This window comes from Paenibacillus sp. FSL F4-0243, from assembly GCF_037963295.1.
Classification (GTDB): domain Bacteria; phylum Bacillota; class Bacilli; order Paenibacillales; family Paenibacillaceae; genus Paenibacillus_AQ.
Genome location: NZ_CP150151.1, coordinates 5,186,300 through 5,301,642, shown reverse-complemented (window position 1 = coordinate 5,301,642; position 115,343 = coordinate 5,186,300). Strand labels below are relative to the sequence as shown.

92 protein-coding genes, 3 tRNA genes, 1 pseudogene and 1 other annotated feature (2 of these 97 running past the window's edge) are annotated in these 115,343 nt (G+C 43.5%); of the genes and pseudogenes, 76 read left to right on the top strand and 20 right to left on the bottom strand.

The features are described from left to right. The 21 genes from murF to NSS87_RS23550 form a co-directional block, all read left to right on the top strand. A protein-coding gene (gene murF / locus NSS87_RS23650; protein WP_339248651.1) for a UDP-N-acetylmuramoyl-tripeptide--D-alanyl-D-alanine ligase crosses the window boundary here: on the top strand, positions 1-1,036 show its 3' portion. The gene continues 368 nt to the left of window position 1, outside the view; 1,036 of the gene's 1,404 nt are visible here — the last part of the coding sequence; its start codon lies off the left edge, out of view; it ends in the stop codon at positions 1,034-1,036. 21 nt (positions 1,037-1,057) lie between these two features. Then, complete coding sequence (gene mraY / locus NSS87_RS23645; protein ID WP_042190854.1) at positions 1,058-2,023, top strand: phospho-N-acetylmuramoyl-pentapeptide-transferase; 966 nt, start codon at positions 1,058-1,060, stop codon at positions 2,021-2,023. A 3-nt stretch (positions 2,024-2,026) separates the two neighbouring features. After that, entirely contained in the window at positions 2,027-3,448 is a 1,422-nt protein-coding gene (murD, locus tag NSS87_RS23640) for a UDP-N-acetylmuramoyl-L-alanine--D-glutamate ligase (protein WP_339243126.1), read from the top strand. Between the two features lie 54 nt (positions 3,449-3,502). After that, positions 3,503-4,600 carry a stage V sporulation protein E gene (gene spoVE, locus NSS87_RS23635; RefSeq protein WP_042130238.1) on the top strand — a complete coding sequence of 366 codons (1,098 nt, stop codon included), beginning with the start codon at positions 3,503-3,505 and terminating at the stop codon, positions 4,598-4,600. 5 nt (positions 4,601-4,605) lie between these two features. Continuing rightward, complete coding sequence (murG, locus tag NSS87_RS23630) at positions 4,606-5,718, top strand: undecaprenyldiphospho-muramoylpentapeptide beta-N-acetylglucosaminyltransferase (RefSeq protein WP_042190850.1); 1,113 nt, start codon at positions 4,606-4,608, stop codon at positions 5,716-5,718. Between the two features lie 308 nt (positions 5,719-6,026). Then, the gene (gene murA, locus NSS87_RS23625) at positions 6,027-7,310 is read left to right on the top strand and encodes a UDP-N-acetylglucosamine 1-carboxyvinyltransferase (protein WP_042190848.1); all 1,284 of its coding nucleotides are present in this window, start codon (positions 6,027-6,029) and stop codon (positions 7,308-7,310) included. A 63-nt stretch (positions 7,311-7,373) separates the two neighbouring features. Next, positions 7,374-8,144, top strand: a complete 771-nt coding sequence (locus NSS87_RS23620) for an FtsQ-type POTRA domain-containing protein (protein WP_339243122.1) — start codon at positions 7,374-7,376, stop codon at positions 8,142-8,144. 344 nt (positions 8,145-8,488) lie between these two features. Continuing rightward, a complete protein-coding gene (gene ftsA / locus NSS87_RS23615) occupies positions 8,489-9,751 on the top strand; it encodes a cell division protein FtsA (RefSeq protein ID WP_042190844.1) in 1,263 nt (420 codons plus the stop codon). A gap of 61 nt (positions 9,752-9,812) precedes the next feature. Further along, positions 9,813-10,934, top strand: coding sequence for a cell division protein FtsZ (ftsZ, locus tag NSS87_RS23610; RefSeq protein ID WP_042130228.1), 1,122 nt, complete (start codon positions 9,813-9,815; stop codon positions 10,932-10,934). A gap of 642 nt (positions 10,935-11,576) precedes the next feature. Continuing rightward, positions 11,577-12,524: a sigma-E processing peptidase SpoIIGA gene (gene spoIIGA / locus NSS87_RS23605; protein ID WP_042194361.1), complete on the top strand. Its 948-nt coding sequence runs from the start codon at positions 11,577-11,579 to the stop codon at positions 12,522-12,524. 91 nt (positions 12,525-12,615) lie between these two features. After that, positions 12,616-13,338 (top strand): RNA polymerase sporulation sigma factor SigE, encoded by a 723-nt coding sequence (gene sigE, locus NSS87_RS23600; protein WP_028530613.1) that lies wholly within the window; start codon positions 12,616-12,618, stop codon positions 13,336-13,338. A gap of 78 nt (positions 13,339-13,416) precedes the next feature. Continuing rightward, positions 13,417-14,199: an RNA polymerase sporulation sigma factor SigG gene (gene sigG / locus NSS87_RS23595; protein ID WP_036683631.1), complete on the top strand. Its 783-nt coding sequence runs from the start codon at positions 13,417-13,419 to the stop codon at positions 14,197-14,199. A gap of 211 nt (positions 14,200-14,410) precedes the next feature. Then, a complete protein-coding gene (locus NSS87_RS23590) occupies positions 14,411-14,755 on the top strand; it encodes a YlmC/YmxH family sporulation protein (RefSeq protein WP_339243119.1) in 345 nt (114 codons plus the stop codon). Positions 14,756-14,888: 133 nt separating this feature from the next. Beyond that, positions 14,889-15,746: a peptidoglycan editing factor PgeF gene (gene pgeF / locus NSS87_RS23585; protein ID WP_339243116.1), complete on the top strand. Its 858-nt coding sequence runs from the start codon at positions 14,889-14,891 to the stop codon at positions 15,744-15,746. A 3-nt stretch (positions 15,747-15,749) separates the two neighbouring features. Further along, positions 15,750-16,436 carry a YggS family pyridoxal phosphate-dependent enzyme gene (locus NSS87_RS23580; protein WP_339243114.1) on the top strand — a complete coding sequence of 229 codons (687 nt, stop codon included), beginning with the start codon at positions 15,750-15,752 and terminating at the stop codon, positions 16,434-16,436. Between the two features lie 11 nt (positions 16,437-16,447). Beyond that, on the top strand, positions 16,448-16,888 hold the full coding sequence (sepF, locus tag NSS87_RS23575) for a cell division protein SepF (protein ID WP_042190833.1): 441 nt from the start codon (positions 16,448-16,450) through the stop codon (positions 16,886-16,888). Between the two features lie 34 nt (positions 16,889-16,922). Further along, positions 16,923-17,162, top strand: a complete 240-nt coding sequence (locus tag NSS87_RS23570; protein ID WP_042194359.1) for a YggT family protein — start codon at positions 16,923-16,925, stop codon at positions 17,160-17,162. 9 nt (positions 17,163-17,171) lie between these two features. Continuing rightward, positions 17,172-17,954, top strand: coding sequence for a YlmH/Sll1252 family protein (locus NSS87_RS23565; protein WP_042190831.1), 783 nt, complete (start codon positions 17,172-17,174; stop codon positions 17,952-17,954). Positions 17,955-18,181: 227 nt separating this feature from the next. Next, positions 18,182-18,694 carry a DivIVA domain-containing protein gene (locus NSS87_RS23560; RefSeq protein WP_076299650.1) on the top strand — a complete coding sequence of 171 codons (513 nt, stop codon included), beginning with the start codon at positions 18,182-18,184 and terminating at the stop codon, positions 18,692-18,694. 240 nt (positions 18,695-18,934) lie between these two features. Next, positions 18,935-19,209: a binding site (T-box leader), on the top strand. A 371-nt stretch (positions 19,210-19,580) separates the two neighbouring features. Further along, entirely contained in the window at positions 19,581-22,673 is a 3,093-nt protein-coding gene (gene ileS, locus NSS87_RS23555) for an isoleucine--tRNA ligase (protein WP_339243110.1), read from the top strand. 329 nt (positions 22,674-23,002) lie between these two features. After that, positions 23,003-23,299 (top strand): DUF5665 domain-containing protein, encoded by a 297-nt coding sequence (locus NSS87_RS23550; RefSeq protein WP_042194357.1) that lies wholly within the window; start codon positions 23,003-23,005, stop codon positions 23,297-23,299. Positions 23,300-23,729: 430 nt separating this feature from the next. On the opposite strand, the gene NSS87_RS23545 is transcribed toward NSS87_RS23550, so the two are convergent. After that, positions 23,730-24,455, bottom strand: coding sequence for a TraR/DksA C4-type zinc finger protein (locus NSS87_RS23545; RefSeq protein ID WP_042190825.1), 726 nt, complete (start codon positions 24,453-24,455; stop codon positions 23,730-23,732). Positions 24,456-24,701: 246 nt separating this feature from the next. Here NSS87_RS23545 and lspA point away from each other — a divergent pair, with 246 nt between their 5' ends. The 14 genes from lspA to NSS87_RS23475 all read left to right on the top strand — a co-directional run bounded on the left by lspA (position 24,702) and on the right by NSS87_RS23475 (position 39,758). Further along, positions 24,702-25,214 (top strand): signal peptidase II, encoded by a 513-nt coding sequence (gene lspA / locus NSS87_RS23540; protein ID WP_042190823.1) that lies wholly within the window; start codon positions 24,702-24,704, stop codon positions 25,212-25,214. Next, the gene (locus NSS87_RS23535) at positions 25,207-26,178 is read left to right on the top strand and encodes an RluA family pseudouridine synthase (protein WP_042190820.1); all 972 of its coding nucleotides are present in this window, start codon (positions 25,207-25,209) and stop codon (positions 26,176-26,178) included. The genes lspA and NSS87_RS23535 overlap by 8 nt, the downstream gene beginning before the upstream one ends. A gap of 207 nt (positions 26,179-26,385) precedes the next feature. Next, on the top strand, positions 26,386-27,639 hold the full coding sequence (locus NSS87_RS23530) for an LL-diaminopimelate aminotransferase (RefSeq protein WP_339243106.1): 1,254 nt from the start codon (positions 26,386-26,388) through the stop codon (positions 27,637-27,639). Positions 27,640-28,266: 627 nt separating this feature from the next. Further along, a complete protein-coding gene (gene pyrR, locus NSS87_RS23525; RefSeq protein WP_042190814.1) occupies positions 28,267-28,830 on the top strand; it encodes a bifunctional pyr operon transcriptional regulator/uracil phosphoribosyltransferase PyrR in 564 nt (187 codons plus the stop codon). Positions 28,831-28,834: 4 nt separating this feature from the next. Next, positions 28,835-29,740 (top strand): aspartate carbamoyltransferase catalytic subunit, encoded by a 906-nt coding sequence (locus NSS87_RS23520; protein WP_042190812.1) that lies wholly within the window; start codon positions 28,835-28,837, stop codon positions 29,738-29,740. A 110-nt stretch (positions 29,741-29,850) separates the two neighbouring features. Then, entirely contained in the window at positions 29,851-31,134 is a 1,284-nt protein-coding gene (locus tag NSS87_RS23515; protein ID WP_042190810.1) for a dihydroorotase, read from the top strand. Between the two features lie 118 nt (positions 31,135-31,252). Continuing rightward, a complete protein-coding gene (carA, locus tag NSS87_RS23510; RefSeq protein WP_042190808.1) occupies positions 31,253-32,431 on the top strand; it encodes a glutamine-hydrolyzing carbamoyl-phosphate synthase small subunit in 1,179 nt (392 codons plus the stop codon). A 1-nt stretch (position 32,432) separates the two neighbouring features. Further along, positions 32,433-35,660: a carbamoyl-phosphate synthase large subunit gene (gene carB, locus NSS87_RS23505; protein ID WP_339243103.1), complete on the top strand. Its 3,228-nt coding sequence runs from the start codon at positions 32,433-32,435 to the stop codon at positions 35,658-35,660. Positions 35,661-35,770: 110 nt separating this feature from the next. Further along, positions 35,771-36,517: an orotidine-5'-phosphate decarboxylase gene (gene pyrF / locus NSS87_RS23500; protein ID WP_042190804.1), complete on the top strand. Its 747-nt coding sequence runs from the start codon at positions 35,771-35,773 to the stop codon at positions 36,515-36,517. Then, positions 36,514-37,152 (top strand): orotate phosphoribosyltransferase, encoded by a 639-nt coding sequence (pyrE, locus tag NSS87_RS23495; protein WP_042190802.1) that lies wholly within the window; start codon positions 36,514-36,516, stop codon positions 37,150-37,152. Before pyrF ends, pyrE begins: the two co-directional genes overlap by 4 nt. Before the next feature lie 564 nt (positions 37,153-37,716). Beyond that, the gene (locus NSS87_RS23490) at positions 37,717-39,204 is read left to right on the top strand and encodes an extracellular solute-binding protein (RefSeq protein ID WP_339243102.1); all 1,488 of its coding nucleotides are present in this window, start codon (positions 37,717-37,719) and stop codon (positions 39,202-39,204) included. Positions 39,205-39,316: 112 nt separating this feature from the next. Beyond that, complete coding sequence (locus tag NSS87_RS23485; protein WP_019909365.1) at positions 39,317-39,481, top strand: hypothetical protein; 165 nt, start codon at positions 39,317-39,319, stop codon at positions 39,479-39,481. Between the two features lie 82 nt (positions 39,482-39,563). Next, positions 39,564-39,640: transfer RNA gene (locus NSS87_RS23480), tRNA-Met, on the top strand. A 44-nt stretch (positions 39,641-39,684) separates the two neighbouring features. After that, positions 39,685-39,758, top strand: a tRNA-Ile gene (locus NSS87_RS23475). 119 nt (positions 39,759-39,877) lie between these two features. Here NSS87_RS23475 and NSS87_RS23470 read toward each other — a convergent pair. Next, complete coding sequence (locus NSS87_RS23470) at positions 39,878-40,339, bottom strand: site-specific integrase (protein WP_339248649.1); 462 nt, start codon at positions 40,337-40,339, stop codon at positions 39,878-39,880. Between the two features lie 153 nt (positions 40,340-40,492). Here NSS87_RS23470 and NSS87_RS23465 point away from each other — a divergent pair, with 153 nt between their 5' ends. The 7 genes and pseudogenes from NSS87_RS23465 to NSS87_RS23435 all read left to right on the top strand — a co-directional run bounded on the left by NSS87_RS23465 (position 40,493) and on the right by NSS87_RS23435 (position 44,318). Beyond that, complete coding sequence (locus NSS87_RS23465; RefSeq protein WP_042190795.1) at positions 40,493-40,948, top strand: GNAT family N-acetyltransferase; 456 nt, start codon at positions 40,493-40,495, stop codon at positions 40,946-40,948. Between the two features lie 76 nt (positions 40,949-41,024). Next, positions 41,025-41,501, top strand: a complete 477-nt coding sequence (locus NSS87_RS23460) for a GNAT family N-acetyltransferase (RefSeq protein WP_339243100.1) — start codon at positions 41,025-41,027, stop codon at positions 41,499-41,501. Between the two features lie 41 nt (positions 41,502-41,542). Beyond that, the gene (locus NSS87_RS23455) at positions 41,543-42,145 is read left to right on the top strand and encodes a restriction endonuclease (protein ID WP_042194355.1); all 603 of its coding nucleotides are present in this window, start codon (positions 41,543-41,545) and stop codon (positions 42,143-42,145) included. Positions 42,146-42,691: 546 nt separating this feature from the next. Beyond that, positions 42,692-42,841, top strand: coding sequence for a dihydroorotate dehydrogenase (locus NSS87_RS23450; RefSeq protein WP_197071333.1), 150 nt, complete (start codon positions 42,692-42,694; stop codon positions 42,839-42,841). A gap of 30 nt (positions 42,842-42,871) precedes the next feature. After that, complete coding sequence (locus tag NSS87_RS23445; protein WP_231573505.1) at positions 42,872-42,976, top strand: YjcZ family sporulation protein; 105 nt, start codon at positions 42,872-42,874, stop codon at positions 42,974-42,976. 226 nt (positions 42,977-43,202) lie between these two features. Beyond that, positions 43,203-43,265 (top strand): annotated as a pseudogene (locus tag NSS87_RS23440) (YjcZ family sporulation protein); the annotation flags it as partial. Positions 43,266-43,814: 549 nt separating this feature from the next. Next, positions 43,815-44,318 (top strand): hypothetical protein, encoded by a 504-nt coding sequence (locus tag NSS87_RS23435; protein ID WP_339243098.1) that lies wholly within the window; start codon positions 43,815-43,817, stop codon positions 44,316-44,318. A gap of 336 nt (positions 44,319-44,654) precedes the next feature. Here NSS87_RS23435 and NSS87_RS23430 read toward each other — a convergent pair whose 3' ends face one another. From NSS87_RS23430 to NSS87_RS23420, 3 genes are all read right to left on the bottom strand, one after another. After that, positions 44,655-45,644 carry a hypothetical protein gene (locus tag NSS87_RS23430; RefSeq protein WP_339243097.1) on the bottom strand — a complete coding sequence of 330 codons (990 nt, stop codon included), beginning with the start codon at positions 45,642-45,644 and terminating at the stop codon, positions 44,655-44,657. Further along, positions 45,641-46,135, bottom strand: coding sequence for a sigma-70 family RNA polymerase sigma factor (locus tag NSS87_RS23425; protein WP_339243095.1), 495 nt, complete (start codon positions 46,133-46,135; stop codon positions 45,641-45,643). The genes NSS87_RS23430 and NSS87_RS23425 overlap by 4 nt, the downstream gene beginning before the upstream one ends. A gap of 176 nt (positions 46,136-46,311) precedes the next feature. Further along, positions 46,312-46,644, bottom strand: coding sequence for a DUF3139 domain-containing protein (locus NSS87_RS23420; RefSeq protein ID WP_076299638.1), 333 nt, complete (start codon positions 46,642-46,644; stop codon positions 46,312-46,314). A 110-nt stretch (positions 46,645-46,754) separates the two neighbouring features. On the opposite strand from NSS87_RS23420, the gene NSS87_RS23415 reads away from it, so the two are divergent. After that, complete coding sequence (locus NSS87_RS23415) at positions 46,755-46,925, top strand: hypothetical protein (RefSeq protein WP_179086700.1); 171 nt, start codon at positions 46,755-46,757, stop codon at positions 46,923-46,925. 123 nt (positions 46,926-47,048) lie between these two features. On the opposite strand, the gene NSS87_RS23410 is transcribed toward NSS87_RS23415, so the two are convergent. The 3 genes from NSS87_RS23410 to NSS87_RS23400 all read right to left on the bottom strand — a co-directional run bounded on the left by NSS87_RS23410 (position 47,049) and on the right by NSS87_RS23400 (position 48,146). Beyond that, positions 47,049-47,210: a hypothetical protein gene (locus tag NSS87_RS23410; protein ID WP_179085777.1), complete on the bottom strand. Its 162-nt coding sequence runs from the start codon at positions 47,208-47,210 to the stop codon at positions 47,049-47,051. Between the two features lie 76 nt (positions 47,211-47,286). Beyond that, positions 47,287-47,829 carry an ImmA/IrrE family metallo-endopeptidase gene (locus NSS87_RS23405; RefSeq protein WP_231573332.1) on the bottom strand — a complete coding sequence of 181 codons (543 nt, stop codon included), beginning with the start codon at positions 47,827-47,829 and terminating at the stop codon, positions 47,287-47,289. A 140-nt stretch (positions 47,830-47,969) separates the two neighbouring features. Further along, a complete protein-coding gene (locus tag NSS87_RS23400; protein ID WP_076098563.1) occupies positions 47,970-48,146 on the bottom strand; it encodes a YjfB family protein in 177 nt (58 codons plus the stop codon). A 149-nt stretch (positions 48,147-48,295) separates the two neighbouring features. Here NSS87_RS23400 and NSS87_RS23395 point away from each other — a divergent pair, with 149 nt between their 5' ends. Next, a complete protein-coding gene (locus tag NSS87_RS23395) occupies positions 48,296-48,442 on the top strand; it encodes a hypothetical protein (protein ID WP_156113170.1) in 147 nt (48 codons plus the stop codon). A gap of 78 nt (positions 48,443-48,520) precedes the next feature. Here NSS87_RS23395 and NSS87_RS23390 read toward each other — a convergent pair whose 3' ends face one another. After that, on the bottom strand, positions 48,521-48,952 hold the full coding sequence (locus tag NSS87_RS23390; RefSeq protein WP_339248645.1) for a NucA/NucB deoxyribonuclease domain-containing protein: 432 nt from the start codon (positions 48,950-48,952) through the stop codon (positions 48,521-48,523). Positions 48,953-49,059: 107 nt separating this feature from the next. Here NSS87_RS23390 and NSS87_RS23385 point away from each other — a divergent pair, with 107 nt between their 5' ends. Both NSS87_RS23385 and NSS87_RS23380 read left to right on the top strand, forming a co-directional pair. Further along, entirely contained in the window at positions 49,060-49,476 is a 417-nt protein-coding gene (locus NSS87_RS23385; RefSeq protein WP_339248644.1) for a cytidine deaminase, read from the top strand. A gap of 173 nt (positions 49,477-49,649) precedes the next feature. Further along, positions 49,650-51,125: a glycosyl hydrolase gene (locus NSS87_RS23380; RefSeq protein ID WP_339243092.1), complete on the top strand. Its 1,476-nt coding sequence runs from the start codon at positions 49,650-49,652 to the stop codon at positions 51,123-51,125. Between the two features lie 82 nt (positions 51,126-51,207). Here NSS87_RS23380 and NSS87_RS23375 read toward each other — a convergent pair whose 3' ends face one another. Next, entirely contained in the window at positions 51,208-51,696 is a 489-nt protein-coding gene (locus NSS87_RS23375; RefSeq protein WP_339243090.1) for a PH domain-containing protein, read from the bottom strand. A 117-nt stretch (positions 51,697-51,813) separates the two neighbouring features. On the opposite strand from NSS87_RS23375, the gene NSS87_RS23370 reads away from it, so the two are divergent. Both NSS87_RS23370 and NSS87_RS23365 read left to right on the top strand, forming a co-directional pair. Beyond that, positions 51,814-52,374 (top strand): hypothetical protein, encoded by a 561-nt coding sequence (locus NSS87_RS23370; protein ID WP_339243088.1) that lies wholly within the window; start codon positions 51,814-51,816, stop codon positions 52,372-52,374. 382 nt (positions 52,375-52,756) lie between these two features. Next, the gene (locus tag NSS87_RS23365; protein ID WP_042130171.1) at positions 52,757-53,092 is read left to right on the top strand and encodes a YolD-like family protein; all 336 of its coding nucleotides are present in this window, start codon (positions 52,757-52,759) and stop codon (positions 53,090-53,092) included. Here the strand turns inward: NSS87_RS23365 and NSS87_RS23360 are convergent. Continuing rightward, positions 53,089-53,253, bottom strand: coding sequence for a hypothetical protein (locus tag NSS87_RS23360; protein ID WP_179085776.1), 165 nt, complete (start codon positions 53,251-53,253; stop codon positions 53,089-53,091). The two genes, NSS87_RS23365 and NSS87_RS23360, sit on opposite strands and share 4 nt — an antisense overlap. A gap of 298 nt (positions 53,254-53,551) precedes the next feature. On the opposite strand from NSS87_RS23360, the gene NSS87_RS23355 reads away from it, so the two are divergent. From NSS87_RS23355 to NSS87_RS23345, 3 genes are all read left to right on the top strand, one after another. Next, positions 53,552-54,238 (top strand): M15 family metallopeptidase, encoded by a 687-nt coding sequence (locus NSS87_RS23355; RefSeq protein WP_042190775.1) that lies wholly within the window; start codon positions 53,552-53,554, stop codon positions 54,236-54,238. Between the two features lie 76 nt (positions 54,239-54,314). Then, on the top strand, positions 54,315-54,785 hold the full coding sequence (locus NSS87_RS23350) for a WGxxGxxG-CTERM domain-containing protein (RefSeq protein ID WP_339243084.1): 471 nt from the start codon (positions 54,315-54,317) through the stop codon (positions 54,783-54,785). Between the two features lie 161 nt (positions 54,786-54,946). Continuing rightward, positions 54,947-55,032, top strand: a tRNA-Leu gene (locus tag NSS87_RS23345). 108 nt (positions 55,033-55,140) lie between these two features. On the opposite strand, the gene NSS87_RS23340 is transcribed toward NSS87_RS23345, so the two are convergent. Continuing rightward, a complete protein-coding gene (locus tag NSS87_RS23340) occupies positions 55,141-55,455 on the bottom strand; it encodes a DUF6809 family protein (RefSeq protein WP_339243083.1) in 315 nt (104 codons plus the stop codon). A gap of 91 nt (positions 55,456-55,546) precedes the next feature. On the opposite strand from NSS87_RS23340, the gene NSS87_RS23335 reads away from it, so the two are divergent. After that, positions 55,547-55,876, top strand: a complete 330-nt coding sequence (locus NSS87_RS23335) for a helix-turn-helix transcriptional regulator (protein WP_339243082.1) — start codon at positions 55,547-55,549, stop codon at positions 55,874-55,876. Between the two features lie 179 nt (positions 55,877-56,055). After that, the gene (locus tag NSS87_RS23330; RefSeq protein WP_339243080.1) at positions 56,056-56,730 is read left to right on the top strand and encodes a GIY-YIG nuclease family protein; all 675 of its coding nucleotides are present in this window, start codon (positions 56,056-56,058) and stop codon (positions 56,728-56,730) included. A 1,338-nt stretch (positions 56,731-58,068) separates the two neighbouring features. Here NSS87_RS23330 and NSS87_RS23325 read toward each other — a convergent pair. Both NSS87_RS23325 and radC read right to left on the bottom strand, forming a co-directional pair. Continuing rightward, positions 58,069-58,278, bottom strand: coding sequence for a helix-turn-helix transcriptional regulator (locus NSS87_RS23325; RefSeq protein WP_339243078.1), 210 nt, complete (start codon positions 58,276-58,278; stop codon positions 58,069-58,071). Between the two features lie 181 nt (positions 58,279-58,459). Further along, positions 58,460-59,068, bottom strand: a complete 609-nt coding sequence (gene radC, locus NSS87_RS23320; protein ID WP_339243076.1) for a DNA repair protein RadC — start codon at positions 59,066-59,068, stop codon at positions 58,460-58,462. 298 nt (positions 59,069-59,366) lie between these two features. Here radC and NSS87_RS23315 point away from each other — a divergent pair, with 298 nt between their 5' ends. From NSS87_RS23315 to NSS87_RS23290, 6 genes are all read left to right on the top strand, one after another. Continuing rightward, entirely contained in the window at positions 59,367-59,840 is a 474-nt protein-coding gene (locus tag NSS87_RS23315) for a GNAT family N-acetyltransferase (protein ID WP_339243074.1), read from the top strand. A 456-nt stretch (positions 59,841-60,296) separates the two neighbouring features. Next, positions 60,297-62,165, top strand: a complete 1,869-nt coding sequence (locus NSS87_RS23310; RefSeq protein WP_339243072.1) for an AIPR family protein — start codon at positions 60,297-60,299, stop codon at positions 62,163-62,165. Between the two features lie 1,013 nt (positions 62,166-63,178). Beyond that, entirely contained in the window at positions 63,179-65,518 is a 2,340-nt protein-coding gene (locus NSS87_RS23305) for a hypothetical protein (RefSeq protein WP_339243070.1), read from the top strand. Between the two features lie 55 nt (positions 65,519-65,573). After that, positions 65,574-67,394: a DUF4209 domain-containing protein gene (locus tag NSS87_RS23300; RefSeq protein ID WP_339243068.1), complete on the top strand. Its 1,821-nt coding sequence runs from the start codon at positions 65,574-65,576 to the stop codon at positions 67,392-67,394. Between the two features lie 252 nt (positions 67,395-67,646). Next, positions 67,647-70,187, top strand: coding sequence for an ATP-binding protein (locus NSS87_RS23295; RefSeq protein WP_339243066.1), 2,541 nt, complete (start codon positions 67,647-67,649; stop codon positions 70,185-70,187). Between the two features lie 730 nt (positions 70,188-70,917). Continuing rightward, on the top strand, positions 70,918-72,510 hold the full coding sequence (locus tag NSS87_RS23290) for a sensor domain-containing diguanylate cyclase (RefSeq protein WP_339243064.1): 1,593 nt from the start codon (positions 70,918-70,920) through the stop codon (positions 72,508-72,510). A 1,345-nt stretch (positions 72,511-73,855) separates the two neighbouring features. Here the strand turns inward: NSS87_RS23290 and NSS87_RS23285 are convergent. Continuing rightward, positions 73,856-74,929 carry a Gfo/Idh/MocA family oxidoreductase gene (locus NSS87_RS23285; RefSeq protein ID WP_339243062.1) on the bottom strand — a complete coding sequence of 358 codons (1,074 nt, stop codon included), beginning with the start codon at positions 74,927-74,929 and terminating at the stop codon, positions 73,856-73,858. A gap of 324 nt (positions 74,930-75,253) precedes the next feature. After that, the gene (locus NSS87_RS23280) at positions 75,254-76,096 is read right to left on the bottom strand and encodes a DNA-binding protein (protein ID WP_339243060.1); all 843 of its coding nucleotides are present in this window, start codon (positions 76,094-76,096) and stop codon (positions 75,254-75,256) included. Between the two features lie 363 nt (positions 76,097-76,459). Between NSS87_RS23280 and NSS87_RS23275 the strand changes: the two genes are divergently transcribed. The 3 genes from NSS87_RS23275 (at position 76,460) to NSS87_RS23265 (ending at position 83,781) form a co-directional block, all read left to right on the top strand. Beyond that, positions 76,460-80,359, top strand: coding sequence for a X2-like carbohydrate binding domain-containing protein (locus tag NSS87_RS23275; RefSeq protein ID WP_339248643.1), 3,900 nt, complete (start codon positions 76,460-76,462; stop codon positions 80,357-80,359). Positions 80,360-80,443: 84 nt separating this feature from the next. Beyond that, positions 80,444-81,289 (top strand): NAD(P)-dependent oxidoreductase, encoded by an 846-nt coding sequence (locus NSS87_RS23270; protein WP_339243058.1) that lies wholly within the window; start codon positions 80,444-80,446, stop codon positions 81,287-81,289. A 281-nt stretch (positions 81,290-81,570) separates the two neighbouring features. Continuing rightward, on the top strand, positions 81,571-83,781 hold the full coding sequence (locus NSS87_RS23265) for a helix-turn-helix domain-containing protein (RefSeq protein ID WP_339243056.1): 2,211 nt from the start codon (positions 81,571-81,573) through the stop codon (positions 83,779-83,781). Positions 83,782-83,960: 179 nt separating this feature from the next. Here the strand turns inward: NSS87_RS23265 and NSS87_RS23260 are convergent, their stop codons facing one another. Beyond that, on the bottom strand, positions 83,961-84,884 hold the full coding sequence (locus NSS87_RS23260) for a helix-turn-helix transcriptional regulator (RefSeq protein ID WP_339243054.1): 924 nt from the start codon (positions 84,882-84,884) through the stop codon (positions 83,961-83,963). 408 nt (positions 84,885-85,292) lie between these two features. Between NSS87_RS23260 and NSS87_RS23255 the strand changes: the two genes are divergently transcribed. The 7 genes from NSS87_RS23255 (at position 85,293) to NSS87_RS23225 (ending at position 96,999) form a co-directional block, all read left to right on the top strand. After that, positions 85,293-86,177, top strand: a complete 885-nt coding sequence (locus NSS87_RS23255; protein ID WP_143759569.1) for an ABC transporter permease subunit — start codon at positions 85,293-85,295, stop codon at positions 86,175-86,177. Between the two features lie 15 nt (positions 86,178-86,192). After that, positions 86,193-87,089 carry a carbohydrate ABC transporter permease gene (locus NSS87_RS23250; protein WP_042190759.1) on the top strand — a complete coding sequence of 299 codons (897 nt, stop codon included), beginning with the start codon at positions 86,193-86,195 and terminating at the stop codon, positions 87,087-87,089. Between the two features lie 96 nt (positions 87,090-87,185). After that, on the top strand, positions 87,186-88,853 hold the full coding sequence (locus NSS87_RS23245) for an extracellular solute-binding protein (RefSeq protein ID WP_188114646.1): 1,668 nt from the start codon (positions 87,186-87,188) through the stop codon (positions 88,851-88,853). A gap of 98 nt (positions 88,854-88,951) precedes the next feature. Next, positions 88,952-90,085, top strand: a complete 1,134-nt coding sequence (locus NSS87_RS23240; protein ID WP_339243049.1) for an SGNH/GDSL hydrolase family protein — start codon at positions 88,952-88,954, stop codon at positions 90,083-90,085. A gap of 64 nt (positions 90,086-90,149) precedes the next feature. Continuing rightward, complete coding sequence (locus tag NSS87_RS23235; RefSeq protein WP_339243047.1) at positions 90,150-91,853, top strand: right-handed parallel beta-helix repeat-containing protein; 1,704 nt, start codon at positions 90,150-90,152, stop codon at positions 91,851-91,853. Positions 91,854-91,999: 146 nt separating this feature from the next. After that, positions 92,000-94,381 (top strand): glycoside hydrolase family 95 protein, encoded by a 2,382-nt coding sequence (locus NSS87_RS23230; protein WP_339243046.1) that lies wholly within the window; start codon positions 92,000-92,002, stop codon positions 94,379-94,381. Between the two features lie 551 nt (positions 94,382-94,932). Then, positions 94,933-96,999 (top strand): alpha-galactosidase, encoded by a 2,067-nt coding sequence (locus tag NSS87_RS23225; RefSeq protein ID WP_339243044.1) that lies wholly within the window; start codon positions 94,933-94,935, stop codon positions 96,997-96,999. Positions 97,000-97,070: 71 nt separating this feature from the next. On the opposite strand, the gene NSS87_RS23220 is transcribed toward NSS87_RS23225, so the two are convergent. Beyond that, positions 97,071-97,940, bottom strand: a complete 870-nt coding sequence (locus NSS87_RS23220; protein ID WP_042190749.1) for an AraC family transcriptional regulator — start codon at positions 97,938-97,940, stop codon at positions 97,071-97,073. 253 nt (positions 97,941-98,193) lie between these two features. On the opposite strand from NSS87_RS23220, the gene NSS87_RS23215 reads away from it, so the two are divergent. The 3 genes from NSS87_RS23215 (at position 98,194) to NSS87_RS23205 (ending at position 107,382) form a co-directional block, all read left to right on the top strand. Continuing rightward, positions 98,194-100,518: a glycoside hydrolase family 95 protein gene (locus NSS87_RS23215; RefSeq protein WP_339243041.1), complete on the top strand. Its 2,325-nt coding sequence runs from the start codon at positions 98,194-98,196 to the stop codon at positions 100,516-100,518. A gap of 227 nt (positions 100,519-100,745) precedes the next feature. Then, positions 100,746-102,287, top strand: coding sequence for a response regulator (locus tag NSS87_RS23210; RefSeq protein ID WP_076300757.1), 1,542 nt, complete (start codon positions 100,746-100,748; stop codon positions 102,285-102,287). Positions 102,288-102,573: 286 nt separating this feature from the next. Then, the gene (locus NSS87_RS23205) at positions 102,574-107,382 is read left to right on the top strand and encodes an S-layer homology domain-containing protein (protein WP_339243039.1); all 4,809 of its coding nucleotides are present in this window, start codon (positions 102,574-102,576) and stop codon (positions 107,380-107,382) included. A gap of 396 nt (positions 107,383-107,778) precedes the next feature. On the opposite strand, the gene NSS87_RS23200 is transcribed toward NSS87_RS23205, so the two are convergent. Continuing rightward, entirely contained in the window at positions 107,779-109,533 is a 1,755-nt protein-coding gene (locus tag NSS87_RS23200; protein WP_076300759.1) for a sensor histidine kinase, read from the bottom strand. 227 nt (positions 109,534-109,760) lie between these two features. Between NSS87_RS23200 and NSS87_RS23195 the strand changes: the two genes are divergently transcribed. The 3 genes from NSS87_RS23195 (at position 109,761) to NSS87_RS23185 (ending at position 113,386) form a co-directional block, all read left to right on the top strand. Further along, positions 109,761-110,717 (top strand): ABC transporter permease subunit, encoded by a 957-nt coding sequence (locus NSS87_RS23195; protein ID WP_042190740.1) that lies wholly within the window; start codon positions 109,761-109,763, stop codon positions 110,715-110,717. Between the two features lie 27 nt (positions 110,718-110,744). Beyond that, the gene (locus NSS87_RS23190) at positions 110,745-111,635 is read left to right on the top strand and encodes a carbohydrate ABC transporter permease (RefSeq protein WP_042190738.1); all 891 of its coding nucleotides are present in this window, start codon (positions 110,745-110,747) and stop codon (positions 111,633-111,635) included. Between the two features lie 137 nt (positions 111,636-111,772). Then, positions 111,773-113,386 (top strand): extracellular solute-binding protein, encoded by a 1,614-nt coding sequence (locus tag NSS87_RS23185; RefSeq protein WP_188114672.1) that lies wholly within the window; start codon positions 111,773-111,775, stop codon positions 113,384-113,386. Between the two features lie 68 nt (positions 113,387-113,454). Here NSS87_RS23185 and NSS87_RS23180 read toward each other — a convergent pair whose 3' ends face one another. Then, complete coding sequence (locus NSS87_RS23180) at positions 113,455-114,306, bottom strand: helix-turn-helix domain-containing protein (protein WP_339243035.1); 852 nt, start codon at positions 114,304-114,306, stop codon at positions 113,455-113,457. Positions 114,307-114,437: 131 nt separating this feature from the next. Here NSS87_RS23180 and NSS87_RS23175 point away from each other — a divergent pair, with 131 nt between their 5' ends. Beyond that, positions 114,438-115,343, top strand: the 5' end (the start) of a protein-coding gene (locus NSS87_RS23175) for a glycoside hydrolase family 2 protein (RefSeq protein WP_339243033.1). It continues 1,560 nt past the right edge of the window; the window shows 906 of its 2,466 coding nt (coding positions 1-906); it begins with the start codon at positions 114,438-114,440; its stop codon lies off the right edge, out of view.

The following is a 115,343-nucleotide window of genomic DNA, read 5'->3' as shown; positions in this document are numbered from 1 at the left end:
TATGGCCTTGCTCGAAACGCAGTACAAGGTGCACAAGACAGAAGGAAACTTCAATAATCATATTGGTCTTCCGCTCACGATTCTATCCATGGCTGAGGATACAGAGATTGCAGTGCTTGAAATGGGTATGAGCTCGCGGGGAGAAATTGCTCTGCTGGCTTCTTTGGCTGCACCAGATGTTGCAGTCATTACTAATGTAGGTGAGTCACATCTGCTGCAACTGGGATCCCGCAAAGAAATCGCCCGTGCCAAGCTGGAAATAGTCGAAGGGCTAAAGCCAGGTGGACTGCTAATTTATAACGGTGATGAACCGCTGCTGACTGAGGTAATGCAAGAGTCCACTTTTGAGGCTCCGGAGGAGATGGTGTCCTTCCGTTTCGGCCTGAACGGAGATAATGATGATTATCCGACTGGGATGATGTCCCATAGTGGTGGTATGACGTTTACGTCAAGCCTTCATAAGGAACATGCTTTTACATTACCGCTGCCAGGCCAGCATAACGTTGTTAACGCGTTGGCTGCACTAGCGGTTGCTCGCCATTTTGGAATTACAGAACAAAATGTAGAGAATGGGTTAAGTAATCTTAAGTTGACGGGCATGCGGATTGAAGTGATTCGGACTTCTTCCGGGCTTACACTTTTGAATGATGCTTATAATGCCAGTCCGACTTCTATGAAGGCGGCCATTGATGTGCTTCAAACTATGAAATGCAGTGGCAAAAAAATCGCAGTACTGGGGGACATGCTGGAACTTGGGCCGGATGAAATACAGTTTCATAAAGAAATTGGCTACTACCTAGATCCCGCAGTGACTGATTTTGTATATACCTATGGTCCATTGTCAGTCCATATTGCAGAAGCTGCAAAGGAAAGATTCGGAAACGAGCGTGTGCTGGCTTTTACGGATAAGTCAGAATTAACAGCCGTCCTTATCGAGAAAAGCAGCTCCAAGGATATTGTACTATTCAAAGGATCTAGAGGGATGAGGCTTGAGGAAGTGCTTCAGAGCCTTAATAAAGAGATTAAAGAGACCTAAAAAAATGGAGGGGGTGCACCCATGGATTATCAACTATTGTTATTGACTATTGCTGTTTCCTTTATCCTTGCGGTCATTGCCGCTCCGCTCTTCATTCCGCTACTGCGCAGGATGAAATTCGGACAGCAGGTGCGAGATGACGGACCGCAATCCCATTTAAAGAAAGCGGGAACGCCGACGATGGGCGGTATCGTAATCATCGTGGCTTTTACATTGGCTTATCTGAAATTTTCCGTGGTGAATAACGATTTCTACGTACTACTAGTGGCTACGCTTGGTTTTGGACTGATCGGATTTTTGGATGATTATATCAAAATCGTATTCAAGCGTTCTTTGGGCCTTACGGCGCGTCAAAAATTGTTCGGGCAGCTGTTGGTAGGTGCTGTGATGTGCGGTCTGCTGATTTCTGCAGGACATAGCACAAGTATCAGCGTTCCGGGTACTGATTTCAGCTTTGACTGGGGCGGCTTTTTCTACTATCCATTCATTATTATTATGATGATGGCAGTAACGAATGCTGTTAACTTTACCGATGGAGTAGATGGTTTGCTGTCTGGTGTAAGTGCTATTGCTTTGGCAGCTTATGCTGTTGTAGCGATGCAGGCTACGTCAATTGCAGCTGGCGTGTGTGCAGCGGCAATGATCGGGGCCGTTCTTGGATTTCTGGTCTTTAATGCCCATCCAGCTAAGGTGTTCATGGGAGATACCGGTTCATTTGGTATTGGCGGCGCGATAGGTGCGATTGCGATTGTCACAAAGAGCGAACTGCTGTTTTTAATTATTGGCGGTGTGTTTGTGGTGGAAATGTTATCTGTCGTGATACAGGTGGTTTCTTTCAAAACCCGTGGCAAGCGTGTATTCAGAATGAGCCCGATTCACCATCATTTTGAACTTGGTGGCTGGTCGGAATGGCGTGTGGTAATTTCGTTCTGGGCGGTAAGCTTGATATTAGCCGCTGTTGGACTATTTATTAGCAAGGGGTTGTAGCGAATGAAACATCCAGATATGTATCGTGGTGAAGAAGTTGTGGTTCTTGGGCTCGCAAAAAGCGGTGTCCAGGTTGCTAAAGTGCTGCATGATCGAGGCGCTGTAGTTACGGTGAACGATAAAAAGGAAAGAGATCAAAGTCCCGAAGCTTCCGAATTGGAATCTTTGGGAATTTGTGTTATAAGCGGTGGGCATCCGGATGGACTGATTCATGAAGGTGTAAGTCTGGTCATTAAGAATCCAGGCATTCCTTATTCTGCGCCTCCTGTGCAAAAGGCTCTTGAGCTTGGCATTGAAGTAGTTACAGAGGTGGAGGTTGCTTACCGTCTTTGTGCAGCGCCGATGATTGGCATCACGGGATCCAATGGCAAGACGACAACGACGACCTGGGTAGGTCAAATGCTGGAAGCTGCAGGTATGAATCCGATTGTTGCAGGTAACATTGGCACGCCTCTCTGTGAGGCTGCGCAAGAAGCTACAGAGGATAACTGGATGGTGGTCGAACTCAGCAGCTTCCAGCTCAAAGGTACGGAGACTTTCCGCCCCAAAATAGGTTGTTTGTTGAATATTGCGGAGACCCACCTGGATTATCATGGGAGCATGAAGGATTATGTCGATTCCAAAGCAAAGCTGTTCGCCAATCAAGTAGATACGGATACGGCTGTGCTGAACTGGGACGATCCTTTTTGCCGGGAACTTGTGCCGTATATGAAAGCTACTATTCTTCCGTTCTCTATGTCCGAGGAGCTCACTCATGGTGTGTTTGTTAGCCCATCCTATATTACGGGTCAAGATGACGATCTGAAGCGCCGTATCATCTATCGCGAATCTGCAGACCAAGAAACAATCATTGCTGATGTAGATTCCATTAGTATTCCGGGACGTTTCAACGTGGGAAATGCACTGGCTGCATGTGGAATTGCCATTGCTGCTGGAGCTGACCCCTCTTTATTGGGTGAAGTGCTTGCTTCGTTTCGCGGTGTGGAGCACCGGCTGGAGTATGTGGCTGATAAGGCTGGAGCCACTTATTATAATAACTCCAAAGCAACAAACTCCAAAGCGACGATTATGGCATTAACGTCCTTTGAGCGCCCTGTAGTGCTGATCGCTGGTGGATTAGACCGTGGTTCCGATTATTTGGAGCTGCTGCCTGTCCTGAGCGGTCGTGTTAAAGCGCTAGTGGCGTTAGGAGAAACTAAGGACAAGCTAACGAATGTAGCGCAGCTGGCAGGATTAAAGCAGATTATCTCCGTCGATAATGGGGAGAGTGCCGCTGCCGTGCTTGAGCAAGCTGTACAGGAAGCCTCCGCTCTGGCGGAAGAAGGAGATATCGTTCTTTTATCTCCTGCCTGTGCAAGTTGGGATATGTTTACATCCTATGAAGAGCGCGGGCGTATTTTTAAAGAGGCGGTGCATAACCTTTAAGTAGGGGGGTGGATAAGCCCCATCCCTACTACGGATGCAAGAGGTGTGCTCCTGATGAACAAAACTCGTCATGCTCCCGATATTTGGTTGCTGATTCCTATTCTATCTTTGCTGGTGATCGGCATGGTGATGGTATACAGCGCCGGGTCCGTTCTGGGCTTCCGCAATTATGGAGATTCGTTTTACTTTGTAAAAAGACAGCTTTTGTTTGCAGGACTAGGACTAGTCGCAATGTTCGTTACGGCGAATACCGATTACAGGGTGCTGAAAAAGCTGGCTAAGCCGGCACTTCTGATCTGCTTTTTCTTACTTGTTATTGTGCTTATCCCTGGTATTGGTGTAGTACGCGGGGGAGCGCGCAGCTGGCTAGGAATTAGCTCCTTCGGGATCCAGCCTTCCGAATTCATGAAGATGGGGATGATTCTATTCTTAGCCAATTGGCTAGGAAAAGAGGAATACGACATCACTTCCTTCACACGCGGCTTGCTCCCACCACTTGCGCTCATTGGGTCAGCCTTCGCGCTGATCATGCTCCAGCCGGATTTGGGTACAGGTACCGTCATGTTTGGTGCAGCCTTGATGATGGTCTTCACAGCAGGGGCTAGAATGAAGCATTTACTTTCACTTGGAGTAGCTGGTGCGGCAGGGTTTGTTGCTTTGATTGCAGCAGCGCCTTACCGGTTGCAGCGGATTACCGCTTTTCTTGATCCTTGGTCCGACCCCCTTGGTGCAGGCTACCAGATCATTCAGTCGTTATATGCGATTGGTCCTGGTGGGCTCGGTGGCCTTGGATTAGGAATGAGTCGGCAGAAGTACAGTTATGTACCTGAGCCACAAACAGATTTTATTTTTTCTATATTGGCCGAGGAGCTGGGTTTTATCGGTGGTTTGGCTGTGTTGATCCTATTTCTTATTCTAATCTGGCGCGGTATGAAGGTGGCGATGAGTCTACCTGACCGTTTTGGAAGCTATCTGGCCGTTGGCATCGTCTGTATGGTGGCTGTGCAAGTCATTATTAATATTGGTGTTGTTATTGGTCTAATGCCTGTAACGGGCATCACGCTTCCTCTGATTAGCTATGGCGGATCTTCACTTACACTGATGCTAACATCCCTTGGCATTCTATTGAACTTATCCCGTTTTGCGAGGTGAAAGAGATGCGTATCGTATTAAGCGGCGGAGGCACGGGTGGACATATCTACCCTGCGGTCGCTGTTGCTAGGCAAATGGAGTTGGAAGATAGCAAATCTACCTTCCTGTATATTGGTGGAACGCGTGGCTTAGAGAGCAAGCTTGTCCCTCAAGAGAATATCCCTTTCAAATCTATTGACATCACTGGTTTTCGGCGCAAGCTATCCATAGACAATGTCAAGACCGTGATGCGTTTCTTGAAGGGTGTCAAGGCTTCCAAAGAGATGTTAAGAGAATTTAAACCAGATGTTGTGATTGGAACAGGCGGTTATGTGTGTGGTCCAGTCGTTTATGCTGCATCCCGGTTGGGCATCCCTACATTGATCCATGAACAAAATGCCATACCAGGCCTAACCAATCGCTTTCTGAGTCGGTATGCGAGTACAGTTGCCGTAAGCTTTGAAGGAACAGAGTCCTCTTTTCCGGGCAGCAAAAATGTGATCTATACTGGCAATCCACGTGCCACAACAGTTACTACAGCAAGTCCGCAACGAGGATTCGCATCGCTGGGGATTTCGGATGGCAGTACTGTTGTTTTGGTGGTTGGTGGCAGTCAGGGAGCTAAGGCTATTAATAGAGCCATGATTGAAATGGCCCCAAAAGTGGGTAAGGGTAATGGTGTTCATTATGTGTATGTTACAGGTGAACCTTATTTCGAAGAGACTCGGGCGGAATTGCGTCAAAAGCTGGGTAGCATACCAAACTGGTTGCATGTCCTTCCTTACGTTCATAATATGCCAGAGGTGTTGGCTTGTACCTCCTTGATCGTTAATCGGGCGGGAGCCTCTTTTCTCGCTGAGATCACAGCGCTGGGTATTCCCTCTGTACTCATTCCATCTCCTAATGTGACGAATAACCATCAGGAGGCGAATGCAAGACAGTTGGAACGTGAAGGTGCTGCTGTGGTGCTGCTTGAGAAAGATTTAAACGGCACGGCACTATATGAGGCGGTTCAAAAAATCATCGGAACTGAAGCCGTGCGTGAGCAGATGTCCGTGGCCTCCAAACGACTCGGCAAAAGAGATTCTGCGGCAGTAATCACAAGCGAGCTCCGAAGACTTGCGGGTAAGAAGTCTTAAGATATCATCGTTTTCCATACGGGTTTTCCTTATTGGCAGCTCTCTGTCACACACTTGGAGGAACGAACATAGGATAATCCTATAATCGTGACAATCACCCAGGACACTTCCAAACCTGAGATGTAGTGCAGGATATTCTTGAAATATAAGAAAGTATAAGTTTCACGTTATACATTATCCTTATATTTCTCGCTTAAACGCCTACCGTCCTTATAAAGGACGCCGAAGACGTTTATACTTGTACATTTCATATGAGCTTGTAACGGAAGTGTTTGTGGTGGGTGAGCGGTAATCTCGGAGGTGATACATTGGACAAATTGGTGATTGAGGGTGGAAGTCCCCTGTCAGGCACCATTCGTATCCATGGAGCAAAAAATGCGGCGCTGCCGATTCTAGCGGCAAGCCTGCTGGCCGAAGGAGTTCACTCACTGCATAATGTGCCGAAGCTGCTGGACATCGAGACTATGCTAGACATCCTAGATCGGCTGGGCTGCAGGTGCGTGCATCAAGAGGATACGGTGACGATAGATACGTCTGCCGTCGGGACATCTCATATCCCTGAGGATTTAATGCGGCAGATGAGATCTTCCATTTTTCTAATGGGACCGCTGTTATCCAGATTTGGAGAGGTAACGATCTATCAGCCTGGGGGCTGTGCGATCGGAGAGCGTAAAATCGATCTTCATCTACAGGGACTTAAGGCGTTAGGGGCGGAGATCGAGGAGAGCAACGGAAGAATATTCTGTCGGGGCTCTAAGCTTATAGGGAGTGATATTCATCTCGACTATCCAAGTGTAGGAGCAACGGAGAATATTATGATGGCTGCGGCAAAGGCAGAGGGAACAACAACAATATCGGGGGCAGCGAGAGAGCCGGAGATACAGGACCTACAGCAATTTTTAAATAGCATGGGTGCTCAGATTATCGGTGCAGGTACGGACACCATCACAATTCAAGGGGTGAAAAACCTATATCCCTGTACGTACGAGGTGATACCTGATCGGATTGTGGCTGGAACCGTAATGATTGCTGCGGCAGCTACACGAGGAAATGTGACTTTGACACATGCCAATGCGGGGCATCTGACTTCACTTATTCATGTGCTCAAGCGGGCTGGTGTTCAAATCACAGTGTGCAATGATATAATTAATATCAGTTGTATGGGGCGCCCACGTGCTGTTGAGAGAATTGTGACTTCTCCTTATCCTTCTTTCCCAACCGATCTGCAATCTCAGGTCATGGTGCTGTTGTCTCTCGCTGATGGCTTCAGTGTAATCAAGGAGACGGTGTTTGAGGGACGATTCAAGCATGTTGAAGAAATGGCGCGGATGGGCGCTGATATTTCTATTGATTTGAATCGTGCGTTTATTCGCGGCGTTCAGAGATTGTATGGTGCTACTGTGGAAGCTACTGACTTGCGTGCAGGTGCGGCTCTGGTCATTGCTGGGCTTGCTGCACAAGGGACTACAGTCGTTGAGCAAGCACACCATATTGACCGCGGGTATGATGGAATAGAGAAGCTGTTTCAGAAGCTTGGCGCGCGTATAAGCCGCAAGGTACCCGTACCGGATCCACTTGATTTGGCCAATTAAAGCTCCCTGTCTCCTTCAGTTCTACCAAGGAAGGAGACAGGGCCTTATTACGGAGATATGAGAATGACAACAACCCGATTACCTCTTCTTAAAGAGGACAAGCCTAAGAAAAAAATGAGCCGTAAGATTACGGCGATCCTGCTGCTACTGTTCACTGCGCTTCTTGCTGTGATTTTTTTCAGATCGTCTATTAGTCACATTACAGTGATAGATTTTCAGGGAAGCAAGTATTCTACTAGTGAGGAATTACTCTCGCAAAGTGGAATTCATATAGGTGGACAATTCTTTGCCGTTTCTACGAAGTCTGTGGAACAATCTCTGCTGGAGCTTAAGACGGTTAAGGCTGTGGCCGTAAAGAAGGATTTCCCCGGGGTAATCACAGTGAAGATTGAAGAGTTCCCTGCGGTGGCCTATGAACTGGAACAGGGCGGCATCTTGAAGGCGATTCTGTCGAGTGGAGCAGCGGTGACTGTTAATGAGACTGGTATTGCTGTAGAGAAACCTATATTAACCAACTGGGATCCAGCTGATCCTAATAAGGCTATCCTATGTCAAACGCTTGGAAGCATTTCTAATGAATTGACAAGTGATATCTCTGAGATTGTTCCCTCGCCAACCTTGTCATTTCCGGATCGTATCAAGCTCTATACTAGATCCCGTTTCGAGGTGATCACTTCCATCTCTTTATTGAAGAGCAAAGTGTCATACCTGAATCAGGTAATAGAGACAAAGGAGCCTGGACTTATCACGATGCTTGAAGCCGACTCGTATGTTCCTTTTCAGGTCGAAAGTGAGGAGCAAAAGGGCGATGATCAAAAAGATGTGCAAGAGTAGAGTAGAGGTAAATAGTCCCTACTAATAGAGTTCAAAAAATGCTACAATCGGAGTTACGGGCAAGAAGCTATATCCCTCTTTTTTCTTCGATTTTTTTGAAATATAATCTTTTATATGGTTAGTAATAACCAAATAGGTATATATTTCTTGTGATAATTATCATTCTTATAAAAAATTATGAGTAACTAATCACATTTAGGGATGTTGGAATATTATTCCGTTCAAAAAATTTGTAGAAAAAAGAGGGAAAGGGTTAGGTATGTTGAATATGTACAGAGAAGTTTCCCGGGACCGGGATAAGATTATGCAAATTATTTCGATTATAACAGGAGGTGCCATAGGACTTGAGCAACAATGACATCATTGTTAGTTTGGACATCGGTACATCCAAAGTTCGGGCAATAATTGGGGAAGTTACCAATGGAACCTTTAATATTATTGGCGTTGGATCTGCTGATTCGGAAGGAATACGTAAAGGCGCGATTGTAGATATCGACCAAACTGTGCAATCGATCAAAAGTGCTATAGATCATGCAGAGCAAATGGTGGGTATTCAAATATCAGAAGTTTATGTAGGCATTTCCGGTAATCATATTGGCCTGCAATCCAGCCACGGTGTCGTGGCCGTTCAGAATGAGGATCGTGAAATCGGTGAGGATGATATCGATCGCGTTATTAAAGCTGCGGAAGTCATCGCTATGCCTCCGGAGCGAGAAGTGATTGATGTTGTTCCTAAACAATTTATCGTCGATGGTCTCGAAGGTATTCAGGACCCGCGCGGGATGATTGGTGTTCGTCTAGAAGTGGACGCAACCATCATTACGGGTGCTAAGACGCCAATACATAATCTACTACGATGTGTTGAGAAATCAGGGCTGAAAGTGAAGGATCTTGTGCTGATGTCTCTTGGTGCTGGTGGATTGGCGCTGTCCAAAGACGAGAAATCGATGGGATCTGTTCTGGTTGATATCGGGGCCGGGTCGACAACGATAGCCATATACGAAGAAAGTTCCCTTTGTGCAACCTCTACGATTCCGATCGGCGGAGAATTTGTAACTAATGACATTGCATACGGATTACGTACACTTACTGATCAAGCGGAGAAAGTAAAGCTAAAGTATGGTTGCGCATGGATTGACGATGCAGCCTCTGACGTTGTCTTCAAGGTGCTGCGCATTGGCAGTAATGTAGAGAAGGAATTTAACCAAGAGGATTTAGCGGCAATTATCGAACCACGGGTGCAAGAAATCTTCCATCTGATTAAACAGGAAGTGAAACGGCTTGGTTACAGTGAACTACCTGGAGGTTATATATTAACGGGTGGAACTGTTTCGATGCCTGGCGTATTAAAGGCGGCTCAGACTGAACTGGCTGCATCTGTACGCATCGCTGTACCGGATTATATCGGTGTACGGGACCCTGGGTTTACCGGAGGTGTTGGTATCCTGCATAATGTTGTCCGTAGCTTCCGTGGAAGAAGCAGTGGTGGAAGCAGCAACAAAAAGACGGTCAACCGGAGTAAGCAGAACGCCACTCCAAATCAGGAAACGGTTCAGAAGACCGGGTTTGTCGAGCGTCTAAAGAACATGTTCAGCGAGTTTATATAAGTGTAAGTCCAGATATACTTGGACCGGCCATCCAAGCACATTGAGGGGGAGATGGAACAATATGTTAGAATTTGATTTTGAAATGGAGAGCTTGGCGCAAATAAAAGTCATCGGCGTGGGCGGCGGAGGTAGTAATGCTGTCAACCGGATGATTGAAAATGGCGTTCAGGGTGTAGAATTTATTACGGTTAATACAGACGCCCAAGCGTTGCATATGGCCAAATCGGAGCACAAGCTGCAAATCGGGGACAAGCTGACCCGCGGGTTGGGTGCAGGAGCTAATCCTGAAGTCGGTAAGAAAGCAGCGGAAGAATCCCGTGACTTGATCTCTAATACCCTTAAGGGCGCAGATATGGTGTTTGTTACTGCAGGGATGGGTGGCGGTACAGGAACAGGTGCAGCACCAGTTATAGCTGAGATTGCTAGAGAGTGTGGAGCCTTGACTGTGGGGGTAGTTACTCGCCCGTTCACTTTTGAAGGAAGAAAACGTTATAACCAGGCAATGCTTGGAATCGAAGCTTTGAAAGAAAAAGTCGACACGCTAATCGTCATTCCAAATGACCGTTTGCTTGAGATCGTTGATAAGAAAACACCGATGTTGGAAGCTTTCCGTGAAGCAGATAATGTTCTCCGGCAGGCTGTTCAAGGTATCTCTGACCTAATTAAGGTTCCTGGTCTGATTAACCTTGACTTTGCGGATGTAAAGACGATCATGACAGAGCGCGGTTCAGCGCTTATGGGTATTGGTATTGCAAATGGTGAGAACCGTGCGTCTGAAGCAGCACGTAAAGCCATCATGAGCCCACTCTTGGAAACGTCTATTGAAGGCGCCCGCGGCGTAATCATGAACATTACGGGAGGATCCAACCTCTCTCTATATGAAGTTAATGAAGCGGCTGAGATCGTTACATCCGCCTCTGATCCTGAAGTGAATATGATCTTTGGTGCGATTATTGATGAAGGCCTGAAGGATGATATCAAAGTAACAGTAATTGCTACTGGCTTTGAACATAAACCATCGCCTGAAACTCCAGGACGTCGTCCGGTCTCGACGAATAACGAGCCTGCGGCAGCACCGGATAAGAGTTCAGCTAATTTACGTCCTTTCGGCAATCAGAGTTCTTCTGACCAGCTCGATATTCCGACGTTCCTGCGTAATCGTACTCGGGGCAACAATGACTAATTAAATAGAATCAAGATTATACGAGAACACCGTATCGCTTAGCTGATTAGCTATAGCGGTACGGTGTTTTTTTTGCGTAAATGTAATAAGGATCAAGCAAGACTATGAACGGCACTGTGTAGCTCCAAGGGGGTGATGGTTGACTAAGTAGTTACAGTAGGTGGTAACTGGTAGTCGGAGAGCGGAAAGCGGCAACCATTAACTATCGGATAATCCTGCAAAAATACAGTGTTTATTAATAAGCAGATGGTTAAAGCGTTGATTCCTGCGAATCTGCAGTAATTCCTGCGCCAAATAAAGATTTCTAGCCAAAAGTGAGGATATCCTGTATATTTGCAGTTTTTGGACTTCATGAAGCGGAGTTTTGCACAAAAAGTTGTATATTTGCAGGATTCCTCTATTCCATTGAATGATCCAGCGAATGATGGAGCGAATGACGCAGTGAATAAAAGATATAAGAAATTCCATAAAGAAGGAATAAATCCTCACGCGCTATAACTCGACAAAAAAACCGCAAGAATGCCCCCCAAGTTTAGACAGACTTTGAATGCGAGACTTTCTATACTAATCATATCGTCCAAAAAACAGAGCCTGATCCAATTTGGCTAGAGGATAGATTCCGCCATTAAGCAGGTGAATGCACTGGTTGTTTATATTGACTTGATATTCGCCGCCAATCTAGTGATCGACGGAATTCTTTTGTGGCTGACAGGCTGGATGGTTAAGCTGAGAATCTCATGGTGGCGTTTAATCCTCTCAGCTCTCGTTGGCGCACTGTATGTAGTGATGATGTTTGTACCGGAGCTGTCTTTCATGTATACCTTCCTTATCAAGTTTGGATTGTCGGTGGTTATGTTATGGATTGCCTTTGGTTTTGGGAGTCTGCAAAGCTACCTTCGCACTATGGGAGCTTTCTATATTATCAATTTTGCAGCCGCAGGTGGAATTGTTGGTATTCACTATTTGCTGCAGAGCTCCAGCGACATTTGGAATGGTATTATGTTCACTGCTTCAGGAGGGCATGCCTACGGCTTAAAGATCGGCTTTTGGTTTGTCATTGCAGTATTCCCCCTGGTGTTAATCTGCTTCAAGGCAGTGCATTCTTCACGAATCAGAAGGGAGCAGCTTGAAACCTATATCGGTGAGGTGGTTGTTGAAATTGATGGTGTAAGTGTTTCCTGTCCTGGCCTGTTAGACACAGGTAATCGTCTCTGTGATCCTTTGACCCGCATACCGGTGATGGTGATGGAATCGACGCTCTGGGAGGGGCATCTGCCTGCTGCATGGAAAGGGAGACTCACTCAGGATGGTGCGGACAGACTTTTGCTAGAAACGGACGGGCAGTCGTTTGCTTGGCAGGATAGGATGCGACTAGTACCTTACAGGGGGATTAACCGAGGGGCATCATTTATGCTCGCACTGAAGCCAGACCTTGTGACGATAAAGCTCGGTGAAGATATCTTTTATAGTAAAAGAGTCTTAATTGGGCTGGATGGCGGGACGCTCTCAGGAGATGGAGCCTATCGGGCGGTCATACATCCGGATTTAACTCAAAAAGAGAGCGCCACTGATGCAGCACTACCTTCCTAATCTTTAAAGCTAGCTGAACCAAACTTCTGATGGCTGAAAGCGGGAATTAAAAGCTTCATACGCTAACCGTGTACTTCTTGGAGGAGGAACAATAATGGTCAAATGGAAAATTGCTCTGCAGCTGCAATATTACCGCATGCTGTTTCTACTGGGGCTGAAGAGTCAGGAAATCTATTATATCGGCGGGAGCGAGGCTCTACCTCCACCGCTGACACGGGAAGAAGAAGAGTATCTGCTTCAGCGGCTATCTAGCGGCGATGCTGCTGTTCGTGCGATGCTGATTGAGCGTAACCTGCGCCTCGTAGTGTATATCGCTCGTAAATTTGAGAATACCGGAATCAATATTGAAGACCTGGTTTCGATAGGGGCTATCGGATTAATTAAGGCGGTTAACACTTTTGATCCCGAGAAAAAAATAAAACTAGCAACATATGCATCACGTTGCATAGAGAATGAAATTTTGATGTATCTGCGGCGTAATAGCAAGACACGGAGTGAGGTTTCTTTTGATGAGCCTCTTAATATCGATTGGGATGGTAATGAGTTGCTGCTCTCAGATGTTTTAGGGACGGAAAATGATACCATCTATCGGAACATTGAAGAACAGGTCGACCGCAAGCTGCTGCAAAAGGCGCTGGAAAAGCTGAGCGAACGGGAAAGACTCATTATGGAGCTGCGTTTCGGACTACGTGGGGGCGAAGAAAAGACGCAAAAAGATGTGGCGGATCTGCTCGGCATTTCCCAATCTTACATCTCTCGTCTGGAGAAACGAATTATTAAGCGGCTGCGTAAGGAGTTTAACAAGATGGTGTAAGGTGAAATTAGCAAGGAATAAAATGGCCAACCCGGGAGATAATGTACAGTAATGTTTCTCCTTGGGAGGTAAATCATCATGACCCGAAATAAAGTCGAGATTTGCGGTGTGGATACTGCTAAGCTGCCTGTTCTAACGAATGTGGAAATGCGGCAACTGTTCACTTCGCTGCAGCAGCAGGGCGAGCGATCCGCCAGAGAGAAATTGGTAAATGGTAATCTTAGGCTCGTTCTAAGTGTTATCCAGAGGTTCAATAATAGGGGAGAATTTGTTGACGATTTGTTCCAGGTGGGCTGCATCGGTCTGATGAAAGCCATCGATAATTTCGATTTATCACAAAACGTTAAGTTCTCCACATATGCGGTTCCGATGATTATTGGTGAGATCCGTCGTTACTTGCGTGATAACAATCCGATTCGAGTATCGCGTTCACTCAGAGACATTGCTTATAAGGCGCTGCAGGTACGCGATAGTCTGACCAATCAGAATTCGCGGGAACCGACGATATTCGAAATCTCTGAAGCACTTGGCGTACCGAAGGAAGATGTAGTCTTTGCCCTTGATGCTATTCAGGATCCAGTGTCCTTATTCGAACCGATCTATCATGACGGTGGCGATCCTATTTATGTAATGGACCAGATTAGCGATGATAAGAATAAGGATGTGTCGTGGATCGAAGAAATCGCCTTACGTGAAGCGATGCGTAAGTTAGGTCAAAGGGAGAAACGAATTTTATCCATGCGGTTTTTCGAAGGGAAAACACAGATGGAGGTCGCAGATGAGATTGGTATCTCACAGGCACAGGTCTCACGTCTAGAGAAATCTGCGATTCAGCAAATGCAAAAGCATGTGAAGTCTTAAATCGTCTGAAATGAGGAGATATCCAGAATCCGTGATAAGGATTTTGGGTGATCTCCTCTTTTTACTGTTTCAGGAAGTATATATTGAGCCCCCGCAAAGTACCTTGGTAAGCATCTAAGCATAGCCTCACTTTGTGGGGATATTTCATGCATGTGGCCAAGCTTTCATAACATATATTGGACTATAGGTCTGATTGTACAGGGGTGGTGAGATGAACGAGGATTATTTAGGATCAGCCAAAAAAATGAAAATCTCTGATTTTCAGACTAAGGACGTTATTAACATTGTGGACGGCAAGCGGCTGGGCCAAATCAGTGACTTAGAGCTTGATTTACGCCGAGGTGTCATTGATGCAATCGTAATTCCCGGATACACTCGGTTTATGGGATTGTTCGGAGGCGGAACCGATCTGATTATTCCATGGCGAAATATTGTCAAAATCGGGTCTGATGTAGTGCTTGTGAAGATTGAAGAATCAAGAATACCTCAAGGGCAGGACGAGCGGGAAACGATGTATTTGGAACGAGGGGACCGAGGCGAACGGCGCACTTATTAATTAGGTGCGTTTTTTGTTTTTTATAAAATGATTCGAAATGGCATGACTTAAAAGTTAGTAAATTTGATGTTCTAGCTTAAGCGGCATTTTGTAGGGGTATTTACATGTGGTACACTAAGGCGGAGGTGAGGATATGGAACCGTTTGTGCAGGGGAAGGAAACACTTATGCTGCTCCATCTGGAGCCTTGGCGTGTGAAGCATAAAGAAATTACAGCAGGTTTTACGGGTAGACAGGGAGGGGCTAGCAAAAAGCCTTATGACAGCCTGAATTGTGCATTTCATGTTGGGGATGCTCCGGAAGATGTCTTAACGAATCGTAGGGCGCTTGCGGAAGCTCTTGATTTCAAGCCGGAAGCTTGGACTTGTGGAGAACAAACCCATGGAGCAGAAATAGCAGTGGTAAGGGAAGCCGATCGTGGGCGGGGTCAAAAGGATAGAACCTCGGCATTTCAGGCAACTGATGGTTTGCTTACAGATGTACCGGGAGTTTTTCTGACTTCTTTTTATGCGGATTGTGTACCCCTTTATTTTTATGATCCTGTGCACCAAGTCGTCGGTCTTGCCCATGCTGGCTGGAAGGGAACTGTGGCCCAGATTGCAGCCGCTATGGTGAGTAAAATGGAGACCATTTACGGAAGCCATGCGCAGGACATTATTGCAGCGATCGGACCATCCATTGGTGACTGCTGTTATGAGGTGGACGATTATGTGATGGAGCATGTTCATCGACTGGAAGGTGATCTGAGTAAACCAACAGAAACAGCCAGTACTGTGGAGCTGTACAGAACATCTGACACAGATGAGAACAAATACATGCTAAACTTGAAAGAAATGAATCGACGCATTATGATTAAAGCAGGAATATTGCCGACTCATATCGAATGTACATCTTGGTGTACAAGCTGTAATCAAGATTTGTTCTTTTCTTATCGTAAAGAAGATGGGGTTACAGGCAGGATGACGAGCTGGATCGGAATAAAGGAGAGTTGAAAGTTGGCTTTAACACTGCAGGAGAGAATTGCTGAGGTAGAGGGACGTGTAGCACGTGCCTGCGCGGCAAGCGGCCGGGATCGAAATGACGTCAAGGTAATTGCAGTGACGAAATATGTTTCTCTGGAAATGGTGTCCTCCGTATTGGAGGCAGGCCTGGAGCATATTGCCGAGAGTCGCTGGCAGGATGCTGAGCACAAATGGAAGGTTTTAGGGGACCAAGGGACATGGCATTTTATCGGGCATTTGCAGACCAATAAGGTTAAAGACGTTATTGGCAAGTTTCAATATATACACTCTTTGGACCGGATATCTTTGGCGCAAGAATTACACAAAAAGGCGATTGCCGCAGATCAAGAAGTGAATGTCTTTCTTCAAGTAAACATCTCTGGAGAAGATACGAAATTTGGTCTGTCGCCTGAGGCGGTACCTGGATTTTTGCGTGAAATTGCTAGTCTAGACCGTGTAAAAGTAATTGGACTAATGACGATGGCACCTTTAGAAGGTGATCCGGAGCTTACCCGCCCTGTATTTCGCGGACTTCGTGAGCTGCGCGATGAGCTCAATCAACTTGCTTTGACACCTGAACCGATTACGGAGCTATCAATGGGAATGTCGAATGATTTTGAAGTGGCGATACAGGAAGGAGCCACCTGGGTACGCCTAGGTACGGTGTTAGTAGGCCATTAGGAGGGATCGTGATGAGCGTTATGAACCGATTTATGAGTTTTTTGGGCTTGCAGGAGGAAGAAGAAGTTGTGGAGCGGGAGCAAATCCACGAAGAGGATGAGTATGAGCCAGCCCCTGTCGAAACCCGCAAAAATCAAAGGGGCAACGTTGTCAGTATCCATTCGCAGAAGAATGTAAAAGTTGTACTTTATGAGCCACGTTCGTACGATGAGGCTCAGGAAATTGCGGACCATCTCCGTTCTCACCGGACGGTAGTGATCAATCTTCAGCGTGTCCGTAATGATCAGGCAATGAGAATTATTGATTTTTTAAGTGGAACTGTTTATGCCCTTGGGGGAGGAATCTCTAAAATTGGGGGCAATATATTTATGTGCACGCCAGATACCGTTGAAATTCAAGGTGCCATTACGGAAATCCTAGGTGACGATCCAGACTATAACAGAATGAGGTGAATGAGCTTTGCCCCAAATTGATTACATTATTGATATGCTGTTTAATATTTATTTTTACATGATTATTTTCTACGTACTGATGTCTTGGTTACCAAACGTTCGTGAGAACTTTATCGGAGAACTGCTGAGCAAGCTTGTTGAGCCGTATTTGACACCATTTCGTCGGTTTATTCCGCCACTCTTTGGTACGCTTGATATTTCCCCGATCATTGCACTATTCGTCTTGGAATTTGCGGCAGGTGGACTCAAATCCATTTTGCACTTAATTTTTTAGGCAGAAGTGATGAAGACAGAAGTTTACGGGCATTTTCATCCCGATGAAAGACAATTTGTGGACAAGGCTTGGGAGTGGGTTACCCATGCGGGAGAATATCATGAGACGAAACTGACCGAATTTCTAGATCCGCGCCAAGGATTTATTCTGCAAAGTCTCGTCAATCGACATCCAGATGTTATCGTTAGATGGGAAGGCGGCCACCCTGAGGCAGAGCGGAAGCGAGCACTCATTGCACCTGATTATCGTGATCTGGATCATGAGGACATGGAGCTGAGCGTTCTTGCGATAACCTCTGGTGAGCAAAAGTTTTTGGCGCTAGAACATGGGGACTACATGGGCTCTATTCTGGGTCTTGGAGTAAAACGTGGAAAAATCGGTGATATTCATGTTCTGGACGATGGTTGTCATGTGGTAGTAGCTGCAGATATTGCAGATTATTTAGACATGAATTTAACTGGAGTACACCGAATACAGGTGAGCACGGAGGTATTGCCACTTTCTGCCTTGCGTAATAGTGAGGTGAAGCTGGAAATGATGGATTTGACTGTAGCGTCCCTACGATTGGATGGCATAGCCGCAGATGTAACACGGCTTAGCCGAAGCAAAATTCTTGCTCCCATCAAGGCTGGGCGCGTTCGGGTAAATTGGAAAGTGGAAGAAGACCCTTCCTGCGGACTTAAAGATGGTGACATGGTATCTATTCAAGGATTTGGTCGATTCAAGGTTCTAGAGGTTGGTAGTTTGACGAAAAAGGGCCGATACCGTGTTCAGGTTGGTAAATTTGTGTGAATCCCTTGCAGGAATCCGGCTTTACTTGTCGAAATTGATTATTTCGAGGGAATCAAACATTTTTAAAGCAGGACGCCGATATTTTATAAAAGAGGCGAACCATGAATGGCAGTTGGAACGTCGATACATCCTCTGCCTTTACTTGAAGTACAGTCTTTCTTCTTTGTCTGCTGCGCAGGTATGGTTCAGAGACTTAGAAGGTCCGAAATTTCTAGGAGGTGCACAGCATGCCATTAACACCGCTCGATATACATAACAAGGAGTTCTCTCGGAGACTTCGCGGTTATGATGAGGACGAGGTCAACGAATTTCTGGATCAAGTAATTAAGGATTACGAAAGTGTCATCCGTGAGAACAAAGAGCTGCAGAATCAGCTTTTGTCCATTCAAGAGCGTTTAGATCATTTTGTGAATATTGAAGAGAGTTTATCGAAAACGATCTTAGTCGCTCAGGAAGCGGCCGATGATGTGAAGAACAACTCCAAGAAGGAATCGCAGCTCATTATCAAGGAAGCGGAAAAGAACGCGGATCGGATTATTAACGAAGCGTTATCCAAATCCCGTAAGGTTGCTATTGAGACTGAAGAATTGCGTAAGCAAGCTTCGATCTATCGCACTCGTTTCCGCACATTGGTGGAAGCACAGCTCGAGCTGTTGTCACAGGATGACTGGAATGCCTTGGAGAGTCGTGAGGCAAGCGAGAGCGTAACTTTTAAGGATGATGTTCTACATCGTATCTAATGCATTATGATGAATGAATGCTGCTTGAATTTATAGGGGGGAATTCCCTCTAATTTATAATTTCACGCTATAATCGGCTAAATAGAGGGAGTTATTCCCTCTATTTTTATTTTCCGCTAAAATCGATCATAATAAAGTATTCCGCCTGCACAGGTATACTCCTAATGTGGATTTCGCTAGCGGTTGTTGACATTTAGACTTAAAAAGTCTATAAATAGAACATATCTGTATAATGTTTATATGTATTCGATGACGGGACAAGTACGACAAGGTAACGTTCTCCAGAGAGTCGGCGATTGCTGAGAGCCGATTGTTCGAACCCTGCCGGAAGATCTTCCCCTAGAAGTTAAGCTGAAGCGTTGATCGTGCGTAAGCTTAGCCGTCCGCCGGACGTTACACCGGACCTGTGCATGAGATTTACGCGCAGGACTGAGATTGTGCTGAATACACTCCCCTTAAGGATGTGCTCATGCGCAGAATTAGGGTGGTATCGCGAGCGTCGTCTCGCCCCTTTGGGGGTGGGATGACGCTTATTTTGTTGTTCCGGGGAGGCCATCCCCTAAATCCCCCTTTCTAAGGGGGACCCCAAGGGCTGCCGCCCTCTGGACACCCGCAATGTAAAGCCTCGTGCAAACGGGTACGGTGGTGGAAGCGAACAGACTCATGTGGCTGAAGGAGCGGCCCTTCTTAGGCTCCCCTGGCGGGTTCGCCTGCGGGGCCTCACTGCTAGCGCAGACCGGCGTTTCACTCGCCGCTCCATGTGGCACCCAGAGCCAGTGCTGCCCTACGGGATCGCGGCTCGGGTACCGAAGGCAAGAGCTGAACCAGACTGCCCAAGGATCGAAAAGAGCTTTACAGACTAAACCATGAAAGGATTGACCATCACATGCAAAAAGTAGATGTCAAAGAAAAAGCGCGGGCAAGAGATGTCCGCATACTGAAGAAATGGAGCGACGAAAATACGTTCCGTAAATCCATGGAGAATCGTGAAGGACGTCCGAACTATGTATTTTACGAAGGTCCTCCAACAGCGAACGGTGCACCGCATATCGGGCACGTGCTGGGCCGTGTAATCAAGGATTTCATCGGTCGTTACCAAACGATGAAAGGTTACCGCGTGGTACGTAAAGCGGGCTGGGATACACACGGTTTGCCAGTAGAACTAGGCGTACAAAAGAAGCTTGGCATCTCCGGCAAACAAGAGATCGAGGAATATGGCGTAGAAAAATTCATTCAGGAATGTAAAGACAGCGTCTTCGGTTATGAGAAGCAATGGCGCGAGTTTACAGAGGGTATCGGATACTGGACGGATCTAGATAATCCTTACGTAACTTTGAATAACACATACATCGAGAGCGTGTGGAACATCTTGGCTACTGTGCATGACAAAGGGTTGCTCTACCGCGGACACCGCGTTAGTCCTTACTGCCCAAGCTGTCAGACTACCCTAAGCTCCCATGAAGTAGCCCAAGGCTACAAGACTGTCAAGGATCTCAGTGCGACTGCAAAGTTCAAACTGGATGACAGTGGAGACTACGTACTAGCTTGGACGACTACACCTTGGACGCTGCCAGCACATATGGCGTTAGCCATGAACCCTGACATGGATTATGTACGTGTACAACAAGAAGACGGTATCTACATTGTGGCCAAAAATTTGGTAGAGGAAGTAATGAAAGGCGAGCACACAGTCCTTTCTACACATAAAGGTTCCGAGTTTATCGGCAAAACCTACGCTCCTCCATTCGGATACATCAAGGCAGAGAAAAGCAATGTCATCGTTGGTGCTTCCTTCGTTACAGATTCCAGTGGTACAGGGATCGTACACATGGCACCAGCGCATGGTGAAGATGACTATAAGACTTGCCGCGAGAACGGCATCAGCTTCGTGAACGTGGTTGATAATTCCGGTAAGTATACGGATGTAGTATCTGATTTTGCTGGACGCTTCGTGAAAGATTGCGATTTGGATATCGTTAAAGCTTTGTCTGAAAAAGGACTGCTTTACGGTAAAGAAAAATACGAGCACAGCTATCCATTCTGCTGGCGTTGTGATACACCACTCTTGTACTACGCAACAGACAGCTGGTTCATCAACACTACAGCGATCAAAGATCAGCTGATTGCTAACAACAACAGTGTAGATTGGTATCCTGATCATGTACGTGAAGGCCGTTTCGGGAAGTTCCTGGATGAACTGGTGGACTGGAATATCAGCCGTAATCGTTACTGGGGCACACCGCTTAATGTTTGGGTATGTCAAGAAACGGGCAAAGAGTTCGCTCCACACAGCATTGAAGAACTGAGAGCGATGGCGATTGGCGATGTACCTGAGGATATCGAGCTGCATAAGCCTTTTGTAGATAAGATCAAGCTACGCAGCCCTTTCAGCGAAGGCGCAGAGATGGTTCGCACACCAGAAGTTATCGATGTTTGGTTCGATAGTGGTTCGATGCCATTTGCGCAAAGTCATTATCCATTTGAGAACGAGGATAAGCTGAATGATCAATATCCAGCGGATATGATCTGTGAAGGGATCGACCAGACACGTGGATGGTTCTACAGCTTACTAGCTGTATCTACCTTGTTTAAAGGTAAAGCTCCATATAAAGCTGTTATTGCTCACGGCCATATCCTTGATGAGAATGGTCAGAAAATGTCCAAATCAAAAGGCAATGTTATTGATCCTTGGGATATCATGAACGATTACGGCACGGATGCTTTCCGTTGGGCGATTCTATCCGATAGTGCACCGTGGAATAACAAACGTTTCTCTCGTGGTCTTGTAGGGGAAACCAAATCGAAAGTTGTAGATACACTGGTGAATACGCATGCGTTCTTGACTCTTTATGCTGGCATCGATGGTTATGATCCTGCTGATCATCCTTTTAAAGTATCGGAACATAAGCTGGACCGCTGGATTTTGTCCCGTCTGAACAGCTTGATTCTTTTGGTAGACAAAGGACTTGCAGTAAATGACTTCGTGAATACATCCAAAGGCATTGAGAACTTTATAGATGAGCTGAGCAACTGGTATATCCGTCGTTCCCGTGACCGTTTCTGGGGTAGTGGTCTAGGTGAAGATAAGCTGGATGCTTACCGTACACTGACCCATGTGCTTTTGAAGACAGCGTCTTTGATGGCTCCATTTACACCGATGTTGTCTGAAGATATCTTCACGAACCTTGGCGGCGGAGAGAGTGTGCATTTAGCAGATTATCCGGTTGCTGATGAGAGCTTGATCGATAAAGAGCTGGAAGAGGATATGGAAAGTGCGAGACAAATCGTTGAGCTGGCGCGTAACGTGCGTAACGAAACAGGCATTAAGAATCGTCAACCGCTGTCTGAGCTGATCGTTTCGATGAACCGTGACTTCCATTTGGCTGAGTATGAAGAGATCATCAAAGACGAGATCAACATCAAGAATATCGTGCTAGAGACTAGCGATAGTGGATTTGTTGACTTCACACTCAAGCTGAATCTTAAAGTTGCCGGTAAAAAATACGGTAAAAACGTCGGCTTCCTGCAAGGCTTTTTGAAAGCTCTGGACAGTGACTCTACCCGCAAAGCGGTGCAAGATGGCTCAATCGCGATTGCGACGCCAGAGGGAGAAGAACTGGTGATCACTTCTGAAGAGCTACTCGTTGAAAAAGAAGCTAAAGCAGGTTTCGCCGCAGCTTCCGGATATGGAATTACGGTTGCGCTCAATACCGAAATCACACCTGAGCTTGAACAAGAAGGCTGGGTTCGTGAGATCATTCGTGCGGTTCAAGATTACCGTAAACGTTTGGATCTGCCGATCGAGAAACGGATCGCACTCACGCTGAGTGTAGACGATGAGCTTAAAGCAGCAGTTACAGCCTTTGAGAATGTATTGCGAGACAATGTACTTGTGACTACGGTTGATTTTGGCGGAGAACATGCTTTTGAAACGGTAGATGTCGGTGGTAAATCCATCGGTATCCATATTGAAGTGTAAATCTGCATTACCTGTCCCAAAACAGCATATACTAGCGGCACAAGTGTAAACAGAGAACTTCTGTTTATGCGGGAAATATAGTCTTTATATTTCGCCCGCGAAAATAACGAGCCTCGTGCTCAAGGAGATGTATTCTCTTTGACCGGGCTCGTTTACTTTGTGGCGAATATAGACGTATGAGAGGAGCTGTGGCTGTGGAGGATCAGAAGAACAGAATCTCCGTCAAGACATCCGGCAACAAGAACAGCCCAGATAAGGGAGCGGAGAAAAAGGTTATTCCTGAGGAAAACCCTGAGCGTTTAACAGCAGATCATCGCAATCCAGAAGACATTCCACTGGAAGAAAAAATGAATACAATGTATCGATTAACCTTTGAATGGGCCCATATCTTAGAGAAATCACGAATTTATCAGTATACGGAGCTGTTATATTCACCTTGGACTCTAATTTGGAAAAATATTTTATATGGAGCGGCTCGTGGAGTAGGGATTGCGCTAGGCTTTACTTTTTTTGCGGCAACGATCATCTATGTTCTTCAGGTACTTGGAGCATTGAATCTACCGATCATCGGAGATTATATTGCGGATATTGTACGAATTGTTCAACGTCAGCTGGAATTCAAATAGCTTGTTAAGGCGAAGCCGTCTTTATTTGGTTTGTTGAAGGGATTAGGGTTCGGTCAATCTTCTTTGGTGGATTTATCCAGCCTTGGGCTTCTATGTTTCTCCCCAGTCCGTACCTTTCCTTTTTTAATCTTTGGAGAGGGCTGCGCTGCTTTTTTTCCTCGTGTATGATGCGTAAGCCTCTCATTAATAATAAATATCGTCGGTCATCTTCATGACTGAGTTGCTGCACATTTTTAAGATAGTCGTGATTCACTAACGTTACACTCCTTGTATGTCGATTTCAGAATCCGTTAGATCAGTTTACCAGCTGAATCTGAACATTTTCTTAACAAAATGACATAGCGCAGAAAATATAAAAAAAACAGCGGGCCATTCCACAATGAAACTGGAACCGCACGCTGTTCATTTTTTCTTGTGGGGGACAATGCTTTTATTCCTCGCCTTCGAGTGGATCAAGCATGTAACTTCCCTCGCCACTATCCTTATAACGCTCGTAGCTACGTCCCGGTACTACAACTACATTGTTGCCTGTAATATCGGTGGCGATAAAGTTCTCCCAAGGCTCTACGCAGCCTTCAAGCTCATCGGCTTCAATCTCCATATCATTATAGGAGTCAATGTTGCTGCCCTCCGCCATGGCGGGGGAATCGGAGTTTCCATAGCTTTCTACAATCTGCCAGGCATCCTCACCGTCAAAGCCGTTTTGATCCTCTCGTTCATCGAGACTCGTACGCCCAAATGGAGGAGACAAAAATTCTTCTTCAATGGGCCGAGTAAAAGGTGCATTTTGACGTGGGGCGTGCTCTTTACAATAAAGCGTGGAGGGAATAGCGGATAGACGCTCAAAAGGGATCGGTTTACCGCTAGCCTTACATATCCCATAGGTCCCTTCATCCATAGCGTTGAGAGCAGCTTCAATATCATCCAGCTCATGCTCGTCCCGCTCTAGCAGTGAAATATCCATGGAGCGATTATACAAATCGGTGGCTGCATCGCCTGGATGGTTGTCATTCTCGGAAAGTTCTCCGGTGCCATCCCGCATGGATTCCTGTAAGCCGTAATTTTCATTATTCTGAAGCCTGTGCTGAATAGTATCACGGTCTTTTTCTAATCGGGCGCGTAGCTCTGAGAGCTGCTGTACTGTCAGGTGCGTCATGATGAGTAAGCTCCTTTCTGTACTTTTTTAAGAATCCTTCCGACAAACCGATTTTCACCGGATGGTTCTTTGTTAGGTTGACCTGAGAGGCGTTATTTTAGCGATGGAAAATAGTCCCCAAGATTAAGCGCCCGAGAGGTGTCACGCAATAGACGATCTTCTAAGGGCTGTGCTACAATATACAAGTCTTATAACAGTATTCGTACCGCATTTGGCGGGAAAAATAAGAACGGAGTGACAACTTCTGTGGTGTACTATTTGATTGCTCTTATTGTATTTTTGGTGGATCAGGGAACGAAGTATCTCATTGCCACACGTTTGGAGCTTGGGGAACAGATTCCGGTGATCGGGAATTTCTTCCTAATTACCTCACATCGTAATCGCGGGGCTGCTTTTGGGATTCTACAAGGTCAGCAATGGTTCTTCTTTTTAGTTACGGTTGTAGTGGTTGCAGGTATCGTTTGGTACTTGAACAAAACTAGACATTCGCGGAAGATGCTATCGGTTGCCCTTGGACTTGTTCTGGGTGGAGCGATAGGTAACTTCCTAGACCGGATGATCAGTGGTGAGGTTGTCGATTTCCTTCTGTTTAATTTTGGAAGCTATAGCTTCCCGATTTTTAACGTTGCGGATTCATGTATTGTCATTGGGGTTGGGTTGATTCTTTTGGACTCCTTCCGCGATCTTAAGAATGGTGAAGAAATCACGGAAATCAAAGAAGTAAAAGAAGCAAAGGAAGTAAAAGAAGGGAATGAATGATTTGAGTAAAGACGTCAATCACCAAGCGGCATCTACGAGCGAAGAAGAGAGGGACGTCACGGAGTGGACCGTTTCAGCAGAGAACGCGCGGGAGCGAATCGATAAATATATAACGGAATCTTGGGAAGAGGATATTTCTCGTTCTCAGGTGCAGCTGTGGATCAGTGGTGGCCATGTTACGGTTAATGGGGCACCGGTTAAAGCTAACTATAAGCTCTCAGAAGGCGATAAAGTTTCCATTGTCGTACCAGAAGCGGAAGTTACAGACTTGATCCCGGAGAATATTCCACTTGAAGTTGTATACGAAGACAGCGATGTCATTGTTATAAATAAGCCGCGTGGTATGGTTGTACATCCGGCTGCCGGGCACCCGTCAGGCACCTTGGTAAATGCACTGATGTATCACTGCAAGGATCTGTCCGGTATTAATGGTGAGATTCGTCCAGGTATTGTACATCGTATTGATAAGGATACCTCTGGTCTTATTATGGTGGCTAAAAATGATGCCAGTCACGCGTCGCTCGCAGCACAGCTTAAAGAGCACAGTGTAACACGCCGCTATATAGCAGTTGTACACGGCAATTTGTCGCATGACAAAGGAACGGTTGACGCTCCGATCGGTAGAGATCCACATGATCGCAAGCTATACACTGTGACGGAAAAGAACAGCAAGAAATCTGTGACCCATTTTACAGTGATGGAACGTTTCGGTGACTGTACACTACTGGAGCTGCAGCTGGAGACTGGCCGCACGCATCAGATCAGAGTGCATATGAAATTCATTGGTCATCCGCTTGTGGGGGATCCGATTTATGGACGCAGTAAAGGAACAGCTATGAATGGACAGGCGTTACATGCGGCGGTGCTTGGATTTATTCATCCTACGACAGGTGAATATAAAGAATTCAGCAGACCTATTCCGGAAGACATGGAAGATGTTCTGTTCACATTGCGCAGCAGATAAGTACAAATGAAGTGATAATTAGTCTATGGTATTGAACTCTGCTTTCCATCATATTTAATAACATAAGGATAAAGAGAAGGTTATGCCTTATTCTTTATCCTTATTTTTTATCACAGAAACGGATCTCTAGAAACATAAGCCATCCAAGGGACGGCGAAGCCGTTTCTTCTAAAATTAGAATAGATAGCCAGGAGATGAGTTGAAAGTATGAGTATTGAACAATACCAAGACAGCTTCATTCAGACTAATTTTGCAGACCGTATCGGTGGTGCGAACTACGGCAAGGACACTTCGATTTATAAATTCGAGAAAATCAAACGTGCTAAAGCATCCGCAAAACAGGATTTTCCTGATATTGAATTGATCGATATGGGTGTAGGCGAGCCAGATGAGATGGCTGATGCAGGTATCGTGGCTAAGCTTGCTGAAGAAGCAGCTAAGGAAGAGAACCGTGGTTATGCGGACAATGGAATTGCTGAGTTTAAGACAGCTGCTGCTGATTATTTGCGGGAAGTATTCCGTGTTGAAGGCATTGATCCCGTTACGGAGGTAGTTCACTCGATCGGTTCTAAGCCTGCACTGGCGATGTTGCCTTCTTGCTTCATTAACCCAGGAGATATTACGATCATGACGGTGCCGGGTTATCCAGTGTTGGGTACACACACTAAATACTTGGGTGGACAAGTGTTTACAGTAGAGCTGAAGAAGGAGAATAACTTTCTTCCAGATCTGAACGAAATTCCAGAAGAAGTTGCTCATAAAGCTAAGCTTCTTTACTTGAACTATCCAAACAATCCGACGGGCGCTAGTGCGACTCCTGAGTTTTTTGCTGAGGTAGTTGCATGGGCTAAAAAATATGATGTAGTCGTTATCCACGATGCACCATATGCTGCCTTGACCTATGACGGTTTGAAGCCGCTTAGCTTCTTGTCAGTTCCGGGTGCGAAGGATGTTGGCGTGGAACTACATTCCCTGTCCAAGTCCTACAATATGACAGGCTGGAGAATCGGTTTTGTGGCCGGTAATCCGCTAGTAGTTAAAGCCTTCAGTGATGTGAAGGATAATAATGATTCCGGTCAATTTATCGCGATTCAAAAAGCTGCGGCTTACGGTCTTGCTCATCCAGAGATTACTGAAGCGATTGCTGCCAAGTATTCTCGTCGTCACAACCTGTTGGTAGATGCACTGAACAGCCTGGGCTTCCATGCTGAGAAACCAAAGGGCTCCTTCTTCCTTTATGTTGCAGCACCTAAGGGTGTCAAAGGTGGTCGCCGTTTCGAATCCGGTGAGGATTTCTCGCAATTCCTGATCCGTGAGAAGCTAATCTCCACCGTGCCTTGGGATGATGCAGGTCCGTTTGTACGTTTCTCTGTTACCTTTATTGCTAAAGGGGAAGAGGAAGAAAGACGTGTCATCTCTGAAATCCAAAGACGCTTAAGCGATGTGGAGTTTGAATTTTAAACATTAGTTAGACATTGAAGCCGCCTAAGGGAAACCTTGGGTGGCTTTTCTTTATGTAGTGGCAAGTCTACTGTGGATTAGACTACTGTAGAATAGAGCTACTGTAAGATAGGGAATTCTTCCCTCTAATTTTGTGTTTTAGCTTCAATCCGCTAGAATATAGGGAATTTCTCCCTCTATTTCAGCATATTTGGTTGTATTCAAGGAAATCCTTTAATTTATAGGGAGGAATTCCGAATAACCTGATCATAATGATTATTGTGGCCTAATTATAGGGAGGTTTTCCGGTTTTTCCTATAATACCGCCTTCCTTTTGTTGTTAATAGAAGCAGGCTTGGAAAGTGTTGTAGTTTAGGCAGATAATGTTGACATGCAGGGTTTGTTCTGTCATAATTCTCATTAAATGAATAGCGCCTTTAATTCAGTCCTGTGAGGCTGGCAAGGTAACGTGAATCGAGGTTCGCGACTCTTAGAAAGGTATCCGTGTGTATACACCGGACTGTCTTTTTATGCGCGCGGCCATCATCTTCTTCATCTGCGGATTTCACTCCTTGCCTGTTAATAGGCAAGGAGTTTTTTGATTTCCAGGAACTTGAACAGGCGAAACAAGTGGAGGGTGACAAGATTATGGTTACTGAGAAAAATGTAATTATGGACGAAACGGCGATCCGCCGGGCATTATCGCGTATTGCTCATGAGATTTTGGAGAAGAACAAAGGGATTGAAAATTGTCTGCTGGTCGGTATCCGAACACGAGGCGTGTACCTAGCACAGCGCATCGCTGAGCGGATCAAGGAAATTGAAGGCGTCGAGATTCCTTACGGCGAACTCGACATCACGCATTATCGGGATGACCGTGAAGTAGGAGGCAGTGAAGCAGTAGTGAAGAGTGACGTCATTATTACTTCCGGCAATGATGGCATCCATGATAAGAAGGTCATTTTGTTCGACGATGTGCTTTACACCGGACGCACCATCCGCGCGGCGATGGACGCTTTGATGGATTGCGGACGCCCACGAATGATTCAACTGGCAGTACTGGCTGACCGTGGACACCGCGAGCTGCCGATCCGACCAGACTACATCGGTAAGAATGTACCTACCTCAAAGCATGAGCAGATTGAAGTGGCGCTGAAGGAATACGACGGCAAAGACGAGGTCTACATTATTTCAAACCGGGAGGAACGATAACATCATGACACTTACTAAGGTAAAGGAACGTAGTCTGCTGGGAATAAAAGAGCTTGACCGGTCGGAAATCACTGGGCTGCTGGACAGAACAGCATACTGGGACAATCAGAGCGAGAAGTTAACTCCCATTTTGAACTCGCATTTTATTTCTAACATGTTCTTTGAGAACAGCACACGCACACGCTTCTCCTTTGAAATGGCAGAGAAACGACTGGGTGCACAAGTACTGAATTTTACGGCTGCAGCTTCTAGTGTAGAAAAAGGGGAGTCGATCTACGATACAGTACGCACACTGGAATCGATGGGGATCGATGCCGGAGTTGTGCGTTTGAAGCCTGCAGGTGTGCTGCAGCAGTTAGCTGAGAAGGTGTCCATACCGCTTATTAATGCGGGTGACGGCAACAATGAACATCCAACACAAGCGCTGCTTGATCTTTACACCATGACCAAAACGTTTGGAGATTTAAAGGGTCTCACGGTTTCTATTATCGGGGACATCATGCATAGCCGGGTAGCACGCTCCAATCTCTGGGGACTTACAAAGCTAGGGGCTAAAGTGCAATTCTGTGCACCGGAGAATATGAAGGCTCCTGAGCTTATGGAATACGCACCTTATGTAACCATAGAGGAAGCTCTTAAAGCAGATGTTGTAATGATGCTTCGTGTACAGCTGGAACGTCATTCTTCTGGCATCGTACTTTCCGCGGAAGATTACCGCAGACATTATGGTTTAACGGAAGAACGCGCAGCTAAGCTCGCAAAAGATACAATCATTATGCACCCAGCTCCGGTTAACCGGAATGTCGAGATTGATGATGCAGTTGTAGAGAGCAGTCAATCAAGGATTTTCCCGCAAATGTCTAATGGGGTTCCGGTTCGGATGGCAGTTCTCGAAAGAGCTTTATTATAAAGTTTAAAGAATGATGATGAATAAGGACTAATAAATATACACAAACATGAATTTTTATTATATAATAACGAGAGGGCCCGCAGTCGGGATCTGTGGGTAAAGGTAGAATCATGACAGTGATTATTAGAAACGCCAGCGTATTGACTAAGGAAGGCTTGTTAGAGCGGAAACATATTGTACTTGAAGAAGGTGTTATCTCGGCCTTAATCGATGGAAATGAAGCTGCTCCAGAAGCTGGAGAGATCATTGATGCTGAAGGTAAGCTGCTCATTCCAGGACTCATTGATATGCATGTGCACTTACGCGAACCGGGATTTGAACACAAGGAAACAGTGGAAACCGGAAGTCGTTCGGCTGCCAAAGGCGGATTTACAACCATCGCTTGTATGCCTAATACCCGTCCAGTAACAGATACCCCGGAAATCGTACAATTTGTCAAAGACAAAGCGCGTGAAGCAGGACTCGTTAAAGTCCTTCCTTATGCAGCCATTACGAAAAATGAGCTCGGACGTGAGCTGACTGATTTTGCAGCGCTTAAAGAAGCTGGAGCTATTGGTTATACCGATGACGGCGTGGGCGTGCAAAGTGCTCAAATGATGAAAGATGCTATGAACATCGCCGCAGCACTGGATATGCCAGTCATTGCTCACTGCGAGGATAATTCACTGGTTGAAGGCTGCTGTGTAGCCGAAGGTGAGTTCGCAAGAAAGCATGGCCTGAAAGGAATTCCAAATGAGTCAGAAGCCATCCATGTTGGACGCGATATTTTGCTGGCTGAAGCGACAGGCGTTCATTACCATGTGTGCCATGTAAGTACTGAACAATCGGTGCGACTGATTCGCCAAGCGAAAGAAATCGGCATTAAAGTAACTGCTGAAGTGTGTCCGCATCACTTGCTGCTCTCTGAAGAAGATATTCCAGGCCTTGATGCCAATTGGAAAATGAACCCGCCGCTTCGCTCCCGCCGCGATGTTGAAGCATGTATCGAAGGTTTGCTTGACGGCACACTAGATATGATTGTTACGGATCATGCGCCGCATAGTGAGGAAGAGAAGGCTAAAGGCATGCAACTTGCACCTTTTGGTATCGTTGGATTCGAAACAGCTTTCCCACTACTATACACAGCGTTTGTAGCAACAGGGAAATGGGATTTATCCTTACTAGTACAAAGAATGACTGCTGATCCTGCACGGGTATTCAGACTGAACACCGGTGTGATGGATATCGGAGCTCCTGCAGATTTGACACTGATTGATTTGGAGCAGGAGAAAGAAGTAGACCCAGGATCTTTCGCAAGTAAAGGACGGAATACTCCTTTCGGTGGCTGGAAGCTTAAGGGCTGGCCAGTAATGACATGGGTAGACGGCAAAGCCGTATGGACTGAGAAAAACTAGCGGACTGGTGGGGCGGAGTTGCTGATCTTTACGGATGCAGCGATTGTGTACACGTTCACTCCGGAAGGCTTGTAAGGCATAAGCATTAGACTACAGAAACAAGAAGGAGTGGAATGGAATGCAGGCGAGATTGCTGCTGCAAGACGGAACTTTATTTACAGGTACCGCATTTGGCGCTGAGGGCGAGAAGACAGGCGAGGTTGTTTTTAATACAGGAATTACAGGATATCAAGAGGTGCTGTCTGACCCGTCATATTGCGGACAAATCGTGACAATGACTTACCCATTGATCGGGAACTACGGGATTACTCGGGATGACTTTGAATCTGTTCGACCTTTTGTACACGGCTTTGTAGTGCGCCGTCATGAAGAGGTACCTAGTAACTGGCGTGCTGAATATAGTGTGGACGACTTGTTGAAAGAATACGATATTCCAGGGATCAGCGAGATTGATACTCGGATGTTGACTCGGATTATTCGCCACTACGGAACAATGAAAGCGATCTTGACCACCTCTAACAAACGTGTAGAGGAACTGATGGAAATGATGGGAAATACTACGATTGAGGAATTGCGCAATCAGGTAGCTCGTACATCAACTGCAAGTTCGTACAGCAGCCCAGGCAACAAAGAAAGAATTGTGCTTGTGGATTACGGTGCGAAGGCTGGTATCCTACGTGAGCTTAACGAACGTGGTTGTGATGTTGTTGTAGTGCCACATGATGTAAAAGCGGAAGAAGTTCGCCGTCTGAACCCAGATGGTATCCTACTGTCCAACGGCCCTGGGGACCCTAAAGATGTGCCTCACGCTGTCAAGACGATTTCCGAATTGCTTGGTGAATATCCGATCTTCGGCATCTGCCTTGGTCATCAGTTGTTTGCACTTGCTTGTGGAGCGGATACAGAGAAGCTGAAATTCGGTCACCGCGGTGGGAATCACCCTGTGAAGGAACTGGAAAGCGGACGCTGCTTCATCACTTCCCAGAACCATGGTTATACCGTGAATGAGGAATCTGTGAAGAACACTGAACTAGAAGTTACTCATATTAATAATAATGATAAGACTGTTGAAGGTATTAAACATACTCGTTACCCAGCATTTTCGGTGCAATATCATCCAGAAGCGGCGCCAGGACCACATGACAGCAGCTACTTGTTCGATCGCTTCCTTCAATTGATTGCCGATCATAAAGCAAAGACACCTGTTGTTTCACGTCAGGCACAACTTGCGGCAAACGCCAGAATCACGGCGCCAAAAACTAACTTACAGCTTGAAGCCGTGAAAGGAGCTCTATAACATGCCAAAGAACGATAAACTTAAAAAAATACTAGTGATCGGTTCCGGACCGATCGTCATCGGCCAAGCAGCGGAGTTTGACTACGCAGGAACTCAGGCTTGCCAAGCTCTTAAAGAAGAAGGCGTGGAAGTCGTACTGATTAACAGCAATCCAGCAACGATTATGACAGATACAAATATTGCAGATAAAGTATACATCGAGCCTATTACGCTTGAATTCGTAACTGCAATTATTCGCCAAGAGCGTCCAGATGGATTGCTTCCAACGCTGGGCGGTCAAACTGGCCTAAATATGGCTGTAGAATTGGCTCGTGCAGGTGTGCTTGAGCAAGAGAATGTTAAGCTTCTCGGTACACAGCTTGATTCCATTGAGAAAGCAGAAGATCGCGATTTGTTCCGTGATCTAATGCGTGAATTGGATCAACCTGTACCGGACAGCACCATTATCACTACTGTAGATGAAGCAATGAAATTCGCTGAGGAAATTGGATTCCCTCTGATTGTACGTCCAGCTTATACGCTTGGCGGCACAGGCGGCGGGATCTGCGATAACGAAGAAGAGCTGCGTGAAACTGTCAAAGCAGGAATTCGTTACAGCCCGATCGGACAATGTCTGGTTGAGAAGAGTATTGCCGGCATGAAGGAAGTTGAATACGAGGTTATGCGTGATGCTAATGACAACTGTATCGTTGTCTGCAACATGGAGAACTTTGATCCTGTAGGTGTACATACAGGTGACAGTATCGTTGTGGCACCTAGCCAGACGTTATCGGATCGCGAATACCAAATGCTGCGCACAGCTTCGCTCAAAATCATCCGCGCCCTGAATATTGAGGGTGGATGTAACGTACAATTCGCACTTGATCCACAAAGTTATCAATATTATGTAATCGAAGTAAACCCGCGTGTCAGCCGTTCCTCGGCTTTGGCGTCCAAAGCAACAGGATATCCAATTGCCAAAATGGCTGCCAAAATCGCGATGGGTTACACGTTGGATGAAATCGTCAATCCGGTAACCGGACAGACTTATGCATGCTTCGAGCCAACACTTGACTATATTGTAAGTAAAATTCCACGCTGGCCGTTCGACAAGTTCATTCATGCGAACCGTAAGCTGGGTACGCAAATGAAAGCGACAGGCGAAGTAATGGCGATCGGCCGTACTTTTGAAGAGTCGATTCATAAAGCGATCCGTTCCTTGGAAATTGGTGTTCACCGGTTCCGTCTGCCAGGTGCAGAGACACTGGAAGAGAGCGTGCTGCGTGAACGTCTTGCGAAGCCTGACGATGAGCGTCTGTTCCTGATTGCTGAAGCTTTCCGCCGTGGTTACGGTTTGCAAGAAATCCAGGATATTACGAACGTGGACTGGTGGTTCCTCTCCAAAATTGAAGGTTTGATTAACTTTGAAGAGGTTATTCGCGGCGAAGAAACTTTGTCTGCGGAAACTCTATACCAAGCGAAACGTAAAGGCTTTACAGACCGTGCGATTGCTGAGATTCGTGCAGAAGGACAGGCGAACGGGAAATTCACCAAAGAAGCTGATGTGCGCGCGCTACGTTTGGAGCAAGGTTTAACACCTGTGTTCAAAATGGTAGATACTTGTGCGGCTGAGTTCGAAGCTTCTACACCTTATTACTACTCGACTTATGAGACTGAGAACGAGGTCATTCATTCTGATAAGCAAAAGGTTATCGTGCTGGGATCTGGTCCAATCCGGATCGGTCAAGGGATTGAGTTCGATTACTCCACAGTTCATGCGGTATGGGCCATTCAAAAGGCTGGATATGAAGCGGTTATCATCAATAATAACCCTGAGACTGTATCTACAGACTTTAATACTTCGGACCGGTTGTACTTTGAACCATTATTCTTCGAAGATGTCATGAACGTAATTGCGCAAGAGAATCCGATTGGAGTTATTGTTCAATTCGGAGGTCAAACAGCGATTAACCTTGCGGCACCTCTAAGTGCTGCTGGTGTGAAGATTCTTGGAACTAGCCTTGATAGCATTGATGAAGCTGAGAACCGTAAGAAATTCGAAGCTTTGCTGGCACGCCTTGATATCGCTCAACCGAAAGGTAAGACGGTTACCGACGTGGATCAAGCTGTAGAAACTGCACAATCCCTTGGGTATCCGGTGCTGGTACGTCCTTCCTACGTACTAGGCGGACGTGCAATGGAAATCGTATATAACGATACTGAACTGCTTAGCTACATGGTAGAAGCGGTGAAAGTGAATCCGGAGCATCCGGTATTGATTGACCGTTACATGCTAGGTAAAGAGGTTGAGGTAGACGCGATTTGTGATGGTGAGACAGTAGTAATTCCGGGCATCATGGAACATGTCGAACGCGCAGGGGTTCACTCCGGTGACTCTATCGCCGTATATCCTCCGCAATATCTGGATGAAGGTCTAAAAGAGAAAATCGCTGAGATCACAATTAAAATCGCTAAGGAACTGAAGACGATTGGACTGGTCAACATCCAGTTTGTTATCTATCAGAACGAAGTATACGTAATCGAAGTAAATCCACGCTCCTCGCGTACGGTTCCTTTCCTGAGTAAGGTGACAGGAATTCCAATGGCGCATTTGGCAACCAAAATCATTCTCGGCAGCAAGCTGAAGGATGACGGTTATACAGAAGGTTTGTGGCCGGAAAGCGATTATGTATCGGTTAAAGTGCCAGTGTTCTCTTTTGCCAAACTACGCAGAGTAGAACCTACACTCGGACCTGAAATGAAATCAACCGGTGAGGTTATGGGCCGTGATAAATTGTACGCAAAAGCTTTATACAAAGGTCTGATCGGAGCAGGGATGAAAATTCCAGCGACAGGCGCTATCATCGTTACGGTGGCAGATAAAGATAAAGCAGAAGCTGTAGAACTTATGAAAGGCTTCCACTCCATGGGTTACAAAATCATTGCTACTGGAGGCACGGCACAAGCGCTTGAAGAAGCAGGCCTCAACGTAATGAATGTAAATAAGCTGGATGAAGGTGCGCCAAACATTCTCGACTTGATTCGTGGTGGGCAAGCTAACTTCGTCTTTAATACACTGACTAAAGGTAAAACGCCAGAACGTGACGGATTCCGAATCCGCCGTGAAGCGGTTGAGAATGGCGTCGTATGTATGACTTCACTGGATACAGTGACGGCACTTCTCAGAATGCTGCAGACGATTAACTTCTCGTCACAGTCCATGCCTGCTTTTGTCGGACAATTGAACTAATCTCATAAAGATGCATAGGGCGGTTTGCGTTTACGCAGACCGTTCCGCTATGCCTAGGGTCTAATAAATAAAGGGTGTGGATGTAGTCTGCACTGGATAGGAGCATGGTTATGGGAGTAGGAGAAGTAGAGTGGAAAGCAATGGCGAATCGTCTGATGATCGCTTTGGATTATCCTGATGTGACTGGAGCAAGAGCCTTGATCGATAAGCTGGAAGGAATTCCTTGCTATATGAAGGTAGGCATGCAGCTGTTCTATGCGGCAGGACCAGAATTTATTCAAGAGCTGAAATCTCGTGGCTATTCTGTGTTCGTTGACGTGAAAATGCATGATATCCCTAACACGGTAAAAGGTGGCGCTCAAAGTCTTACGAATCTTGGCGCTGATATGTTTAACGTACACGCGGCAGGAGGCTCAGCCATGATGGCTGCAGCACGCGAAGGAGCGGCTTCAGCAGTTAGTGCTAATGCTGCCCTTAAGATGCCTTTGATTATTGCAGTTACCCAGTTAACCAGTACGAGTCAAGAAGTGATGAATAACGAAATTGGGATCGCTGGTGAGGTAGCGGATACTGTAGTAAGATACGCCAAGCTGGCAGCCGATGCGGGTCTAGATGGTGTAGTAGCATCGCCACAAGAGTCCGCAGCTATCGCAGAAGCTTGCGGCCCAGCATTTTGCACGGTTACACCAGGTATCCGGCCAGCAGGTGCTTCCTTGGACGATCAGTCCCGGGTTATGACGCCTGGAAAAGCCATTCGTCAGGGTAGTCACTACCTTGTTGTAGGACGGCCGATTACAGCTTCACCAGATCCACGTCACGCAGCACTAAACATTATTGAGGAGATGACCCTAGCATGAGCTCATTAAATAGAAGTGAACAAGTAGCAAGTTATTTGCTGGAGATTGGAGCAGTAGCGCTGCGTCCACAGGAGCCTTTTACATGGACCTCTGGTATCAAATCGCCGATCTATTGCGACAATCGTCTGACTATGGCTTACCCAGAAGTTCGTAACTATATTGCAGATGCCTTCGCTCAGCTTATTAAGAGCGAGTATCCGGACGCTGAAGTGATCGCAGGTACAGCAACCGCGGGTATTCCACACGCAGCTTGGGTAGCAGATAAGCTCAATCTGCCTATGGCTTATATCCGTGATAAAGCTAAAGGCCACGGCAAGCAGAATCAGATTGAAGGTCTGATTAAGCCGGGACAAAAGGTTGTTGTTATTGAAGATCTGATCTCCACAGGTGGAAGCTCCATCAAAGCTGCTCAGGCCGTGCAAGAAGCTGGTGCAGAAGTGCTGGCTGTACTCGCAATCTTCAGCTATGAGCTGGACCGTGCAGTGGATGCTTTTGCTGCAGCTGAAATGCCATTACAAAGCTTGTCCAACTACAGCACATTGATTGATGTGGCTCTTGCACAAGGTAAAATTGAATCGACGGACGTAGAAGTACTGAAGTCTTGGAGAAAAGATCCTTCATCATTTGGTGTTTAAGCTTAAATAAATGAGTATAGTTTAGGCGAGCCTCTCACTTTTCAGTGAGGGGCTTTTATTATTGTGAGGAGTGCGAATAAAAAGAGGGACACAACATTCTCAACTGTCATCCAAGACACGAATAGTTGTATTTTGTACACTTAAACTAACTCTCCTTAGTGGAATTGGCACTATAGTTGCACTTTGCGCAATTATTATCAGCCTAGTATCTGTCGAAACCTTCTAGTAACGGTTTTTAATTGTACAGAGTGCAATTAAAAGGAGAACCAAAATAAACTCGGCTCTAATAGTTGCAGAAAGTGCAATTATCCAGTCGTAGAGGGTAGGATTGTGTCGGTCAGCGGGAATGTAGCAAGTGAGCAAGTGTGAGTGGGAAAGTGGAGATCGTGTATCTGCAAAAGCTCCTAGTAAGATTTTTATGAGAATAATATGAAGAAATCGTAGTATAACTTTAAACGTCCTGTAACTTCCCTTCTTGATTAAAGCTTTATACTGTTACTAGGATTATGGATTATTTATCCATAAGATGTAGAAGAATCAAGTATTTTATGGGAGGATATAATAATGAATCATATAAACAACAATAAACGGCTCTGGCGCCGCTGGTTAAGCTTTGGGGTATGCGCTGCGCTGATACTACCACTAATCTCTGATGGGTGGAATACGGCTTGGGCTGAGCCTTCTAAGGCTTCAGTGGAGCAACGTGTATTGCGTATTGGGAGTCTATGGTCTGGGGAGGACGATTCGTTTTTTCGTCAGCAGTTTACAGATATGTATGAATTGCAGCATCCAGAAATCAAATTGGAGATTATTCCGGCTATAGATACGAATGACCTTCGGTACAATAACACCTCCTCAGACGCAAGCTCTGACAATTTGGAAAATATCCGAGCGATTATGGGCGGGGATAAGCCTGTTGATGTGATCGTCGGTGATAGCGCATTAGTGAAGAGTTTGGTGGATCATAATCTTGTCCAATCGCTGGAGCCGCTTATAGCGCGTGATCAGTATGATTTAAGCAATATGGCGCCTACAATGCTGAATGGAGTTCGTGAGCTGGGTAGAGGAAGTCTTTTTGCGTTGGCGCCGATCTTCTCGTCTAGTGCGCTTTTTTATAACAAGGGAATCTTTGATGCTGCTGGTGTGAGCTATCCAACGGACAAGATGACTTGGAATGAACTGTTTACACTGGCAGATAAGGTGACGAAGAAGTCATCTAATAAAGAAACTCGGATATACGGGTTCTCGATGAACCGTTACTTAAGTGATCCATTCTGGGATATGCAGAGCTATGTCGCACCGCTAGAACTTACGATGTACGATAATAAGGGTCAGCACATGACTGTAAATACCACACAGTGGAATCAGGCTTGGACTACTTACAGCCAGTTGGTTAAGAAACAAATTGTACCTGAGCTAAATGGGTTGGATTTTGCAGGAACAGAAGGGAATGCCTACAGTCCAATCCAAGGCGATCTGTTCCTCACAGGAAAAGCAGCAATGGTCGTTGGAGAATATGGTTATCTCAATGAACTGGCGGGAGTGGCCCGTAATGCTGCTAAGATCAAAAATTACAGTCCCATCAAATGGGGTGTGGTTACTGTACCTACCTTTCAGGAAAAACCGGATGTTGCCATTGGAACATGGCTTGGTAATATGATGGCTATTAGTTCTACGGCTACTAATAAGGAAGATGCCTGGGATTTGATTAAGTTCGTCAACAGTAATGAGGTTGCGAAAATCAAAGCCCATAACAAGAGTGAACTGACTTCCCGTAAGGATTATATTACCGCTCAGACCCCTTCTGTAAATTTGGAAGCTTTTTATACGCTTAAGCCTTTACCTGCAACGGATCCTTTATTGATCAGTTTACAGATGCAGAAGCCTGGGATTAGCCGGATTAGTGATGTTGGACGTCAATTATTCATTGATGTTTATCAGGGGAAGAAAACCGTCGAGAATGCACTCAAAGCTTGGGAGAAGCAAGGGAATACCATGCTGGATACACTTAAAAAAGATCCCACGGTCTATTTTGACTCGATCGGTGAATGACTCTGGAATATGCCCTAAGCCACCAGTTTTCTGGTGGCTTATTTTGTGGAACTTGGGCATGATAAGTTCAGAGCGGTGTATCATAAATTTGCGAAAAGGAGAAGAGGGCATCATGAATTGGATATACTTCGCGAAACTGTTCAGGACCAGATTTCAAGCAGGTTGTTTGGCTAAAAGATTGGAGCAAGATGGCTGGATTTACGGTTATCATGACCCGCGTTTTGTAGAAATTTATCGATCCCGTAAGGGAAGGTACGGGGTTAGATTTCTGCCTTGAGAACTTTTATAAATTCTTCCTTGACGTAGACCCGATTTGTACTGTATATTATTTATTGTCGCTGTTTGAATATTTTTTCTGACGCGGGGTGGAGCAGCCCGGTAGCTCGTCGGGCTCATAACCCGAAGGCCGCAGGTTCAAATCCTGCCCCCGCAACCAATTTATTTACAACAGCAATTCTACATTCGGATATTTTTAGATCCGGGCCCTTAGCTCAGTTGGTTAGAGCGGTCGGCTCATAACCGATTGGTCGGGGGTTCGAGTCCCTCAGGGCCCACTTATCAAAAACCCTTACTTTGTAAGGTTTTTTTGCTGTCTATAGGCTTTGTAATATTAAGAAAATAGAATGGATAAAGACCAGAATTTTGAGCTTGCTAACGGATTTGCTAACGGGAATTATTTTTCTGCAGTTTCGAGCTGTTTTTCAGCGTATTTATTCAGTTCTGCTTCAATTTTGTCAACGACCTCTTCCTGCATGATTGGGAGTAGGTGTGAGTATCGTTCGTTGAACATCGCTGGAGTCATACCCAGTGGTTCAGCAGCTACCTTTGGATTTATATAACACCCGCCAGGGTAGCAACATACTAAGTCATTATCCTCATATGAGTCTCCATATTCTTTTTTATAATCCTCGATTTGCTTGTAGCGTTCCTTAAGGTCATCAATAATATTCTGAAAAAGTTTTACCCGTCGTATGGAATCATTCGTCTTCGGGCGTTGAATGACTAAACCATCACGTGTCCAGTTGGCCGTCTGAATCACCTTGAGTTCTTTCTTTTCGAAGTCGATATCACCCCAGCGAAGTCCAAGGATCTCACCACGTCTCATTCCAGTATAAATTGCCAATGAAAACACAATAGACTGGCGGGCGCCTCATCAAGCTAACAGGCAGTAAAGTTTAACTTAAAGTAAACTTTCCGTTTCCCGCAGTTAACTTAAGGTGTAATCTGAAAGCACCTTTTTTTTGAAGGTGATACTCATCAAGAACCGTATTTATGAAGGAGTGACTTAATGCAAGCTATTAAATCTATAATAGAGTGTCCAGAGCGTCATATAGAGTTTGCTGAATATGTTAAAGAAAAATGGCCAAACGTTCAGAAGGTGGTACTCCCTAAAATTGACGAAAGTTTATCGGCTGAAGATGGTTTGCCATTAACATTTCTGCTATTAAAAAACGACAAAATAATTGGATTTTATCAATTGATTGAGCAGGAATATATAATTCGAAAAGATTTATCGCCATGGATTGCTCCTTTGTTCATTGACGAGAATGAGCGAGGGCAAGGTTTAGGTTCAGTATTGTTGGAGCATGCCAGAAAAATGGTGGGGCAATTGGGATATACGAAGGTTTATATAACGACTGATCATATTCGTTACTATGAGAAATATGGATTCAGAGAAATCGGTTTGGATAATTTTGAATGGGGACGACCCACCAAAATCTATGAACACGACACTATAAAGTAAATTATCGCAACATGGTTTGTTTGGGACTTAACTAACGGGAAACGATAGTTGAATCTACAGAGGGATGGTATCAAACATGGACTATGAAATCAAAATAGCAACCTTGGAACATAAAGAAATACTCAGCAACCTGTTACAATTCTATATTTATGATTTCTCAGAATTTATGGAGTTGCAGTTTGAGGAAAACGGAAAATATGGTAATTATCCAATTGATGAATATTGGTCTAAAGACCCCAATTATCCATATTTAATCAGTCTCAATGGGAAAATTGTTGGATTTGTCTTAGTCCAATTAAAAAATCGGGAAGAAGATGACGCATATTTTTCTATTGCTGAATTTTTTATTGCGAAGAAGTATCGTAGGCTGGGATTAGGGAGATTGGTTGCTAAAGATATATTTGATTTGCACCAGGGAAAATGGGAAGTTTACCAAATAGATAACAACAAGCCCGCTCAACTCTTTTGGAGAAAGGCAATAGAAGAATATACAGGAGGAAAATTTACTGAACGAATTGAAGTAGGAAGAAGAACACAAGTATTCATTAGTTAATGCGAGGTTCTTATATTAATGGGGGTTGCTGGTTGACAAAAATGATAATTTTGTTGGTTATTCTTGCTATTATTACTGCTATTTTTGTATTCAAAGTTTTATCTAGAAAGAAGAGTTACCCTCCCCAAAGTATAGTAATTGATCCACTTAAGATTACGATCCAGGACATAGACCGAATGGAAGACGGAACTGGCTTTGTAGAATATCTGTATCGTTTATTTTTGGCCATGGGTTATAGTGATGCATATAAAACGAGAGGAGGCAGAGATTTTGGATCTGACTTAGTGTTTACAGACGGGGAGGGGGTTCGAAATGTCGTTCAGGCAAAGCGTTATTCTTATCCAGTAGGGTTAGGAGCTGTTCAAGAGATCTATAGTTCCATGAGATATTACAGGGCAAAAAAGTCCATGGTAATATCCTCAAACCAATATACCTCAGCGTGTGAAGAACTTGCTAGTTATAACGCCGTAAGATTACATAGTAGAAGTGACCTTATAGAAATTATAAACTTTTTCAAGTCAGGGCAGATTGATAAAGCAAAGGATATCCTTGAGTCAGAGCCCAGGATTATACTGGATTCATGGGATAATAAAGTAATTAAGAAGGGCTTCAAAGTTGAAAAACGATGGGCTGCGAAGAAATAGATAGTTCGTAGAACAAGGAGCTTTTATACAGATGAACAATGAAGATTTTCAATACAGAAATACATACTTTTTCGTAGGGAATCCAACGATTCTATGGATCACCATACTTGGCTTGGTGTTGTTAGGATTTGTATTGTTTTATTTGATTAAGAAATACATAAAGCAGAGAAAATGAAACCAGGTTTTTCATTATTGTTTATGATGTTGCGAATGAGGAACGACCATCTTTGATGGTTGTAATGTTGTGTGGAGCCCTCATATCTATTGGCGGATATAACTATTTGAAAAACAGAAAAGGTGTTTCTGGCCAACTGCGTAATTAATTGTGAGGGTCCAGTCCAGAAATGGGAGGTTAAGGTTGCTGATGTTTATTACATCAGAAATGAATTTGAATTTAGGATGGTTTTAGCATAAATGTGTATATATCAAATACCCCGTCTACCTTAATTGGTTAGCGGGGTTAATTTCATCTCTCATATACCCAAGCATGATCAGAAAACTGGCATATCCTACATTTGTATTCAATTACAAAGGAGGAATTCACGAATGGGCGAATTTGTTGGTGGATGCGGTATTGGAGAACGTGAACGTGAACGTGAACCTGAACGTTTTGTTGGTGGAGCTTTTACATCCACAGGTGCAATCTTGGTGCTCTTTATCCTGCTGGTCATCATTACAAAAGCCTGTATATTTTAAGTAGCATTAATTTACAAAGGAGGAATTATGATGGGTGAATTTGCTGGAGGGTTTGGCGGAGGTTTTACTTCTACGACTGCAATTCTGGTTCTGTTTATATTGTTGGTAATCATATCTAAAACTTTCTTGATTTAAGTTTCAAACCTCCCACTATGACCAGCACCTATAGTGGATATCTGCCAGTAGATACTTGCGGATTTGTAATGAAGATAATGAAAGTTGCCCCCATCAACATTAAGTCGTTGGGGGTAGTTTATGTTTATACGATAAACTCTGTAAATACTGGACTACGTAGCATGACTGATTTGGTCCAGATCCTCATTCTAACCTTTGCCCACAGTAGGGGCTTTAAATGGATAGAACAGGTGCAATCTTGGTACTGTTTATCCTCCTTGTAATTATTTCTAAGACTATCTTGTTATAAAATGTTAGCTGAACTCTCAATCGTTTAATCCGTCAGCACAACTGACGGATTTTTTACATATGGGAATGAGTATCGCCCAAATAATTGAAATGATATATCTCGATAAAATAGGTGAAATTACTCAGCGGAAGATTGAAGTGGATATGCCACTGAAACGGCTATCATATGCTCATAACCGATTGGTCGGGGGTTCGAGTCCCTCAGGGCCCACTTATCAAAAACCCGTACTTTGTAAGGTTTTTTTGCTGTCTATAGGCACATAGATTCAAAGGGAAGAGAATTAGGAAGGCCCGAATTTCGAGTTTGCTAACGGATTTACTGATGCAAGATTTATCGCCATGCGCTTACCGCAGGGATAGTTTAAATCTTTTGAATGCACTAAAGAGCAGAGGAATTTAATAAATTTTAAATAGAGGTCTGACATTCATTTGAAAAAAGTAATATAATTATTAAATCAGTGTGTAGAGATATTGGTCTTTTAAGTGGGCCAAAAATATATGTCTCATGATACGTCTGCCATCTGAAATATGATTCACGGAGATGACAAACATGCATGGAGACACAAGACTGCCCAGAAACGGAAAAGAAGGTATATTATTTTTACTCATTATTTCAATCATTTCAGTAAACACTATTGCCCCTATTATTGTGGGGTTGGAACGTGGCTTCAGTAAGGAAGTGTATATAGATACACTAAAGGTTATTCCGTTTATGTGGATGATCGTAGTTTTATCCGTAAGATTAGTTGCAGGGCCGATTGTTGGAAAAGTGATGCCAAAATTCATGGGACAAACCGATGGATTTAATGCTAGGGTGCTGTTGAATACTTTATTGAATGTTACAGTGTTATCTATTTTACTATCGATTATCGGCACATGGGTTGGGACGAAACAAATAAGTCTAGAGCCACTTAAAAACTTCCTTCATATCTGGCCAAGAAACTTTGGTATAGCATTTTGGATTGAACTGTTGGTTGCTCAGCCGATAGCAAGATTTGCGATGAAAACATTACACACAAGACAGGATCGTAAAACAGAAAGTGTAAATGCGTAACTAGCTGGAACGTTGTATACGAATAAGAATCTCAGGGACGTCCATGGTGGGCGTTCTTTTTTTGAGTCCCGTTATCATAGCAGTATTGAACATGTAAAAGAGCCATCATAGGATTAACCTACAACGGCTCTTTTATACTTAGAATCTGATATTCTGACATGACGCAATGCAAACCATGCAGTCAACACAAAAAGGGCGCTGTCGCAAAGCCATGAAATGGTTTTGCAGCAACGCCTTTTTTTGTATCCAGCTAGACTTTTCTAATGGGTATGGTGCCCGAAAAGTTGTCCCAATCGTTGTTCCTATCGCTATACTCTCGGTTTCCGACCATCATTCTTATGGTTTCATACTATCCCATAGCTGCTGGAATGCCCCGGACTCGACCTCGAAGAATACAGGTGCCTGACCGTAACGTACTAGCCCTTGACCAAACAGCGTCAGCTCTACCCGGGCGTTGTCTTCCAGCTGGAGATAGAGAACCTTGCGGTCTTCGCTGTCGTAGATGCCTTGCGCGATAAGTGGCTCTGCTGCCAGCGGTTTGGCTGCTTGGAGTGCCTTCAAGAAGCCATTAAGCGCCTCGTCGTCAGCGAGCGGTGTGTACTGCTGCTGTCCGTTGTTCCAACTGTCGAAGTTTTCCCACTGTGCGGAAGTAATTCGACCTTCCAGATTTAGCTTGCCAAATAGGTCTGCGCCACTGTTTACGGTGATCCCGTTTGTATGCTCATACAGTTCGGCGAATACTTCGCCGTTGATTTCCGAATAGGACATAATCAGGAAATCGGAATCATATCCCTTCACGGAATAGATATCCGTTTCGCCGATGTTAGAAGCTAACTCAATATATTTGTCTTTACCGCTCCATTCATCGATACCACCTGTAGTACGTCCCAACTTGTCACCGCGCAGAGCGGCAGCATCGGCTGCGTTGATTCGAGTCGCAGACTGTGTATAAATGTTATCTTTATATACGACTAGAGCGATCATATCTGCCATAACGCCAGATTTGGTATCTGGCAGTTCCAACTTGGGGATAACAATGCTTCCGGACGAATTTATGCCAGAATTGTCTGGTTGGTTTGGACCTGGAGTTACCTGAGCGATTTGCCCTTGAGTACTCTGGTCATTTAACTGCTGCCATATATTAGGTGCAGCTAAGCCGATCCCGGCGGCGAGGACGATACTTGCCGCGATATAAACCGTCTTGCGTGGACGTTTCCGCTCCTGCTGTTGCTCCAGTTTGTCGATCAATTCTTTTTTCATCTCTTCACCTGGTTTCATAGAATCCACCGCTTTCTTGTATAATGTTCGAAACTGATCTTCTTTCATTGTGATTCCACTCCTTCCAGCTCCAGTTTTAACAGTTGCCGTCCCCGCTGAAGTCTCATCTTCACGGCAGACTGACTAATCTGCAGAATCTTGCTGATTTCCTGGATGGGATAGTCCTCGTAATAATAAAGATGGATTACGGTTTTATACTTCATAGGCATCGCCATAACTAACTGCAGTAGAGCCAAATCCTCGGGGGTGTCTACCGCAATCGGCTCAGCATTTTCCAGTTTAACCTCGCGCTTGCGCCAGCCTCTGCCCAGTAATGTTTTACAATGATTGGTGATTACCCGGATCAGCCATGCTTTCTGATGTTCAGCGTCTATGAACTTTGGTGCTTTTTCTATCAGTTTGATGAAGGTGTCCTGAGTGGCCTCTTCGGCATCTTGGCGGCTGCCTAAATGGACCAAAGCAATCCGGAACAGCATATCTGCGTAGATTTCGTAACTCTTTATCACATGATTTCCCGGCCGGGTCATGGATCGTTGCATGATTCTATGCCCCCTTTACCTATAACACCATTTAGGACGGCATTTGGTCACATTATGTTCCTGAGAAAATTTGTTAGCGTCTAGATCAAGGGTTAGAATCTAAAAAAGGCGCGATTGCCCCAGCAGCCATATCATGACTACTGAGACAATCGCGCCTTTATAATAGAAGTTCCCCTTTACGGGAGGCCCTCCTCAATATGTTTATATGTATAGTTTGGATCAAACCTTTTTACAAGAGCCATGCTATATTGATAAATCCGATCCTTCTCTTTTCGATAAAAGTATCTTGCGTTAGGTTCATCTGCAAAAATCACCGTTGTACTTACGACGGGAGCCTTACTAATCTGGGTGTGTACTTTATAAAGATCTTCATTCTTATAATCTCTCGTAGCTACCAAATAATGAATCACTTCATTGTCCATATGATTTCGGAAGGCCTGAAGCGCTAAAGAAGCGACTCCATATACAATAACGAAGGTAATAAGGATTATTTTTGTTCTTTTCTTCATTAATTCCCTCCATTTAGCTAAAATGTATATATTATAAGATAATATATTGTGACTGGTATGTCATATCTATTGTATCTTGTAATCTACACATTAGAAGGGTGGAGAGAAAGATGACGCAGCAAGAAGAAAAAATACAGGAGCTGGAGCGGCGAATTAAGGTATTGGAGAATCATACTAGTCCCAGCCTACCAGGTCTCAGAATCTTATGGTTTATTATTTGGGGAGTTGTGGGTATGTTCCTCATTCTAATTCTTATTGGTTTGATTCAATTTGTCGCATAACAGAGCTTATAATTACAAATAAGGCAGCAAATTTCCTGCCGATAGTTAAACCCGCGTAGGTAAAGAATTGCCTGGGTATACTATACTTGCTGCCTTTTTATTATGAACTTACACAAATCATCTTCAGTCTTCTTTGGGTTCTTGCAATAAAATGGAGAAGGTCCCCGTTTCATGATCCACTTCAATCGACTCGATCCCAACAAAATCCGGAATTTCGGGGTGTACTGCATCTACGTTATAATCTGGATGAGTCATCAATAATTCAATTACTTTAATGGCTTCCATATCGATCCCCCTTGCGAGAAATTCCACCATAATTAATGGTCCTTCATTGCGACTACCCTTATTATCTCCGCAGTCATTATTGAATATGTGTTAATCGTTCTTCGTTTCTTCCCATCACGGCCAATAATTGCCCCTGAAAAACACGTCTTTGAATTTGATCAATCCGCTGTAAAGCCAGCTCGCTTGGCACTTGAAATTCTGCTGCAAGATAGCTGATTGCATCTTCCCGTTGCTCAGGCAATGTCATGCGGGAGATCATGGAGTAGGGCATAGCTGCATAAAGAATAAATCGCTCAGATTCATCCTCCTGTGCCCGCGTAAAATGTTCTGGCATCAATATTTGATCAGTACCATGGCGGAGCAGATGACAGAGCTCATGGAGAAACTCTAGCCGCTGCAGACTGGCTGGAAGCCGGTTGTCAATAAACATGGTGTACATCCCCGCTGATGCTTCGATGCTCTTGCTTCTTACATCCAAATAATGAACCCAAATATTAAGCCGTTCTGCAATATAAGCAATCGAAATTTGCGAAGGCTGAGTAAGGTTCAGACGCTTGTATAAATCTTCTGTCCACTTCTCCAGCGCAGTCATTTGATAATAGGATTTCATGTTATTCATATCATTCACCTCATTCAGAATCAGTTATAGGATCGTATGTTCGCATAAATGAGCAAAAGAAAAGCCCGAAGGCTATGTAAAGTAAAAAACATAAGGACACATAAGAACGAGTGTTCTCGTGTGTCCTTAGCATAAAGCAATTAAACACTAATATCAAGTGTTTTTCCTAAATTCGGAGCAACGCTTTTGCCCAGCATTTCCACCATCGTTTGACTCTGGGTTTCAGCCTGATTTTTGGCAATATTCATGACTTGTATTCCTACATTTTGAGCTAAGGATGCCTGGCTCATTGCCATTGATAATGCGGCTATATCCATATTGCACCTCCTTCGTGTATATCCTGTTTATCGACAGTGCCTACCTAATTCATTAGGTGAATAGCATTTGTTTGCCAGTTCGCCCAAACGGCTTATCTCCTTTTTACATATCTTGTGCTGTAGTCATTAATCATTAGGAGGAATTAATTATGGGAATGGAACATTGTGGTTGTAACGTAGGTCCTGTAGTAAGCCCAGTAAATGTAGGTCCGGTGTGTAGTCCTTTTACTTCAACAGGAGCTATTCTGGTACTCTTCATCTTGCTGGTTATCATCACTAAAGCTTGCTTATTCTAAGCTAGCTGATGCACATTGTAGCCCCATCCGGTATACCGGATGGGGCTATTCTTTTGAAGCACTGTTCACGTTAGCTTATTATTTGAACATAAATTCTACGCGGGTTCCATCCGCATAATCTTCTAACTGATTGCCAACCCAGCTTCCTGCGCCGCGGTTATCTTTTGGGGTTATGTATTCAATGTCGGCCCCTTTGCCGCCTTCATTACACATGGCCATGGGCCATTCATCGCGGTCGTAGCCTTTTTTGGTGGGGATCCCTTTTAAGGATTCTTTGCGGTTGTCTTCAGCCTGCTCACGGTTAATCGTGCACGTCGCGGACTCCCCTTTAGCAATCGCGTCCTGAATGTGCTTAGCAGTCTCAGGATAACGATCTGATGGGAAGATCAGCTGAACAACTTCTGAATCAGATGTGGACGAGGGGGCTGACGGATCTCCGTTCTGTTCATACCAGTAACCGCCCAAAGCAAGTAACACAATAATGATGAGACTGGTGAGTAATTTCTGTATTTTCAAATCTGCTCCTCCTTTTTTGGAACTTAAAATAGTATATCTTATATCATAATGCAGTGCGATTTAATATACTTAGGAAAAATAAGAGGAGGACGGAATTGGATATGGAGTATTTGATTACGATTGAAGATCAGACGCTTATAGCCTCTGCTGAAGATATTATTACTAGACGCTATGAATGGGGAAGACACCATGTAGGGGCGGCGCTCCGTACTAAGACGGGGGAAATCTTTACAGCGGTACATGTAGAAGCTAGCATGGGACGAATTACAGTCTGTGCAGAAGCGATGGTGATTGGAAAAGCGATATCCGAAGGCTACAAGGAATTTGATACGATTGTTGCGGTAAGGCATCCTGATCCGGACAGCGAGGAAAGAGAAATTAAAGTAGTTTCTCCCTGCGGGATGTGCCGTGAGTTAATTGCTGATTACGGGAAGGATTGCAAAGTTATTGTATCCGAGGACGGCCGGTTAGCTAAATATGATATTTCTGAATTACTACCGCTGAGATATACAAGGTAAATTGGAGATTTAGTCAGGAGCCGCCGGGCTCCTTTTTTTATTGAGCCGTGAATTTATTCAGCAGTTCCTTACACTGTCCTAAATTAATTTACAACTTCATGTCCATTCGCTGAGTTCATGTCACTATTGTCCCCATACTATAACTTAAAAAAGTTAAAAGGATGTGAGAGTGGATGGAACAGCGCAATCTTCGAAATATGGTTGATTCGGCATCGAGGTTTGTGAGCGATGTTCAGTGGCAAATCGCGTATCGTAAATTGCAAATGGCTCCGGCGGATTCGGAAACGGTACCTTCTGCTCAGAAATTGTTGAATACCCTTTATTTTCTGCAAGGAAAAGGATGGATTAGTGGACAACATGATTATTTGGAGAGCGCGGATGAGTTCAATGGGAAGCTGAAAAATACTAGCGGGCAATACGCCGCCCTTCACGGCTATGAGCTGGGGGCAATCAATAATCAGACGGCGGCACTAATAGACAATCAGCGGGATTGGGTCGTTAGCAGCGCTATTCGCTGGTATAAAGACGGTGGAATCGTAACGATTAGCTATCACGCACAGTTGCCAGGGACTGCGCCAGCTTGGGATAACGTATCTACGAGCATAAGCAACGCTGATTTTGACAAATATATAACCCCGGGTACCTCTCAGTACAACGCACTGATCGCTGATCTGGATAAGATAGCCCTTTCTTTAAAAAAACTAAATGATGCAGGAGTTCCTGTGCTCTGGCGGCCGTATCATGAAATGAATGGCGGATGGTTCTGGTGGGGGAAGAAGATCAACTACGTGGGACTGTGGAACCTTATGTTTGACCGTTTCACCAGCTATCATAAGCTGCATAATTTATTGTGGGTCTGGAGCCCAAACGCCAAAAATCAGTGGAGTGATGACCCTGCCGAATACTACCCAAGCGGTGACAAAGTAGATGTGCTGGCACTAGATATCTATGATGGGGATTTTAAGGGGAGTCACTATGATAGTCTATGGGATCTGGGTCGTGGAAAAGTGATTGCGATTGGAGAAAATGGAGAGCTACCGTCCCCTGTACTACTATCTAAATCACAGCCTAAATGGTCTTATCAGATGACCTGGGGCAAGCTTCTTTATGAGAAGAATACCGATGCGGTAATTAGAGCCTTTATGAATGACAACTTTGTATTCACGCGGGAAGAGTATGCTGCTGAGGCGGCAATTGTAGCCTCTGAGGGAGACAGTGTGCTGCAGAGTGGACTATGGGGGCAATATTACAATAACATGACTCTTAGCGGCGCACCTGCGCTGACGCGAACCGATGCTAACATCCAATTTTCGTGGAAACAGGGTTCGCCTGATCCAGCCATTCGTGTCGACGCTTTCTCTGTACGGTGGAGTGGAAAACTGACTGCAGCCTATAGTGAAACCTATACCATTTACTCCTCCTCTGATGACGGGGTACGGGTGTGGATTGATGGAGGGCTGATCATTGATAGCTGGGTGAATCAGAGTGGACAGGAACGAAAAGGCAGTGTGAATCTGATAGCTGGCAAGCTACATGAAATAAAAGTGGAGTACTATGAGAATGAGGGGGACGCGCGAATTGTATTGCAGTGGGAAAGTCCTAGCCAACCCAAAGGGATTATTCCAGCAGGAGCGTTTTATCTTCCATAAGACGATATCCGAACTGATTCGAGCATCGGAATATTAGCGAAAAAGCCCCGGATTTCGGGGCTTTTTTTAATGTGAAAGAATCTTAGATTTGTTCACGGTAGCTAATGTTGTTGGCGATCTTCTCGTCACGAACAGCTTTGCGCAGAACATCCTTGACGGTTTGGGCATCATGGATTTTTCGGAAAAGAAGCTGCGGCGCTGAGGCATCATCAGAAAATACAGTTAATGTACCGATGCCGAGCATCCGGTCCATGATAGATTGTGCTACGGATAAATCGCGTACACGCAGTAATTCGATTTCTTCGACATTTTTACCGATAAGTCCGGTCTTTACCATAATGCGCTGGCTTGTAATGGTGTACGTAGTCGTGTTTAGGCGTACGATTCCTTTGAGGCGATCAGAGATACTGGCTGGTTTGCCTTTCCAGAGAACGACTTCTTGAATAGCATTTTGATTTGCTGATGGACGGCGGGCGGTCACTGGAGCAGTGCCGTCAATGCTAGATCCGCATTCTCCACAAAATTTAGCGCCCTGCTTATATTCTGATCCGCAGGTTGTGCAATAAGGCATAAATACTCTCCTTCCCTGATTACAATTGAAATAATTATAACATAATAGTCATTTTACATAAATTTCATTTGCGCTTTACACAAACCGACATTATTCTGTTAAGTGGAGGGATAAATAATGAAAAAAGTGTTACTAATAGGAACGCTAATGCTGACTGTCATCCTTAGCGCCTGCAGCAATAATAATTCAACTTCATCGGCTCCTGCCTCGGAAGAAGAAGTGCAGGAAACCGTGCAAAACTTCTACAATGAAATGTCTAAACTTGATGAATTAGGAAAATCATCTTTAACGGAGTTCAACGAAGCTATTGCTGCTTATTCAGCAGGAGAACTTTCGGACAGGCAGTTGGAGAAGAAGATTAACGAATTCCAAAAGACCGCAACAGACTTATCCAATCAGGCTGAGAAAGTGAAAATTTCCTCTAGCTTGCCCGAAGACATTCGTAAACTGCTTGATGAGTCCAAAATTGCTTTTCAAAGTGCTTATTCTCTAAAAGAACAGGCCTCTCAAGGTGCTGATTCCGCAGAGGTCACTGCTGAGAAGTTCGAGGAATTGAATCAGAACGCTGACGTCGCGATGCTATACGGCATTTCCAAGCTTAATGAAGCAAGAGAAGCAACAGGGCTCATCGATGCTGATGGTCAGTCCACCGCTGAATCAGAGAAAGTTCAAGAATAGATCGAAATTTAGACGCTGAACAGTTCAACTGTCAGCGTCTTTTTGATGCGATTTTGAGCTTGAGTAGAGGTAACACTGCCAATCCTATAAATAAGCCGGCTACGATTCCTTTTGTGAGGTCTGAGAGGGTACTGCTTCGATATACGAGGGGGTATAGACACAGGAATAATACGGGAATTAGGATGAGCAGGGCATTGTTTTTTTTCAAGTGGAAAGCTCCTCTCAATTAGATATTCAATATTATACAACTTTTAGATAAAAGAGGAGGATTTTAAAGTGGGATCTTTTTCCTGATTATTGATTATTCAGCGAAGGTGTGGATATAATACAAACATACGTTCGTGTGTAGCGGAATAAGTATAGAAATTAGGGAGGGGTTACCATGGGCAAAAAGCTGGAGAAAAACGGACTGTGGGAAAGTAGTCGCATGATGCTGCCGGAGCATAAGGTAAGAATTATTAGGGATGAACGGGAGACCCTGCGCCGCATTAAGCCTATTCTGGATGAGCAGAAGCTGGAGGAGATCGAATGTACACTGGCCTTATCGTTACGGAGTCATGTGCGCGTCACTGTTGTGCTGTTTGATCCTTTTGAGAATACGACAATTAGTGGTTTTGTGACTTCCATTCACACCCACTCGCGTGAGTTTAAGCTACAGTGGGCGGAGGAATGGAAGTGGATCAATGTAGATGATCTAGTGGAGGTTTACATCGTCTAATGCTGAGAACCGCTGACTTCACTTTTTTCATAAGCAATTAGGGTCACCGTTGGGTTGCCGGTCAGATGTGCAATGGAAGCTTCGGCATTTCGAATAATTTCGAGTGCTTCTTCCTGCTCGCTCAGGGCAGCAACTTTATAGCTATCACTATGAATGTCCATATGTGTTCCCACCTTTCGCTAATATTTTGCCCTTTTTTGTAGAAATGATCCAAGGTGAAGAAGCTATGAATAGGTGCTTTTCAGGGGAGATCTCGGGGATACCGGGGTCTTTTTTTAAAATATAAGAAAGTATAAGTTATGCACCTATCCTTTATGTCTTATATTTCTCGCTTAAACGCTTATCGTCCTTCCTTATATGGACGCCGAAGACATTTATGCTTGTATGCTAAGGCAAGCAGGGGTATTAGTACAAGCGAATGGGAAAGCGGGATCATTGATTATACCAAGGGGTGATACTATGCTGACTTTAGATCAAGTGAGGGACAAATCGGCGGCGAGGCTTGTTGGGCTTCATCCTGTTTTGGCAGCAGGGGCGAAGGCTTTGATACAGCAAAGCTATGCCAGAGGAGTGCCCATCGTTATTACTCAGGGATTGCGGTCGATTGCTGAACAAAATGCCTTGTATGCGCAGGGGAGAAGTAAGCCTGGACCTATAGTTACCAACGCCAAGGGTGGAACCAGCTATCACAATTATGGCCTTGCGTTTGATTTTGCGCTTTTGCTGCCGGATGGAAATAGTATTTCCTGGGACATGAATCGTGATGGTGATAAAGATAAAATAGCGGACTGGCAAGAGGTTGTACAGGTGGGAAAACAGCTAGGGCTTGAGTGGGGAGGAGACTGGACGTCTTTTAAAGATTATTCACATCTGCAAATGGCCTTCGGCTTAACTACGACTCAACTTCGGGCAGGTAAACGTCCTACGACGGATCAGGTCAATGAAGCTTTAAAAAGAATTACTGGGGAGGATGACCAGGTGAACAAAGACGTTAAAGTAACGATAACCTTAAACGGCACTAAACTTACGGATGGTGTTCTTGATACCGGCGTAACGTATGTACCCGTGCGTGCTCTGGCTGAGGCGCTTGGAGCAAAGGTTACGTATGACGCAGCAAGCAAGACAGTGAATGTTGTAAAAGAGTAAAGCTATTCATGTATAGACAGTGCCACCCAAGGGGAAATTATCAGTGATAACTAACCATAAAGGGAGGCATAACACTGTGAACAAGCTAATAACAAGCCTTGCATGCGGTACTGTACTGTCAATGAGTATAATGGGAGCTAGTTACGCTAATCCAATCGGGTCAGCCGCTTTAGGCGGTATCCCGAACGCGAATACGGGCATGGATGGTACCGTGAATAACACTCGGATGATGAATACGGAAGGCAATCTAATGAACGGCACCACGGGAACGATGAATCAGCATGAGAGCATTATGAAAGATAAGATTCGCACAGGGGAAAATTATAGACCTAACACCAATAACTACAATGAAAATTACACCCGGGATAACTACAACAGAAATACGGTAACTCCACTATCCAACACTACAACGGATGGTAGATATCGGGCAACCAGCACAACTACCAATACTGGGACTACCAGCAGAGGATCAAACTGGGGCTGGCTCGGATTGCTTGGACTCTTGGGCCTTGTCGGAATGAGAAGCAGAAGTGACGAACGCAGATAATCGACATGCCTAATAACCCGTGTCGGCATATGCTGGGACGGGTTATTTTTAATGTGATAAAACTTTTTTTGAAAAAGGGATTGCGCGTTATCGATATTCATGATATTATATTTCTTGTCGCGTTATACGTAAACATCGTATGAAGCAACAACACATAATATGCCGGGGTGGCGGAACAGGCAGACGCACAGGACTTAAAATCCTGCGGTACGTGAGTACCGTACGGGTTCGACCCCCGTCCTCGGCATCACAGTGAAAACCTTGAGAAATCAAGGTTTTTTTGTTTTTCTTGATTATTTTCAAAAGGGGATTGTATTTAGAACAATTATTAAGCGCACAGGATTTACTCCTTTAATTATGGAGTTTTGTCATGAAAGGTACCCAACTTACTAGCAAGGTCCTCTTCCCCGGTTAAGACCTCGACCATGATGCCCGCCCCCAAGCGAAATCCATACTTGAAAATAGATGTTAACTCCATACCATGAGTTTGAGCATATAATTCTAATAACGCTTCTAACTCGTCGAATTCCTCCTCTGAAAGTCGCTCCTTCCAAATCTCTATGATTTCAGATGTTTTTTGGCTTAACTTAAAGTATTGCGGGTCGTTAGATATGACATTTTCATCTGGATGCAAGTTACCATGATATAGCTTCTCTAAAAGACTCCTCATTTCCTCATCCCCTTCTTTTATAATGTACTTTGTATTCAACAGTGATTTTTATAAATGGATTATTGTTTTTGACATATCAGAGCTTTCTTGAATGAATCATATCATAGATTATCATCATTTTGTAGAGTATACTACGTGGATTTTATGGTTAAGACAACTAGATAATGAATCTAAAAGAGGTATTACCTTGAAATCAGAAGAAATATTTGGGCAAGTATTAAGGACAATTCGGAAGAAGCAAAAGATGAGTCAAGAAAAATTAGCGTTCCAAAGTAACCTTGACCGAACCTACATATCTATGCTGGAACGTGGCGTTCACCAGCCTACCCTAAATTCTTTGCTATCTCTTGCTGAAGCTTTGAACATGAAGGCATCGGAGTTAGTGGAGCTTGTGGAGGAAAAGATATCTGAAACCAAATAAATATATTTTTAATGAGAAAGAATGATTGATGCTGGTCATTCTTTTTTTATATTTACGCGTGCCTACCAAGCTAGTAATGCTCATGTTTGTAATAACTGTAGCAGTTTCATGGGACAGCATTTCTTGTATATCGATGGTCGTAAAACAATTTCATGTGGATTGGATGTGTGATGTGAAATATGTTTACTTTTGAAAAAGGTCAAAGATGGATATATGTATTACTACTAGAAGAAGGAAAGCTTTACGTAGGACAAACCGACAATCTAATAAAAAGAATGAAAAAACATGGCACAAAAAAAGGCGCTGAATGGACTAATATATATAAACCAATTAATTTCCTTAAAATAATAGATAACGGTATTTGTACAGAGGATGAGGAACTGAAAAAAGAAAATGAAGTAACAATTGAAATGATGAACGAATACGGATGGCTAAATGTTAGAGGGGGGAGCTATTCTAGTCCTAATGAACTTCTGATCTATGAAAAGTTAGTAGATAATAATTCATTGCCTTTTGATATAGAACAACCTTTACATAATCCAAAACATATATTGAAAATATCTAAAGGAATGAATCGAAATAAAATTAAGCTTGATCTTTTCAAAGAATTTGATGAAGTAACAAAGGCAACAATATTCGCCTCTATAAGTGGTACATTTGGCTCAAGGACAAATAATGATGATAAACTTTATGCCCTTGACCTAGAAAAAATCACAGGATTATGGTTATCAAAGAATGAAACTAAGTATCTACAAATATCGCGAGAGGAAGTATATGAACAATTTGAAAAGTTAAAAAGAAATAAGATCGATTATAAAACAAAAAACAAAGGGGATTTACATATTGAAATATGATCAAATAATATTTTTGTACTGAGTTTTCGATTGTTTGGTTCACTACATTACAGCAGATTCCGCTACACACTCCCAAAAACCACTCATCGTTTCTATTCCTCCTATAATTTATTTTGATTAATATTTCCAAGCTTTAAGGCTTCTGAGCGTTCCATAGCCAACACCAAATAAATAAGATGCGGCTGCTCCTGCGCCGGGAAATATTGCTGTACCAAGTGCTAGACCAGCGCTTGTTTCCCGGCATTTTCAAGTGCTTTATCCATCTTTCTCACCCGCTTTCAGAGATTAACTCAAAAAAACGGTAAGAGCGGCAGCTCTCCCCGTTGTATGATGATTCTATTTTGTTTACTGCTTAGTCCTTGGTGAATTAAGCACTCAACTAACTTAAAGAGATATTCGACGGAGTTGCCGCCCAACCAATAAATAGAGACAAGATGATTTTGTAAATGATATAATTAGGGATTTTTGTGAATAAAGTGATGTTACGTTGTAACTTGCTTATGAATTTCAACCAGAAGGTATGGAAAGAAGAACATATATTTCAATCATGACTTTAAATCCTCCAATACAATATTAATGATGCTTCTTTAAGAGTAGCATTTTCTTGTTTTTTGAAGAATGGAATTGCTGAATTAACAGCATTTTGTACAATGGGAATGGCCTTATAGGCATGTATATATTCTTTGATACCTGGATAATGCCGATTGGTGAGCATGCTCTTTTTCCTGAGCTTTGAAATAATAGAATACGTTTGCTTTTTTTATCAATCCGGATTGTATGCACTGTCTTATTTCTAAATAGAAAACGAACACGCCCACGCCTTTTTCAACAATGAAATCAGGATGGGCAAAAGTACTTAACCGCTCGTATAACTGTTCATTTGTAATCAGTGATGACATAGGATGATTAGTGAAGTTTAACTTCACTAATCTCACTCCAGCTATTCCATTTACAATCATATAGGCCAAAGCCCATCCAATATAAAAACAATAAACAAACCAAAGACCAGACCTCCGATTATCATAAAAGCAATGCATGATACAGGAATTAAGCCGTAATACCATTTTCTTTAGCCTTTCATAGGATTCTCTAAGACTATTATAGGTTCTTGGGCAAATATATGCTTTCCTGGAGCGTTATTCATCATTATATTTCCTCCAATTTGATTGATAAGCTATTTCAATAATTAAAAGACCAACTGCCCTTCAAGTTTCTTTCTTGTTTTCAATAATCATATTTGTGTTGTCCATCAATACTTCCAGTAGACACTGCTTAATGGTTTCAGGGTTTATAGTTAAAGCTGATTGATGGCAACCGCTTCTCGCACCTCCCTTCGAATCATACAAAGTTAAATAGATCAACTAAGGTGATCTCCAGAGCAATTGATATTTGTTCTAGTATTTTGATCGTAGGGTTCTTTTCACCACGTTCAATCTGACCGATGTAGGATGTGTTAACTCCTGCATTTAGTGCAAGCTGCTCCTGACTGAAACCATTTTTTAATCGTAAAATCCTGATATCTTCCCCAATAGATTCGATGCTGTTCATTTCCCGTCACCCCTAATCAAACGATAGAATTTTTTGGTAGGAGGCTCAACAGGATATAGTGCGGATTTCAATGCCTATAGTAGAGAATTGATACGGAGTGTGGTTAAACCGTGGATAAAAGTATTAAAGAGGGGTTTTAAACTGATTATCTGAGGAACATACAAATCGTAGTTAGTGAAATTTAGAAATGACCATGCTCTTTCAGACTGTAGAAGCGATTGCCACCAATAATTACATGATCAAGGACTTCTATTCCTATGATTTCCCCAGCGGCTATGAGTCGTTTTGTCAGATTTACATCCTCAATTGACGGATCCGGGTCACCGCTCGGGTGGTTGTGAGCGCAAATGAGTGAGGCGCTACAGCGTCTAATCGCTGCATGGAATACTTCTCTGGGATGGACAATAGCAGCGTTCAGAGAGCCTACGGAGATGACTTCTTTGAATATGAGGCGGTTCTTAGTGTTGAGGAATAGGCAGATGAAGTGTTCTCGCTGTTCGTAACGCAAGTCTGATTCGAGTAAATGGAAAACATCTTTAGGACTACGAATGATATGTTGATCCTGATCAGGTAAGCTCAGTACCTTTGCAAGTTTTAACATAGCGGTAATTTGCCTAGCTTTTCCTTTGCCGATTCCCTTTATAGATACTAATTGTTGCTCTGATACATCCATTAGTTCTGTAGTTGTAGGAAAGCGCTGGAAAAGCTCTTGAATTGTGTAGCTGTCATTGCTTTCTCTTAATGATTCTGATACTAATTGTCTCAAATCATTCTCTTTGATCTGTTGCATAATGTTTATCCTTCCAAATGAATTCTGATTATCATTTGTATAATATAGATATCAAATTTTCGAATTTGCGACATATTTACATATTAACTATGAGTAGAACGCATGTTTGGGAGGACGTGGTAACTTTTTGGCGAATTATGTATTTTGATATAGTTCTAAAGCTTAGAAGATTTTGGATCGGTCAGGTTTTAGCTTCACAAAGGTAATTATACCCTTGCCGAGGCAGGCAAGAAGTCGCAGGCTGTTTTAGGGTTGATATGCATAAAAATAAGCAAATAGATAATATAGGAGGATTGTTATGTACTTGGTAAAAGAAGAGAACCCCATTTGGGATAATGAGAAGGAAAATATCGTAGGTAATGTAGAAGTAGGGACTTTTAATCTGGAAAATGTCGTCGTTGGCGAAGAACTATGCCAAGAATGGTTTAAGCTAATTGATGACAATGTTGGAGTGTTAGGTTTTGGTTGGATAGATTATAACAATAATAATTTTGAAATTTCAGTGGCAGTCCATAAAGATTATCAAGGGTCTGGTTCTGGATCAATTATTATTGAAGAACTAGAACGTATCGCTAAGGAAAAAGGTTTTAATGAGGTTCGCGGAATAGTTAAAAGCTCAAATCCGAATGCAGTAAAAATGATTGAATGGTTATATAGGAAAAATTATAAAGCATATTGGATGGGGCTTCAAAGAATGGAACCGAAGAGCCAGGAGTTTGCAATAAACGCGGTTCGAAAGTTAGATATTGAGTTAATAAAAGAACTAACTTAATGAGATGATTTTTAGAAGATAACATAAATTTATTCAGGGTTAGGGAAGGGATACATACAGTTAAGCTTTGAATGGGCACGCGAGATTAGGCATCCCTATTAGAGTGTGTCTGAAACTAATCATAATGGAACTATTCAACAAAATCATAGTGGAAGCCAGAAAAGCAAAGCTCAAAAATTGTCCCAGGCCGTACAAAAATTCGTTCAGTCTACCCGTTTCCCCCGGGTCAAAGGGATCTTTAAAGTCATTACTGCCTGCTAAGTCCGCCGGGAAATTCGTTACAGGACAAGAGCTGTATTAAGTTAGAATAGTTGTTGGCCTTCTAGCTGCTCTGAGTCTGCTCATGACTACACACTAGCAAAAATGTTGAATGGAAATGAATAAATACTATCAATAGTTTCATTCAATAGTTTCATTGAAAAATTATACAGTATTTTTAAAAAAAAGGAGATAAAAATGAGTATTTTAAACATGATTGAAAAAAGAATTGGAATGCAAATCGAAAATATTTCAAAGTATGATGAAAAGTTTGTAGGCAAACCCCAAGCTACTAAAGAGGGAATCGGTTTTATGATGTTTGCTTTGAGTAAAATCATGAGTAATTTAGATGACGAAGAGATAGAGGAAGGAGTAGTAGATAGCGGGTATAGAAATGAACAGCATGATTATGGTATTGATGCACTATATCTAACGGCTAATAATGAAGTGATTCAATCTCCAGATGAACTGAAATCTTACAATAATGATACTAAATTTGTATTTCATATTTTCCAATTCAAAAAGGGTGTGGGAATAGATCAGGCAACCCTTTTGAAATTAAAAGAAGGAATAAAGGAAACTTTTATTAACAGTAATATTTTATATGATTTCAATAAGTATATGTATGAAGTTTATCAGAATATTTATGAGATGAGAGAGCATATATATGAAGAATTCAGTTCCAGTCAAGTACATATAAAAGTATATATATGTTTTTCTGGTGTTAAAGAAAATGTGTTGAAAGATGAAATAGTATCTAAACAACTTGTTGAAATAAAGGAAATATTAAATACTAATGCATATAAAAATGTAGAGATATGTCTAGTTGATGCCCAGGAACTAATTGACGCTGAAAGAGATAAACCTGAAATAAAAGATATAATAGCTTATAGAAAAACTTTTAAATATATAACAGAAGCGAATGAAAGTGAAAAATTAAATGGGTATATCTGTGTAGTTAATGCTCATGAGATTGCGCGATTAGTTAAAGAGTGGCAAAATCAACTTTTTGAAGCGAATATTAGAGATTATTTTCAAAATAAAGGGAATAATTCTAAAATTTTTGATACGTGCACTGATGATATCGAAGGAAAGTATTTTTGGAGCTATAATAATGGATTAACCATTACTTGTAATAAAGTTGAAGAACTCCCAAATGATAAATACAAACTTCATGGTCTCCAGATTGTGAATGGTTGCCAAACTTCTAATACTTTGTATGAAGCATTATTGAATTCAGAAAGATATGAAGATCTTTCTAGCAGAGAAACGCTAAGTGTTAAAGAGAAAACTGAACTAGATAACCTAATAAATAAAAGGCTCAATGAGGAAGCTACTGTTTTAGTTAAAATAATTGAAACGGGGAATGCAGACCTCATTTATAGAATAACTGAGACAACCAATTCTCAAACGCCTATTAAGGTGTTTAGTTTAAAAGCTAATGAGGATATACATAAAAATATTGAACAATTTTTTATGGACTATGGTGTTTATTATGAAAGAAGGGCAAATTTCTTTAAAAATCAAGGTGTTAGTTCTCAAAAAATCATTGATATTAAAAAGCTTGCCCAATTATACTTTGCAATGATTCAGTTTAAACCTTCGCAAGCAAGAGCAAATCCTAAGAAAGTTTTTATAACATATTACGATGATATTTTTCCTAATTTAAATGTCAAACAAATTAATTATAAGCTGTTTTTAGTTCCTGTATTAGTACATTTGAAAATCGAAAAACATATTCGAAGTATACTTAAATATGATTTATTAGGGATAGACGCATATAAAAGAGCGTTGCTTGGTAATGGTAAGTTTCATATTGGATGCTTTGTTTTGAGTTCGATTCTTAAGTCTAACTACAATGATAAGGGTATAGTTGAACAATTTAAATCAATTCAAAGTGTGCTAGATGATGATGATTTGTTCTCAGAGCACTTCGAAAATGCGGTAGAGGTTTTTAGAAAAACTATACAAAGCTATGCTGGAAACAAGAAAGAATCGGTACCTTCAGCATTACGAAAGGCAGAATTTGATAGTAGAATAGTAAGGGTTATAAAAAACAACAAATAAATTAAGAGAGCATGCTTCAGGTAGAGATATTTTCCTAGAGCAGAGGGTAATGGGGACTTCAACAGTGAAACTAAAAGATTGCTAGGAGTTCAGTTGGTTTAAATGAAAATTGTTAAAACTACATAGTTTTTCATAAGGAGAAAACGCAATCGAAGCACCTTTTAAGGTGCTTTTTGATTCTAATGAAGGGAAAATGTCATAAAAGGTAGAAATTAGATATAGTAAAATTTATATATATATATATTGTTCATAAGGTGGTTGGAGAAATGTCAAAATTAATTTAATACATGCCTGTGATTTTAAATAACCATCACTTACAATAACCAAAACAAAATCACGATCCTTTATGCCATTCATGAACTCTTTAAAGCTTGACTTGTATGGAATCGTATAGCACAAAATATTTATTCCATCATTAGTAGGTCTTTTGAGATTATCTTCTATATATATTTACGATTGGAGTATCGATCTTCCTTTAAGACAAAAAAAAGCGTTGGTTTATGATCTATCTCTTTCCAAGTGCTTGGTTCTTGTTATTGGTGGCTACTATTGTTATTAACTCGCAACTGCCAGGTAAGACAAATCTCAAATGACGAAATAGCTTAAATGAACAAAAAGAAGAAGCAGGACGGAGGTATGAGGCTAAAAAATCATTAGATCAACGAAAGCAGTGATAGCTCGTTTACAAGAACAATGAATGAGCTTGCGAAGTTTAAACAAGAATATTCCAACCTTAGCGAGACAAGGTAGCGCAGTTTTATTAATTGTGCCGAATATAAATTTTTTAAGAAAGGCACTATATTTGAAGGCTTTATTTTGTATGGCTCTCTCTTAATGGTCTCAGCAATCCAGAGAATACCCTGTTTTTTTGCGACAAAACTATAAATTTTGGTGATAATACTATTCTAAAAGTAGTTTTTTATGAGTTATAGTAAAATCTTTATAAAAGTAACAGAAAAGTAAACGTGTTTTATAATAGGGTTTTAAAGATTGTTCATGCAGGAGGTAAATAATTGGGATTTTTCAAATTCATTCAGGAAAACCTTAAGATTTTCTTTTTTGTATTTTTCGTTTTTGTTTTCTTCCACATTTTCATAAAACCCATGTATACAAGAATGAATATTTTGCTTTTAAATAATAGAGTTGGAAAGTATTTTTTTAAGACAGGCATCTTTAAAACTATCATTACGGTCATTTTCCCCCTTGTTGTGATGGCTTTGCTTGTTGCGCTTCAGCAAAATTACGATTTTATTCAGTTTGGCAATAAGGATAATTATAATGCCTTGGTGATCAGCATCTTAACTTTGTACGGTATTCTGTATACTTTCTTGCAGTTTACAATTGGTTATGCTCTTCAAAATAAAAATGACAAATACTGGGGCAGAAGTATAACTAAAGAGATTTTTTTTAATCACCTAGGGTCTAATGTTTTTAATTCAACAATTTTTAAACTGCTTCTATTGTATGTAGTAATTTATCCTAGCTTAAGTCAGGTGATTCATACATTATTTAATGATTTGAAAATATCTAACAATTTCCCAAAAGCATTTTGGGAATCGAGTGTATTAATTATTTATGTTCTGTATGCTTACCTATTTTTGAAAAGTTTGAATATCATGAGAGTACTTTATGACATTCAGGAAAAGCGTAGTGCATGGCTAGAGTGGAAAATCAAAAAATCGGTTACTGAAGAATATCATCAGATATTTGAATACTCTGTCAGAGACAATTATGATTATTTTTTAAATGCACTTTTTAAAGAAGTGAAATCACTAGACAAAGTAGAACAGCTTGAAATGATAATGCATGTTCTAGAAGAAGTTTTCTCTTTAGTGGAGTTTAAACAAAGTAGATGGAATATAATGTATAATGTATTCAGTCGAAGAGCACGTGAATTTAATTATAGACCATTCTACTTACATAATTTTTTTAATCAGCTGTACAAAAAAATTGAAAAAAGTAACATTGAACTAAAACTACGCGATTTGTTAGCAATCTATAGACTGCATGACCATGCAATTTATAAAAGCATAGCCGCTATTCATGTAGACGAGGAAGAATTGTTGGATAGATTAACTAGCGTTTATTCAAATACAAAAAGTTGGACGATTGATGGAGAATGCACCTATTTTAAATTACCCTCTGTTCTAGTAAATCGTATTTCTTCTTGTGATGACATTGATGAGATTCACCAACATATAACAAAAAGAATAGGTTTCCAAAAAATACAAAAAGCTAATAAATCCAATGCTAATGAATTAAAAAAATACGAAAAGATACTCATTAAAAGCTACGATACGTATTTGTATAATCTATTGGATTATTATAAGTACTATTTGGATGATCTAAAGCATAAACAATACTCCAATTTTTGGGGTTCGCATCGTTCATATGATAATACAAGCAGGATAGATGAACGAACAAGCGATATCATTTATAACTATATTATTAACATGGAATACACAGAAGAAAATAAAACGTACTTGGATTTTTTGGCTGGAAAACTAGATTTTAAGTACAAGGCATCCATAGTCTTTTATCATTTGTTATATACTGGGCCTTCATGGAAATGGAAGAGAGAAGTTCTATTCTTTCGCCATATTATAAGTGAAATATGGGTGGAAGAGTCCATCACAGATAAGGATGTGTTGGATTTCGTTTGCTATAAAATCAAGAATCATAGAATTGGCGAAGAGTTAATACGATGGGTAAGTCAGCAAGTAGATATAAGGAGATTGAATGAGGAAATTGTAGATCAGTGTTTATCTATGCATTATATGTCTTATTCAAAACTTCTAAAATTTATATTTATCTTTTCAAACAACTTCCACTACCCTATAAATTTTTATGATTTTGATTCCAGTAGTATACAGTCATCATATGATAGGGACTGGAGAATTAGCTTTTTGCAAGAAATGATTGAAACTCCCAAGTTACTAGGTGAGCGATTCTTCTTTGAGCATTTAATTTGTTTCAGCAAAGAGATTTCGTTTACGTCAGACCATTTTGTTATTGTAAATGATTTTAGAGTGTTTTTCTTAAATCCATTTTTTATACTCTCTGAAGTTCAGTTCAATGATTTGTTTGATAATCATTACCCGGGAAAGGGTATTATAGAATTCCTGATATTGCATTTTATTGAAAACGAATATAAGTATCTGACAGAAGGAACTAATGCTAGATCTTTCTTGATAAGAGTAAAAGAGATTATCAATAATAAAAATAAGTCAATTAAGGAATATGTAGAGAGCCTTGTTTGCCAAGCAAATGAATGTAGGAATTTAGCGGTGTCTGTTGTACAAAAGGTTGAAATTATTAATGGATTGCAAAATCTATTTAAGCAGCAGGACTAAAACTAAGCTTGAAATGAAACACAAAAGTATCAACCTTTTTGGGAGGTATCAACTCGTGTTCAAGTCAGATAGTTCTTTAACATGTAATGATTTAGTGGAAATTGGATGGGAAGGACTGCTGCAAGGGGCTAGAAGTAAGGAATGCGGGGCATATGCAGAGGTTCTTCTTAGGGAAGCCTTTGAAACTCAAGACCTAATTAAAAAAGAAGGACTTTTATTGTTCGGGAGCATTTCCGCACTGAAATTAGATTTGGACACAATTGAAGAGCCTTACAAGGAAGGTTTTTTATTTTACCACGGGCATTATGTTAGGTTAGACGAAATTCCAAAGTACTACTTAGATCTTTTAAAGGAATTCAAAATAGAGGATATTGATTGTGAATTAAGAGCTAGAATCTGTGATGTCTTGTGGGTTAGCCAACGTGATTTTAAGTCTGCACAACAGGCAGTTCTATCTTATTTAGATTCATTTCATAGATTAATGGATATCCAACATTGGCCTCCATGTATTAATCGAATTAATCGAGCTACTCAAATTGCAGCTTCTTTGGGCAGAAATAACGAATCAATGTCATTAGTTGTAAGCGTAATAGAAGAGGCGTTAGATCAAGTTAATGGGGAAGATTCACTATTTTTTTCAGCTCGACTCATGGAATTATTACAGGAACAAAGAATGGGAAATGCATTGAAATATGCACGATTGTCAGAAAAAATTGCCACTCGTTTTGAAGTGAAAAGTGAATGGCGGTTGGCGAGAGCCTATTGGAAAGTGTGTGCTCATTGGTATACGCTTTTAAAAAATACGGATGAAGAAAAACTGAAATCTACTCGATCTGCAGAAACTTATGTAATGGAGGCCGAACATGCTCTTCGTTCTCAAAATTCACCTAAGTATTCTTTAGCATCTGGACATATACAAAGTGCAATCGAAGCTTTAAGAAATATTATGGGAAGTACTCAAAGAATAAAGGAGTTACATCAATTATTGTTAGATTATCAAAAAAAATCGGTTCAAGAAATGATTCCAATTAAATCAGATCCTATTGATTTGAGCAATATGCAATCTGAGATATATGCAATAATTAGGGATAAAGCGTTCGAAGACGCTGTGCTAAGTTTGGTGAACTTAATTTCTTCACCTAACGTTGAAAGGTTAAGACAAACAGTTAGAGAACAAAATGAAAAGTTTCTATTCCGCCATTTATTTTCCTCCGTTGCTGTAAATAATTCTGGAAAAGTAATTGAGCGACGACCATCAACTTTTTCTGAGGATTCGGAACAAGTTGAAATTGCACTTAGAGCCGAAATGTATCAGCATGCCACAAATCATCAATTGATATTTGTACATGGAATGATAGAACCTGCAAGACTACAGATTCTTCTTGAACATCCAGTGAGAATGCGAGATATTCAATTTATCATAGAAGATAATCCTTTTATAGAAAGATCAAGAATGTATACGTACATTCGAGGATTGCATGCCGGTTTTCATGGTGATTTTCTCATAAGTACACACCTTTTAATTCCTCAATTAGAAAATTCGATTCGGATATTGTTAGAACGCTCTGGAATTATTACATCCGGTCTTGATTCAAAAGGCATTCAAGATGAAAAGAGTTTAAACACATTACTATTTGTTCCAGAGTTAAATGATATTTTAGGAAAAGATCTTGTGTTTGAGTTGCAGGGACTTTTTATAGAACGATCAGGTTCTAATCTTAGAAACCAGTTTGCTCATGGATTAGTTGATGATAATGGGTTTAGATCCTCTCAAGCGGTATATGCTTGGTGGATAATCCTGAAAATATGTTATCTGTTTAAATTATCATGGATTCAAAGCAATCAGCAAGAAATAACATTGGCTAATGAAGAATAGTTTCTTTAATTACTTGATGCTATCTCCGGCTGATTTATCTACTGCGCGTCAATATTTTGACCTTTGTGAATTTCTTATGGTATAAGTTTTAAGGAATAAAAACAAAAATTATCACTTTGAGAATCTAGCTTGCTGCATTAGCGAAATCTTTGATCCACACGGGTTTGATCAATTATCTGATGATCTTTCTTAAGTTTAGCTTATATAACAGGGAAATTATTTATAATGACTATTTTGAATAGAGGTGCTTAATTGAAGGAACTAAGCCAACTGCACTTTGAAGCTAATCCCCCGGCCTTATTAATAGCTTTAAAGGATCGTAATGATGATTTGTATTCAGTTGTAGTCAAAGTATATCGCAAAATAAAAGATATACTAGATATACGAGTTGCACAAGTTTTTCCTGACTATACACTGCATAATATCAATCATTCACTTAGAATAATACATTATATGGGGGATATTATACCGAGTATAGAGTTACTTTCCGATCTTGAGATTACTTTCTTAATTTGTTCAGCGTTGCTTCATGATATAGGGATGGGAGCTACAACTAGTGAGGTTGAAAATATTAAGACAGGGGCACTTAATTATAATAGTTATAGCTATGAAGCTTTTTTGAAAAAGTTTCACAATGATCACATAAAAGCCATCCAAGATTATATACGAAGGGTTCATGCATTGCGGTCTGCAGAATACATAAAAAATGAGCTTGAGGAAATCCTTATTATTCCAACGATGCCAAATACTAATTTTACTGAGGAAATTTCAAAAATATGCCAAGCACATACGGAGGATGTAAGTTGGATAGAAAAAAATCTAACCACATATTCTTTAAAGGGAATATATACAATTAATACACAGTTCTGTGCAATGGTTTTAAGATTAGCTGATTTATTAGATTTTGACAGTGAACGAACCCCTCCAAGTTTGTTTAAAACATTAGAACCAACGGGTGTAAGTCATGAAGAATGGAAGCAGCATTTTAGTGTGGATAATTCTAACAAGATAACTGTTGATGCTTCAAGAGGTTACAAGATAGTTGAGTTATTTGGTAAATGTAACGATTCGGTTATACACAGGAAAATACTAAAATATATAGATTGGATTAATTCTGAAATTGAAAATATAAATAAAATAACAAGTAAAATGGAAAATCAATATGTAGTGAATTTTAAATCTCATGTACGGAATGAAATTAAATCTGAAGGGTACACATTTGCAGATCTAAGATTTATTATTGATTTTCGACAAATTACAAATCTATTAATGGGTGAACAAATATATGGGCATAGAAAAAATGGATTACGAGAATTGATACAGAATTCTATAGATGCATGTAAAACGAGAAAAGAAATTGAAGATAGAGTTAGAGAATTTGGTGATGAAGTATATAAGCCAGTAGTTAAAGTAATATTAGATAGTTATAAAAATCAAGTTATTATTAGTGATAATGGTAGTGGTATGACTATTGAAATACTCAAAAAATATTTTCTAAATGTAGGATCTTCTTACTACACTTCTGATGATTATCTTTTAAAAGGTCTAAAACATAAACCAATAGGCAATTATGGGATTGGTTTTTTGGCTGGTTTTATGCTATCTGACATTGTTAATGTAAAAACAAGGCATTTTGAGAACTCCACAAGGTATGAAGTTGAATTATCAAAAGAAGATGAATATGTTTCAATAAAAGAAAGTGAAGATGTTAAACATTTCGGTACAGATATAATTCTTAAATATGATCAATTTATGAAAGTATGGCCTAAAGGCATAACGGAGATAGAAGAGTTTCTAAATTTGTACTTTCTATCTGATGGAGTCCGAATTGAATTGATAGATAAAAACTCCGAGGAAAAAATAGAGATTATCAATAACTTATTCTCTTCTGAACAAAATACTAATATAAACGATATAGGCATCAATCTTTCAGATTTTCTTGAGGGTATAACAGGAGAACTTCTAGTTAAGAATCCTCTAAATTATTTGTTCAATACTAATATTGATGACATTAATTTAAAAGGCACCGCTTACTATTTTGACAAAAAAATGATTGACTTCGCAGAATCTAGGGTTAACATTTTGGATTTAGTTAGTAATGGAGAACTTAAGGTGATCAATATTCCGATTATTGATGACGGTAAAAGTTTAGATAAGATAATTGAGGTTTTTGATGATTTAGATGAGGCATTACAGCATTATATTGAAAAAAATAATACAGACTATATTACAATTTTAGCTTCTGATGACAAGATAGCCACGGCAAAAGAAGGAATATTATCTTATCGTGAATCTATTATGGATGAATTGAATTTTAGTGCTTTATATGATTATGGACAGGACAGAATGTGTAACCACACATTAATTGATTTTGACTCATTTAATATTTTTTATCTTTCTGGTAATGATGTGTTTTTGGAACTGGTTGATAATTCACCAAAACAATATTATTCGCAAAATAGAAGGACATCTTTCGATCTTAAGCTTTACATTAAAGGGGTGTATGTCAAATCCCTAGCACTTACACTAAATAAAATGCTTTATTATTTAAGATTTGAGGAATTTAAAATTAATATTGTTATGGATGATATCGTACCAAATGTATCAAGGGATGATATTAACATAGAGATTGAGAATGATATTTGTAACGCGATTTATCAGGCTATTTGCTTGGGAGTATATGTGAAATTAAATGATCCTGTTCAAAAAGAAACTTTAATTGAATACTTAAGACAGTTTAAATCCATTCAGACTCCTTTTCTAAAAGAAAAATATAGAAATATGCTTTGCTAAGTCTTAGTGTATTCACGTTATTAGTCACACATTTTTCTTGCTGTGGCTGTGCATTGCGTTGTAATCGAACGTTGAATAATGCAACTTAAAAAAATCTCTGTGAGTGGAGAGGAGAGGTTCTATAGGATAGGATAAACGAGAGAATTTTTTTAGGAGAAGGGTCCGTTTTCTAATAAAGGGCAGTTTCGTAAAGCTTTTATCCTCCCTTTGCTAACATTTTTGCTAACATCGCTGCATATCCAAATCTCTGAACGTATAAGAGTCTAGAACAAAAAAATCCTTTAACCCGCGCGGTTAAAGGATTTATGTACGATCTTTCTGTGGTGTAGGTAAGGTACTAAAAAGACTACTTCAGGTCTTAAAATCCTGCGGTACGTGAGTACCGTACGGGTTCGACCCCCGTCCTCGGCATCACAGTGAAAACCTTGAGAAATCAAGGTTTTTTTGTTTATCTTGAGTAAAGCATCCGTCAAAAGCTAAAGATTCTGTATATCTGGGAATTACATCCAAACTCACAGAAATCAGGTTGATAATACTCTTTTTCAGTGCTTGTCAATTCACAAGCTCTGGAGAGGAGCTTTTTAATATGTAATATTTCATGAAGCACCGTATATCGAACGGTACGTACAGTGGTGTGAGAGATTGGAGTTCATTGATTATTGTCGAATAACATCTTAATTTGTTGTATTATTGATAAAGCTAGTTTTCAAGATTCAAGGAGGGTTATAGTTTGCTTACACTGAGAAGAGCCGAGCCGCGTCAAAGTAAAAAGCTCAGTCTCACATCGCTGCTTACGGGCTTGGTTACGCTGGTGGTTCTACTAACCTCAAGCATTCTTCTGATCGGTTCTTACGAGTCCAAAAAACAATCATTGATGGAGACTACGCTCCATTTGAATTACTACAACGCTGACCGAATGACCAAGACAATGGATTCCTTATTTCAGTCCATGCGCAGCAGTTTGGAATATAGCGCTGCCACACTCTCCGATGACGATGGCTCAACGCCGAAGCAAGTAGATGATAATTTAGAACTGATGCGCAATAGTAGCAATTACTTCAATTCTATCGCCGTGGTCGATGCCGACGGGCTGGTCCGCAACGTAGTACCGACTAGTTTGGGGACAACAGGCGACCATATTACTTCTAAAGTCGGTTTGGAAGCTCTGGCGTTCAAAAAACCTTACATATCCTCCCCCTATATGACCCAAACCACCAAGAGACTAATTGTGTTTATGAGTCAGCCGATTTTCAGCAACAATGGTATATATCGCGGTATTTTGAGCGGCACGTTTTATCTGCAAGAGAACAATATTTTGTCTATGATTTTTGGCGACAACAACGTGGACAATTCTGGCTCTTATTATTATATTGTGGATTCAAGCGGGCATCTGTTGTACCACCCGGATAAGCAGCTCATTGGGGAGGATGTCAGCAGTAACAAGGTTGTACAGAAACTTATGAAAGGGGAAAGCGGGGAACAGCAAGTGCGCAACACCCGTAGCGTTGAAATGCTTGCCGGATACTCCAGCGTACCGGCCAATGGCTGGGGAATCGTGGTCGTTTCGCCGATTAGTGTCATTCATCATCAACTGATGGGCCACCTTCGGACAATTCTCGGGTATTCGTTGTTTCCGTTCATTATACTCCTGATGGGCGTCATTCTCGTAGCACGCAAGCTGGCCCGGCCTTTTGTGTACCTGGCAAATCTGGTGAGCAGAATGGGCAAGGAGAAGATTGAATTGCCAGAAGCGAAGCCGCAATGGAGCCGAGAGGCAGATCTGCTGACCAAGGCTGTGTTGCTTGCCGTGACGGATATTCAGAAGCAGACGGATCAACTGACCCAAGAGGCTACGACGGATGCTCTGACTGGTTTAATGAACCGGAGATCGTTAGAGTATACGATGAGTCAGTGGATTACCTCTGGGCAGCCGTTTTCGCTCATTGTACTGGATGTAGACAAATTCAAACTCGTGAACGACACTTACGGCCATCTCATCGGCGACGAAGTGCTGAAACATGTAGCCAAAGTTATAGTTACCTCGTTTCGTCCAGACGATGTTTGCTACCGCTACGGCGGTGAAGAGTTCATCATCTTGCTAGCCCACACAATTCCTGAGGAAGCTTTCATCATAGCTGAAAGAGTCCGGCGGGCAATGGAACAAAGCAGGGGGCCAATCCCGACACAGGTTACGATCTCTCTAGGTATCGCCCATTATCCTATTCATGCATTGGAGCGGGAGGGGCTGCTGGAGAAGGCGGATCAAGCGTTATACCTGGCTAAGAGCAGGGGAAGAAACCGGACGATGGTCGCTGATGTTTGAAACAATTTCTCGAAATTTGCGGTGCGTTCCTTATCCTCTGCATCATAGTGAAAGTTGAAAATGCGGCACCAGCAACAATGGAAGAAGCATTAATTAATTGATAATATTCCCGAGGAAAGAAAACCAGAGTGGGAGTATTATTATCGTTGGGTATTTCCTAAGAGCAAGTAATTAAGAAAGCCAGAAACGCACATAATTCTTACTATTAAAGGGCTAGGTGTTGAACTTTAAGCACTGAAAACTCCAGTGTTATCAACGCTTTGCGGGAATAGGCAGACGCACAGGACTAAAATCCTGTGGTACGTGAGAACCGTACGGGTTCGACCCCCGTCCTCGGCATCACTAAAAACAAGGGTTTCAGCTCATTTGAGCTGGAACCCTTGTTTGATTTTAAGCGGGTTTGCTGGCATTTTGCTAACGCCGGTTCATTCTGGTTTTATAACGGCAGCCTCCTTTACTGAATTTCCGTCAAAGGAGCCGGATGCCAACAATATGCAATGTTCCCTTTTCGTACTCGTTTCTTTCGGTTTCTGCAAAAGGGCGTGTACAAAGATTTGAATTCATTAGATCCAATGAAGGCGCATATTTATAAGGGTTACCAGGTTAGATACAGTCCGGATGCAAGCATAATAACCATCGTATTATCAAGCGCAAACTTGAGCGGAGTCAGATATGATGTTTTCAATTCAAACAACAACTCTGTTTTGAATGGTCTCATTTCCATAGCCGGAAAAGCAGCAGTTGCATGCGCTGGGGTAATAAAAGGAGGCAGTTATGCAGGATTTTGCAATGTCGATGTTATGGTTATGGATTTGCTATTTTATAGTGACTATTGTTGGAGTTTTACATACCGTATTTAATATTTATGTGTTAAAAATGAGTCCAATGGACGAAAAAGGTATGGGGTAGGGATATGAAAAAACAAAGCCTTGGCATCCTCTTTATAATGTCATTCTGTTTTCTATCTTTGGTTGGCTATATATGCGGGGGTTATCTGTACCCAACCTTGAAGAAGCTCTTATTACAGGGGCAATATGGGCCGGAGTTTGCATTATAATTGATGTTTTGGGCTGGGTGATCATTAAGCATCCTTGGAGTCTTTCTTTCAAAGAATTCTATATTCATTATCAGCCATGGATTACACTTATATATTTGGTTATTTTTATGGGTCCTGTAATCGGATATTTGTTCGTTTAATTAAATTTCATATGGAGCATGAGGGCATGGCATTGAAATCGGGCGGTCATTGATTTCTGTTTTGCATGCTACACTTGTTCGAGTCATTGAATCGTATACAATTGTTCAGGCACATGAGAAGGCTCTTAACTTTCTCATGTGTTTGTTTTTATTTGGCAGACCTGATCTCATCTTGCAAAGTTATAGTGCTTCCAAGGGCGATGGCTTCATCGACCGCGAATGACAGTCTGATATCTATTAAGGCATCCGCTAATGAGTATGCTGAAATTCCCGTGTGCAGGAAGCTGGACATATTCAATAAGGCTTGTCCTATCCCAATCTCTTCATCAGAAAGGGGAGAGGGATGAAACGGGTTCTGAAATAGACTAAGCTGTCCTGCACGCAATTCATGCAAGGAGAGACTTTCCAGACTGCCTTCCTGTCCGCCTTGAATCCGACTAATGTTCATATACTCGGTCTCTTCGGTTCCCAGGCGACGGATAATCTCATTATCGCGAATTTCTCCATGTGATCCGCGGATGAGTACCCGGTTGGTACGGAGGGGCGAGAAATATTGGGAGCGAGTGAAGTCAAGCACAGCGCTTTTGCCGGAGGGAAACACCATAATTGCGATATCCTGCTGCTCTGTCTTCAGGTCATCTTCGGCCTCCCTCCCCCTATAAGAGAAGTCCATGATTGGAACCTCTAGCCGGCGAGCTGTGATTTCACATGCTGTGCCAGTGATCGAGAGCCATTTACGGATCAGGCTGATTCCATGATAACCATGCGCAACAGAGACTTGAACATGACCTACCTCGCCCAAATGTCCGGTTTGAATATAGGCGGTTCTTGCCTGATGATGAGGCAACAGCGGATATTGCTCGGCTATTTGAATCAGAGGGAAATCAATGGCACTGGATCGAAGCAGTTCATATTCAGCCGGCGTGGAGGCGGTGGGTGTTTCGGCCAATACAGGTACTTGCAGCGCTGCAAGCTCCAACAGCAGTGAGACGGCAGAGGTTTTGGACACCGCCAGAACCACAAAATCGCTCTCGGCCGCAAGACGTTCCATCGAGCTGTACACGGTCAGGTTCCATTTGTCGATCAGTTGCTGGTATTTGGCAGGGTTGCGGATCAATACACCGGTTACCTGAAATTGCTGCGGAAGCAGGTGAGCCAACTTAAGATACATTTCCGCCCGCCAGCCGCTTCCGATTATTCCAAAACGAATTGGTCTGTTCATCTTTAAAATACACCTCTAATGGTTGATTTGTATGTAAACACCTTCGTAGCACAGGTATCAGTTGTCTCTTATTATTGTATATAAAAAATGATAGAGTACATAGGATTATGTATAATATGAAACTATTACTTTTTGTTGTCTTTAGCTAAGCTATCTTTTGCATTTACATACAAAGAAGCGATTATCCAATAGCCGGATGATCGCTCCTTTGTATAATCCACTTATAAAATTTCAATCAATGACCTTCCGTGATTGTTAACGGTGTAAATTGTGGAACCCAAATTGACAGCGGAAGCACTTGCAGAGGCGATCATTAAGCTGGAACTAATCAAGACTACGACTGTAAGCAAGAACATTTTCTTTTTCATTAGTAAACTCTTTGACTATTATTTTTTCCATTATGTTGTGATACATTTGAAGTTGTGATTGATGAGCATGTTCTCTTAGGAGCTCAAAGAGTGCTACTGATTTCTTGAGGTTTGTATCGTTTTCAATTTTGATACTAAAAATCAGAGTTTCTAGAATAGTGTTGATTGCTTCGTTCATATTCTCTTGTTCGTAGTAATACATCACCAGCAAATAAATGTATTCCTCGTAATATCTTATTTCCACATTAGTCACATACTTTTCTATGTCATTTACGTTGTTTTTAAGATCACTCAGAATCCAATCTACGGAATAGTTATATTTTATCGAGGATTCCAAGATGGTAATTAGTCCTGGCAGTAACTCTTCCTCAGCACTGTTTCTAATAAATTCAACATACTCCTTTAGGACTCCTGTCTGGCCCTCCAAAAGGTCGAGCACGTAGGTATTGGCTTTTGCAATATTACAGTAGTATTTGACTTCATTAATTCCCTCATCATCTAGTCCTTTGATCCAGCCCAATTCAGCATATTTTTGAATACACATTCTAGCCTCAGGATACTTACCGAGCTTTTGCAGTGCGATTCCTTTTGAACATAAGCTAAATCCAAAATAATAGGGAATACTCCGCTTCAGGTTTTGTTCTCTCAATGTGTCACTGCTTGTCTCATATATGAATGCAATCTGGGTAATCAATCTATCTGCAATTTCAATCATAGCACCCCAATTTTCCAATGAAAAAGATGCCTTAAGCATACTAGTTAAGAAATCAGCATTTAATCCATCCAAATCCAACTTCAATGCGATCTTCCTTTCTTCTGTATATCATTCATCTGTTATAGCTATGTCGGTTGTATCTCTAGACTATTCTTTATTTTACCAATAAAGTAAGTGATTTTCATCACTGGAACGAGGAAACAAGAGTTTGTTTTGTGATTGTCCCAATATAACTAGGGTACAGTGTTTTTACTAAGTTCTTCGAATCGAGGGAATTATGTCTGTTAGGCTGTTTATTTGCCCCTCTATTTTGGGGTTATTTGTACGTAAAATACCGAAATGTACCTATCTTGGGAATCCATATTCAATTATGATCTTCCCGAAAGAAAGCGCTATCAAAGTAATTTTGACCACATTTCATGAGGGGGTAAGGATGATTTGAAGCGAATGGGAAAAAGATTGGGTATGAGTCTGCTAGTATTCATTATTGCAGCAGTACAGTTCGGTTTTACAGGAATGAAAGGCAATGTTGCGCAAGCGGCGGAAAAGAGTATGGCTCAAAAGCCGTATATGGGCTGGAGCAGTTACAGTATGCAAGTGTATGATGGGGCAGGAAACTGGACATCGGCGGAGAGCGTTAAGAAGCAATCGGATGCGATGCATGAGAAGCTGCAAGCCCATGGATATGAATATATTAATATTGATGCGGGCTGGAATGGCGATATGGATGAATACGGGAGACCTATTCCTAGTGAAGTCCTTTATCCGAACGGATTTCAGGAGGTCATTGACTATGTTCATAATAATGGACAAAAGATTGGGATCTATCTGATCCCGGGGGTATCTATCGATGCATATAACCGAAATCTTGAGGTGTATGGGACAGGCGGCGAATGTCGTATTCAGGATATTACGGCCAAGCCGCTTACCATTATGGATTATTGGAATTCCTACACCTATAAAATTGATTTCACGAATCCCTGTGCCCAGAAGTATGTGGATTCTATTGCAGATATGCTTGGCGAGTGGGGGATCGATTTCGTCAAATTCGACAGCGTAACCCCTGGGTCGGGGATTGACAACTTGAGCCGGGATGCACGCGGCGATGTAGAAGCATGGTCCAAGGCTTTGGATAGAAATAACATCTGGTTTGAGCTGTCCTGGGCGCTCGATCACAATTACGTAGAATTCTGGAAAAAATATGCTAACGGTTGGCGAATTGATTGGGATGTTGAATCTTATGACGGAAGTGGGTTGACAGCATGGCCGAGTATTTCCCGATTATTCCCCAAAGCGGCACTTTGGTGGCGGGACGCAGGCCCTGGTGGCTGGAATGACTTCGATTCCCTGAATGTTGGTAACGGCTCCATGGATGGTCTGACCAAGGATGAGCGGAAGACTGCGATGACGTTTTGGTCCATTTCTTCCGTACCGCTCTATACGGGGAATGACATGACACGGCTGGATAGTTATGGACTAGAACTGCTTACCAATGATGAGGTAATTGCCGTAAATCAGGCTGGACGGCCTGGACATCCGGTGTCGATGGATACCCAGCAGCAGGTCTGGTACGCCAATAATGGAGATGGGACTTACAGCGTTGCTTTGTTCAATCTGGGTAGTCGGGGTGCGGAGGTTAAAGTCAAATGGAGTGATCTTGGCCTTGATGGTCCGGCTTCAGTGCGCGACCTATGGAGCCATTCCGAGCTGGGAACCTTTGAGAAGGAATTCAGCGGTGGCATCCTTGAACCCCATGCCTCTCGCATGCTTAAAGTAACCGCGCTAAGCGGTACATCAGCTGTCAATAACGATGATACAGGGATGCGCTACAGCGGAGTTTGGAAGCGAAATGGAGGCAAGGAGCTGTTAGAGGGAAAGCAGGATCTGAGCATTACAATCAAGGATTCCAGTGCTGCTACCAGTACTCCTCAAGAGGATGCTCTTAGCTCTGGAGCTGCCCCTGCTGCGGATTCAGCTTCGGCAAGCAATACCACCGTTACGGATGTGGTTTACATTAATGATAATGACAGCGGCATTAAATACAACGGCACATGGCAGGTAAGCTCAGCCCGAGAACATGGAGATTATAATGGCGATGTGCACTATACCGAGAAGGACGGTGATTTTTTTGAGTACACCTTTACGGGAACGGGCATTGAGCTGCTGACGGAAAAGCATGAATCGCAAGGAGAAATGATTGTTACATTAGACGATGGGGTTGCACAGACTGTAAATGCGTATACAAGTGGACCGAGAGAGGTACAACAATCTCTTTATAGTGTATCAGGACTTTCTAACGGCCCTCACACGCTTAAGGTGAACAAGGGATCAGGAAATTATATGCTGCTCGACGCGCTGAAAGTGACAACAGAAAGTCCGGCTGGGGGTCAGAACAGTTCTATCACTCCGACTTCCGCTGGGTTTGATAAAGCAACGGAACAACAGAAGGATGTCACAGTCACGCTTAATCTGCATGGTAATACGCTGAGTGGTATTGAGAATAATGGAGTGGCACTCCGCGAAGAAGATTATACGGTGACTAATGACAAATTGACCATTAAGAAGGAATATCTGGCACGGCAATCTGCTGGCATAACAAGTCTTAACATCATCTTTAACGCCGGTGATCCACAGACACTAGCGGTACACATTAGCGATTCTACAGGCATCCGTTATGTGATGGTTAATAACGACGATCCGGGAATCAAATATAACGGTAATTGGTCCCGCAGTAGTGGAAGAGGAATGGGCGACTACAATGACGATGTGCAGTATGCGGAGCAGAATGGTGATTCTTTTGAATATACCTTCAGAGGAACAGGGATTCAACTGTTCACTGAGGTAGACGAATCACAAGGGGATATGGATATCTATGTAGACGATCAATTCAAGGGCACGGTAAGCGCTTATCGAAACGGGCGATTATCACAGCAGATTCTGTACAGTATCTCTGGGCTTACAGATGGACAGCACACACTCAAGGCTGTGAAAAAATCAGGCAGATTCATGCTGCTTGACATGCTCAAGGTAGAGATTCCGAATATGATTAATCCGATCGCAGCGAGCTTTGATAAATCGCCTTCTGCTCAGCAGGACATTGAGATTACACTTCTACAACAGCCGGAAAGCTTCATAGGCATTACGAATGGATCATATCATCTGGTTCCTGGGACCGATTATACGGTAGCTGGTGACCGTGTTACACTGAACAAATCTTATCTCGCAGCACAACCAGTGGGAAAGCTGAACCTCAGCTTTACTATTGGTGGCGATTATCTTAATGATGTGCATTCAACGACAGTGGACGGCGATTCCTTTGAATATACCTTCAAGGGCACTGGAATCCGATTGATCACACCTACGGGTCCAGATCAAGGTGAAGTAGATATTTATGTGGACGGACAATGGATTCAGACCGTGAATGCTTATAGTCAGAGTCGACTGACACAACAGGAGATTTATAGTATTTCTGGATTGGCAAGCGGCTTACACACACTTAAAGCTGTGAAGAAATCAGGTAATCTCATGCTGACAGATCGATTGAAATTCACAGTCCCAACCAGTGATGGCGGAACAACGAACCCTACAGAACCTCCAACACCAACGCCGACGCCGACGGCAACACCTACACCGACTGATGCAGGGGGTCCGTCTATACCAGCTCAGCCTTCATTCACACCTACCCTGACTCCGACGCCAACGCCAACTCCGGCATCTGGAACTGATGGGAAGGATGATGCCGAGACGATGCGACATTCGGCGTATATCAACGGATATCCGGGAGGCTTCTTTAAACCCGATGCTCCCATTACCCGTGCTGAGATGGCAACCATCCTAGCGAAGGTTGCTGAGAAAGAGGCCACTGGATCAGGCGTAACATTCAGTGATGTTCCCTCCAGCTATTGGGGGGCAGATGCTATTGCCAAAGTAGCTAAGATGGGACTAATGAACGGTTATACTGATGGTACTTTTAAGCCTAATCAACCATTGACGCGTGCAGAAATGGCTAGTTTAACAGCCATGCTGAGCCCGAATTCTACAACATCGGGCCGCGGCTTCTCTGACATCACCGGTCACTGGGCACAGGCAGCGATAAAGAAAGCCCAAGATATAGGCATAATGAATGGCTACAGTGACGGAACTTTCCGTCCGAATTCCAAGCTTTCTCGTGCGGAAGCCGTTACAGCTATCAACAGAGTTTTGGGCAGGGGCCCGCTTATGGGTGTCTCGCAGCCAGGGTGGAACGATGTTCCAGTCTCCCACTGGGCATTCGGTGATATTGAGGAGGCTTCGACCGACCATATCTCGAAGCCTAGTACACAAGGCGGAGAACAGTGGACAGAATAAGTTGAGCGATGAATGAACGGAGGGGCCTTCTTTGGCCCCTTTTTTCTGAATGATATGAGATGAGAAAAAGAAGGGGAGATGAGCATGAATATTCTGATTACCGGAGCAAGTGGATTTATCGGAACGGCTCTAGCCAAGTATTTGGCAGATAAACATACAGTGATTTGTCTGTCACGCCAAGCTCCGGAAGGGGCTTTTACGTATGTTCAGGGTTCTTTTGATTCGGCGGAGGATTTGAGCAGGCTGGACTCGTATGATATTCAGGCGGTGATTCATCTTGCCGCAGTAACTGGCGGCTCTACTGAGGAGGAAAGCCTTGCTGTTAATGTGCTGGGAACAAGGAGATTGTACCGATATCTGCTTGACCACGGTTGCCAAAAGTTCATCACAGCGAGCTCCATTGCCGTGGTGGGTGGACTCACTGAGGATTTTATTCCGCTTGAGCTGCCTATCCCAGATGATCATCCCTGTTTGGCAGCGGATGCCTATGGGCTAAGCAAGGCTATGGTCGAGGAGTTGACCCGGTATTTTCATCGCAATCATAAAGATACCGACTTTATCAATCTTCGCTTTGGAGCTGTAGCTTCCCCAGGCTGGATTCCTCCTGTCTTGAAGACAGGATCCAAGCCAACGCTCCCGTTCATCACACTGGGGCATGTCCATGCTGAGGATGTGGTGGAGGGAATTACTGCGGCACTGGAAGCTCCACTTAAGCCGGGGGTAAGAACTCTCAATCTGGTTGGGCCGGATGCTAGCAGCAATTTGCCAGTGGCTGAGCTCCTTACCCCGTTGGTGGGGAATGATTATAATTTGGATTATTATCATTTTTCCGGTCAAGAATATAAGCCTTTGTATGCTATGGATCGTTTTAAGGAGGAATTCGGTTTTGTGCCTTCACATTCTACCCGCCATACGATGGGTACAACTTAGGAGGGGTAACACACTGGAAAGATAAAAAAATTCGGATGGTGAATAAAAAGCAGTGATAACGGCGTATATCGCTGCTTTTTATCCAGTTCTGAAAGTTTTAACACCTGTAAAATTGGGTTTGCACACTTGACTATTAAGTAAAATGTTTTAATCTATGGTAATGATAGCGCTATCGAAATGATATTAGGGGAGGGGTCACTACGCTTAAATATTCCAATATCTTTCGTAAATTCTTAATCTCCTATGTAGTCATTTTGGTCATTCCCAGCATTGGCGGATATATGTCCTATCTGACTTCGATTTCTGTGACAGAGTCTATCTCTATTGAGAACGGGGTCACCCAGCTCCAGAAAAGTCAGGAAATATTGGAGCGCCGCATGGCGGAAGTAGAAGGGTTTACCAGGCAATTGGCAGTCAACCAGGAGCTAAACGTTCTGATGAATGAAAGAGACAATGAGACGAACGTGTATGGCATTTGGAGAACGATGCGGAATGTCCTGACTTTCGGTCAGACGAATGATTTTTTGCAAAACTATTATATTTACCTCGCCAATTATAATCTTATTCTAACCCCAGGTTCTTCTTACCGACCGGAACATTACTACTCTAATTTCAACTATAAGGATCTTTCACTACAGGATTGGACCAAAGAAGTGCTTGAGAAAACCCACCGCAGTGAAATCAAGCCACTCAGTGACTATGTTAGCAGGGGCATGCAAACCTCCGTTATTACCTATATGCAGTCACTCCCTCTGGATAGTTTCAACGATTCCTCACCAGCTGTCGCGGTAGTGATCATAGACGAGAAAATCATTTCTAGTCTGTTATCTGGTCTAACTGAGCGTTACGGAGGCTGGGTTCATATCAGCGATGCTGAAGGAAATACGATTGTCCTGCAGGGAAGTGATGAGCAGAAAATGGCCCATATGACCGCTGATTCGGATTTTGATAAAAACAAGGTTAGTCAGTTCTATGAAGACGATCTAGTGATCACGACTCGTTCGGATTCGAACGGCTGGGTATACCAGACAGGGATTCCCCGGCATATTTTGATGGAGAATGCTAACAAGATCAAGCAAATGTCCATACAAATTACTGGAGGGACATTACTCATCGGCTTGATAGTCGGACTAATACTTGCTTACCGTAACAGCGCTCCAATCAACCATATGCTTAGCGTTATGAAGGAGCAATTTGGCAAGGAAGAGGCCTCCGCCAAGAATGAATTTGACTTTTTAAGCGGAAATATTGCCAATATGATCACCAAGAACAAGCTGCTGGAAACCGAACTTAATCGTCAGCTGCCGTTGGTCAGGGATGCATTTCTGAAGCGGTTATTAGCAGGTGAATTCAAAACGCATGATGAGATTCTCACTGCCGCTGAGCAGGTGGGGATTAACTTGAAACAGAACACTGGATATGTTGGAATTGTTCAGATTAACGGCTATGCCGGTATGGACAGCGTTGAAATTCTCAATGAGCTGAATGCTTCCCGTTTGCTGCTGAAGCAGTCCCTATCGGATCTCGGAGTGGATGTACTAATGACGGATATGGGCTCCGACAAAGTGGTAACTCTGTTTTTCTCCAAGGAAGAAGAGACCGACAAAGCGTATGAGGCAGAAAATATCACTAACATTCTGGAGAATTTGGCGCAGTACGTTTTTAATGAGTACCGTATTACTACTCAGGCGGGCTTCGGTGATCTTTTCACAGAAATAACGGAGGTTAGCCTTTCCTTTGACCAAGCCAAGCAAGCTCTGGAATATGCCGTCTACATGAATAAAAAAGGAATTGTATGGAGTAGCGAAGCCCAAAATGAGAATACGACCTACTATTATCCACTGGATACAGAGCAACGTCTGATCAGTACCATTCGGGCTGGAGAACTAGAAGAAGCTAAACGGATTGTTCGTGCGATCGTCGCCCAGAACATGGAACAGCGTGAATTATCCATGGAAATGAAGCAACAGCTTGTTGGTGAAATAAAAGGGACGTTTCTTAAGCTTCTGGATCAAAAGGCTTTTACAGAATACCCGGACATCGAGAGTGTGAAGCGGAGGGTCATAGACATTGGTTCATCGGAACGACTCGAAATGATTCAGACCGAATTTTTTGTCATTATGGAAGAACTGTGCGGACTTATTGCAAATAAAAAGAAGGATGTTCATATTCAGATTATTAAGCAGATCAAGGAATATACCGTAGAGAATTATTCGGATACAGAGCTGAGTCTGTACCGGGTAGCTGAACAGGTGGAACGGCCTGAAAAATACATTTCTCAATTGTTTAAAGAAGTTACCGGTGTCAATTTCTCCGATCATCTGATAAAAGTGAGAATGGATCAGGCTGTGATTTTGCTCAAAGATAGTCGGTATACGGTCGATGAGATTGCCATGCGGGTGGGCTATAACAGTTCACATTCTTTCAGACGGGCCTTCAAGCGGTTAATCGGCGTTTCACCGAGCGCTTATAGACAGTCTATTGATGAATAAATAGTTGTTTGGTGAAAATTAAGTATTAGACTGATCCATTAAAAGAAGCAGCGGCGGACCAAGACTTGATAAATAAAGTCTTAGACTGCCGCTGTTGTCGTTCAACTAACGTTTCCCGTTAGCTTTGGGGATCGCCGACGGTCTATGCATCACCAATCTCTGATCTCCGATATACGTGTCTACTTTACTTTATTTAATAAGCTTGTCACCATTCTGCTCAATATCCCTTGATCGACGAAAGGAGCAAGACTTGCCAGCAGATCTGGGCTAAGATGTTCAGCTTCGACTCCACCAATCAACTTGTCGAGATTTTCCCTGTCGAGAAAAGGTGCGAGGCTTATGATCTGGTCCGCATCGATAGTACCGTCTGCAACCCGGTCTACCAAGCGGTTTAATGTTTCTCTGCTAATAAAGGGTGCCAGCCCTTGAACGGAATGCCAGCTCAAGCTGCTCTCTTCTGCTTGTTGTACCAAGCGATCTACATGTTCTCTATCAAGAAATGGGGCAATCCCAACAAGATTATGCACTTCTAAGGAACCGTCAATCGATTTATCTACCAGTCGACTTAATGTGTCGCTGCTGACGAACGGAGCGAGTCCAGTAATGGTGTTCCACACAATTTCGCTTTCTTCTGCCTGACGAACCAGTTCATCCAATGTACCTGTTCCAAGGAACGGAGCCAGCTTCATGATCACGTCTAACTTAAGGACGCTGCTGTCTAATCGTTCTGTAACCTTATGCAGAGCGCTTGCTTTTACAAACGGCGCTACTTCTACAAGCTCCTCCAGCTCGGCCTCTCCGGTATTGACCATCTCTGCAACTTGTTCTGGCCTGTTCTCTGAGATCTCCTCAACGATCGTTCCTAAGTGCGGGTGCTCCCGAATTTCTGTATTGTCTCCTGCATTTAAAATGTCGTCTACCGTTTTGCCGAATAATTTCGCAAACTTCGGAAGCGTTCCGATATCCGGTAGCGAGTCGCCCCGTTCCCATTTCGATACCGCTTGATGACTTACATTCAGTTGATCGGCAAGTTCCAATTGGGTCAAATCCTGGTCTTTGCGAAGCTTCGAAATATAAGCTCCAATTTTACGCAAGTCGAGCATTGTATACCTCCAATAAAACAAAATGTACAGTGCGCACTGTCAAAAACAGCATAGCATTTCTGCAAACGCAATCCTATCAAGCGTTGGTTGAATTGTCTCATGCGCTTTATTCAACTGCCGGTAGAATTGTCCAGATTGAAAATCTCCAGAGAGGGGCCTGATTCCGGAAAAATGGCCGTTCTACAGCTATTTTGTTCTCCCTGAATAGGGTTATTTGTACGCTGAAATGCCCAAGTGTACCTTTTCTTTGGGGATAAAAGTCAATTATGATCAACTCGTAGAAAGCGCTATCATAAACTACTGGCGGTTGCTTAGGGGGGGATTGTTCTGGAGAAAGAAATAGTATTACACCACAAGTCGTTACCGAAGCGTAAGGGCTCTGTATTTTTACAAAATGCTCGTAGAAGTATGAAAAAGCACTGGCAGCTACATTTGCTCGTGATTCCACCTCTGTTATTTTTCCTCATTTTTAAGTATTATCCAATGCTGAACGCGGTTCTAGCCTTCAAGGACTACAACGTGATTAAAGGAATATGGGGAAGTCCATGGGTTGGATTTCATAATTTTCGATTATTTTTTGATAATCCGCAGTTTTGGACCCTGCTCAAGAACACCATCATGCTTAGTGGTTACCTGCTGCTGGCGGGATTTCCAATTCCGATTATCCTTGCGCTCATGATTAATGAATTGCGCGGGGGAAGGTTCAAAAAGTTCGTCCAGCTGGTCTCTTTTGCGCCTTATTTCATCTCGACGGTTGTCATGGTGTCCATTATTATGCTATTTATGGCACCTCGTCTTGGATTTGCGAACATCGCTCTCAACTTCTTCGGTTTGGAGTCGATCAATTTCCTTGGAGAACCGGGAATGTTTCGTTCTATTTATGTCTGGTCTGATATTTGGCAGACTGCTGGCTACAGTGCCGTTATCTATTTAGCAGCGCTTGCCGGTATAGATCCTACGCTTTATGAGGCAGCCAAAGTCGATGGCGCTTCACGCTTTCAAAAAATTCGTTATATTGATCTGCCAGGTATTGTGCCTACCATCGTCATCATCCTGATTTTGAATGTTGGGAATGTCATGGCTATTGGCTTTGAGAAGGTCTATCTTCTGCAGAACCCGCTCAATCTGGCGAATTCCGAGATCATTGCCACTTATGTCTACCGGGTCGGTTTGCTGAACGCCAATTATAGCTTTGCAACTGCGGTTGGTCTATTCAACTCGGTAATCAACCTTATTTTGTTGCTTACGGTGAATGGCTTGGCTAAACGCATCACAAACAACAGCATCTGGTAGGAAAGGAGCAACCACATGGCAGCAGTTCAACAAAAAATTAAAGAATCAACTGGCGATAAGCTATTTCTGACTACTATTTATATTCTACTCAGCCTCGTGGTCATCGCGGTGATTTATCCGCTAATTTTTATCATCAGCAGCTCAATTAGCAGTCCAGCAGCCGTTACCTCCGGTCGAGTCTGGTTATGGCCTGTAGATATTTCCTTCAAAGGTTTCAAGGTTCTGCTAAATACACCTGAGATCATTACAGGCTACGGCAACTCCATTTTTTATACAGCCGCAGGGACGTTCATTAGTGTTGTGCTTACGATCATGATCGCGTACCCTTTATCACGCAGAGGTTTTTTCGGACGCAACACTTTGATGATGATCATCACCTTTACGATGATATTCAGCGGCGGGCTGATTCCGACCTATATGGTCGTGAAGGAACTCCATTTGATTGATACCCGCTGGGCACTGCTGATACCAAACGCGATTTGGGTATGGCAGGTCATTATTGCCCGGTCATTCTTTCAATCCTCCATTCCGGAGGAGCTGCTGGAAGCCAGCGAAATCGACGGTTGCAGTGATATGCGGTTTGTCTGGAGCGTTGTCATTCCATTATCGAAGCCCATTATCGCGGTGTTAGTCCTTATGTATGCGGTAGGACAGTGGAATGCATACTTTGACGCTTTGATTTATTTGAAATCAGCGAATTTGTTCCCACTTCAGCTTGTCTTACGAAGCATCATCATCCAGAACAACAGTGCAGGTACAATGGATGCGATGAAAATGGTGGAGCGGCAGCAGCTTGCTGAGCTACTCAAATATGCACTTATAGTTATTGCTACTCTACCTGTACTTGTTATCTATCCGTTTGTTCAGCGTTATTTTGTCCAAGGAATGCTGGTCGGTTCAGTTAAAGGCTAATTCACAGCTTTCAGAATCTGGAGAGGGGGAGAGGCACGCAGTAAAATGACAGAAAGATATCGTACCTACCTAAATTATAAAAGGGAGTGATCGGATTTGAAGAAAAGTATGATGACCTTGTCATTGGTGCTGGTATTAATTCTTACGGTGGTGTTAAGCGGATGTGCTAATAAAAATACAGATAACACATCCTCCGCACCTGCTGAGTCAGGTAACTCGGAATCAGCAAGCAAACCGGTGGAAATCAGCGTGTTCTCGGTTCAGGAATCCGGGATCGATGTTCCTACCAATAAATTTTCGAAATTTGTGGAAGACAAATTCAATATTAAATTCAAATGGGAAATCAACCCTTCAGACGGAGCCAAGGAAAAGCGCCAAATCTCACTTGCTAGTGGCGATTACCCTGATGCTTACCTGCTTACTCACTATATCGATCAGTTCTCACAGGCAGATCTTCTGAAGTATGGCAAACAGGGCGTACTGATTCCTCTGAACGATCTAATTGATAAATATGCTCCGAATATTAAAGCGGCTATGGAAAAGAACGATAATTTAAGAACGCTTAACACAGCGCCTGATGGTAATATCTACGGGCTTGTCGCTTACACAGAGTGCTTTCACTGCTCCTATCCGAGCAAAATGTGGCTCAATACCGAGTGGCTGAAGAAGCTGAATCTGGAAATGCCGAAGACAACCGAAGAATTCAAAAAAGTGCTGGAAGCTTTCAAAACACAAGATCCGAACGGAAATGGAAAAGCAGATGAAGTGCCGCTGAGTGGCTCCATTGAGGAGTTTGGTGTACGCATTGTACCATTCCTCATGAATGCCTTTGTATACGATGATGACCGCAATTATCTGAACATGATGGATGGAAAAGTTCAATCGGCGGCTGTCACACCGGAGTGGAAGGAAGGCCTGACTTATATCAAATCTCTGTTTGATGCAGGTTTGATTGATCCAGGGGCATTCACACAGAATGCGGAAGCCTTTAAGAAAATCGGTGAAAATGCCGATGCGGAAATTCTGGGCGCTGGTGCGGGCATGCACCCTGCGATTTTCGTAAATATTGATCCGGGCAATAGAAGCTCGGCACACTACAATCCTGTACCACCGATTAGCGGACCGGAAGGTATCTCCTATGCGACTCATGATGCAGGTGGCGTATCCCCAGGAGCGAAATTTGTCATCACCAACAAAGCTAGCGAGGAAGCACAGATCGCTTTAATTAAAATGGTAGACTACATGTTTACTTCTGAAGGACAGACCAATGGTGGCAGCGGTATGAAGGGCATTGATTGGACTGATCCAGAAGAAGGCGATGTAGCGCTGGACAAAGATGTTAAACCAGTGATCAAGACCATTCCTATGGCGGAGGGCGAAGCGCCGCGCAATGCGGGCTGGAGCGGTATGGGGCACTTCTATATGCCAAAAGAGTACCGTGATACCTTCGTTCAAGCTACTGACATCTACGCTTCCAGCGGTTATGAACGCAGATTGTATGATGCGACTCTGCTGTATGAAGGACATGAGCCTAAAGAATTATTCCCGATCTGGTCGATTTGGATTGATCCAAGCGAAATCGATGAAGCGAGTTTACTGCAAACCAACATCAAGAATTACATTGAGCAAAATCAGCTTCAATTCATCACGGGCAACAAGGATCTTAATAAAGATTGGGATGCATATATAAAAGGTCTGAAAGACTTGAAGCTAGATCGTTATCTCGAAATCTTGCAAAAGGCTTACGAAACTTCTAAAAAATAAAATATTGAAATCAGAATCAGGTGCTGTAAGATATACCCCAGCACCTGATTTCTTGATTTCAAGGAAAAATATACATTTTTATTTACGGAGGATTAATCATGACAGAAGAGAAACATTGCAATCATCAATTTGTGGTTCCAAGACGGGGACTACCGAATACAAGCGTAAGACTTGCGGGAAAGGAGCCGGTGACTGTCGCCTTTTTGGGTGGTTCCATTACAGAAGGGGCAGGTGCTTCCGACGCGGACATATTTAGCTGGAGAGCGCTGACTGGTAAGTATCTGCAGGAGCGATTTGCGAATCATGAATTCCGCTTCATCAATGCGGGAGTGGGTGGAACGAATTCCACGCTGGGCGCTCACCGATTACAGTCGCATGTCCTGAAATACGGCAAGATTGATCTTCTATTCGTTGAATTTAGCGTCAATGACGGCAACGACCGGGAAGAATCCATTAGAGGTCTGGAAGGAATTGTACGCCAGTGCAGACGGTTGTCGCCCGGCACTGACATTTGCTTCTTGTATACGGCAGCAGAGAAGAATCTGTCAGGGAGCAATCCCTTTAACATTGCCGTCCACGAAGAAGTAGCTGAGCATTACGATCTTCCATCTGTTAATTTTGCAGCTAGAGTTTATGCACAGACCCAGGCCGGACAAATGGAGTGGACTGAGCTGGCTCCGGATGGATATCATCCCAATGATGACGGACATGCGCTGTATGCTTCTTTTTTACAGGAATATTTGGATGCAGCTCTTGTTCCTGACAACACACATTCAAATACCGGAAGCGCGTTAAGTATTTCTCCTCTGGAGGAGCGAAATTATGAATACGGTAATTTACTGGATTTCAGAGGCGCTGATCATGCAGATGGGTTCGAGCTACGCGAGCTTACCCCTGATGATCCACTGATGAACTGGCGATTTGGAACGGAGCATTTATATACAGACAGCAAAGAGGCATCTTTTTCTTACACAGTAACCGGACAGAGTGTGGGTCTGCTGCTGCTCTACGGCCCGGACAGTGGGATATTCGAATATTCGCTCAATGGCGGTCCCTTTCATGCGGTTAACTTATTCGATGAATGGTGTCCGCTTGCGTTTCGGCCTATTATTACTATGTTCGGAATCGAGGAACAACGTCAGGAATTGCAAGTAACCGTGCGAATTACAGGGAAAAAGGATGAACAGAGTAAAGGCACCAGTCTGCGTATTTTGCAGCTAATGTACAATTGATTATTCTAACCTAGAGGATTATACTGCCTCTTATTAAGCGTTTACAATTCTAAGAAAGTGGGTGTTGATCATTTCTTTTACAGAACACAGCGTCGATTCTTCTCCTATCGTAATCCGCCTGACTGATTATGGTGTTCTGCCGGATTCCGGCTTGGATGCTCAGCCAGCCATGACAAGAGCTATTGAGGTAGCTGCCGAAATAACTGGGCCGGTCCTGCTGGATTGTCCAAAAGGCTGTTATCATTTCTATCCGGAAGAGGCCATCCGAGCACCCTACTACATTTCCAACACTACCAGTGAAGAAGAAAATCCGGATGTCACCAAGACTATAGGAATTCTCTTAAAGGGGCTGCACAATTTAACATTTGAGGGCAATGGCTCTCTATTTATCTTCCATGGCAAGCAGACTATGTTCTTGCTGGATGGATGCAAAAATATAGAGATTCGTAATTTACATACCGACTATGCTCGGCCGACTGTGACAGAGATGGAGATTACTGAAAGCGGTACTCATTATTTCGATGTCCAGGTTCACCCCGATTCGCGTTATGAGATCAGGGATGGCAAGCTGGTCTGGATCGGTGAGGGCTGGAGCTTCTCGGAAGGACCAATGCAGACCTATGATCCACTTAGCAATACGACTTGGCGGGTGGACAACTGGTCGGAGCTGGCTGATTCGGTTGAAGAGCTGGAGCCGATGAAGCTCCGCTTGCATTTTGATCATGGGCCTGAGGTTGTCCCCGGGCAGGTCCTGCAAAGCCGTGATGGTATTCGCGATCAGGTAGGTGTCTTCATTGTGGAGAGCGCTAACATCACCTTCAGCGATGTGGGGCTGCATTTTTTACACGGACTTGGGGTTGTAGGGCAGTTCAGCGACAATCTCACCTTTCAACGCATGGATATTTCGCCGCGCCTGGAGACAGGCCGAACGGTTACTGGCTTTGCGGATTTCATCCACATGTCCAGCTGCCGAGGTAAAATAACTGTTGCGGACAGTCGTTTTGCCGGTTCTCATGATGACGTCGTCAATGTCCATGGTACCTATCTACGGATCGTGGAGAAGCTGTCTGCGAATAGGGTGAAGGTTCGGTTCATGCATCCGCAGACTTACGGTTTTATGGCCTTCCATCCAGGAGACGAAATTGAATTTGTTCGTTCTGGCTCTCTGACCACCTATGCTGCTAATGAAGTGATAGAGGTTACGCGTCTCAACCCACGCGAGCTAATATTGACTTTAGCACAGTCTATTCCTGAAGGAATTGGCAGCCATGATGTGATCGAGAATGTAACCTGGACACCGGAGGTTGAAGTCGTAAATAATCACCTCGCGCGGGTACCGACCCGCGGTATCCTTGTGACAACCCGGCGTAAAGTAGGGATTAAGGGGAATGTTTTTGATCGGATGCAAATGAGTGCGATTCTGGTTGCCCTGGATGCGGAGTCTTGGTATGAGTCTGGCAAGGTGGAGGAGGTAACCATCGCTGAGAATCATTTTATTGAATGCGGGGGCATCGAGCATCCGGTTATTTTCATTTCGCCAGAGAACACAGAGGTTGACGAGAGCACTCCTGTTCATCAGGGTATAGTTATTAAGAACAACAGGTTCGAGACTGGTGAAACGTTAGTCCTTAGTGCCAAGAGTACCCGCGGACTGGTCTTCAGTGCTAACGAAATTGTCATGGGTGGGGAAAGTACGAACTGTCTTTCCAGTGTTGCGGATGCGATACGTTTAACCGCCTGTAGCGAGGTCGATATTCAGGATAATTAATTCAATGAGCTAGGGCAGGTTGTGTTAGATCGCGATATGGATCGGTAGATCGATGTATAGAAAACGCTTTATCTGATCTTTATAATGAGGGCAGACTTGGGGGAATACATTATTTAATTCATGACAGATCGTGAGGGAGAGAACCAATGAAACTTCAATATGACAAGCCAGCAAATGTATGGACCGAAGGGCTTCCGATTGGGAATGGCCGTCTGGGTGGTATGATCTTCGGCGGTGTGGAGCAGGAGAAAGTCAGTCTAAACGAGGATACATTATGGTCGGGATTCCCGAAGGATGGGAATAATCCAGGTGCTAAGGAAGCTTTGCCAAAGGTTCGAAAGCTGATTCAGGAGGGCCGGTATACAGAAGCGGACACCCTGACTAGAGAGATGCTAGGTCCGTACACCCAATCGTATCTGCCTTTTGGAGATTTACTACTTCGTTTTGAGCATGGTGGTGTTTATCAATCCTATCGGCGGACATTAGATATTGAACATGCGGTTCACCGCGTTGAATACAAGATTGGTAATGTTACTTATACCCGTGAGATGTTCGCTTCACATCCTGATCAGTTGCTCGTGCTGCGTCTGACTGCAAGTGCACCGGGAGCGCTGAATGTACATGCTACACTAGATAGTTCGCTTCGGCATAGCCTTCACGCTCAGGGTGATAACTTTGTACTCTCGGGAACTGCACCGGAGCATGTTGATCCAAGCTATTTTTGGAGTGACAATCCGATCCAATACGGAGAAGCTGGCAAGAGCAAGGGCATGGCCTTTGAAGGACAACTCTCCGTAGTGGCAAAGGATGGGGAAGTTACCGTTGACGATAGTGGTATTCATCTGTTGGGAGGAACGGCTGCAACCTTCTATTTCAGCGCGGCTACAGGCTTTAATGGCTTTGACAAAATCCCGGGAACTGAGGGGAGAGATGCTTCTGCTATTGCAGCTTCTTACTTGGCAGATGTGAATGGAAAGTCTTACGACAGCTTGCTTCAAGCGCATGTCGAGGATTACCGATCACTTTTTGACCGAGTGAAGCTTCAATTAGGTAAGACGCAAGCCCCGGAGTCGATGTCCACGGAGCAACGGATTACGACATACGCGGCACAAGACCCTGGTCTTGTCGAGTTGCTGTTTCATTACGGGCGCTATTTGATGATCGCAAGCTCGCGCCCCGGAACACAGGCTACTAATCTGCAGGGAATATGGAATGCGGTTACCCGTCCGCCGTGGAGTAGCAACTATACACTGAACATCAATACAGAGATGAATTATTGGCCAGCTGAAATTTGTAATCTGGCGGAATGTCATGAGCCGCTGCTGGATATGATCGGAAATTTGGCGAAGATGGGTGCAGAGACTGCTCAAGTCAACTATGGTGCCCGAGGCTGGGTGGCTCATCATAATACGGATCTTTGGGCACAGACAGCACCGGTGGGGGATTATGGTGACGGAGATCCAAGCTGGGCTTACTGGACGATGAGTGGCGTTTGGCTGACACAACATCTCTGGGAGCATTATGCTTTTGGCGGGGACGAGGAATATTTACGGACTTCCGCTTATCCTGTGATGAAGGAGGCGGCTCTGTTTGCACTGGATTGGCTTATTGACGATGGTAACGGAAGGCTTGTGACCTCCCCATCCACTTCACCAGAGCATAAATTCAAGACAGCGGAGGGCTTGGCTGCAGTCAGCGCAGGTGCTACTATGGATATTTCGCTCATCTGGGAGCTGTTTACGAATTGTATCGAGGCTTCGGAAACGCTTGGAATGGATGAGGATTTGCGTGCAGAATTGGTAAGTGCTCGTGAACGTTTATTGCCACTGCAGGTTGGTAAGTACGGACAGTTGCAGGAATGGTCCTTAGACTTTGAGGATGAAGATATGTATCACAGACATACCTCACATTTGGTCGGTATCTATCCGGGCCGGCAGTTGTCAGAAGAAGAGACCCCTGAGCTGTTCGCTGCCGCCAAAACTTCGCTTGAACGTCGTGGGGACGAGAGCACGGGCTGGAGTCTGGGCTGGAGAGTTGCGCTCTGGAGCCGCTTCCGGGACGGCAACCGCTCACTACGACTGCTCTCAAACATGCTGCGGCTGGTGAAGGACGGGGAGTCCGAACAGTATAGTCACGGCGGGGTTTATGCCAATCTGCTTGGCGCCCATCCACCGTTCCAAATTGATGGTAACTTCGCCGCTTCTGCCGGAATTGCTGAGATGCTACTGCAATCTCACCTGGAGTATCTCGATCTGCTGCCTGCACTGCCAGATGAATGGCAGGAGGGAAGCGTGGCGGGGCTACGTGCCCGCGGTGGTTTTGAAGTTAGCATTCAGTGGGATAGAGGCCATCTCGTGGAAGCACAGATTACCTCCCTTCTAGGCAATGAATGTGTGATCCGCACAGATGCTTCGCTTATGGTGAGTAATGGCGGCAGCGAGATGGAATTTGACTGCTCCGTAGATGGAACGGTGAGCTTTCCTACGACCGCAGGCCAGACCTACAAGCTTATAGTTGGTAAGCAATAATAGTCAGTTTCATACGAATATGGACAGCAGCAGAGACCTAAATTACAGGTTCTGCTGCTGTTTTTTTGTACGAATATAATGCTGATCAACAATTAGGGAAAAACTCCCTAAAATTCGGAGATTTTTGCTCGCAAGACTAACAATCAGGAAATTTCTCCCTGAAATTCATCCGATCTGGTGGTGAATTTGGAATTCACTCTGTTTTTTAGGGAGGTTTTCCCTCATTACATTGAAATATAGTGTTTTCTGGCTTTTTTTAGGGAGGTTTTCCCTAATCTATCTCTTCTAGCTGCCCGAAGGTGAAAACGGAGTGTGGATACGAAATTGTTGAGCATGAGCAGTATTTTATGTACAGCCTCTTCTTCTTGTCATCGACATGAATACTAGGGGGATTTAGGTTTGTGCTAGATGTGTTAGATCGCGGTATGGATCGGAAGATCGTTGTATAGAAAACGCTTTATCTGATCTTTATAATGAGGGCATACTTGGGGGACACAGGTACAGAGCCTGCCGCCTTCAAGGTCCAAAACGCAGTAACAAGGAGGCAAATCATGCTAACTGATAGTGCTACAACGGTAAAAGTGAATACGGACACAGCATCTCTTATCCGTGTAACCAATGATGAGGTGAATCTAGAGATTGATCTCGGGACGGGTGAAGCATCCGTTGCCCGCGGAAACACTTCTCATGTAAAAGGGATTCGCAGTGCATTCCGCTGGCAAGGTCGGGAATACAACACTGAACATTATCAGAGCCACACAATCAAGTCTCAGGAAGTGGTAGTTCGTGAGGGCTTTGGAAAAGGTGTTCACGTAGTCATTTTGCACGAAACGTCCCTGCTGCCACAGCTGGAGCAGCATTTCTATATTTATGAATCTTCATCATTTGTATTGATGCAAATCGTAATCGCAAGCGCAAGCGATGAAGAGATCAAGGCAAACCGGATGGCAGTCCTTCAGACCAAATCGGTGTCACTTGGCGGGGAGTCAGGGCAACCCGAAGAACCAAGCATTCTGCGTGTGCCGTACGACAACGACAAGTGGGTCAGATATACAGTAGTGAAGCCGCCGATGGATATGGAAAGCTATGAAGTAACTGCATTGTTCGCGCCGGAAAGCCGGCAGGGAATTATTATGGGTTCCATTACGCACAAGGTGTGGAAGACTGGGATTCGTATCAAAAGCGAACGGAGCGGAGGGATCGAGGAGCTGGATCTTTACGGCGGCGCTGTAAGTGAAATGACCCGCGATTTCCAGCCACATGGTTATGTGAAAGGAACAAGAGTAGAGTCACCGCTCGTTTTCGTAGGGTTCTATGATGATTATAGAAAAGGGCTTGAAGCGTACGGTCAGGCTAATACCTGGATAGAGGCTCCTCTGTCATGGGATGGCGGCGTTCCTATCGGCTGGAATAGCTGGTCTGCGGCAATGGCTGAGCTTGATTATGATCTGTATACATCCACCAGTAATTTTCTGAAAAATGAAGTGCAGCCGCTAGGATTCCAGAATGAGGACACACTGTACATCAACTTTGATGCTTTCTGGGACAATTTCACACCAGAAGAAATGAAGAATGCACTGGACCTGGTTCGGGAGAATGGTCATAGACCGGGAACTTACTGGACGCCTTTTGCCTTCTGGGGAAGTCCGGCTCAGTTTGGAGATCTCGTGGAAGGTACAAACGGCAAGTACACTTATGGTGATATCTTGCTGCGAGACAGCGAAGGAGAAATTTTGCCGGATGTTGATGGAGGGCTGGCCATTGACCCGACACATCCAGGCAACCTGCAAAGAATAGATTGGTATACGAATAAATTCATCTCGGAAGGCTTCGAGTATGTCAAGCTAGACTTCTTGGCACATGGTGCACTGGAAGGGCAACATTACAATCCGGAAATTACGACGGGAATTGCGGCATATCACTATGGGATGACTTACTTGCAGAACAAGCTCTCACCAGATGTGATCGGTCGGCCGTTCTTTATCAATCTATCCATCGCACCATTGTTCCCTTATGCATTTGCGCATAGCCGCCGGGTATCCTGTGACGTCTTTGGTACACTGCACGATACAGAATATTTGCTGAATTCGTTGACACATGGCTGGTGGATGAGTCATACCTTGTACCATTACAATGACCCGGATCATTCCGTGCTCTACAAGAGCCACAACCAAGATGCCACTGGCTGGCATGAAGGACGGAGCCGACTGACTGCTTCGGTCATCGCTGGAACGGTACTTCTGCTAGGCGATGATTTCCGAAAAGAAGAAGCAGCCGCACGGGCCAAAGCGTGGCTGGGCAATAAAGAGATTATGGATGTCGCCCGCCTAGGGAAGACTTTCCACCCTGTCGAAGGGGATCTTGGCAAGCAAGCTTCCGATACTTTCGTACTTGAAGATGCAGAAGATGATGTATTCTATCTTGCTGTCTTCAACTATGATGCTGCGAATTCTGCTCATAAATCTATCTCCTTGGAGCGTGCAGGGCTGAAGGGTCAAACAGCTTACCAACTGCTTGATCTATGGGAAGGCATACAAGGGGAAACAGCGGGAGAGCTTGTAGTTACGCTCGAACCGGCAGAGTCCAAAATCTTCAAATTAACGGCAAAAGCCAACTGATTATACACATTGAAAAAAGAATACGCGTAACCGCTTCTCGCGGATAGCGCGTATTCTTTTTTGTTGGAGTCTTACATTCGTATTCGGCTTTGCGGATTAAGGCGGTATTGTGTTGGATTAATGCCGTAGCAGGTACTGAAATGTCTGGAGAAAGGATGGATGGAAGGATAACCCAGCTTCTCAGCGATCGCAGTCACACTAAGCTCACTCTCCAGAAGCAGTCCTGCCGCCCGCCTCATGACTAAATTATGATGATAGACGCGCGGCGTCATTCCGGTCTCCCGTAGAAACAGCTCATGGAAATATGTCCGCTTGAGCCCGCAGAACTGTGCCCAATCTTCGATAGACTTACCACGCTCGGGGTGGGTGTTCAAATATTCCAGCAGGCGGACAATACGATAATCACTTGGCTGATGCTGATGGAGGGCATTATACCAGCTCAAGATCCAGCCGTACAGATAGCTATTGGCCGTCTCATTACGATAGAACAGCGCGTCATTGTAAGACTTGGCAATCATCACAAGACTATCGTATAGCAGGGGATATTTAGCTAGTGGAAATACGCAAGGCAACTCGTTCAGCTCGGCACAGGGTGCTTCGGTGGCTTTTTTTTCAAATTGTAAGACTTCAGGGGCATGGATAAATGAAAGGTTATTGGATACTGGAGAGCGGTTGTCCCATAAATCAAAATAGATGTTGTAGGACGACAGTGGATGAGAAGGCACGATATGAAAAGCATGGGGTTGACCGGGACGGAGAAAGACAAGCGTCCTCCGTTCAATCGGATAACGTATTCCGTCGATTTCCATCTCACCGGGGCCATCAGTAAACAAGTGGAACGCGTATGCATTACCGACTCTCAGATGCTCATTGCTGCTGCCGTCGTACACATAAGGCATGATTGCGCCGACATACGGAGTCATTTCAGATAGTTTATTCATGCGGCCCCTCTTTTCTTATCTTACCGTACAAATCGTCAAATAATCGAACAGGTCAACAAAGACAGTGATTCATTCAAATGATACGATAAATACAGTGAATCCGCAACATAATGGATAGGTTTAAGAAAGTATGATTCATCTTGAAAGAGATGGAATTATGAATTATTTCACATTATATAGCGGATTAATTAACAACATTTTTTAGAGGGTTATCGCGCTTGCACAGATTCTACTATGGACAGGAGAAAATAAAATGAGCGATTTTAGATTATGGTATTCTACCCCTGCAACGGATTGGTCACAAGGATTGCCACTAGGTAATGGAAGAATAGGTGCAGTAGTGATAGCTGCTCCGTATCGTGAGGTATGGAACATGACCGAGGTTACCTACTGGTCGGGTCAAGCTGAGTCAGAGCCTGCTCCTTTCGGAGGCAAAGCTGCGCTGGAAGAGATGCGGAAGTACTTCTTTGCTGGTGATTATAATGAAGGTGACCGTCTAGCCAAACAACATCTGCAGCCGAAGAAACGAAATTTCGGTACGAACCTTGGTTTATGCGAGGTTGTCATTGACTTTGCAGAACAGGACACGGATTCCGGGCCAGCAGCAGCTATCGAGCGAGAGCTGGATTTGACCTGTGCGGTGGCTCAGACGGTGGTTCAAAGTAGAGGAACAACGCTGCATCGTGAGATTTTTGCCTCCCATGCTGATGATCTGGTGGTCTCAAGAATTTGGAGCGATGAACCGGGAGGTGTATCCTTTACGATCGGTCTGGAGGGTGGTTCAGAGTCGTTTACGACTCAAGTCGTGAATGACGACACTATTGAATTCAGAGGACAAGCCACAGAGAATGTGCATAGTGACGGCACTTGCGGGGTATGGGCAAAGGGACAAATTAAGGTAAGCATTTCCGGCGGTACGATGTACAGAGGGGACGGTCAATTGAGAATTGCTGGGGCCAATGAGGCGCGAATTTATTTTGCCGTCAGCACCGATTACAACCGTAGTAACTCGGAGTGGGAAATGGAGAGCAGCAGCACATTACAGCAGGCTTTGATTAAAGGATATGCGCAGTTAAAAGAAGATCATATCGAAGATTATGAGCAAGAATATGGTAAGGTGGATATCCAATTAGGTACCACTGGGAAGGTGAATCTGCCGACTGACAGGCGTATTCGATTACTGGCACAGGGCCAGGAGGAAGATTCGCAGTTGTTCGCGTTGTTCCTGCAGTACGGACGTTACCTGACTATCGCTGGAGCACGGGCAGACTCCCCGTTACCGCTGAATTTACAGGGAATATGGAATGATGGTGAGGCTTGCCGTATGGGGTGGAGCTGTGACTATCATTTGGACATCAATACGCAAATGAATTACTTTCCGACGGAAGTCGTAAATCTTGGGGATAGTCATTTACCATTAATGCGCTATATTGAGGGTTTGTCTCATGCTGGAAAGTCAAGCGCTCGCGATTTCTATGGCAGCAAAGGCTGGGTAGCACATGTATTCTCGAATGTCTGGGGATTCACGGCTCCGGGCTGGGAGACATCTTGGGGGCTAAACGTTACAGGTGGACTATGGATTGCGACGCATCTGATGGAGCATTATGAATACAGTCAGGACCGTGTGTTTCTGGAGCAACAGGCATATCCAGTGCTAAAAGAAGCCGCAGCATTCTTCCTAGATTATATGACCATTCATCCAAAATACGGCTGGCTGGTGACCGGACCTTCTAATTCGCCGGAGAATCATTTCTATCCTGCGGATAGCAGCGAGGGCGCACAGCAGCTGTCTATGGGTACCACTATGGATCAGATGCTGGTGAAAGACCTTTTTGAGTTCTGTTTGAAGTCTGCGAAACTACTGAATACGGATGAGGAACTACAGGAGCAGCTGGAGCAAGCGATATCCAAGCTGCCACCATTTCAGATCGGCAAGAGAGGACAGCTGCAAGAATGGCTCGAGGACTACGAGGAAGCGCAGCCGGAGCATCGGCATTTGGCCCATTTGTTCGCGGTATATCCAAGTAATCAGATCACACCAGGTAAGACACCTGAACTTAGCGCTGCGGTGAGAGTAACACTTGAGAACCGGATGGTTCAGGAAGAACTGGAGGATGTGGAATTTACCGCAGCATTGTTCGGTCTCGGCTTTGCCAGATTGTATGATGGGGAAAAGGCCTTTAATCATATTTCTCATTTGATTGGTGGACTCAGTTTCGATAATTTATTTAGCTTTTCCAAATCGGGCATTGGAGGAGCGGAGTGCAATATTTTTGTGATCGATGGGAATTTCGGGGGTACGGCTGTTATTGCCGAGATGCTGCTGCAAAGCCATGAGGGTGAGATTCATCTGCTGCCTGCACTTCCAAAAGCATGGGGTACAGGATCGGTATCTGGACTGCGGGCCAAAGGAAATGCTGAGGTTGATGTAGCTTGGGACAATGGTCAATTGGTGAAAGCTACGATCCGTACCTACTCGCCAGGAACCGTGACACTTCGGTTGGGAGATAGAAGAGCTACTGTTCAAGGAGAAATAGGAGGAAGCTACTATTTTAACAGTCAGTTAGAGTTGGTATAATGATTCAGCGGGGGTGATATGAACCCCCGCTTTAATTATGCAGGGTTATTAGCGCATAATTAAAGGGCTATCCGGTCTGTTATGGACCGGATAGCCCTTTTGCCGATGTCTGCAAATTAACGATTCATGCCTGAAAATAACTTTCATTTATTTGGATCATAGTAGCCTAAGGGGAAAAGAATATAATAGAAGAAACAGATGCAGACAACAAAGAGGAGGGGACATCAGTGTATAGTATTTTTCTAGTTGATGATGAAGAAATAGGCCTTGAGATGATGAGAGATTATATCCGCTGGGAAGAAATGGGCATTTATGTCGTCGGAACTGCGAGTAATGGTAGAGAGGCTCTAGAGAAGATAGAGGCCATTAGACCTGATATTATTCTTACAGATGTCCAGATGCCGATTATGAACGGTATTGAAATGGCTAAAAAAATACATGAGAGCTATGACTGGATGCAGTTAATGTTCCTGACTGGGCATGACGAATTCAACTATGTAAAATCGGCTCTAAATGTAGGTGCTGTTGGATATTTACTGAAGCCCCTCGACTTGAATGAAATTGGAAGCGTTATCGCAAAGGTGAAGCAGCGCTGTGAGGAAGTTCAAATGAAGAAACGTTCCATGGAGGCGGCTAAAACGAACCTTCTTAAGGAGCTTTCCTATGAAAAAAATGCGGAACATGCCGCTGATCTGGCGACCAGCTATTGCAAGCTTACCCGTGAGTCTGAGAGGAATCGCTACGCAATGGCGCTGTTCAGTATCGATCCGATTGAGGCAGAGGGGGAACAGCAGAGTCTGGAGGATTGTAAGAACCGGTTGGTAGCTTTTCTGGATCATTTCTTCAAGTCGAAGAATATAGAGACGGTATTTGTGCCCTACAAAGATGGGGAGGTAGGTGTGTTTATGGAAGCACGCCAACAGCCTGGGTATTATGCGTGGGAGGATTTGGCCGCGGCTATCCGAAGTGGACTGGATTTCACAGTGACGGCAGCAGTCGGTGCACAGGAAACCGAATTAACGGAGGTTCATTGTCTGTATAAGCAGACGCGTGAAATCCTAAACGAGCGTTTCTATAAAGGTACGGGTTCAATTATTCATGCCTTGGCGATTTCAAACCAGTTTGATAGTGAGCATGTGCCACCTTTTAATAGGAAAGAGTGGTTTGAAGCTATCAATCAGCTAGATTTCGAGCAAGCCGCACAGAAGCTGCATCAGTATTTCGAGGGGCTAGCCACACTAAGAATCAAGAAAAAAAATATCTGCGATTGGGCGATTGATCTTGTCGACGAGCTGCTGGAGCAACTGCATCAACCTGTTCCTGAGGGGGTTAAACGGGCGGAGTTATATCATTCCATCTATAATGCACTGACTTTAAATGAGATTGAGGATTTGATCCTGGGCACTGCAGGCAATGCTATGAGCTTGCTGGGTGAGCGGCTTATGGACAAAAACACGAAGCTAGTTCACAAGGTTCGCAGTATGATCGACCAGAATTTTGATCAGCCGATTACGATCAATAGCTTATCTGATCAGGTTTATTTATCGCCCAACTATTTACGCTCCATTTTTAAAGACAAGACTGGTATCACGATTCACGATTATTTAACACGTATCCGGCTCGATAAGGCTACAGAGTTGCTGGCTGACGGCTCGCTCAAAATTCAGGATATCGCTCAAAGAGTCGGTTACGAAAGCACGTCTTATTTTATCTCCCTATTTCTGAAGAACCAAGGAGTTACACCTAACGAGTATAGGAAGAGTCTATGATTGTGCCAGCGCTTCGGTTCGGCAAATAGGAAATAAAGTTACTTTCCCTTACGAATAGTAAACTTGCGATATGGATATTAATCCCTCTGCTTTTTACAATTAAGCATGTATTATAACTAGCACATGTGAGGGGCTTCATTCATCAAGGCAATCAAAGGCGTTTTAGTTCATCGAAAATCGGTAGCGCTTTCAAGATGCTTCTTAATCAACTCCTTTGATGACTTGATGGACAGATATAGCCCGAATATCACAAAAGTGCAAGGAGACCTACAAACGGAGGGATTAAATGTTCGGGAAAGCAATGAAAAGAGGATTTTTGTTCTTTGTCATCATCTGCTTGGTAATAGGCAGTGGCGGTCAGTTTGTCAGTACGGTTTATGCCGATGATACGGAGAATACTACCTATGAAGCTGAAGCTGATGGAAATGCTATGACTGGCAATGCTTCTATTTCTGAACACCCAGCGGCTTCCGGGGGGCAGAAAGTCGGAGGCATGTATCAAGGAAGCACTTTGCAGTTCAATCATGTGACTGTAAGTGAGAGTGGGAATTATAAAATTACAGTGTACTATTTTTCTGGCGATTCGCGGCCATTTAATATCAGTGCCAATGGCGGCGATAAGCAGTTTGAAGAACCACCCAAGACAGTGGACTGGGATACGGTGGGAACTTATGATGTGACACTTCCGCTGAATGCTGGAGAGAACAGCATCCTGATTGATGACAACAACTGGTATTCTCCAGACATCGACAAGATCGTAATTCGTGGACTGGACGACAGCGACCCAGGTGAAGGATCTGGAGGCGACTGGAAGGAGAAGCTGCATGGTGCAATCATAGAAGCTGAAGCGCCTGAAAATATAATTACAGGCAACGCCAAAATAGCGGACAGCAGCGTTGGTTCCGGTGGAAAAATTGTAAAGGATATGAATAAAAACAGTACTTTACAGTTCACAAATGTCACTGTGCCGGCAGCGGGAACGTATTTGATCCGTATTTCCTATATTTCCGGTGACCAGCGGCCTGTCTATATGCAGGTGAATGATGGACTGGATGAATTGGTTGATCTGCCAAAGACAGCAAGCTGGGATACGGTAGGAACTTATGATGTAGAAGCCTCCTTGCAGGAAGGGCTGAACACGATCACTTTCTCGGATCATGACTGGTACTCTCCAGATTTCGACCGGATTGAAGTCATTCCGTATACGATCAGTTATGAAGCTGAGTCTCCGGTCAATGATTTAACTGGAGAAGCGCGAGTTGGCGATAGCCCGAATGCTTCCGGTGGAAAGAAGGTAGGGTATCTGAATGGCGGCAGTTCCTTAACTTTCAATAAGATTACGGCTCCGATGACAGGGGATTATCGGATCACGGTAGCTTATTTCTCAGGTGACCCGCGCAGCTTATACGTCAGCGCTAATGGTGGGGCAGAGCAGTATTATGAACTGCCAAAGACACCAGACTGGGATACGGCGCTCACATATGAGCTTACACTGCCCCTGAACGAAGGCGAGAATACAATCAAATTCTCAGACGGCAACTGGTACGCGCCAGATCTGGATCGAATTATTGTAGAACCGGCATTGGGTACAGATCCTAATCCTCCAGTTGAAGAGGAAGGTGATCTGGGGACACCAGGGGCTTCGAATAACTACGGGGCCATCACCGTTACCGAATATACTTATGGAACGCTCGTATCGAATGGACAATATGAGGTTTCCTTTAATACTAAGTCTGGATACGCAAGCTACAAGTGGACGGATGGTCAGAAGCTGCAAGGAATCTATAGCAGCATCAAACTCGGTGATACTCTCGTTGAGACTACAAGCTATGAGAATCATACAAGTGTTGGTGCTCCAGTAGAAATTCAGGATGGCTTTGGCAAAGGAGTGGAGCTTACTTTTGTTCACACCTCAGCTGGACAGCCAACGCTCAAACAGGCTTACAAGTTTTATGACGATCAGAAGTATTTCTTAACTCGTCTGGATGCCATTAGCGATACGGCGCTGCAGACGAATTATATGTCACCTATTACCGTAAAACGTTCAGGTGGAGTGGATATCGGTGCCAGTGCAGATAACCGAGTACTAACCGTTCCTTTTGACAATGATGCTTGGATTCGTTATAAATCTCAATCTATGAACCGTGCGGATACCAGCTATGAAATGACGACTATCTTTAATAACTCGACACGCAGCGGTCTTGTGCTTGGGTCGGTCACTCATGATACGTGGAAGACCGGGATCGACTGGAAAGGATCTTCTAATCGGCTGAATGAGCTAGCGGTTTATGGCGGGGCAGCCAGCGACGTTACACGGGATACCCAGCCTCATGGCATGCTTACAGGTGCAGAGTTGTCTTCGCCGATGATTATGGTGGGGGCATTCAGTGATTACCGCACAGGACTCGAGGAATACGGAAAAGCTAATGCGATCATCACACCTCCACTGTTGCTGAATCCTGAGTTGCCGCAAGGCGTACCTGTTGGTTTTAACAGCTGGGGAGCTTACGAAGGTACACTTTCATACCAAGACGTTGTGGATGTCTCCAATTATTATAAGGAGCACCTAAATGATTTCAATAATAACGGTAATGTATTTATTAATATGGATTCCTATTGGGACAATTTGAATGATAAGCAGCTTGCTGACGCTGTATCAGTAATTAAGGGTAATGGTCAGCATGCAGGTATCTATTGGGCACCATTTGTATATTGGGGCAACAATATGAGCCAGCCGGTAGAGGGTACCGACAATAAGTATACGTATGGCGATATTGTCCTCAAAGATGCCGAGGGTAAACCGCTGCCGACGCTGGATGGGGCTTTTCCTCTGGATGTGACACATCCAGGTGCTAAACTGCGCATGAATTATTTTTTGGACAAATTTAAGGATCTGGGCTTTACCTTCATCAAATTGGATTTCTTGACGCACGGTTCGCTTGAGGGACAACATTTCGATCCAACCGTAACGACAGGGATTCAAGCATACAATGAAGGAATGCGTTATGTGAAAGATCGTTTGGATGGAAAAATGTTCATTAGCGCATCTATTGCGCCAATCTTTCCAAGCCAATATGCACACAGCAGACGTATTTCCTGCGACACCTACGGCAAGATCAATGAAACGGAATACATGCTGAATTCGTTAACTTATGGATTCTGGCAAAATGGCACAATTTACACCTATACGGATCCCGATCATTTAGCGTTGGCCCGCGCTTCCAGCTTAACTGAAGCTCGCAGTCGAATGAACTCTGGCGTCATCGCCGGTACCGTACTTCTCGGCTCTGATGATGTTAACGATCCAAAGGCACAGGAGTACATGACTGCCTTGTTTAACAACAAGGAGGTTCTCGAATTAGCATTAAAAGGAAAAGTATTCAAGCCGCTGGAAGGAAATACGAATGCAAATGCAGCGGATACTTTTGTGATGAAAGACGGCAACGATTATTATCTGGCTGTATTCAACTACAGCGCCAATGCTTCTGCAGACAAAACGGTGAATCTTGGTAGAGCCGGACTGGACGCAGCGGATTCGTACACTATGCAAGACCTATGGACGGGAGAGGTTTCGACGATTTCAGGAACACTCGCATTGTCCTTGCAGCCGACTGAATCGAAACTGGTAAAATTGACAGCTGCACCTAAGAAAGTAACAGGTGTATCGCTAGATAAGACAGAGCTAACATTAACCGCTGGTGAAACCGGCAAGCTGACGGCTGCGCTATCTCCGGAAGAGGCGGCGAATAAAGCAGTACACTGGACTTCGAGCGATACGTCTGTTGCCACCGTAGTGTACGGAACGGTAACGGCTGTAAATGCTGGGAGAACCACAATTACTGTGGAAACGGTAGACGGCGGCTTCAAAGCTGCGGCAGAAGTTACAGTCAAAGCAGCCTCCCCTGGAGAACCGGGAAATCCTGAAGTCCCTGCGAATCCGGGTAACAACAACGGTACTCCTGGTAGCATTGTAGATCAAGAGAATGGCGCGGGCACTCTAATCCTTACATCAGAGATGCTGAAAGTGGATAGTGGATCTGGTAATGTCATCGTGGAGATTAAGGGAGATACACAGCAGATACAATTATCCTCCGATGTAGTTCGCCAGTTGGCGAATCATACGCTGGTTTTGAAGTCCGGTAAGTTCTCCATAAAGGTGCCTGCGGATCTGCTCCGCCAGTTGCAGAGCAAGCTACCGGAAGGTCAGCGGGATGATAGCACGATAACCCTGAAATTAGCACCACTCAGCAGCAAGGCGAATGAGATCATTGCTGCAGCGGAGGGAACTACTCAAGCACAGGTTAGACTCATGGGTGATATCTATGAGTTCAGTCTGTCGGTGACCACGAAAACTGGCACAACAGAAATGCTTTCTGCGTTCGAACAACCCATTACGCTAAGCCTGACAGTGGGAGAAGGCTTTGATTCCAAGCGTGGAGGCATTTACTATATTGCGGATAACGGTAAGCTGGAATATATCTCTGCGAATTATGCTGATGGTGTATTGACAGCACAAGTTAACCACTTCAGTAAATATGCTGTGCTGGAGCTCAAACGGACCTTTGTCGATGTACCAGCCAATCACTGGGCTAGTCCTGCAATCCAAGAGCTGGCGGCGAAGCTGTATGTTCAAGGGACTAGCAAAGACAAGTTTGAACCAAACCGTGCGATTACACGTGCCGAGTTCACCTCTATGCTCGTACATTCCCTTGGATTGACCACTAAGGGAGATATTAGCTTTGCTGATGTTGCACCGTCTGCTTGGTACGCGGAGTCCATTTCTATCGCTTACAAGGCGGGCATCGTGAGCGGCAGGAGTGCGACCAAGTTCGAGCCGGCTGCACAGATTACCCGTGAAGAAATCACGGTCATGTTAATGAAAGCTTATGAGCTGAAGAATGGAAAAGTAACTGTTGCTTCATTTGACGCGGCATTCAAAGATATGAAGCAGGTCTCCTCTTGGGCAGCCGCTTCTGTAAAGGGAGCAGCCAGCCTAGGACTGGTTCAAGGTCAAAATGAAGGTCTATTTGCACCAAAAGGGATCGCTTCCCGAGCAGAAGCGACCCAAGTGATTTATAACTTGATTATGAAGTAAAACATTGCAAATATACAAATGAACGAAGGAGTTAAGCAATCTCTAGATGCTTAGCTCCTTCGTTTTTGGTGTTCACTGAAGCTTTATTAAAATGATAATGGTTATATCGAGGGGCTCGTGGCAAGCTCGTGGTAACTAGGCTAGGTGAGAGTGATTAGGGAAAATCTCCCTAAAAATAGCCAAAAAATTCTTGGATGCGATGTAATTAGGGAAATCCTCCCTAATAATCGGGCGAATTCTGAATTTACCTCCAAATCAGCAAATAATCAGGGAGGATTTCCCTGATTATCAGTATAATGAGCAAAAATCACCAAATTTCAGGGAGGATTTCCCTAATTGTTAATCAATATTTCTGATTTCTCAATAAGCTTTGCGGTTATTCAGATGCGTCGTTCCTTACATTTCCTTTTGCGGCAAACGAATTTGCACAGTGGTTCCTATTCCGAGCCTACTAAACACTGTAACGCCGTAATGCTCACCAAACCTCAGTTTTATCCGTCGATCTACGTTTGAAATCCCATAACCTCGCCCGGGTTTATCGTCAAGTAAAGTGTGAAGTGTCTCACGACTCATCCCCATGCCATCATCAATTACAGATAGAATAATATCACTATTTTCGACTATGCCTTTGATATGAATATTTAGCGGGCTTTCCTGATTCCACACCGCATGAAGCACCGCATTTTCTACAAAAGGCTGCAAGGCTAGCTTGACTGTAGAGTAAGGTAAGATCGCTTCATCAATATTGTAGGTGATGTTCAGTTGTCCTTTGAATCGGATCAGCTGAATGGCATTGTAGCTTTGCGTCAGCTTCAATTCTTCATTAATAGTTAAGATGCTCTTTCCTTTATTCAGGGAGATGCGATAAAACTTGGCGAGATGAAGCACCAAATCCTGAATGCGAGTATCTTGATGTTTTAGGGCAAGAGACGAAATGGAGCCCAGTGTATTGTACAGAAAATGGGGGTTGATCTGGGCCTGAAGCAGGTCAAGCTCTGCCTCCTTGTTCTGTAGCTCCTTCTGATACACTTCGGTGATTAGACTCTTTAAGCGTGTAGTCATTTGCTTGAAGGCAAAATGAAGCTGGCCAATCTCATCATTGCCTAAATATTCATCATTCGTAGGGTTGAAGTCACCACGTTCTAGCCGCCGGATCATTCGGATTAACATTCGAATACGCTTGCTAAACATCGATGCAGTAATATAAATCAGCAATAATGCGACGACTATAAAGCCTAAAGAGATTTTGATGATGAGCTCTGACAGTGATTTCGCATCCTGAATGATACTGTCATAAGGGAATATAGAGACGGTTTTCCATCCATTTGTGAGCGTGTTATAGACGGCGAAAGCCTTTTCCCCTTTATATGTAGTATCAAATCTGCCAGAAGGCAATTCATCAAAGTTCTGATCAAGCATTTCCGGCAGACTTGTATTTAATAATTGTTTGTCGGCGGCTGATAAAATAAGGCCCTTGTCATTAACGATAAAAATATCTTTGCCGCCTGCTTCTTTCTCCATTAAAGAATAGATCACCGATTCGGATATTTCGAAGACCAGAATACCGTAGGGATATTGGTTGCGATTATTGTTCAGTAACCTAGCCAGTGTAAACATTGCGGGATTATCTTGTGACTGCGGTGAGGACAGATGAATAATATTCCCGTGAGACTGCATCAGCTGCTTGTACAGCTCTGTCTCCTTCACTTCGGGTGTAACCGGCTTGATATAGTAATTATCCTTGGGCAGTGATGGATTGTCGGAATAAATGAAAACGCTACCAAAATCGGGATAGGCAGCCATTACTGTGTCTATACGATTGCCAATATATTGATAGACGTCTAGATAAGATGGATCATCTTGATATTCGCTCGTGAGGTAAGTGGCTAGCCTATTATCCAAGTAAATAGAAGCGGAAATATGCTCATAGCTGTCCAGTTTGTTCTCCAGGTTCTTGTTGATCTGGGCCGTTGAATTCATCATATTGATGTAGATTTGATCGGTCAGCTTTGATTTTGTAAGTTCGAATGAAAAATAGACAAAAAGCATCATTGGAAGAATGGTGACCAGAACGAACACGAGGAATAGCTTGGAGCGAAAGCTAAGGTCGATAAAAGGCATATAAATATACTTTTTGTAAAAATGACGCATCGTAGAAGTCCCTTCTTTACTGTGAATTCACGGAAAGCCAAGTTTATCATATCAGACTGAATATCGAAATCCAATGCTCGAATGTTAAGAAACTCCTTTAAAAAGCGCTATCATTCGGAGGATTGAAGTATAGAAAGGAGCTCTATACGGACTTAAGATAAATAGGAGAGAAGCTGAATCGAGATGTAGCAGGGCATGCTGCACTAAATAAAAAGGGAGGGTATTTGATGCATAAAGCAAGCGCTATCAAAACAGTCAGGGGCAATAATTTTTGGTACAGATTAAAAGAGCAGAAATGGTTATTTTTGCTAATGCTCCCTGCCATAATTGCGACATTGCTATTTTCCTATGGACCTATGTTTGGTATGTATATGGCATTTACAAACTATCAACCGGGTGGAGGAACATTTTTTCAACAATTTTTCCATGCTGACTTTGTTGGCTTTAAGTGGTTTGAATATTTCTTTACCACAGGAGACTTCTACCGTGTAATGCGTAATACGCTTGCGACAAGCCTCTTGACCTTGCTATTCGGGTTTCCTGCGCCGATCATACTCGCGCTTGTGCTGAATGAAGCAAAACAGGGATTTTTCAAACGCTTTACGCAGACGGTTTCTTATCTACCGCATTTTATCTCATGGGTTATCGCCGCTAACATTGTTATTACGCTGCTAGCTTCCGATGGGATGTTCAACAATCTTTTAGTAACGCTCGGGATTGTTAACGAACCGGTAGCTTTTCTACAAAACGGACCTTTATTCTGGTGGATTATCGCCTTATCTAATATGTGGAAAGAAATGGGCTTTAGCGCCATTATGTACCTAGCTGCAATATCCGCTATTAATCCGGAGCTTTACGAAGCCGCAAGAGTAGATGGAGCTAGCCGATTCAAGCAAATGTGGAATATTACGCTCCCTGCTTTACGTCCAACTATCGTGATATTGGCCATTCTTGCAGTCGGAGGTATTTTGAATGCCGGCTTTGAACAACAATATCTATTGCAAAATAACACTGTACTTGAGTACTCGGAAGTTATCGATATTTATGCATACAAATACGGGTTGCAAAACAGCATGTTCTCATACGGGGCTGCCGTGGGGGTATTCAAATCCGTTATTGCCTTCATTCTTGTTGTAATCGTGAATCGAATTTCTAGAAAAGTGAACGACCAAGCGTTGTTCTAAATAACAAAATGGAGAGGAGCGCTTGAGATGTTTTTGAACAGATACGGAGATCATATCTTTAAGTGTTTTGTATATTTGATTCTTATCCTTGTATTGCTAGTTACCTTCTTACCTTTTTGGAATATTCTCGTTCTTTCATTAAATGCTGCTGAGGATACTGTTCGTGGCGGCGTCTACTTTTGGCCAAGAGATATCACCTTTGATAGCTACAAACAAATTTTGAAAGATACCGAAATTATGAATGGGATATGGGTAACGGTTAAACGGACCGTAATTGGTGCACCACTATCGGTTCTTGTGATTACGATGCTTGCTTATCCGCTAAGCCGGCGGAATTTGATGGGACGCAAGGGTTGGAACCTTTACTTCGTCTTTACGATGTATTTCGGAGGCGGTTTGATTCCTTATTACATGGTGCTTAAAGCCCTGAATATGATCGACACTTTCTCCGTTTTTATTCTGCCAGGCTTGATGAATGTCTTCTATATGATTATTGTCCGTACCTTTATGGAGGGATTACCTGGTGAGATTGAGGAGTCAGCGAAGGTAGATGGAGCGAACGACTTAATGATTTTCTTCCGGATTGTGCTGCCGTTAACAACACCAGTACTCGCGACAGTGGGCCTCTTTCAGGCAATATCGCATTGGAACTCGTGGTTTGACTCCTATGCATTTACTTACAGCTCAGACCTGAAGACCTTGCAAGCGGTCCTCGTCAAAATACTGAGTCAATTCCAGACCGGAGGTATGGTATCGCAATCGCAAATGCTGGCTAACTCCGCTAAGCGAAATGCTGTTTCAAGCGATACGATCCGGATGGCAGCGACGATGGTTGCAACATTGCCTATCGTTCTAGTATATCCGTTCCTGCAAAAGTATTTTGTTAAGGGTATGACTTTGGGAGCTGTTAAGAGTTAATATGATTAAATAACCGAACGCCAGCCGGAGAGGAGTTGTCCAGCTGGCGGCCCTGAAGGGGGGTGAGCGGACAGACTTGCTTGGTTGCTTGATAGACTTGTGACGTAACTTAATTAATGGGAGGAATTAGGGTGTCTATGATAAAGAAAAACAAATTGTTGAGCGTAAGTATAACTGCTGCATTATCTGCTTCACTATTAGCGGGCTGTGGCTCTAATGGTGGAACAGACAATACAAACAAAGCGGCTGGAGACAATACAAAACAAGAGCCGATTACACTTACATGGTTTGATTCGAATACTAAGGGAGAGCCTTTTACTGATGCTGTCGCCCAAGAAATCACTAAAAAGACTGGCATTGAGATCTCCATTCAGCAGCCAACAGGAAATCCGACAGAGAAGCTAAGCTTGATGCTTGCCAGCGGTGACTATCCGGATGTGGTCGTGATGAGCCGTGGGGATGCTTCACTTGATAAATACATTACAAGCGGTGCCTTCATTCCACTCGATGAGCTGATTGAGAAGAATGGCCCTGATATCAAGGAAATGTATGGCGACACACTGACCAAGACTCGTTATAAAGACGGAAAGAACTATTACTTGGCTAACTGGTATGGACTAGATAGTGATCCAGTCTTCGGGATGCTGATGAGAAAAAATCTGCTTGCAGATCTGGCTCCGGACAAAGCAGATGGCAGAGCACCGCTTACAACAGATGAATTAGAAGCGATTTTGAAGGATTTTAAAGCAAAAAACAAGACGATTGATGGAAAAGAATCGATTCCAATGACCATGAACGGCGAGAATATGGGCGCCAACCTTGGAACATTCAAAGGCATGTGGGGTCTGAAAACTTACTATGATAACAATGGAACATTGCAATATGATGTTAAGGATCCAAAGTATCGTGAAATGTTGCTCTACGTAAATAAATTATACAGAGAAGGTCTGATTGAGAAGGAATTTGCGATTAGCAAAACGCAAACTTGGGTTCAAAAGTTGGCTACTGGCGCAGTATTCTCCACACCAGGCGCTTACTGGGATCCAGGTAACGGGAACGGAACTTTGAAGAAGGATGGCGGAGAAGATAATCAGCTCTTCCCATACAAGGTAGTTGCCCCTGGAGTAGACCCTGCCCAAACGACATTTGGACCAAGAAGCTCACTTGGATGGGATGCTATCGCTATTACGAAGAACAACAAGCACCCTGAAGAAACAATGAAGCTGTTCAATTTCTTGGCAAGTGATGAAGGACAGCATTTGCTGCTGTGGGGCCAAGAAGGCGTTCAATACACCATGGTGGATGGCAAGAGACAACCGGACCCTGCATTCTTGGATAGCTTCAAGGAAAACTGGGACGACACAGTCAAGAAGAGCGGTGTCCGCAAATGGTTGTGGTTTATCAAAAATGGTCTGGATGCAAATGAACAGCCTTACGATATGGCCGTTAAATATCAACGCAGTGAAGTAGATCAGATGGCAATCAAGAGTCTTGGGGATTCCGTATGGGATACAGCGGCATATGACAACTTGAGCCCTGATGGCGGAACACCTGAAGCACTGACTGCACAGAAGGTAAAGGATATTATGGATCAAAGTATTACGAGAGTAATCATTGCTCCTACTGAAGCCGAAGCCAATGCGACATTCGATAAGATGCTTGCGGAAATGAAAAAGGCTGGGGATGAGAAAGTAGAAGAAATCATTAACCAAAAGTACGCAGAGCGTATGGAGCTGTGGAATTCAAAATAATTATTGTAAGGGCTTCCTCTCTGCATTCAGGCAGAGGGGGAGCCTTTTTCTATGTTTTCAAATGTTAATTAAACTAGTCTATTAGCATGCGCATTTTTGCGGAAATCCAGCGGGGCCTGGTGATAGTACTTTTTGAATTGATGATAGAAATGGCTGACATTGTCAAAGCCGGACTCCAGAGCAATTTCGACCACACGTAGTTCTGTAGTAAGTAGCAGATTACGTGCCACGTTGAGCCTAAGTTGGTTGATATATTCTGTTGGTGTCTGGTTCAAGTACTGGCGAAAGGCCCGGTTGACATGACCGGCGCTTCTGCCCGATAACTCGTACAGGGCATGAAGGCCTTTGTTTAAGTTTTCTTTTAGATGCATCTTGGAAACGGCATGTTCGAGCCACAGTGGGAATTCTGGCTGCTCGATGGTTTCTGGAGAGAAAAAATGCTGGGTAAGTGTATCTACGAGTATTCCTTTCAGATAAATCCTGGACTTTACTTTGTCTAAGGTAGAAAGCATTCGGATGCGTTCGAAAGAACGAATGAAATCATCCATCTCCATTTGAGATAACATGGCGATTCTAGGGAGCGGAGTATGTAATAGCCCGTGCAGGAATTCTTCTTCATTCAGGTAACTAAAGGCATCATTAATGAGGCTTTTTCGGCAGGGAATGTTCAGAAAGCGGCAATCGCTATCCCCGTCAGCTTCATAGCGATGGGTATCATCGGGCCGGATGAAGACAAGGCAGCCAGATTGAAGAAGCTGGGCAGCCCCGTTGACGATATGCCGGCATCGGCCTTCAGTGAGTATGAAAAATTCATAAAAATCATGCGTATGTTCTGGGGATACCTGACTCAGAGATTCTACCCAGAAGGGATCAGCTAGCAATTCGGGGTTTATATGGCTTGCCTCAGTGTATTTGATCATGTTTTTCCTCCAGTGTTAGTGATGTAAAAATAGCACACTATTTTTGCGAACACAATAGAAGAAATGTATACATATTATTGTTAAAATTTTAATACAAGAAGTCAAAATAGCACATTTGTGGAGGCGGAAATATGCAACTTGTCAATCTAAACGGAAAATGGGAAATGAAACGGCTTCATGAACCGAAATGGCTGGAAGCCAGCGTGCCAGGCTCTGTCTACCATGATTTGTTGAATGCCGGTGAAATGCCAGATCCGTTCTACCGCGAGCAGGAGTATGAGGTTCTGGAACTGTCCAATTACGATTACGAATATAAGCGTAGTTTTCAGCTGGAAGCAGGCGTACTAGAGCATGACCGAGTATTTCTGCTGTGTGAAGGGCTCGATACGCTTTGTGAGCTTTCCCTGAATGGAACTAATATTCTGAACAGTGACAATATGCACCGGACCTATGAAGTGGATATTAAGTCTGTATTGATACCCGGAGAAAATATCATTCATGCTATTTTTCGCTCCCCGGTAGAATTTACCCTAAGAAAGCAAGCGGAGTTGCCGCTTAGTGGATGTGCGGATGCGGTAGAGGGGATATCTCATCTGCGCAAAGCGCACTCCATGTTCGGCTGGGACTGGGGTCCAAAGTTACCCGATCTAGGAATCTGGCGTAGTCTCTCTATTCAGGGTTACAACAGTGCTCGCCTTGATGATGTTTATATTACGCAATTCCATGAGAAGGATAAGGTCATGCTGGATGTTCGAGTTAGAACAGAGAGCTGGCAAGCGGCTGATCGAGAAATTGTGGTTAAAGTTCACACACCAGCGGGTCTGTGCATTGAGCATCGTGTGTCTGAAATGATTGGGACGGATCAACATATTGCACTGGAAATTATGGAGCCAGAGCTGTGGTGGCCGAATAATCTCGGTGCTCAGCCACTGTATAACGTAGAGGTTGTAATTGAGGAAAAGTCACAGGAGTTAGATCGTAGAGAATTTCGGATTGGACTTAGAACCATTACTGTGAAGCAGGAAGAAGATCAGTGG

What these genes read in the sequence shown, in the direction of transcription:
- NSS87_RS23330 (WP_339243080.1), top strand. Translation starts at nt 56,056, where the DNA reads ATGTTTACTTTTGAAAAAGGTCAAAGATGGATATATGTATTACTACTA.
- NSS87_RS23515 (WP_042190810.1), top strand. Translation starts at nt 29,851, where the DNA reads ATGACAGTGATTATTAGAAACGCCAGCGTATTGACTAAGGAAGGCTTG.
- NSS87_RS23545 (WP_042190825.1), bottom strand. Translation starts at nt 24,455, where the DNA reads ATGACGCACCTGACAGTACAGCAGCTCTCAGAGCTACGCGCCCGATTA.
- ileS (WP_339243110.1), top strand. Translation starts at nt 19,581, where the DNA reads ATGCAAAAAGTAGATGTCAAAGAAAAAGCGCGGGCAAGAGATGTCCGC.
- NSS87_RS23460 (WP_339243100.1), top strand. Translation starts at nt 41,025, where the DNA reads ATGGACTATGAAATCAAAATAGCAACCTTGGAACATAAAGAAATACTC.
- NSS87_RS23360 (WP_179085776.1), bottom strand. Translation starts at nt 53,253, where the DNA reads ATGGACATTCATAGTGATAGCTATAAAGTTGCTGCCCTGAGCGAGCAG.
- NSS87_RS23395 (WP_156113170.1), top strand. Translation starts at nt 48,296, where the DNA reads ATGGGAATGGAACATTGTGGTTGTAACGTAGGTCCTGTAGTAAGCCCA.
- NSS87_RS23180 (WP_339243035.1), bottom strand. Translation starts at nt 114,306, where the DNA reads ATGATCAAATACACTGAGGCAAGCCATATAAACCCCGAATTGCTAGCT.
- ftsZ (WP_042130228.1), top strand. Translation starts at nt 9,813, where the DNA reads ATGTTAGAATTTGATTTTGAAATGGAGAGCTTGGCGCAAATAAAAGTC.
- radC (WP_339243076.1), bottom strand. Translation starts at nt 59,068, where the DNA reads ATGCAACAGATCAAAGAGAATGATTTGAGACAATTAGTATCAGAATCA.
- NSS87_RS23415 (WP_179086700.1), top strand. Translation starts at nt 46,755, where the DNA reads ATGACGCAGCAAGAAGAAAAAATACAGGAGCTGGAGCGGCGAATTAAG.
- NSS87_RS23560 (WP_076299650.1), top strand. Translation starts at nt 18,182, where the DNA reads ATGCCATTAACACCGCTCGATATACATAACAAGGAGTTCTCTCGGAGA.
- NSS87_RS23205 (WP_339243039.1), top strand. Translation starts at nt 102,574, where the DNA reads ATGTTCGGGAAAGCAATGAAAAGAGGATTTTTGTTCTTTGTCATCATC.
- NSS87_RS23385 (WP_339248644.1), top strand. Translation starts at nt 49,060, where the DNA reads ATGGAGTATTTGATTACGATTGAAGATCAGACGCTTATAGCCTCTGCT.
- pyrE (WP_042190802.1), top strand. Translation starts at nt 36,514, where the DNA reads ATGAGCTCATTAAATAGAAGTGAACAAGTAGCAAGTTATTTGCTGGAG.
- NSS87_RS23445 (WP_231573505.1), top strand. Translation starts at nt 42,872, where the DNA reads ATGGGTGAATTTGCTGGAGGGTTTGGCGGAGGTTTTACTTCTACGACT.
- NSS87_RS23250 (WP_042190759.1), top strand. Translation starts at nt 86,193, where the DNA reads ATGGCAGCAGTTCAACAAAAAATTAAAGAATCAACTGGCGATAAGCTA.
- murG (WP_042190850.1), top strand. Translation starts at nt 4,606, where the DNA reads ATGCGTATCGTATTAAGCGGCGGAGGCACGGGTGGACATATCTACCCT.
- sigG (WP_036683631.1), top strand. Translation starts at nt 13,417, where the DNA reads ATGACCCGAAATAAAGTCGAGATTTGCGGTGTGGATACTGCTAAGCTG.
- NSS87_RS23260 (WP_339243054.1), bottom strand. Translation starts at nt 84,884, where the DNA reads ATGCTCGACTTGCGTAAAATTGGAGCTTATATTTCGAAGCTTCGCAAA.
- NSS87_RS23375 (WP_339243090.1), bottom strand. Translation starts at nt 51,696, where the DNA reads ATGCCTTATTGCACAACCTGCGGATCAGAATATAAGCAGGGCGCTAAA.
- carA (WP_042190808.1), top strand. Translation starts at nt 31,253, where the DNA reads ATGCAGGCGAGATTGCTGCTGCAAGACGGAACTTTATTTACAGGTACC.
- NSS87_RS23530 (WP_339243106.1), top strand. Translation starts at nt 26,386, where the DNA reads ATGAGTATTGAACAATACCAAGACAGCTTCATTCAGACTAATTTTGCA.
- NSS87_RS23565 (WP_042190831.1), top strand. Translation starts at nt 17,172, where the DNA reads ATGAAGACAGAAGTTTACGGGCATTTTCATCCCGATGAAAGACAATTT.
- NSS87_RS23285 (WP_339243062.1), bottom strand. Translation starts at nt 74,929, where the DNA reads ATGAACAGACCAATTCGTTTTGGAATAATCGGAAGCGGCTGGCGGGCG.
- NSS87_RS23265 (WP_339243056.1), top strand. Translation starts at nt 81,571, where the DNA reads ATGTCCTATCTGACTTCGATTTCTGTGACAGAGTCTATCTCTATTGAG.
- NSS87_RS23195 (WP_042190740.1), top strand. Translation starts at nt 109,761, where the DNA reads ATGCATAAAGCAAGCGCTATCAAAACAGTCAGGGGCAATAATTTTTGG.
- NSS87_RS23425 (WP_339243095.1), bottom strand. Translation starts at nt 46,135, where the DNA reads ATGCAACGATCCATGACCCGGCCGGGAAATCATGTGATAAAGAGTTAC.
- NSS87_RS23620 (WP_339243122.1), top strand. Translation starts at nt 7,374, where the DNA reads ATGACAACAACCCGATTACCTCTTCTTAAAGAGGACAAGCCTAAGAAA.
- sepF (WP_042190833.1), top strand. Translation starts at nt 16,448, where the DNA reads ATGAGCGTTATGAACCGATTTATGAGTTTTTTGGGCTTGCAGGAGGAA.
- NSS87_RS23420 (WP_076299638.1), bottom strand. Translation starts at nt 46,644, where the DNA reads ATGAAGAAAAGAACAAAAATAATCCTTATTACCTTCGTTATTGTATAT.
- NSS87_RS23230 (WP_339243046.1), top strand. Translation starts at nt 92,000, where the DNA reads ATGAAACTTCAATATGACAAGCCAGCAAATGTATGGACCGAAGGGCTT.
- NSS87_RS23190 (WP_042190738.1), top strand. Translation starts at nt 110,745, where the DNA reads ATGTTTTTGAACAGATACGGAGATCATATCTTTAAGTGTTTTGTATAT.
- pyrR (WP_042190814.1), top strand. Translation starts at nt 28,267, where the DNA reads ATGGTTACTGAGAAAAATGTAATTATGGACGAAACGGCGATCCGCCGG.
- NSS87_RS23430 (WP_339243097.1), bottom strand. Translation starts at nt 45,644, where the DNA reads ATGAAAGAAGATCAGTTTCGAACATTATACAAGAAAGCGGTGGATTCT.
- NSS87_RS23370 (WP_339243088.1), top strand. Translation starts at nt 51,814, where the DNA reads ATGAAAAAAGTGTTACTAATAGGAACGCTAATGCTGACTGTCATCCTT.
- NSS87_RS23310 (WP_339243072.1), top strand. Translation starts at nt 60,297, where the DNA reads ATGAGTATTTTAAACATGATTGAAAAAAGAATTGGAATGCAAATCGAA.
- mraY (WP_042190854.1), top strand. Translation starts at nt 1,058, where the DNA reads ATGGATTATCAACTATTGTTATTGACTATTGCTGTTTCCTTTATCCTT.
- NSS87_RS23240 (WP_339243049.1), top strand. Translation starts at nt 88,952, where the DNA reads ATGACAGAAGAGAAACATTGCAATCATCAATTTGTGGTTCCAAGACGG.
- NSS87_RS23215 (WP_339243041.1), top strand. Translation starts at nt 98,194, where the DNA reads ATGAGCGATTTTAGATTATGGTATTCTACCCCTGCAACGGATTGGTCA.
- NSS87_RS23490 (WP_339243102.1), top strand. Translation starts at nt 37,717, where the DNA reads ATGAATCATATAAACAACAATAAACGGCTCTGGCGCCGCTGGTTAAGC.
- NSS87_RS23270 (WP_339243058.1), top strand. Translation starts at nt 80,444, where the DNA reads ATGAATATTCTGATTACCGGAGCAAGTGGATTTATCGGAACGGCTCTA.
- pyrF (WP_042190804.1), top strand. Translation starts at nt 35,771, where the DNA reads ATGGGAGTAGGAGAAGTAGAGTGGAAAGCAATGGCGAATCGTCTGATG.
- NSS87_RS23200 (WP_076300759.1), bottom strand. Translation starts at nt 109,533, where the DNA reads ATGCGTCATTTTTACAAAAAGTATATTTATATGCCTTTTATCGACCTT.
- NSS87_RS23275 (WP_339248643.1), top strand. Translation starts at nt 76,460, where the DNA reads ATGGGAAAAAGATTGGGTATGAGTCTGCTAGTATTCATTATTGCAGCA.
- NSS87_RS23435 (WP_339243098.1), top strand. Translation starts at nt 43,815, where the DNA reads ATGCATGGAGACACAAGACTGCCCAGAAACGGAAAAGAAGGTATATTA.
- NSS87_RS23450 (WP_197071333.1), top strand. Translation starts at nt 42,692, where the DNA reads ATGGGCGAATTTGTTGGTGGATGCGGTATTGGAGAACGTGAACGTGAA.
- NSS87_RS23535 (WP_042190820.1), top strand. Translation starts at nt 25,207, where the DNA reads ATGAATGATTTGAGTAAAGACGTCAATCACCAAGCGGCATCTACGAGC.
- NSS87_RS23410 (WP_179085777.1), bottom strand. Translation starts at nt 47,210, where the DNA reads ATGGAAGCCATTAAAGTAATTGAATTATTGATGACTCATCCAGATTAT.
- pgeF (WP_339243116.1), top strand. Translation starts at nt 14,889, where the DNA reads ATGGAACCGTTTGTGCAGGGGAAGGAAACACTTATGCTGCTCCATCTG.
- NSS87_RS23485 (WP_019909365.1), top strand. Translation starts at nt 39,317, where the DNA reads ATGAATTGGATATACTTCGCGAAACTGTTCAGGACCAGATTTCAAGCA.
- NSS87_RS23335 (WP_339243082.1), top strand. Translation starts at nt 55,547, where the DNA reads ATGAATCATATCATAGATTATCATCATTTTGTAGAGTATACTACGTGG.
- NSS87_RS23400 (WP_076098563.1), bottom strand. Translation starts at nt 48,146, where the DNA reads ATGGATATAGCCGCATTATCAATGGCAATGAGCCAGGCATCCTTAGCT.
- NSS87_RS23520 (WP_042190812.1), top strand. Translation starts at nt 28,835, where the DNA reads ATGACACTTACTAAGGTAAAGGAACGTAGTCTGCTGGGAATAAAAGAG.
- NSS87_RS23220 (WP_042190749.1), bottom strand. Translation starts at nt 97,940, where the DNA reads ATGAATAAACTATCTGAAATGACTCCGTATGTCGGCGCAATCATGCCT.
- NSS87_RS23365 (WP_042130171.1), top strand. Translation starts at nt 52,757, where the DNA reads ATGGGCAAAAAGCTGGAGAAAAACGGACTGTGGGAAAGTAGTCGCATG.
- NSS87_RS23255 (WP_143759569.1), top strand. Translation starts at nt 85,293, where the DNA reads ATGAAAAAGCACTGGCAGCTACATTTGCTCGTGATTCCACCTCTGTTA.
- carB (WP_339243103.1), top strand. Translation starts at nt 32,433, where the DNA reads ATGCCAAAGAACGATAAACTTAAAAAAATACTAGTGATCGGTTCCGGA.
- NSS87_RS23570 (WP_042194359.1), top strand. Translation starts at nt 16,923, where the DNA reads ATGCTGTTTAATATTTATTTTTACATGATTATTTTCTACGTACTGATG.
- NSS87_RS23325 (WP_339243078.1), bottom strand. Translation starts at nt 58,278, where the DNA reads ATGAACAGCATCGAATCTATTGGGGAAGATATCAGGATTTTACGATTA.
- NSS87_RS23315 (WP_339243074.1), top strand. Translation starts at nt 59,367, where the DNA reads ATGTACTTGGTAAAAGAAGAGAACCCCATTTGGGATAATGAGAAGGAA.
- NSS87_RS23405 (WP_231573332.1), bottom strand. Translation starts at nt 47,829, where the DNA reads ATGAATAACATGAAATCCTATTATCAAATGACTGCGCTGGAGAAGTGG.
- NSS87_RS23590 (WP_339243119.1), top strand. Translation starts at nt 14,411, where the DNA reads ATGAACGAGGATTATTTAGGATCAGCCAAAAAAATGAAAATCTCTGAT.
- NSS87_RS23340 (WP_339243083.1), bottom strand. Translation starts at nt 55,455, where the DNA reads ATGAGGAGTCTTTTAGAGAAGCTATATCATGGTAACTTGCATCCAGAT.
- NSS87_RS23455 (WP_042194355.1), top strand. Translation starts at nt 41,543, where the DNA reads ATGATAATTTTGTTGGTTATTCTTGCTATTATTACTGCTATTTTTGTA.
- NSS87_RS23225 (WP_339243044.1), top strand. Translation starts at nt 94,933, where the DNA reads ATGCTAACTGATAGTGCTACAACGGTAAAAGTGAATACGGACACAGCA.
- NSS87_RS23380 (WP_339243092.1), top strand. Translation starts at nt 49,650, where the DNA reads ATGGAACAGCGCAATCTTCGAAATATGGTTGATTCGGCATCGAGGTTT.
- murD (WP_339243126.1), top strand. Translation starts at nt 2,027, where the DNA reads ATGAAACATCCAGATATGTATCGTGGTGAAGAAGTTGTGGTTCTTGGG.
- NSS87_RS23355 (WP_042190775.1), top strand. Translation starts at nt 53,552, where the DNA reads ATGCTGACTTTAGATCAAGTGAGGGACAAATCGGCGGCGAGGCTTGTT.
- NSS87_RS23185 (WP_188114672.1), top strand. Translation starts at nt 111,773, where the DNA reads ATGATAAAGAAAAACAAATTGTTGAGCGTAAGTATAACTGCTGCATTA.
- spoVE (WP_042130238.1), top strand. Translation starts at nt 3,503, where the DNA reads ATGAACAAAACTCGTCATGCTCCCGATATTTGGTTGCTGATTCCTATT.
- NSS87_RS23465 (WP_042190795.1), top strand. Translation starts at nt 40,493, where the DNA reads ATGCAAGCTATTAAATCTATAATAGAGTGTCCAGAGCGTCATATAGAG.